The organism is Cyanobium sp. Aljojuca 7D2 (genome assembly GCF_024346415.1).
Classification (GTDB): domain Bacteria; phylum Cyanobacteriota; class Cyanobacteriia; order PCC-6307; family Cyanobiaceae; genus Cyanobium_A.
Genome location: NZ_JAGQCX010000004.1, coordinates 54703 through 163961 on the forward strand (window position 1 = coordinate 54703; position 109259 = coordinate 163961).

The window sequence follows — 109259 nt, forward strand, 5'->3', positions numbered from 1 at the left end:
GAAAGCCTGGCCTGGCGGCTGCGCACCGGCACCTAACGGGTGCTTGCTGAGAAGACCTCGTCCATTCCGCCATGACGTCCGCCATGACGGCCGCCTCCACCACGGCACCCCATTCCATTCTGGTGGTGAACACCGGCAGCTCCAGCGTCAAGCTGGCGCTCTGTGATCCCAGCGGGCGGCGGCTCTGGCAGCAGCAGCGCAACTGGGGCCGACCCCAGGCTGGTTCAGAGCTTGTGGATCAGAAGATTGCTGATCCAGGGAGCCAGGATCTCCCCGCCCTGCTGGAGACGTGGCTGGCCCCATGGCTGGCCGAGGCCAGCCCGCCCCCGGATCTGGTGGTGCACCGGCTCGTGCACGGCGGCTCCCGCTTCATCGCCCCCACTCCGCTCACAGCGGAAGTGCTGACGGAGCTGGCCACCCTGGTGCCCCTGGCCCCGCTGCACAACGGCCCGGCCCTGGAGGGCATCCAGTGGCTGCAGGGCCGGCTGGCGCCACTGGGCATCCAGCAATGGGCCTGCTTCGACACCGCCTTTCACGCCACCCTGGGCGAGGCCGCATCCACCTACGCCATTCCGGCGGCCTGGCGCCACCAGGGCCTGCGCCGCTTCGGCTTTCACGGCCTCAACCACCAGCACGTGGCCGAAACGGTGGCAGCCCGCGAACCCGGCGTGCGCCGCCTGATCAGCTGCCACCTCGGCGCCGGCTGCTCGCTCTGTGCCATCCGCATCTCCCCCGATGGCCCGCCGCGCAGTGTCGACACCACCATGGGATTCACGCCGCTGGAGGGCCTGGTGATGGCGAGCCGCAGCGGCAGCGTCGATCCCGGCCTGCTGCTGCACCTGTTGCGCCAGGGGGTGAGCGCCAGCGAGCTCGATGACACCCTGAACCACCACAGCGGCCTGCTGGGGCTCTCCGAGCTCAGCGGCGACATGCGGGAGCTGCGGCTGCGGGCCGCGGAGCAACACGCCGGAGCCCAGCTGGCGATCGCGGTGTTTCGCCACCGGCTGCTGCAGGGGATCGGAGCCATGGCAGCCAGCCTCGGGGGCGTGGATGTGATCGCCCTCAGCGGCGGCATCGGCGAGCACGATCAAGCTCTGGCCACCGAATTGGAAGAGGCCCTGGGCTGGTGGCCAGCCGTGCGCTGGCTGCGGGTGCCCGCCGATGAGGAAGGGCTGATGGCGCGCCTGTGCGTGGCTGCCGCCACCTAAACGGGCCCCGGGTTTACAACGAGCTGTGTCACCAGCCCGCGCCAGGGCTGTCGGCTGGCTTAGCAACAGACCCAGGCAGCCTGCGGGCGATGGGCTTCTTCGTTCAACTCACCGACGCGATCGCCGATCGCCAGTCGCTGCTGGTGACAGGACTGGACCCCAACCCGGAGATGCTGCAGAGCTGGGCCGCGCGCCGCGGCCTGGCCGGCCGCTCCTTTCTCAGCCAGGCCCGCCACTGGATCAAGGCGGTGATCGAGGCCACCGCACCCCACGTGTGCGCCTACAAACCCAGCCTCGGCTTCTACCAGGCCCTCGGGCCGGTGGGCCTTGAGCTGCTGCTGGAGGTGCGCGACCTGGTGCCCCGCGATCTGCCCTTGATCGTCGATGCCAAGCACGGCGATCTCAACTCCTCCTCCGCCCTGGCCCATTACCTGTTCAAGGAGCTCGGGGCCGATGCGGTCACCCTGTCGCCCCTGGCCGGACAGGACATCGCCGCCCCGTTCCTGCTCTACCCGGGCAAGGCCGTGGTGATGACCTGCCACAGCTCCAACCAGGCGGCCCGGGTGATCCAGCACCACCCCAATGAAACCGAGCCGCTCTATCTGCGGATCGTGCGCGAAACCCAGCTCTGGGCCACCCCCGACCAGCTGCTGCTGGAGGTGGGCACCAGCGATCCGGAGATTCTGGCGCGGGTGCGGGCCGAAGCACCGGAGCGCTTCCTGATCCTGCGCAGCCTCTGGGGGGAGGAGGAGAAGCTCGAGGCGATGCTGCAGGCCGGCCTAAGTGCTGCCGCCGACGGACTGCTGCTGCCCCTGCCCCAAAACCTGCTGGTCGAAGACGACATCGCCCCCCGCGCCGAGGCCCTCAAACACCAGATCACGGCGAGGCGGGAGCGTTGGCTGGAGAGCCGCGCGCAAAACGATGCCAGCACCTGTGCACTGTGGTTGCCCAGTAGCAGCGATCCGCTCGAAAGCCTGATCGTCGACCTGTTCGACATCGGCTGCCTGCTGTTTGGGGAGTACGTGCAGGCCTCAGGAGCCGTTTTCAACTACTACGTCGACCTGCGCCAGATCATCTCCGACCCCAACCTGTTTCACCGGGTGTTGCACGCCTACGCCGAGCTGTTGCAAGGGCTCGACTTCGACCGCATCGCCGGCATCCCCTATGGCTCCCTGCCCACCGCCACCGGCCTTTCGCTGCAACTGCACAAGCCCCTGATCTACCCCCGCAAGGAGGTGAAAGCCCATGGGGCCCGCCGCCTGATCGAAGGAGATTTCGAAGAGGGCGACCGGGTGGTGGTGGTCGACGACATCCTGATCACCGGCGGCAGCGTGCTGGAGGGCATTGCCAAGCTCGAGAGCTCGGGCCTGGTGGTGGAAGACGTGGTGGTGTTCATCGACCACGGCGGCGACCACGATCGCCAAGCCCGGGAGCGTCTGGCGGCGGCCGGTTATCGCTGCCATGCCGTGCTGGCCATCGAGCAGATCACCCGGGTGCTGCACCGCGCCGGCCGATTGAGCGACGCCCAGGCGGCCGTCCTGAGCTCGGGCCACGGCGACTAAGGCCGTTCCAGGGCGCCGTAAGGTGAGATTGCGTCTTTGCCACTCCTGGACGCAACCCGTGCGATGAGCAGTAGCCAGGGACTCACCATCGGGGAACTCGAAGCCAACTATTCGCTCTACTGCAAGGCGCTGCGGCTGCTGCTCAAGGAGGGCAAAACCGTGGCCGCCATTCAACGCACCGTGTGCTGGAGCCGCCTCGAGCAACTGCACATCTGCCTACCGAGCCGCTACAAAGCTCCCGACTACCTCTGTGTGGTGCTGAAGCGCGACCTGGGCTAATTCATTCGCCTGATTCGCCAGCACGCTCGCTGCGGCGCCGATGAAATCGATCTCCGATCCCTTTCTGCGCCGGCCCGTGCTCACCCTGGTGGTGAGCCTGCTGGTGCTGCTGGGTGGTTTGGTGAGCCTACCCGCCCTGCAGGTGGAAAACCTGCCGCCGATTGCGCCCGGGCGGGTGACAGTGCGGGCCAACTATCCAGGCGCCGGGCCGGAGGTGGTGGAACAGGGCGTGACCGCCCTGCTCGAGAAGCAATTCAATGGATTGGAGCGGCTCGACAGCATCCGCTCCACCAGCTCCGCCAACGGCAGCTCCATCACCCTGGGATTTGAGGGCGGCGACCCCGAACTCAACCAGATCAACACCCAGAACGAAGCGGCGGTGGTGACCCGCCAACTGCCAGCGCAGGTGGCCCGCTTCGGGGTGCAGGTGCGGCGCAGCTCCGACGACCTGCTGATGGTGCTGAGCTTCAGTGCCGATCCAGCCCTCTACAGCGACACCTTCCTGAGCGGCTGGCTTGACCAGGTGGTGAAGGAGCGGCTGCAGCGGGTGCCTGGGGTGGGGAACGTCACCCTCTCCGGCGGCAACAGCCTGGCCTTCCGGCTCTGGCTCGACCCGGCGCGACTGGAGGAGCGGGGCCTGACGATTGCCGAGGTGCGCACGGCCCTCCAGCAGCAGAACGTGCTGGCGGCCCTGGGCCAGACCGGAGAGGCACCAGCCCCGACCGGCCAGGAGATCACCCTGCCCCTGCGGATGGAGGGGCGCCTGCGCAGCACGGCAGAATTTGAACAGCTGGTGGTGGCCCGCAGCGCCAATGGAGGCGTCACCCTGCTGCGTGATGTGGGCCGGGTGAGCCTGGGCAGCGAGACCTACGACACCATCGCCACCAACCTCCAGGGCAGGCCCACGGTGGCTGTGGTGATCTACCAGCGCGATGGCAGCAATGCGATTGCCGTCAGCGAGGCGGTGAATGCCGCCCTCGACGAGCTGGCACCCCAGTTTCCGCCGGGGGTGGATCAGCAGCTGATCGTGGATGAGGCCGACTTCGTGCGCGGCAGCATCCAGGGCACCCTCAACAGCCTGCGCGATGCGGTGCTGCTCGTGTTTGTGGTGCTGCTGCTCGGACTGGGCAACAGCAGGCTCGCCCTGATCACCGCCGCGGCGGTGCCCGTGGCCCTGATCGGCTCGCTGAGCGTGCTGAAGCTGGCGGGCCAATCGCTCAACACCCTCACCTTGTTTGGTCTCGTGCTGGCCACGGGCTTGGTGGTGGACGACGCCATCGTGGTGAGTGAGGACATCGGCCGGCGGCTGGAGACCGGCAAGCCCCCGCTGCAGGCCGCCCGCGAGGCCATGGCCGAACTGGGTGGTGCCGTTGTGGCCACCTCGCTGGTGCTGGTGGTGGTGTTCATTCCGGTGCTGGGGCTGGGCGGCAGCCTCGGCCGGCTCTATGCCCCGATCGCGATCACGATCAGCGGCGCCATCGCCTTCTCCACCCTCAACGCCCTCAGCTTCACCCCGGTGGCCGGCAGCCGGCTGCTGGGCCCGCAGCAACGGGAACCGGCCTGGTTGCTGCGCTGGATCGATCCGCCCCGCCGCTGGCTCGAAGGCCTGGAAACTCCCTACGGCCGCTGGCTGGAGTGGGCGATGGCACGGCGGCGCCTGGTGGTAGCCCTGCTGCTGGCGGGCCTGCTGCTCACCGGCAGCGCCCTGCAGGCCCTGCCCAAAGCCTTCATCCCCCAGGAAGACAACGGTCAGCTGCGGGGGGTGGTGATCCTGGCCGATGGCCTGGGGCTGCAGCAGACCCAGCGGGTGCTCGACCAGGTGCGCCAGGTGGTGGCCGAGGACCCCCTGATCACCCGCGCCAATTTCTATGCGGGGCGCTCCTTCGGCGACAGCAGCCCCAACAAAGGCAGCTTCTTCGTGCGCCTGGCGCCAATCGCGCAACGCCGGGGCCCCGAGGCCTCGACACGGGCTGTAGCCAAGCGCCTCGATGGCCAGCTGCGCCGCCGCATCAGCAGTGCCGTGGTGCAACTCAGCGAGGCCCCGTCCGTGCGGGGCTTCAGCGCCGAAGGCGGCCTGGAGCTCGAACTGCTCGACAGCAGCAACGGCCAACTCAGCCTCTCGGATTTTGAGCAGCAGGCCCAGGCCTTCATCCGCGCCGCCCGAGCCACCAACCGCTTCGAGCGGGTGTCGACCCGCTTCAGCGCTGGAGCCCCCTTGGTGCAGCTGGTGCCCGACCGCCTGCAGATGGCCTCTCTCGGCGTGGATCTGAGCACCGTGGTCGACACCCTCGGGGCCAGCTTCGGCAGCGACTACGTCAACGACAGCTTCGAAAGCGATCAGGTGCGCAAGGTGATCGTGCAGCTCGATGGCCAGGCGCGGCGCAGTGCCGACGACGTGCTGGGCCTGCAGGTGAAAAACCGCGAGGGCCAGCTGATTCCCCTGGCCCAGCTGGTGCGCATCGAGCCGGGCAGCGGCCCCACCTCGATCAACCACACCCGGCTGGTGCGCTCGATCAGCATCCGCGCCCTGCCCCGGCCGGGGGTGAGCAGCGGCCAGGCCATGGCCACCCTGGAGCAGGTGCAGCGGCAACGCGGCGGCAGCACCGCGCTGGAATGGGCGGGCCTAGCCCGGGAAGAAGCGAAAGCGGGCGGCGGCAACGTGCGCGTGTTCGCCCTGGCGATCGTGGTGATGGTGCTGGTGCTGGCTGCCCTCTACGGCAACTTTGCCGATCCCTTCATCATCTTGGTCACGGTGCCCCTGGCCATGCTGGGGGCCATCGGCGGCCTGATGCTGCGCGGCCTGCCGCTCGACGTGTATGGCCAGATGGGCCTGCTGGTGCTGGTGAGCCTGGCCGCCAAGAACGGCATCCTGATTGTGGAATTCGCCAACCAGCGCATGGCGGAAGGCCTCGATTTGGACACGGCGATCCGGGGTGCGGCCACCGCCCGCCTGCGGCCGATCCTGCTCACGGCCGTCTCCTCGCTGGCGGGCTTCATGCCCCTGCTGCTGGCCAGCGGCTTCGGCTCCGGCAGCCGGGTGAGCATCGGCACGGTGGTGTTCTCCGGGCTGCTAGTGGCCACCGTGCTGAGCCTGTTCGTGGTGCCGGTGATCTACCGGATGATCAAAGGCTGGGAGCAGGGCTGGCAAGGGGAGTAGGGGGCAGCTCACGCCAGAGAATCTGGCTGGCTTCATACAGATGGGCCGCATGGATCGGGCGCTCCAGGGTGGCGTCTACGCCGCTGAAGCTGATCAGCAAGGCGCCCTCTCGACCCTGCAACGGCCGCTGGGGATCCAACCGGTGGACAAGGGTGAGCTGCTCCTGCAGGGGCAGGCCATCGGGGAGCTGCAGCGGCAACGGCTCGTACTCGGTGAGCCCCGCAACACCGGCATGCTTCCAGACAGCCTGAACCCTGACATCCAGAATCGTGTTGCGGCGCTTGCTGTTCAGGCCGATCAGCAGGGCCAGAGTGCCCTCCACCGAGCCAACCTGCACCGTCTCAGCGAAGCGGATGCAGTGGGGCGTGCGCGAGAAACGGCAAAGGAGAGACCGGTGATCAGGGCCACCAGGATCAGCCCGGCCAGCGCCTCGAGGGTCATCACCACATGCACCCAGTGGCTGAGGGGATAGATCACCCCGTAGCCAATCGTGGCCATGGTCTCCACGGAGAAGAAAAAGGCCTGAAGCGGCAGCGCCATGCCGCCAGACAAGCCCCCGATCCCCGTTGGGTCGAGTGAGTAGAGGGCCGCAAACAGCAGATAGATCAGCACATAGGCCGCAGTCACCAGCAGCAGAAACTGAGGCCAGCTGGCCTCAATCAGCAGCAGATAGGGTTCCCGCCAGTGGGCCAGCCATCGCTCGGGAGAATTGGGCTCCGAGATGGGCACAGACCTGGGTTCAGTCGAAACCGAGCAGGTCGAAGATCTCGCGATCCTTGAGGGATTCGGCCTCGAGGGGTTCGACGTCGTCGAGCATCCGCTGGGCCAGGTTCAGATACTCCTGCTGCACAGCCAGCACTTCGGGAGTGGGCTCCATCTCGAAGATGGTGCACTTCTTCAGACGGGATTTGCGAATCGCGTCCACGGTCTTGAAATGGGCCATGGTGCGCAGGCCGGTGCGGGCATTGAACTTGTCGATTTCGTCGGTCTCCTCAGAGCGGTTGGCGATCACACCGCCGAGGCGAACCTTGTAATTCTTGGCCTTGGCATTGATGGCCTGCATGATCCGGTTCATCGCGAAGATGGAGTCGAAATCGTTGGCCGTCACGATCAGGCAGTAGTGGGCGTGCTGCAGCGGTGCGGCAAAGCCGCCACACACCACATCTCCCAACACATCGAAGATCACCACATCGGTGTCTTCGAGCAGGTGGTGCTCCTTGAGCAGCTTCACCGTCTGGCCCGTGACGTAACCACCACAGCCCGTGCCTGCCGGCGGGCCGCCGGATTCCACACACATCACACCGTTGTAGCCCTCAAACACGAAGTCTTCGGGTCGTAATTCTTCGGTATGAAAATCGACAGTTTCGAGGATATCGATCACGGTGGGCACCATCTTCTTCGTGAGCGTGAAGGTGCTGTCGTGCTTGGGGTCGCAGCCGATCTGCAGCACCCGCTTACCCAGCTTCGAGAAGGCCGCCGAAAGGTTGGACGAGGTGGTGGATTTACCGATGCCGCCCTTGCCGTACACGGCCAAGACCAGGGCACCCTCCTCGATCGCCATCGCGGCGTCTTGATGCACCTGCACACTGCCCTCGCCGTCGGGTCGAGTGAGGGTCGTTGTCATGGCAAGGCGTTCAGCTACGAATGCCATCCAACTCAGGCACAGGTGCAGAGTGGCAAGTGATGGTGTAAAGCGAAACATCGCGGGCCGCGTTGGTGGGGATCTGCCCACATGGCGATGAGTACCAATACTCAAATTTCCCCGCCACTGGCCGACGCGCGGCACTTTCGCTGGCATGGGGATGCAGCGCTCACCAGCCACGATCGGCACGCCCAAATTAGTGCGTGAAGGGTTGCGGAATCGGGTTGATGACAGTGCAGTCCTTCATGCTTATGCCCGCGGCCAAGACCATGGCCCTGGCCGCCGCGGTGGCCATCGGCATGGTGGTGGTGGGCGCCCTACTGATTGGCGATGTGTTCGATCGCATGGCCCGGCGACGCCAGCAGCAAGCTCGCCTGCACTGATGGCACTCAGCTGCACTGACGGCACTCAGCGGCTGAAGTGGGCCTTCGCTTCATAAAGAGCTTCGCTGTCGATCACCTCCAGCCCCCGGTCGCGGGCATAGGCCTCGGTGTTCTTGCGCACCTTGCCCCGCACGAAGAAGGGGATCTTGGCCAGCTCGGCCTCACCGTCTGGGCTCCACACCAGCTCACCATGGCCGGGAAGCGCGGTTGCAACCGGCGTCGCCGCGGGTTGGTCGCCGGCGGGTTCGGCCTCAGCCGGCCTCGCCGGCGCACTGGCCCCCTCCAGGTGGCTGAGGTGGCCATCCACGAATTCAAAGTCGTGGCGGAACATGCCGATCAGGTGCTCCTCCAACCCCATCATCAGCGGGTGCACCCAGGCATCAAAAATCACGTTGGCCCCCTCCCAGCCCATCTGGGGGGAATAGCGGGCCGGCACGTCCTGCACGTGCAGCGGCGCGCTGATCACCGCACAGGGGATGCCGAGGCGCTTGGCGCTGTGGCGCTCCATCTGGGTGCCGAGCACCAGCTCCGGCGCTGCCGCCGCCATGGCCGCCTCCACCGCGAGGTAATCGTCGCTGATCAGGGCTTCGAGGCCCAGCTCGGCCGCTGCGGCCCGCAGCTCACGGGCCTGCTCGCGGCTATAGCTGCCCAAGCCCACCACCTGGAAGCCCAGCTCCCTGCTGGCGATCCGGGCCGCCGCGATGGCATGGGTGGCGTCGCCAAAGATGAACACCCGCTTGCCGGTGAGATAGGTGGAATCCACCGAGCGGGAATACCAGGGCAGGCGCGAGCGCCGTTCGGCGGTGCAGGTGCCATCGGCGCCAGGCTGAAGCGCGGCAGGCAGCTCCAGGCCCAGCAGCTGGTGCAACTCCCGCAGGAAGCTGGCGGTGGCGCCGATGCCGATCGGCACGGTGCGCACCGTGGCCATGCCGAAGCTGCGCTCCAGCCAACTGCACACCGAACCCGCCACCTCTGGATAAAGGCAGACGTTGGCGTCGGCCGTGGGGATGCGCTGTAAATCGGCGGGGCGGGCGCCCAGGGGCGCCACCACGGCCACCTCGATGCCGTACTCCGCCAGCAGGGCCGTGATCTCGCGCACGTCGTCACGACAGCGAAAACCGAGCAGCGACGGCCCCAGCAGATTCACCCGCGGCCGCCGGCCCTCGTCACGCCAGCGCTGGGGCGAGGGCTTGGCAAAGCCAGGCGAGGGGAGCTGGGCCTTCAGCAGGCCCCGCACCAGTTGATAGAGGGTTTCAGCAGCCCCCCAGTTCTCTTTTTTGGAATAGGCCGGCAGCTCGAGGTTCACCACCGGAATGCCGCCCAGCTCCATGCCCCCTGCCAGGGCGCCGGGTTGGTCTTGGATCAGCTCGGCGGTGCAGCTCTCTCCTACCAGCAGGGCCTCCGGCTGGAACCGCGCCACCGCTTCGCCGATCGAGCGCTTCACCAGCTCGGCGGTGTCGCCACCCAGGTCGCGGGCCTGGAAGGTGGTGTAGGTCACGGGCGGGCGCTTATCGCGCCGCTCAATCATCGTGAACAGCAGGTCGGCGTAGGTGTCGCCCTGGGGAGCATGCAACACGTAGTGCACCCCCTCCATCGATGTGGCGATGCGCATGGCGCCCACATGGGGCGGGCCTTCGTAGGTCCAGAGGGTGAGTTCCATGGGGGAGAAAACAGGAGGGGGTGGCGGCGGCGGGATGCAGCCGGCGCTCAGGCAAACGACAGGGCGGCGCGGCGGCGCAGGGAACGGGCAAACAGCTCGGCCAGATCGCCGGCCTGGTCGCAGCCGTGAATGGGGCTGAACACCAGCTCGATCGACCACTTGGTGGCAATCCCTTCGGCCTCCAGTGGGTTGGCCAGGCCAAGACCGCACACCACCAGGTCGGGCCGCGCCGCACGCACCCGCTCCAGCTGGCGCTCCACGTCTTGGCCTTCACTGATGCGGGTGCCCTCCGGCAGCAAGGCCAGCTCGGCATCCAGCAGCTGGCGATCCAGGTAGGGCGTGCCCACCTCCACCAGCTCCATGCCGCATTCGCGCTGCAGGAAGCGCGCCAACGAAAGCTCCAGCTGGGAATCGGGCAGCAGGAAGAGGCGTTTACCCGCCAACAGCTCCCGGTGGGGAGCGATCGCCCGGCGGCCCCGCTCCACCAGCGGATCCAACACGGCGGCCACCTGGGCCGGCGCCACACCGAAGGCCTCCGCGCCCGCCGCCATCCAGGCCCGGCTGCCCTCCACCCCGAAGGGATAGGGGGCCGCCAACAGCCGCGCCCCCCGGTTCACCAGGGCGCGCGCCGTATCCGAGAGAAACGGCTGGGCCAACAGCACCCGGGTGCCCGGGCCAATCGGGGGCAACTCGGTGGAGCGCCGCGGCGGCAGGCTCGTGACCACAGGAATCCCCAGGCGGCCAAACAGCTGCACCAGGCGGTCTTCCACCGCATCGGCCAGGGTGCCCACGATCAGCAGCTGATCAACATCGCTGCTGGGCATCAGCGGCACCATCGCCAACAGGGCCTTGTCTTCCCCTTGAGTGAAGGTGGTTTCGATGCCGCTGCCGCTGTAATTGAGCACCTTCACCCGACCGGCAAGCTGGGTGTTGAGCCGCTCGGCAGCCTTGGCCAGATCGAGCTTGATCACCTCGCTGGGGCAACTGCCCACCAGAAACAGGGTGCGAATCTCCGGGCGCCGCACCAGCAGATCCGTCACGAGCCGGTCAAGCTCCTCATTGGCATCGGCCAGGCCGGCCAGATCTCGCTCCCCCAGAATCGCAGTGCCGAAGCGGGGTTCGGCGAAGATCATCACGCCGGCGGCGCTCTGGATCAGGTGAGCGCAGGTGCGTGAGCCCACCACCAGAAAAAAAGCATCCGGCATGCGCCGATGCAGCCACACAATCGAGGTGAGGCCGCAGAACACCTCCCGCTGACCGCTCTCTTTGAGCAGGGCAGGATGCCGATCATCAACAACCGAAGATGCGCCCATCCAGGCGTGCTGCGGAAAGAACCTTTCAGGGTTAACGGAGACGTCCGCCGTTCGGTGGACAACGTCACCAAATGTTCGGGATCAACCAGACGGCAACAGGACACTGCCCGTACCCTTAGCCGAGCGATCTGGAGCACCGGGTCCAGATCCCATGCCCAAGCGTCCCTGGCTTTACGCCACCCAAAGACCACCCTCCTCGCGCAACCGCAAACCCTGGCGGGCGCCCCTTGCCCTGGCTCTGCTGGTCAATGCTAGCGCCATCGGCTATCGCCTCAGCGAAGGCTGGGACTGGGGGGACAGCTACTGGATGGTGCTGATCACCCTCAGCACCCTGGGCTTCAGTGATGGCCACACCCAGATCCTCAGCGCCAACGGGCGCCTGGTTACCACCCTGCTCATCCTGGGCGGCCTGGTGGTGGTGCAGATCAGCATCCAGGGCGTGTTGGGGCTGTCTGAATCCGGGTACTTCCGGCGCCTGCGCGAGCGCCGTTTCCGCCGCTGGCTGCACTCCATGCACAACCATGTGATCCTCTGCGGCTACGGCCGCATCGGCCACGAGATCGCCGAACAGCTCACCCGGGAGAACGTTCCCATGCTGGTGGTGGAGATGGACGCCGAGCGGCGGGAAGCCGCCGAAGAGCGTGGGCTTCCGGTGCTGATGGCCGACGCCACCTTGGACGAAACGCTGCTGGAGGCAGGCATCCACCGCTGCCGGGCGCTGGTGGCAGCCCTGCCCAACAACGCCTCCAACCTCTACGTGGTGCTCAGCGCCCGCGGCATCGCGCCCAACTGCCGCCTGATCGCCCGCTCAGACAGTGAAGAAGCGGAGCGCAAGCTGCGCCTTGCCGGCGCCGACCAGGTGGTCAGCCCCTTTGTGAGTGGTGGCCGCACCATGGCCGCCAAGGCCCTGCGCCCCCTGGCCGTGAGCTTCATGGATCTGCTGGCGGGCTCAGGCTGCGAGGTGGAGGAATTTCTGCTCAGCAGTGATGCGGCTGACCTGGGGCCCCTCAATGGCTCTTCCCTGGCCGACCTCCAACTCGGTGCCCGCACCGGCGCCCTTGTGCTGGCGATCGTGCCCCCCCGACGCAGCGAGGATGGGGACACCCGCCAATACCGCGGGGCGACTTACAGCCCCGAAGAACCCGAGCTGATCGCCAACCCCAGCAGTGACACCCGCCTGTCACCGGGCCAGACGCTGGTGGTGTTGGGCAGTCAGCCTCAACTCGAGGCCTTCGGCCGGCTACTGGGCCCCGCCCTCAAAAGCGTGGACGTGATGACCAACTAACGGCCGGTGGGCTTGTCAGGCCCGTTGGGCGCGGCTCCAGGACGCCGGAGAAAAGACATGCCCCTGCTCCAGGGCAATCGCCACAACGGCATCAACACTGCCGGCCGCATCGACCCGGGCCTTGAGGGCCGCTTCGGCGTCCACCTTGACAATGAAGGCGGTGAGCTGAGCTTTCGACATGGCAGGGCATGGCGTGGAACCCTCCATGCCTAGCCAAGATTCGAGGATTCGGTGGCCTGGCCTCGAACGCTGTAGGGTTGTTGATGATTCAAAGATTTCTCTCTAGCGAGCTGACCACTTTCTGTTGGGCCGTCGAAGGATCGATTCATAGTTTCTGAGTTCATGACCATTTACGTCGGCAATCTTTCCTTCGATGCAGAAGCGGAAGATGTCCAGCACCTGTTCAGCCAATACGGACAGGTGAGCAAGTGCAGCCTCCCCCTCGACCGCGACACCGGCCGCAAGCGCGGTTTCGCCTTCGTCGAGATGGCCAACGAGGCTGAGGAAACCAAGGCCATCGACGATCTTCAGGACGTCGAGTGGATGGGTCGCGCCATCCGCGTCAACAAGGCCGAGCCCCGCGGCAGTGGCGGTGGTGGTGGTGGCGGTCGCCGTGATTTCGGTGGCGGCGGCGGCGGCTATGGCGGTGGCGGTGGTGGCGGCGGCTACGGCGGTGGCGGCGGCGGCCGTTACTGAGCTTCAGCTCACCTATTCAGCTCACCTTTTTTGCAGGATTCGGGTTTCGTCCGGATCCCAACGCTGATATCCCAACCGCTCCCCAGGGGGCGGTTTTTTGATGCTGAGCCCGGAAGCTTCCTAGCCTTGAAGCATGGCTACCCACCCCCCTCTGGTGCTGGTGCACGGGCTGTGGGATAGCCCCAGGCTGTTCCATCGCCTCCAGCAGACCCTGGGCGATCGGCGGGCGCCCCTGCTCATCCCCCACCTGCCCCATGGGCTCGGCAGTACACCGATCCCCCAATTGGCCAGCCAGCTCGGCAGCCACATCGAAGCCGCCTTCGGCCCCGACACCCCCATCGACCTGCTGGGCTTCTCGATGGGTGGGGTCATCGGTCGCACCTGGATCCAGCTGCTGGGCGGCCATCGCCGCACCCGTCGCTTCATCAGCGTGGGCAGTCCGCAGCGGGGCACGCTCACGGCCCAGCCCTGGCCCCGCTGGCTGTTGGCCAGCATCGCCGACATGAAGTGGGGCAGCCCATTGCTGAGCCAACTCAACCAAAACCTCGACGGCCTCCGTGACGTGGAGTGCCACAGCTACTACTGCAGCCGTGACCTGATGGTGCTGCCGGGCTGGCAAGCCGTTCTGCCGGTTGGGCCGCGCGAGGCGTTACCGGTGCGCACCCACCAGCAGCTGATGCGCCATCCGGCGGCCCTGGAGCCCCTGGTGGCCGAGCTGCTGCGCCCATGAGCAAGCCTCCCTGAATGCCATGCCCTTCCCGGATCTCCTGGCCATTTCCCTGCTGGTGCGCTGGCTGCTGGGCTGGTTTCTGTGCCTGCGCATGCCGGCCCTGCCCGAGTTCACGCCCATAGGACAGCCCCGGGTGTCGGTGCTGATCCCCGCTCGCAATGAGGCGCTCACCCTGCCCCAACTGCTGGCAGCCCTAGCCGCCCAGAGCCTGCAACCCCTCGAGGTGATCGTCATCGACGACCACTCCAGCGACGACACCGCCGCCATCGCCCGCGCCGCCGGCGTCACGGTGCTGGCTTCGGCACCGCTGCCGCAAGGCTGGTGCGGCAAAACCTGGGCCTTGCAACAGGGGGCCAACCGCAGCCAGGGAGATCTGTTGGTGTTCCTCGATGCCGACACCGAGCCCCGCCCCACGTTTCTGGCCCAGCTGGTGGCCAACCACCAGCAGTACGGCGGGTTGGTGTCGGTGCAGCCGTTTCACCGCACCGAACAGGCCTACGAGCAACTGTCGGTGCTGTTCAACCTGGTGGGGCTGATGGCGGTGCCCCTTGGGCCGCGGGTGGGGGTGGCCTTCGGGCCGGCAATGGTGACCAGCCGCAGCGATTACGGGCGCATCGGCGGCCATGCTTCGGTGGCCGGGAAAGTGGTGGAGGATTGGTTCCTCGCCCATCGCTACGAGGCCGCCGGCTTGCCGGTGAGCGCGTTTCTCGGCCACGGCAGCCTGGCTTACCGCATGTATCCGGGCGGCCTGCGCTACATGGTGGTGGGCTTCGACAAGAACTTCGCCACCGCAGCCGGCGAGGTGCGCTGGCCCTGGATGGTCGGGGTGCTCCTGTGGCTCTCAGGGCTGTTCTGGGCCGCCTGGTGCCTGCCTGCTGCGGTGCTGCACTGGCCCATGGTGGGCGATCCCGCCCTGGCCCCCAACCTGCTGGTCTACGTCGGTTATGCCCTGCAGCTGCTGGTGATCACCCGACGCCTTGGCACCTTTGGCTGGATCAACCTGGTGTTCCCCGTGCCGGTACTGTTTTTCCTCGGGGTGTTCCTGCTGGCGATTCTCAACCTGGAGCGAGGCTCAATCAACTGGAAGGGGCGCCAATTCCCCACCCGCTAAGCGATCGTTCTGTGGCACCTCGCTCGCAATGTCGCGAAAACCCTGAAGGCCGTCGCGATTCCAGCGAAAGGGACTCAGAATTGATGCATGGATGATCCCATCGCTTCGGGTCGTTATCGCGTTCGCGCTGTCGTTGAGCGCGAGCAGAGTGTGCCGCTGCAGGTGCAGGCGGCCCGTTTCAACACCCGCGATGACGCCGACACCTTTGCCCACCTGGCGGCCAACGACCACTTCCAGAGCATGGTGGTCGAGAAGCTGGCCCCTGGCGGCTGCTGGCTGCAGCTGAGCCTGGTGGCCGGAGCCATCTGACTCAGTCAGCGGCGCGGGCTAGTAGGGCTCGTTGACTCGGCACGCGCAGATCCCAGGCCCAACCACAACACTCCAGCAGGCGAATGAAGCGGTAGGTGGGATCGATCAGCAGCCGTGGGCGACCAGCGTGCAGGGTGATGCCCTGGCGCACTGACGCCTGGAAGGCATGGTGGAGATTGTGCCAACCCTCACCGAGCGTGATCAGCGCCACAAAGCCGTTGTTGCGGCTGGCATCACCGGTGGCAAAGGGCTGATCCCCGAGCAGGTGGGCCAGGGAATTGACACTGGCCACACCGTGGAACAGCACCGTGGTGCTGAGGCAGAAGGCTGCCAGCCAAGGCAGACCCCCCAGTTGCCAGGACAGGCCAGCCAACAACAGTGCCGGCACGAAATGGAGCCGATCGATCAGTCGCAGCACTGGATCCGCCTCCACGTCGGCCGGCAGGCTGGCCGGAAAGAAGCTGGAGCTCAGCAACCACCCCACCTGGGAGCGCCACAGGCCTCGCCATCCCGCCGAGGGCGCCAGGGGGGTGTGGGGATCGGCGGCCGTATCGACGTGGCGGTGGTGCTCCTGGTGATGGGCCTTCCACCAGCTCGGCCCCATCTGACCAGCCGAGGCGGCCACCGCGGCCCCGATCCAGGCCACCGGTCGGGCGGCGCGATAGCTGGCGTGGGTGATCAGGCGGTGGTAAATCGCCGTGGTGGCGAGCATGCGCACCAGGTAGAGGGCCAAGGCCCAGAGGGCTGCCCCGACGCTGAGCCCGGTCCAGAGGAGCAGCAGACAGCCGAAGTGACTGGCAATGATCAGAACGGGACCGAAGGCGTACAGAACGCGACGTAGACGGGGAACCAAGCCCTCTCCTGAACAATCACAAAGCCTAGGAGGCAGAACGCTGCAGCCTGCAGCACCCGGTCTTGCTCGGCAGTCGGCCTGGCTCAGTGCAGGTTGCGCTCAGGATCGGGGCCGCCAGGATCGCGACGCAGGGCCACGATTTCCGGCACAAAGATGAAGGTGAGCGGATCGAGGCATTCGGCCTGGCCGTCAATCGCGCTCACCCCCCCGGCCACAAAGTCGATCAAGCGCTGGGCCTCGCTGCGCTCCATCGCCCCGGCATGCACCACCACGGTCTTGCGCTCGCGCACGTGGTGCACGATCCACTGCGCCTCCTCAAAGCGGGTGGGGTGGAACACCACCACCTCGGGCAACCAATCGCCAAATGGGCTCTGCATCCCTGGGGCAACCCCGATGGCGCTGTGCCCTCAACGTATGGCCCTAACCCGGGCTCTGCAAGGAGCGCCCCCGCCAGGTCCAGCCCCGGCCGCTGAGGGTCCTGATCACCGACACCGGAGCGATGGCGCCGATCACCAGCCCGCCCAGGCCGGCCAACCACCACCAGTCGAGCGGGGTCGCGAAGCGACGGCGGCTCCACAGCCGGATCGCCAGCTGCAGGGCAATGCCCAGCAACGCCAGCACCAGCGGCAAGAGCGCCAGAGGAGCAGGGCCCTGCCAGGCCAGCCACAGGGCTGGGGGCAGCAGCAGCCAGGGAATGGCGTAAAGCTGCACCACCACAGCGCCGGCCCCCAGCGCCTTGAGCACGTCGCGGTCGAGGCCCAGCAGCCAGTTTTTGGTCCAGCCCTCCCACAAGCTGGCGAAATCCCGGTACATCCGCAGGGTCAGCCAATCGAGGCCCAGCAGGTAGCGCAGCCGCAAACCCTGGCCCTTGATCGCCCGCGCCAGGGCCAGGTCTTCCACCACCTCGCCAGCCACGGCGGCATGGCCACCCACGGCGCGGTAAGCCTGGGTGCGGAAGAGCAGAAACGGCCCCGCCGCAAAAGCCAGGGGATCGGCGGGATCGTTGGCCCGCGCGATCGGGAAGCCCAGGCCCAGCAGGCTGGCGATGATCGGCTGCACCAGCCACTCCGCCAAGCAACCGCAGCGCAGGCGCGGCGCCAGGGTGAGTAGGTCGGCCCCATGGGCCTGCGCATCCGCCAGGGCAGCCCGCAGGGCGCCGGGCTCCACCCGCACGTCGGCATCGATGAACACCACCCAGTCGCTGTCGAGCTGCTCACTGGCCCGGTGACAGGCCCAGTTTTTGCCCACCCAGCGCTCGCCGGTCGGCCGGGCGCCGGCCGCCAGCAGGGCAAAACCGGGATTCCCCGGCGCCGCGGCCCGGGCTAGTTCAGCGGTGGCATCGCTGGAGTCGTCATCCACCACCAGCAACGACCAGCGCGGGCACGGGTCCTCACTGGCGAGGATCGCCGTCACGCAGTCGCCGATGTTGTCGGCCTCGTTGTAAGCCGGCACCACCACGGTGCAGGAGGTGGGCTGTTGGCCAGACAGGGGGGCCTCCAAGCCGCCAGCGCCGGCAGGAGCCGCTTGCAGCACCGGCGCCGTGCGGAAGGTGCGCTCCAACAAGGCCAGCATCACCCCCAGCCCCAGGCACGACACCAGGGCCAGAGCACTCAAGAGGCCACTCACGAGGTCAGGGGCAGCGATGGTGCAGCAGCCGATCGGCGGCCGCACGACGGCAGACCCGGCGGAAGGGGGCCAGGCCAATACCAAACAACTCCTCAAACAGCCGGTTGGCCGCCATTACCGAAGCAAGACCGCAGCGATGCACCTGCTGTTGGAGGGTGGATTGGGGGTGTTCGGCAATGCCCTCAAACAGGCGGCTGAGGCGAAAGTGCTGCAGGGCCTGGAACGGTGTCTTGCCTCGGCAGTGGTCAAAACAGAGATCAAGCCACTCGGCACTCACCCCGATCGAGCTGGCCATCACCTCGAGTTCGATGTCTTCAGAGAAGTGATGGGCGAAATAGCGGGCTGCCTGGTTGACCACATCCAGCTGCTGCGCGGGAGCCACAGGCAATTGCCGCCACCGCCGGGGCAAAGCATGCCGGTCGGAACAGGCAGCAGTGGGTGGGGGAACCGGCCGCATGGCACTCCAAGACGCAAAGGACGTCTCTCCTCCAACTGATAACCCCCCCGGACCAGACGCGGCAATCACATCGGTCACCGTCCGGGGGAACTGTCGCAACGCTGCATCAATTGAAATGAAACAGCCGTCTGAAATGAAACAGCCGTCGCCATCAAACAGCCCCGCTCAGGTGAAGGCCAACAGCTCGTGAGCCAGCTGCTCACCACTGCGCAGGGCCCCTTCGACGCGCCCAAAACCGACCCCGGCGATGAAGTCGCCGCAGAAGCCCACCCGGCTGCGGGGGCAGAACATCAGCTCTGAGGGCAATCCCGGCGCCAGGGGGAAGGCGGCACCCCAGCGCATCAGCTGGCGGTCGGTTTGGCCCAAATCAAGCCGAGGCAACCACAGGCCCATCACCTGCTCCAAGGCGATGGTGAGGGCCGCCACCACGATGTCTTCGCGGCCTTCATCCGGGGGCAACTGCAGCATGCGGGCCACGGCGGAATGGGTGCCGTACACATCAAGGTGGTCGGCGGCAAAGGCCTGGGTGGAATGGGCCACCACGGCACAGCGTCCGTCGGCCAGGGGCTGAACGGTGATCCGCTGCAGCCCCCAGTGCTGCTGGGCCGCCGCGTCCAAATGGAGCAGGCCGAAAGGCAAAGCCCGCCAGGGGGCTGCTGCCACGGCATCCAACACCACCAGCAGGTTGCTGCGGGCCTCGGTGCGGATGCCGGCGATCAAGGTGAGGGCGTGGTCGAGCTGCAGATCGGCGAGCGGGGCCGCCGCCTGCTTCAGGGGCACGTCATCCCAGCCGAAGATCATGCGGCTGCGGGGGTGGGCCAGCAGGGTGCTGCTCAGCACGAGCCAGTGGGCCTGGCCCAGCAGCTCCCGCTCGCGGCCCCACAACTGCCAGACACCGTCCTCAATGCTGAGGAAGCGCACGAGAGTGCCGTAGTGGGCATCGACGTTCTCGCCGGCGAGGTGGAGCAAACCCTGGCCCAGATGATCCATGCCACCGGCCCCCCGGTAGAGCTGTCCCAGCCCCAGGGCATCGGCCTGACCCAACTTGAGGGTTGATTCCCCCTGCAACTGGGCGATCACCCCCGACCAGGGCTCAAGCCAACCGCCGGCCAGCAGGGGCTGGAGCAACAGCGGATCGGCGTCGCCAGTGATGTTGAGCAGCGGCGCACCGTGGTCGATGCGCAGCGCGGCATCGTGGCGGGAACGGCGGGTGCTGGCTCGCCCGCCGGGCCCGCGACCGGTCTCCCAGAGGCTGACTGGGCCGCGATGGCCCAGCCGCCGCAGCTGGGCTGCCAACGCACAGCCCGCAACCCCGGCACCGATGACAGCAATGGATTTAGGGCCCGATCGGGGCATCGACACCAACGAAGCCTGCGTTGCCTTCAGGATGACAGCGATCCCCAAGGCTGCAGCCGATGGCTGACCACCCGGCATCTCTGCAAACGGCATCTGTGCAACCGGCATCGGAGCAACCGGTGCTGGTGTTTGACGGCGGCTGCCCCTTCTGCCGCCACTTCGCCGAACTGACCGAACTGCGCAGTGGCATCGCGGGGCTGACGATCCGGGATGGGCGCAGCGACCACGGTCTGCGCCGGCAACTGCGTCAGCAGGGCTGGGACCTGAGCCAGGGAGCGGTGGTACTCGCCGAAGGACGGGTGCTGCACGGCGCTGAAGCGATTCAGTGGATCTGCAGCCGGCTGCACCCGAGCACCTCCCTGCTCCAGCTGCTGGCTCCCCTGCTGGCAACGCCGCAGCGGGCCCGCCGCACCTATCCGCTGCTGCTGCTGGCGCGGCGGTTGGCCCTCGCTATCAAGGGCTTACCGCTCGACCCCGACCAACCCGTTGGCGCCGGTCGCAACAAGTAGCGTTCTCTGCAAAGGGAGTGGTTGTGGCCCGTTTTCTGGTGGTGCTCAAACCCAGCCCTGTCATGGCGCCAGAGGCGATGCTTGGGGCCCTCCATCCGGTGCTTGAGGCCCTGAATGCCGAGATCGAGCACCGCACCCCGGCCCACCTCAGCGCCATGATCCGCGGAGGCGGCGAAAGCCAGCGAATGCAGCTGTTTGCCGATGTGCAATCGAAAGCCGACGGCAAGGCGCTGGAGGTGGTGCTGCTCAGCCGCGAAGCGATGGGCGCCACCGCTCCCCACACCCGCAAGGTGTTCGAGCGGCTGCTGGAGCTGCTTCAGCAGCACGCTCAGGCCATGCCCCTCAGCTTCCGCTCCGACCAAGACGGCCCCCTTCCCCACGCCTCCGGCGTCAGCGGCTGAGCACATACAGCGGCTTCAAGAGCCCGCCGCTAAAGGAAGCCTTAAGATTTGGGCAATTGGTTTAGGGACCAGTCCGTGAACGACAACCATCCCGTGTTGCTCTCCCTCGACGCTGAACTCAACAGCCTGCGCAGCGCCTACTCCGAGCAGCCCAACGAGCAGACCCGCTACCAGCTCGTGCGCCTCGAACAACTGATCCACCAGTGGGCACCCGGGCACGGCAGCGTCGGCTGATTGCTCTCAGGGATTGCACCACGGGCAATGCCCGGGATCAGCGGCCGAGAGTCCATCGCGGCGGGGCCGCTCCATCTGATGGCCGCAGGCAACGCACCCCCAGATCTCTGCAGCGGTTAGCTCTGTGGCCGTGCCGCACGCGCGACAGGGAAGGCCAGGCCTGATGTCCAGCACTCCCCATCCTGGAGCCGTGCAGCTGGGACAAGGGGTAGCAAGACGCCGCGCTAACGCCACACCCAGGCGCCGAATCGAGCGCATGCGGGTGGGATTGCGATGGGCACGCATGTCGGCTTCCAGCCAAACCTGACCGCGAGAGTCGGCGCGGCGACAGGCCGCCAAGGCCTCGGCTAAAGGCGCGGTGCTGCTGAGGTCCTTATGCCAATTCCAGCGGCCAGGGGATCCATCGGCAGGCCGGGCGATCACGGCATGGATTGGGAAGCCCACCTGCTTCAACCAGGTCGTCGGATCCTCATCGGGCTCCAACAGCTTCTGGGCATAGTTGGTGCGCCAATCGAGGCGCTGCTCCAGCACTTGCATGCCCCGATCCAGGTCGACAAACAGGAGTAACTCCTGCCCCACGGCCAGCATCGGCACCGCTGGGTGGGGGCCAAAGCTGGCTTCGCTAGCCAAGCCAAGCCGAAAACCGGTGCGCTCCAGACCCATCAAGGCCTTGCGCCGGCAGGTGTTGAGCGCATCATCCAACCGTTCCACCTCACCGCTGAAGGTCCCGAGCAAGTCGGTGTTGCAGGGGCTCACCGTCAAGCTGGCGCCAAGACCAAAGGAAAACGGCCTAGCCAGGGCGCGCTCCTTGCCATGCCGCGTGGTGAGGCAGATCTCTCGACCCGTATAGGGGGAAGCGAGGGGCACTGGGTCAGGCTGGCTGCTCTGACTGGAGACTTCCGCCCTCGCCAGGCTCGCTGGGAATCACAATCCGCAGCAGGATCGGCGCCAGGAAGGTGGTGCCAATCACCATCAGCAGAATGGCGGCCTCAAGGGCGGGCGTCAGGATGCCGGCCTGGCTCCCAAGGCCCAGGAAAATCAGGCCCACTTCGCCGCGGGGCATCATGCCGAGTCCCACCACCAGGCGGTTGGTGGGTTCCGTGCTGAGGTAGCTCCAGCCGGCGGCCACCTTGCCGGCCATGGCCACCACCAGCAGGAACGCGGCCACGATCAGGCCCTCCCGATTGGCTGGATCGAAGGGATTGAGCACCGAAAGATCCAGGCCGGTGCCGATCAGCACAAAAAACACGGTGGCAAACAGGGCCACCAGGGGCTTCACCGCCGCGTCGATGTCGTGGGTGTGCTTCGAGGCGCTGAGGATCAAGCCTGCGGCGAAGGCCCCAAGGGCCGCTTCCAAGCCAATGGCCTGGGCGGCAAAGCAGCACACGGTGAGCACCAAAAAGCTGGCCACGGCCACATCGCCGGGCGCCTTGAGCTGATCCACCACCCAGTCGAAGGCGGGTGCGGCCTTACGGCTCAGCACCAGGGCCACCGCCACAAACGCCACCGCCGCCAGACACAACTTCAACACCGGGCCCAGGCTGAAGGCGCCACCGCCCACGATCGCCACCACCACCGCCAGGATCACGATGCCAATGATGTCGTCGAGCACGGCGGCACCAATCACGATCTGGCCCTCGCGCCTCTTGAGCCACTTCAGCTCGCCAAACACGCTGGCGGTGATGCCGATCGAGGTGGCCGTCATGGCGGCACCAGCAAACACCGCTGGAATCAGCGGCACATGAAAGAGGAAGTAGAGGCCGGCGGTGCCAAGAGCAAAGGGCAGCACCACACCAGCCACAGCCACCGTGGTGGCCTGCACGCCCACGGCCACCAGCTCATCGAGCTCGCTCTCCAAGCCGGTGAGAAACAGCAGGGCAAACAGCCCCAGCTGGGACACCGCCTGCAGGTTGGGGAAGGTTTCGCTGTAGACCTCGCGCGCCGCCTCAGGACTGATCTGGGCCAGGGAGGCCAGCAGGCCGGCAACTCCAGCACTGAGCTGGGCCTGGGTTTCTGGCGGCACGATCAGATGCAAGCCCGAGACACCGATCAACACCCCGGCCACCAGCTCCCCCAGGATGGTGGGCAGCTGCAGCCGCACCATCACTTCGGCGATGGCCCGAGCGGCGATGAAGATCACCACAAAGCGACCCACCTGAATCAGGGTTTCCGCCACTTCAAGCTGGTGGGAACTGAACTCCAGGAGAAGGGAGGGCACAGGAAGCATCGTGAATCGTTGGCGTGGCGGGTTTATAGGAACAGTGACCCTGCTGTTGGGGCCTTGAATCCGATGCAACCTGAGAGAGCACTTAGGGGTGCGGGGGAAAATCAATCAGGCCACGATCCCGGAGTTCCTGCTGAAAAGCCCTGCCGAGCCGAGCCTCACTGCTATGGCGTGACACCTGACTGAGCAACAGCACTGTGCGCAGGCTCAACCAGCCCAAGGCCATCAACACCAATAGGGTCATTGAAAAACCGATTGGGGCACGATCAATCCTGGGCGTCTTTGGGGACAGTTGGGGCCCGCCGGAACAAGCCACCCAGTTCAGGAGCAGGACGCCTAAGGTTTCGCGCCAATCCACGCCTGTAGCGATGACAACCGCTTCGGCGCCACCCCGGCGCCCGGCCCTGCTGAATCACATCAGCACCAACAACATCAAGGGGGATCTCTTCGGCGGTGTGACCGCTGCGGTGATCGCCCTGCCAATGGCCCTCGCCTTCGGTGTGGCCTCGGGTGCAGGTGCAGCCGCCGGCCTCTGGGGCGCTGTGCTGGTGGGCCTGTTTGCTGCCCTGTTCGGCGGTACGCCCTCCCTCATCTCCGAGCCCACAGGGCCGATGACGGTGGTGATGACCGCCGTGATCGCGAGCTTGACCGCTGCTGATCCGGAAAACGGCCTGGCCATGGCCTTCACCGTGGTGATGCTGGCCGGCGTGTTCCAGATCGCCTTCGGCATGTTGAAGCTGGGCCGCTACGTCACCCAGATGCCCTACACGGTGATCTCGGGCTTCATGAGCGGCATCGGCCTCATTCTGATCATCCTGCAGCTTGGTCCTTTCCTCGGCCAGGCCATCCCCAAGGGCGGCGTGATGGGCACCCTCAGCGCCCTGCCACAGCTGATTCAGAACGCCCGCCAGCCGGAAGTGATTCTGGCGGTGATCACCCTGGCCATCCTCTGGTTCACCCCGGCGGCGATCAAGAAAATCGCCCCACCCCAGCTGATTGCCCTGATCGCCGGCACGGTGCTCTCCCTCACCCTGCTCAGCAATGGCGGTGGTACCGAGGACATTCGCCGCATCGGCGAAATCGCCTCGGGCTTCCCGCAGCTGCGCATGCCCTATTTCGAGCTGGGGCAGGCGAGCAAAATGCTGATCGATGCCGCCGTGCTGGGCATGCTCGGCTGCATTGATGCCTTGCTCACCGCCGTGGTGGCCGACAGCATCACCCGCACTGAGCACGACTCCAACAAGGAGCTGATCGGCCAGGGTTTGGGCAACATCGCATCCGGCCTGTTCGGTGGCATCGCCGGTGCCGGCGCCACCATGGGCACGGTGGTCAACATTCAGGCCGGCGGCCGCAGTGCCCTCTCGGGCATCAGCCGGGCCGTAATCCTGATGGTGGTGATCCTGGCCTTCACTGGCGTCGCCGCCCAGATCCCCCAGGCCGTGCTGGCCGGCATCGCCCTCAAGGTGGGTGTCGACATCGTGGATTGGAGCTTCCTGAAACGCGCCCACCGCATCTCCCTGAGCGGCGCCTTGATCATGTATCTGGTGATCGCACTCACCGTGCTGGTGGATCTGATCGCCGCCGTCGGCATTGGCGTGTTCATCGCCAACATCCTCACCATCGACAAGATGAGCGCGCTGCAGAGCAAGAGCGTCAAGTCGATCAGTACGGGCGATGGCGACCTGCTGATTCCCGACGACGAAAAGGCCCTGCTCGACCAGGGCAAGGGCCAGGTGCTCCTCTTCCAGCTCAACGGCGCCATGATCTTCGGAGTGGCCAAAGCCATCGGACGTGAACACAACGCCATCGGCGATGTGAAGGCGGTGGTGTTTGACCTCACTGAGGTATCTCACCTTGGGGTGACCGCAGCCCTGGCTGTGGAGAACGCGGTGGAAGAGGCGATCGAGAAAGGGCGTGAGGTGTTCGTGGTGGGCGCCACCGGCACGACTCAGCGCCGCTTGGAGAAGCTCGGCCTCTACAAGAAGTTGACACCTGATCGCACAAACCTGAGCCGTCGCGACGCCCTGCAGCGATCTGTCGCAGCAATGGGCTGACGCCCCCATTCGCAACCCCAGAGGGCTCGGCCAAACCGAGCCCCTTTTTTGTCTTTTGTACCCTCCCATGGATCTGTTCAGCGACAAACGTTTTCTCTCCACCATCCATGGATACGAAAGGCAACTGGCCAAACTTCTGGCCCTGCTCTTAGCAGTGGTGATCGGCTTTGCTGTTTTCGAACTTCTCGTTGAATCCAGCATCAAAATCGCGCAATTCCAAACCGATTGGTTTAACGGCGGCCTAATCAAACTGCTCGATCGACTGCTGCTGATTTTTATCGCCTTGGAAGTCCTCCAGAACGTGACTGCCTACCTGCGTGATCAGGTGGTGCAAATTGAGCTGGTGTTACTCACGGCCATGACTGCCGTAGCCAGAAAAGTGATTGTGCTACCGCCAGGCACGGAGAGCAAACCCCAACTCATGGCGGGATTTGGCGTGATTATGGTTGGGCTTGCCGCCGCCTACTGGCTGGTGAAGCAGGCAAGACGTGATCAGCAACACAACTGATTTCCTGCCTCCAACTACCCACCCATCAACCACAGGAATACGCCCATTGATCAGGATCTCTGATCACAGAGATTGGCACTCCTGGTTGATAAGCAGCAGCCATAACACCCAACCCCAAAAAATACCCTGTACCGTTTGCCGACCTCATCTCAAATACCCATCCAATGCCTGCGCCACAGAAGCGCCCCAAGGGCGGCTGCGACGCACTCAGCCAGCACATGCGCGCCATCGGCCGCATCCCGTTGCTCAGCGCTGAAGAAGAAATCAGCTTGGCCAGGCTCGTGCAGAGCGGCTGCCGAGCCACTGACGTGGCCCAGGAGATGAAGTTGCGAGCCGGCGGCGTGGCCCCAAGCCTGGCCGCCTGGGCCCAAGAAGCTGGTATGGAGGTGAGCCAGCTTCAGCGCTGCCTACGCCAGGCCAATCAGGCTCGCAGCCGCATGGTGGTCGCCAACATTCGGTTGGTGGTGAGCATGGCTCGCCGCTACCAGCACACCCCCGGCGATATGGAGGACCTGATCCAGGAGGGCACCATCGGCCTGATTAGGGCTGTGGAACGGTTTGACCCAAGCCGCGGCTACCGATTTTCCACCTATGCCACCTGGTGGATCCGCGACGGGATCACCAGTGCCCTGGTGGCCAAAGGGCGCACCATCCGTTTGCCAGCCGCGATGGTGGATCAGCTGCATCGGCTGCGCCAGACCCAGCAATCCCTCAGCCAGCAGCTGGGTCGAGAGCCGACCCTGGAGGAACTGGCTGAGGCAACAGGGCTCAAGTCCCTCGACATCCGCGAGGTGCTGTTCAGGGCCCAGGAACCCCTGAGTCTGGATGGGTATCAAGCCTCCCAATCGGAGTTGAGCCTGCTCGACAGCCTGGCCTGCGAGGTCAGCAAGCCCCAGGAGCAGGTGGATGCCACCCTGATGCAAGAAGACATCCATCAGCTGCTCGATGAACTCCCTGAACAGGAAGCCGAGCTGCTGCGCTTGCGCTACGGGATCGCAGCAGGGGAACCGTTGAGCCTGAGCGCCACCGCCCGCCAGATGGGCATGACCCGGGATACGGCCCGTGGTCTCGAACGGCGCGCCAACGCCACGATCCGGCGCCTTATGACGCGCTTCATGGACCATCTCGAAGCCTGAGCCGATGAGCTGGCACCCCCACCTCTGGCACCCCACCACCCAGGTGGCCACGAGCCCCGAGCCGCTGCAGGTGCGCTCCGCCCGCGGCAGTGAGCTGGTGCTCGCCGATGGTCGCCGCCTGATCGATGCGATCAGCAGCTGGTGGGTGACCCTCCATGGCCACGCCGAGCCCGCCATTGCGGCGGCGATTGCCCGCCAGGCCCAGGAGCTGGAGCAGGTGATCTTCGCCAACTTCAGCCATGCTCCCGCCGAACAGCTCGCCACGCGGCTGAGCGCGCTCACGGGCCTTGAGCGGCTGTTCTTCTCCGACAACGGCTCCACCGCGGTGGAGGTGGCGCTCAAGATCGCCTGGCAGTGGTGGCGCAACCAGGGCAGCGAACGCCGGCAGGTGATTGCCTTCGAGGGGGCGTACCACGGCGACACCTTCGGCGCGATGGCGCTGGGGGAGCGCTCGCTGTTCACCGACCCCTATGAGCCCCTGCTGTTTGCCGTGGCCCGGGTGGCCTGGCCCCACAGCCACTGGGGCGACGACGCGGTGGAACAACGGGAACAGCACGCCCTGCGCCAGCTCGAGCAGGCCCTGGAGACGCCAACCGCCGCCGTGATCCTCGAACCCCTGATCCAGGGGGCCAGCGGCATGCGGGCGGTGCGGCCGGCCTTCCTGCGGGCCGTGGCCGAGCGGGTGCGGGCCGCCGGCGCCCTGCTGATCGCCGATGAAGTGTTTACGGGCTTTGGTCGCACGGGCGACCTGTTCGCCTGCCGCCGGGCCGGCATTCAGCCCGACCTGATGGCCCTCTCCAAAGGCCTCACCGGAGGCTTCCTACCGATGGGGGTGACGATGGCCAGCGAGCGGCTCTACCAGGGCTTCATCAGCGAGCGGCCCGAGGCCACCTTCTTCCACGGCCACAGCTTCACCGCCAATCCCCTGGGATGTGCCGCAGCGCTGGCCAGCCTGGATCTGCTCCAGGCCAATCCCGAGCGCTTCCAGCAGTTCGAGCTGCGCCACACACCCCTGCTGGAGGAGCTGGCTCAGCACCGGCTGGTGCGGCGGCCGCGCTGCATCGGCACCATGGCGGCCTTTGATGTGGAAGCCGGCGAGGCCAGCTACCTCAATCCCGTGGGCAAACAGATCCAGCGCCACTGCCTGGAGCAGGGCGTGTACCTGCGCCCCCTCGGCAACGTGGTGTATCTGCTGCCGCCCCTGGGGATCAGCACCCCCCAGCTTGAGCAGTGCTACGGCGCTCTGGGTTCTGCCGTCGACGCCCTGGCTTAACCCGGCAGGATCACGCGATCGATCACATGCACGACGCCGTTGTCGCAGGCGATGTCGGCCGTCACCACCGTGGCGTTTTTCACCTCAAACGGCTCGCTGCGACGGATCGGAATCGGAGCCCCTTCCAGGCTCGGCCACTCCGGCTGGGCCACCAAGGCCTCCCGGGTGTAGGCACCGGCGATCACGTGATACTTCAGGATCCGTGCCAGCTGGGGCGGGTTGTCGACCAGGGTCTGCACCGTGCCGGGGGGCAAAGCAGCAAAGGCGTCATCCACCGGCGCCAGCACCGTGAAGGGCCCTGGCCCCTCCAATGCACCGTGCAAAGCGGCAGCGTCCACCGCGGCCAGCAAGGTGCTGAACATCCCGGCGCCGGCGGCGGTTTCAAGAATCGTGGCCATGGCAACTCTCCTAGCGGTAGTCCTGGGTCTGGATGTCGGCCAGGCGTGCTTCCGGGCGCAGGAAACGATCCATCTGGGCCTCAAAGAAGCGGCGATTGGCCAACAGGTGCTCCGGATCGGTGTCATCCAGGGGATAGAGCAGGGCACAGCGCAACGCCTGGATCACCGCTGAGGTGACGTTGTACATCGAGCGCTGGAAGCTGATGCCCAGTTGGATCAGCTGGTCTTGCTCACCGCGCTTGTGCTGGCTGTAGAGCTCCTGCAGATAGGGCGGCAGGAAGTGGAGCATGTCTTGCATCAGCAGGGTGGGCGGGATGCCGGCCGAGCCCACTGGATACAGATCGGCATAGAGAATGCCGTAGTGGAAGTCGGCCTGGGAAGCCGGCACCTGATCGACCTGGGCGTTGTAGCTCTTGGTGCCGCGAAACGGCGAGGTGCGATAGAACACCGCCTCCACATAGGGCAAGGCTGCCTCGTAGAGCCAGGTGAATCCCTCGCTCTTGGGGATGATCTCGAAGCACTCGCCACGAATGAACACGTGGTGGTAGATGGGCCGGCCTGCCACAGCGAAGATGCCATTCACCAGGAAGTCCATCGCCTGGGGCACCGTGGTGAGCTGGCCCTCGTCGTAGAGGTCGCTCATTTCAAAGAACACAGGCGCCATCACCTCCCAGAACAGCGCAAGGTTGGCGTAGAAGCTGAGCTGCTTCACTTTTTCCAGGAACAGATCCGGAAACAGGCGATACAAGCCGAGCATCACGGGATTGCCCTTGAAGTAGGCCTTGATCGCCCGATCGGCGTTGGCCCGATAGGCGTCGCTCTCGAGATAGTCGTTGAAGCGGCCACCCATGCCCTGATGCCAGAACATCGCCTGCATGCAGGCCTCGGCGAACTCCATATTCACCCGGTCGTGCCAGAGGTGATGCAGCAGCCGGGGCATGCGGGTGGTTTCGCCCCGCGCCATGAACGCCAGCAGCTCCGGATGGGCTTTCTCACCGCCGCGCCAGATCCGCAGCTTCGATTGATCGCCGGCGTAGCTGTTGGGGCGATCGAGATACGCCTGGGAGATGAAGTATTTGAACGCTGGCAGCGGCTCGAGAAACACCCGCTCGGCGATGTAGAGCAGGTCGCGCCAATAGAAGTCCATCGGCACGGCATAGGCCTTGTAGATGCCGATGATCTGCTGGAGGTTTTCGGGCGTATCGGGCAGCATCGAACCACCAGCCTCCAGCCGGTGGATCACCTCGGCGTAGCGATGGGTGGAGGGGGATCTGGGCGCACTTCCCCATCGGGCCTGCGATCAGGGCCAGCAAGATCAGCTGGAAGCCGGCTGGAAGGCTCTGGCCGTTATTGCTGAGGTCGGCAGCCCAGGCTTGGAGGCCGTGAAAGTTCCAGGTGCCGGCAACCGGCAGCAGGGCAATCACCCCGGCCAACAGGATCAGGTCGCCAAGGCGTTTGGTGAGGAAGGCGTCGCGGGCCCCCTTCACCACCAAGGGCTGGTTGTACCAGGTGCCCACGATCAGGTAGGTGCCGAGGGTGAGCAGCTCCAGGATCACGTAGCTGAAAAACACCGAATCGGTGAGCACCAGGGCGCACAGACCCGCCTCGAAGAAGCTGAGCGAGCCGAAAAACCGCGGCCAGCCCCAGTCCATCTCCAGATAGCCGATCGCATAGATCTGCACCAGCAGGTGCAGGCCCGTGATCACCGCCATCGCCACCAGAGCGGGCTCGGTCACCAGTCCGTCAAAGCCCACCCGCAGGCCGGCGGTATCGAGCCAGGTCCAGTTGAAACTGATGGGCCGATACAGGGCCTCAGCGCCGGCGCGGGCATTGGTGTGCAGGGCCGATAGGGCGTAGACGCTATGGGCGAAGGCCACAGCCACCATCGCCAGATTGAGGTAGCCGCAGGGGCGGGGGCCCGTGCGGGAGATCACGCCTGGCGACCACGCCAGGGAGGCCAGAGCTGCGACCAGGGGGTACAGGGGCACAAGCCAGGCCGTCTGCAGCAGAAAGACTGTCACAATGTCAACCAAGCAGTGGAAATCACAACACTTGAGGCATTCAGACGGGCTCGAATCGGCCAGTGGTTCGCAACCTTAAGCAGCATTCAATGCCGTTGGGCGGGGAAAACAAAGGAATGCCCGATTGGCCTCAACAGCAACCCTGATCCCTCCGAAGCACACCGCCCTGCGGCCGGCCCGGCCATGATCAGGCCAGTCGTCTCCCCGTGATGGCCTGCCCCAAGTGCGGCTGCCGCCTGCTCACCAAGGTGGGGCGTTCCAAAACGATGCTGATCTGCAGCGATTGCGGACACCCGCACCAGCCGGCCACGGAGGGCGAACTGTTCCAGTGGCGCCAGCTGAGCACCCTGGTGCTGTTAGGGGCCGTGGCCGGGGTGGCGCTGGCGCTGTCGCTCCTCTCCGACAGCTTGGTGCAAGGCGACATCCCCCTGGGCGAACCAAGCCGCCTGGACCGCTCGAACGAGGCCCCAGCTCCGAGCGAAGCCAAAGGTTCCAACTAACCAGCAGCGCAGGTGATCAGCAGCACAGGGCTCAACCAGCCCGACGGCGCGCCAGCACCACCTTCACCAGCAGCGCCACCACGCCTGCCCCCAAGGCAATCCAGGCCAGCAGCTGAATCGCCTGGGACCAGGGACCCAACCATCCCTCCACCTCCGCATAGCCCTTGCCCATCGCCTGACCCGCCAAGGTGAGCAGCAGGGTCCAGATCAGGCTGCCGGCGGTGGTCCAGGCCAGAAAAGCGGGTTGGGGCATCATCTCGATGCCGGCGGGCACCGACACCAAGGTGCGCACCCCGGGAATCAGCCGCCCCCAGAACACCACGGCCGCCCCGTGCCGGTTGAACCAGCGGCGACTGCGGGCCAGATCGTCGAGCTGGATGCCCAGCCACTTGCCCCGCCGCTCCAACCACTGGGCGATCCGCTCCTCGTTGATCAACCGGCCAATGCCATACCAAAACCAGGCCCCCAGCACAGTGCCGATCAGCCCGGCCAGCACGGTGGGGAGCAACTCCAAACGCCCCTGGTAGACCAGATACCCCCCGTAGGGCATCACCACCTCCGAGGGAATGGGGGGAATGAGGTTTTCCAGCAACATCACCAGGGCGATGGCGCCGTAGCCCAGCAACGGGTTGGCCTCCACCGCCGCGCCGATCAGGTTGGACAAACCGTCGACAGAGGGCAGCGTCAAGGAAAACCCTGGTGGCCGGGGTGATTAGGGTAGGCATCGCTTTGGCATCGCCCCAGGCTCCGATGCGGCGATCTGCCCCAAGCCCTGCCACCGCCGCCAACCTGAGCGCCACCCCCTGGAACGCGGTCAAAACGTGGCGGCAGCATCTCACCGTGCCCCAATTCACGGTGGTCACCGGTGCCCTCGTGATCGCCTTCGGCACCGTGATCATGGCCAGCCCGCTCTGCTCCACCGACGCAGTGGGCCTGTGGGAAGCACTGTTCACCGTGACCTCCGCGATCACGGTGACGGGGCTGTCGATCATCGACATCAGCCGCGATCTCACCGCCTTTGGCCAGGTGGCCCTGGCGGGCCTGATCATCACGGGCGGCCTGGGCCTAATGGCGATCACCACCTTCCTGCAGGGTTTCGTGCAAGGGCACTCGGGCCTGCGCCACCGGCTCGACAGGGGCCGGGCCCTCGACGACTTCGGCGTGGGCGGCATCGGACCCACCTTCAACAGCATCCTGATCACGGGCTTCTGCGTGATGGGGCTGGGCACCGTGGTGCTCTACGTCTTTGGTTTCACCGACATCTCCAATCCGCTCGAGCGCCTCTGGGCTGCGCTGTTTCACTGCATCAGCGCCTACAACAACGCTGGCTTCGGCCTCTGGAGCGACAACCTGGTGCACTACCGCGACAACCCCGTGGTGAATGGGGTGATCGCCGCCATGATCGTGGTGGGCGGCATCGGCTGGCGGGTAATCAACGACCTGTGGAGCAACCGGGCCCGGCTGCAACGGTTGCGCCGGCTCAGCCTGCACACCCGTCTGGTGCTGCGCAGCACGGTGCTGCTGATCGGATTTGGCGCCCTGGGCCTGCTGTTCACCGAGCACTTCGCAGCCGGCGGCGTGATGGAAAACCTCCACTGGTGGCAGCGGATCCAGGTGACGCTGTTCCAATCCATCAGCGCCCGCACAGCTGGCTTCAACACCGTGCCCCTGTCGATCCAGACCTTCTCTGACGCCGGCCTGCTGCTGCTGATCGTGCTGATGTTCATCGGCGCCAGCCCCGGCGGCACCGGCGGCGGCATCAAAACCACCACCTTCGCCACCCTGATGGGGGCCACCCGCTCCACCCTCCAGGGCCGCGAGGAAGTGGTGATCCACCGGCGCCAGATCCCCGACACCGTGGTGCTGCGGGCCGTGGGCGTGACCCTGGCTTCAGCGATCTTCGTGATCCTGATGGCCCTGCTGCTGGGGCTCGGGCCCACCACCACCGGAGAGCCGACCCGCATCAGCTTCAGCTTCCTCGAGAAGCTGTTCACCTGCATGTCGGCCTTCGGCACCGTGGGGCTCGATCTGGGAGTGACCGCCCAGCTCAACCGCTGGGGCCAGCTGGTGCTGATGGTGGGCATGTTTGTGGGCAGACTGGGGATCCTGCTGCTGCTCTCAGCGATCTATGGCAGCCGGCCCCAACCGCGCGTGGGCTATCCCCGCGAAGAGCTCTACATCTGAACCCCCAAACCCATGACGAGCTGGTGGCACTGGAACCCTGCAGAAGGCGCCATCAAGGGCGGGTTTGCGGTGATCGGTGTGGGGCGCTTCGGCTCAGCCGTGTGCAGCGAACTGAGCAAGGCCGGGGCCGAGGTGCTGGCGATCGATGCCAGCCAGCGGGCGATCGATGAGCTGCGTCAGATGGACCCCGCCATCGAAGCGCGGGTGGTGGATTGCACCGATGAAGAGGCCCTGCGGGCCGCCGGCGTGCTCGACATGACCACCGTGGTGGTGGCCATGAGTGATCCGATCGAGGCCAGCGTGACAGCCACCCTGATCGTCAAGGACAGCGCCGGCAGCCGGGTCAAACAGGTGATCGCCCGTGCCACCAGCGATCTGCACATGAAGATGCTGCAGCGGGTCGGGGCCGATCGGGTGGTGTTCCCCTCGAAGATGCAGGGCCACCGGCTGGGCATGGAGCTGGTACGGCCCAACCTGCTGGAGCGCCTGCGCCTCGACGACCGCAACAGCATCGAGGAGATCCGCGTGCCCCAGGCTTTCATCGGCCAGTCGCTGCGAGACATCAATCTGCGCAAGAACTTCAACGTCAGCGTGCTGGCCGCCGGGCCCGACAACCAGCTCACCGTCAATCCACCCGCCTCCCACGTGCTCCAGGCCGGCGAGCTGCTGGTGGTGATGGGCGCCAGCGACGCCCTGGCGGAGCTGCCCGGGGCGTAGACATCGAGGTGCCGCACATTCTCGATCGACTTACCGGGTTATTGTCGACAGTTCGCGCGATCGGCCATGTCTGAGCTCTCCGTCGCCCTGCTTCAGCCCGGGGCGCTCACCACCCTGCTGGTGCTGGCTGGGTCGGTGGTGCTGTTCATCAGCGGCTGGCTCGCACCGGAGGTCACCGGACTGCTCGCCGCCGCACTCCTGATCGTCACGGGAGTGCTCAAGCCCTCGGAGGCGCTGGAGGGCTTCGGCAGCCCCGCCCTGATCACCCTGATGGGCCTATTTGCCCTCTCGGCCGGGCTGTTCCGCAGCGGCGGCCTCGATCGGCTGCGGGCCCTGATCGGCTCCGATGCCGTGCGCAGCCCCAAGCGGATGATCACCCTGATGGTGGCCGCCGTGGGGCCGGTGTCGGCCTTCGTGCCCAACACTCCGATCGTGGCCAGCCTGCTGCCAGTGATCGAGGGCTGGTGCCAGCGCCGCCGCATCTCCCCCTCCAAGGTGCTGCTACCGCTGTCCTTTGCCACGGTGCTCGGCGGCACCATGACTCTGCTGGGCAGTTCGGTCAACCTGCTGGCCAGCGAGGTGAGCAGCAAACTTGGCTACGGCGCCTTCGGCCTGTTCAGCCTCACGCCGATCGGGCTGGGCGTGTGGCTGGTGGGCGGTTTGGTGATGGTGCTGCTGGCCGATCGCTTTCTGCCCGACCGCGGCAGCAACGACGACGACCTGGTCGCCAGTCTCGCCAGCAGCGGCTACCTCACGGAGGTGAAGATCCCTGCCGACTCCGAGCTGATCGGCCAGTCGCTGCATGGCAGCCGCTTGCAACGCCGCTTCGACGTGGACGTGCTCGAGTTGCACCGCGCTAGCGAGCGCTTCCTGCCCCCCCTGGCGGACCGCACCCTGATGCTGGGTGATCGCCTGCTGCTGCGCTGCAGCCGCGAAGACTTGCTGCGGCTGCAGCAGGACCACACGGTGGTGTTAGCCCCAACCCCCGAAGAAGCAATCCGCCCAGACCAGCAGAACAACCAGCGAATGGTGGAGGTGCTGCTGCCCTCCGGCTCCTCCCTGGCCGGCGACTGCCTGCGGGATCTGCGCTTCCGCCAGCGCTACAACGTGACCGTGCTGGCCCTGCGGCGCGGCAACGCGGTGCTGCGCGAGCGCCTGGGCCGGGCCCAGCTGCGCGAGGGGGATGTGCTGCTGCTGCAAGGGCCGAAGGATGCGATTCGCGGCCTGCAGGCCAACAACGATCTGGTGGTGCTTGAGCAACTGGAAAAGGACTTGCCCACCGTGAGTCGCAAGCGGGTGGCCCTGCTGATCGCCGCCCTGGTGATCCTGCTGACGGCCCTGAATGTCATTCCCCTGGTGGCGGCGGTGCTGTTGGGCACGGTGGCGATGGTGGCCACGGGCTGCCTGCGGGCGGGAGAACTGCAGCGGGCGATCCGCCTCGATGTGACCCTGCTGCTCGGATCACTGGCCAGTTTCAGCGTGGCGCTGGAGAAAACCGGTCTGGCGGCGGCCCTGGCTCAAGCCTTGCTGAGCAGCCTGCAGAGCTGGCCGGTGTACGCCGCGCTGGTGGTGGTGTTTTTGTTTACCACCTTGCTCACCGAGGTGATGAGCAATGCCGCCACCGTGGCCATGTTGATTCCGATTGCCGGTCAACTCGCCCAAGGCCTGAACCAGCCGCCGATGGCCTTCATTTACGCCGTGCTGTTCGGGGCCAGCCAGAGCTTTCTCAGTCCCGTGGGGTACCAGACCAACCTGATGGTGTTCGGCCCCGGTCGCTACCGCTTCCTCGACGTGGCCCGCTACGGCCTGCCACTGACGATGGTGATGACCCTGCTGGTGCCCTGGCTCGTGTGCCGCCAGTTCGGGATCTGATCCCGCTCAGGCGTGGCGATCCTGGCGCCAACGCAGGGATTGCCACACCAGAAACACCAGCACCACAGGCACCACCACCACCAGGGCGACGATGCGAAACTCATCCACCGCCGAGGTGACGGTGTTGGTGAGCACTTGCTCCACCAGATACAGCCCGTAAAGGCCCACCAGGATTCCGCCCTCAAGGCGGGAGATCACGCCGTGGGTCCAGAAGATCGGCAGACAGGCCAGGGTGGTGAGCACCATGATCGGGAAATCGCGATTCACCATCACGGGATCCACCGCCAGGCCCTGGCCACCGGAGGCCAAGCCGCACAGGCCGAGGATCAGGAGTTGGTTGAGCAGGTTGCTGCCCACCACGTTGCCGATCGCCAGATCGACCTTGCCGCGGTAAGCCGCCACCAAGGAGGTCACCAACTCCGGCATCGAGGTGCCGGCGGCCACGATCGTTAAGCCGATCACGGTTTGGCTGACACCCAGGCTGACTGCAGCAGCAGTCGCTCCCTTCACCAGCACCTGGGATCCCACCACCAGCAGAACCAGGCCCCCCGCCAGCTTGGCCGCCGCAACCCTGGGGGTGGCGCGATCGCGCTCATCAACCTCGCCGGCTTCTTCGGGATTCTCACTGGCTGTGCGCATCTCCCAGATGAGATTGATCGCGGTGCCCACCAGCAAGGCCAGGCCTGCCTGCCAGGTCAGCCGGCCGCCGGAGGCCATCCCCCACACCGCCATCGACACCCCCAGCAACAGGGGAACATCACGGCGCACCAGCCGGCTCTGAACCCGCAGCGGCACCACCAGGGCACTCAGACCCAGCACCACCAGCACGTTGAAGATGTTGCTGCCCACCACGTTGCTCACGGCGATCGCATCGCCGCCCTGGATCGTGGAGATCAGGCTCACAAACAATTCCGGCGCGCTGGTGCCGAGCGAGACCACCGTCAGGCCAATCACGATCTGGGGGATGCCCAGCAACAGGGCCACGGCCGTCGAGCCGCCCACAAACAGCTCACCGCCGCCGAACAGCAGCAGGATCCCCACAACGATCTCAATGGCACTGGGCAAAAGGGTCATCGCGCCAGGGCCAGCAGGGGAACAACGTGGCGTGATTCTGAAGGGTCGACCGCCAAAAGATCGGGCGTCGAAACGCCCGACCTAGCCTGAAACCATTCATTCCCCACCCTTCTCCGTCCACCGTGACCGACCCGGACACCAACACCAGCGCCAGCGAACTGGACGCCCTGTTCTCCTTCCTGGGCCTCATTCAGCAGGATCAGGCGCTGCGGGATCTGCTCAACGACGTCATCAGCGCCCCCGATGTGGTGGCGATCGCCGCAACGCGGGGCTTCGTGTTCCAGGCGTCCACCCTGCTGGGCCTGTTTGAGCGCTGCAATGAAGCCCCCCTGGCACGCCAGGGACTGATGGACGAAAAATTAATTCGCGTCTATCTGCAACGGGAGCGCCTTCTCGGGGCTTAGCGCTGACCCAACAACTCTTCCCATGTGAGGGGCTGGGCCAGGGGCCGCCCCTGGGGACGCTGCTGGATGGGGCAGCTGGGGTAGCTGACCCGGTTGGATCGACTGGATTTGGAGCGTGTTGAAAGGGAAAACGAAGAAAACATCACAAATGAAATGAACGGATATGGATCTCGCACCGGTGGACCGCCATCCCCCGCAGGGAATCACACAAGGCGGTCTGGCTGAACAATCTGACGCGTGGGCCTGTCTTGGTCGGCAATCCCCAGGAAGCGCAGGGGATAAATGGTGCTGGTTCCGGCCTGCGCGGGCTCTGCAGCCCGCCGGCTTCTGCCGGTTCTCGTGATCTTAGACCGAATCCCAGCCCAAGCAGCAGGAATATGGGGGCAGGGGGACTTGAACCCCCACAACGTTGCCGTCTGCGGATTTTAAGTCCGCTGCGTCTACCAATTCCGCCATGCCCCCAGCCTGAGCATCCTAAATTCAATTCACTCCACAGTCCCGCTGTGCCGCTGCCCGGATTGCTCTCTTCCATCTCCCCGGACACGCTGCTGGTGTTGGCGGCCTACGTCGTGCTGGGCGGCGCCTACCTGGTGGCCGTGCCCCTGCTGCTCTACGCCTGGATGATCAAGCGCTGGACGGTGATGGGCAAGCTGGAGCGCTTCGGGGTCTACGGCCTGGTGTTCCTGTTTTTTCCTGGCCTGATCCTGTTTTCCCCGTTCATCAATCTGCGCATGGCAGGCCAGGGCGAGGTTTGACCCCATGACCAACGGCAAGGCCCTGCTACTCGCCCTGGGGGTCTTCGCTCTGGGGGGCCTGGGTTATGCGCTGTTTCAGTTCGGCGGATTTGAGGGCTTCTCGGCTGGCATCGCCGCCTCAGCCCTGTTGATGGTGCTGGTGCTCGCCTGGACCGGCAGCTATCTCTTCCGGGTGGTCACCGGCCAGATGACCTTCATCCAGCAACGCCGGCAGTACCGCGAGGCCTACGACGCCTTCACCACCGAGGAACTGCAACGCAAGTTTGAGGCCCTCAGCCCCGAAGAGCAGGAGCGCCTGCTGCGGGAAACGGGCCAACTGCCGGAAGCCCCCCAGGGCGAGGCATAGGCTCACAGGCCGAAGCCCCTTTCGCTGCCGTGACTGCCGCTGCTGCTGTGACTGCCGCCCCTACCCCGATTCAGCAGCGTTTCACGGCCCTGCGGCAACAGGGCCGCTGTGCCCTGATGCCCTTTCTGATGGCGGGGGATCCTGATCTGGCCAGCACCCGGGCCAGCCTGCTGGCGCTGCAGGCCCACGGTGCCGACCTGGTCGAGCTGGGCATCCCCTATAGCGACCCCCTGGCCGACGGGCCGGTGATCCAGGCCGCTGCCAGCCGTGCCCTCAAGGCCGGCACCACCCCAGCCGGAGTGTTGGAGATGCTCCGCTCCCTCAAGGGTGAGCTCACCATGCCAGTGGTGCTGTTCACCTACAGCAACCCCCTGCTCAACCGGGGCATGGAGGCCTTCTGCACCGCCGCTGCCGCCGCGGGAGCCGCCGGGCTGGTGGTGCCCGACCTGCCCCTGGAGGAAGCGGAGAAGCTCTCGGCGATCGCGGCCGCTGCGGGCCTGGATCTGGTGCTGCTGGTAGCCCCCACCACCCCTGCTGAACGGTTGGCCCGGATCCACCACGCCAGCCGCGGCTTCACCTATCTGGTGAGCGTCACCGGCGTGACGGGCGTGCGCACCAACCTGGAATCGCGGGTGGGCACCCTGGTGGGCCAACTCAAGGCCCAGGGCGACACGCCGGTGGCCGTGGGCTTTGGCATTTCCGGCTCCGAGCAAGCCCGCCAGGTGCGCGACTGGGGAGCCGATGGGGCCATCGTGGGCAGTGCCCTGGTGAAGGTGATGGCCGAAGCCCACGGGCAGCAGGCCGACGTGGCAGCCGCGGCCGGGCGCTTCTGCGCGGAACTGCGCGCGGGCCTCGACGCCTGACAGGCGAGCGCGTGCTGTTTTCCCCCGCCTGCGAACGCAACCAGGGCCCGATCCTGGCGGTGCTCCAAGACTGGCTCCCGCCCGGCGCCCAGGTGCTGGAGATCGGCTCGGGCAGCGGCCAACACGCCGCGTTCTTCTGCCAGCAGATCGCCGGCCTCACCTGGCAGGCCAGTGAGCGCCAGGACAACCTGGCAGCTCTGCAGTCCCAGCTGGCGGCCCTGAGCCCAGGCCTGCCGCCTGCCATCGCCCTGGATGTGACGGACGCAGGGCAGTGGCCTCGCCAGAGCTTCGATGCGGTGTTCACGGCCAACACCACCCACATCGTTCCAGCCACTGCCGTGCCCCTGCTGCTGGCCGGCGCGGCCCGGGTGCTGCGCCCCGGCGGGCTGCTGCTGCTCTACGGCCCCTTCCACGACGGGGGCGCGCACACCGCCGCCAGCAATGCCGCCTTCGACCAGCACCTGCGCAGCCTCGATCCGACCATGGGGGTGCGCGATGCCCTGGCGCTGGTGGAACAGGCCCAGGGCCTCGGCCTCGTGCCCCTGGCCGATGTGGCCATGCCGGCCAACAACCGGATCCTGGTGCTGCAGCGGCGATGAGTGAGGTCAGCAACTGGTTCGGTGCTGTGGCTGCCGCCTATGCCCGCCACCGGATCACCTACCCGGCAGCCTTCTACGCCGCCTTCCTGGACCGCCTCCCCGCCGATCCCCTGGTGTGGGACTGCGGCTGCGGCAGCGGCCAGGCCTCGGTGGATCTGGCCGAGGCCGGTGCCCGGGTGATCGCCACCGATGCCAGCGCCGCCCAGCTGGCGGCGGCCGGCCCCCACCCCCGAATCCGTTATCAGCAGGCCGATGCCACCGCCAGCGGCCTGGGCGATGCCAGCCTCGATGGAGTGCTGGTGGCCGCGGCCGTGCACTGGTTCGCCGGCGAGCCCTTCAACTCGGAAGTGCGGCGTGTCTGCAAACCAGGAGCCGTGATGGCCTGGATCGGCTACCTGCCGTTGCTGTTGCCCGAGGCACGGCTCCAGGCCCCACTGGATGCCTTCCACAACAGCACCCTGGCACCCTGGTGGCCGGCCGAGCGGAAATGGGTGGAGCAGTCCTACGCCGGCCTCGTCTTCCCCGGCGAGGAGTGGCCCTTTCCGACCGGACTCTGGATCGAACGCCACTGGACCCTGAGCGAGCTGATGGCCCACATCGGCACCTGGTCGGCGGTGCAGCGCAGCCGGGAAGCCGGGATCGATCCTCTGCCCGCCCTGCAGGCAGAGCTGGCCGTCCTCTGGCCCGACGCGGGCACGGCACCGCTGACGGTGCGCTGGCCGTTCATGGGGCGCTGGGGATCACCAGGCTGAGCAGCCGGTAGCCCCCGCTCCATCCGACCAGAGGCGGTCAGAGGTGATATTTGGTCGCTGCCTGTTTTTTGCAGGTGGTCTTGGCCACGTCAATCGACTGACGCTTCTTCATCTGCTGCACCACGCAATCGCAGGTGAAATCCTGCATCCCTTCGGGAGCGGGCTTGCCGGATGCCTTCACCTCATCGTTGACCGCCTTGAGGCAGTACTTGCGAACCATCTGATCCATCATGTTGTCTCCAGCCAGGGCGCCAGCGGAAGCGAGACCGAAGCCTGCGACCATCAACACAACACCAAGGCCCAAGGAGCGGCGGCGCATGAACATCCAGAAAGTGATGTCTCAGTTATAACGCCACTGCAAGACACCTGTGGCGTGGCACCCGTAGCCTCAGGCGCGACCGATCACCACCACCATGCGCTTCGTGCTCTGGGGCACCTACTGCGACAACGCGCTCGAGAGGCGCACCCCTTACCGGGAAGAGCATCTAGCTGGGCTGCAAAAGCTTAAAGATGCCGGCACCCTGATCACCCTCGGCCCCACCGAGGGCAGCACCCACGTGTTCGGCATCTACGAAGCCGACAGCCTGGACCAGGTGGAAACCCTGGTGAAAGGTGACATCTACTGGCGCCAGGGCATCTGGACCGAAGTGAAGGTGTACCCCTGGATTCAGGCCTTTTAAACAGGTTTCAAGCCCGCGGCCAGTCCAACTGGGCCTGCTGCCACACGTAGTCGGCCACCGCCTCCGGTCCGCCGTCTCCCAGCACGGCCCCGTAGCCCGACATCTGTCCGAGCCCAACGGCGGCGATGGCGGCAATTCGCTGGGCATCGTGGATGCCATTGCGCTCCAGGGCGGCCAGCCGCAAGGTTTTGCCGCGGCGAATGATGTTGCCGCCGTTCACATGGCAACCCGCGCAGTGATTCGCAAACAGCTGGCCCCCATCGGCGCCCGCAAGGTCCGCCCAGACTGGTGCCGCCCCAGCCAGCAGCAGCGCCATCAGCAGCACCGGCAGCACGGCCCGCAACACGGTCCGCCACCAAGCCGAGCCATCCCAGCTGTTCTGCACCACCACGTCCATTCCGTCATCGCTGGTTCCAGTGTGCGCCTACGGCGGCAAGGCCGGCCCAACAAAAAACCCCGGACAAGCCGGGGTGATCTGTCGTCAGACATCTGGCAATAGGCCTATCGGCCGAAGCCAAAGCTCACTCTTCGTCTTCGTCGGTGGCGCCGGCGGGAATCAGACGAATCTGTTTGCGACCAAGCTTGATCTCAAATTCATCACCGGGCTTGAGATCGAGAAGGGCCGTGTAGGCCTTACCGATCAAGAGGTTGCCGTTGCCCTGGACGGTGGCCACATAGCTGAGCTTGCGACCGCCCTTGCCAACCTTGCCAGTGCCGCCAAGCTCAACACCCTTGGCTTCCAGCAGAGCCTCGTAGAAGGCCGTGAAATTGAGGCGCTCGCCGCCGTCTTTCTTGCTGGAGACATACCCGCAAGCCCGGACGATCTCCGACTTGCCCACATCGCCAAGCTCTTTGACCTTGGCCAACAGTTCTGATCCAGTGAGCATCGATTTAGGGGTTGGGTGGAATGGGAGGGGACTTCCCAAGGTGATTACATCCAGAATGTACAGCATTAACAGCAGCTGCCAAGCTTTACCGTTCAAATCAACGCCAGAAGATTCAGCCCACTTCCAATGGCGCGGCGAGGAGCAGTGATAGAAAGCACACCGAGGTGGTGAGATGGATGGAGAGCCTGCGTGTGCTGCGTCCGGGCGATCTTGATCAGGTGACTGCTGTGTATCGCGATGCGGTGATCAGCCAGGCCCAAGGCCTCTACACCCCTGCCCAGATTGCGGCCTGGTCCAACCACGCCACCAGCAGCAACACCATCAAAGAAGCGCTGCAGCGTGGGTACGGCCTGGCCAGTTGCGGCAAACTCGGCCAACACGGCCAGGCCACCGGCGAGACCAGCCCAGCAGTCATTGAGGCCTTTGGACTACTCGACCCCGTCGATCGGCTGTCGTTGCTGTACTGCCGCGCACGCTCATGCCGGCAAGGCCGCAGCAGCGCCATTCTGCGGGCCCTTGAGCTCTATGTCAGGCAACAGGGTTGTCGCCAGTGGCGCACCGAAGCCAGTCAATTGTCGAAACCGTTGCTGCTGCGCCTCGGCTGGTGCATCGACGCGGAGGAAACTGTGATTTTTGCTGGCGAGTCCTTCCAGCGATGGCGGATGATCAAGACCCTGAGCCCATCCACCGGCTGGACGGGACCTAACGCGATGAAGACCCCCGGTGGCTGAAGCACAGCTGCAGCAATTTCTGGACAAGGTGCGCCAGCTGAATGCCTTTGTGGCCCTCAGCGAGGCCGATCCGATCCTGCGCCAGGCCCTGCGGGATTGCAGCGATCACCACGCCGTAGTGGCCCTGGCCCGCAGCCGGGGCTTCGAAATCGGCCGGCGCTGGGGAGAAACCGATCCGCCTGCCGCCGCCGGCGACAACCTGCTGGCCGCGTCCTGCCCGCCAGCGGGCGAAGAATGCATCACCGTGCTGGTCGAGCAGCTCACCTGGCGACTGGAGCGCATCCATTCCTGTCAGGCGTCAAGCCCACCGGGCTTTTGGTACGACCAGAGCGAACACGAGTGGGTGGTGTTGCTCCAGGGCAGCGCCAGGCTGGAGTTCGACGGGGAGGACCATCAGCGGGAGCTCTGCCGCGGCGACAGCCTGCTGATTCCGGCCCACCAACGTCACCGGGTGGCCGCTACCGATCCTGCTCCCGGAACCGTATGGCTGGCCCTGTTCTGGAAGGAGGCTTGCGGAGGCTGAGGCTGCGCACCAGCCAGTAGGCGCCTGCCAGGGCCAGCACAGCCACCCCGAGGCCGGCGAGCAGCTGGGGCTTGCTCTCGGCACCGGGGGGCAGCACAATCACCTTCCGCGCCACGGCGGTCATGGCGGTGAGCAACACCAACTCGATCTGCACCACGTGGCGGCGCAGATAGGAGGTGATGTTCTGCAGCACCTCAATGGCGATCAACAGGGTGAGGAGATCCCCCAGCACCGAGTTGAGTTTGCTGCCCAGCCAAGGGGTGTCTGGCTGCACAACCGCCAGGGCCACCGCACCGATCAACTGCACGGTGCCAGCCACCATCACCACCAGCAGCACAAGACCAAGCACCTTGGCTAGGGCCTGCTCGCTGCGGTCGATCAGGTGGAGATAGCTGGCGTCCTGCAGCAGCCGGCGCAATTTGGTCATCCCGGAGGCACCTAGTTCTTGAACTGCTCGTAAATCGGACGCGCCTGGGTGTCGCTGGGTGAATTTTCCAGTTGGGTGTCGCAGGTGATCGATCCATCCGGACCGGTGACGCAGTTTTTGGGCTTCACCTTGGTGGAAGGGCCGACAGAGCTGCCAGGTCCAACCAAGAAACTCTCGGCCTGGGCCCAGGCAGGGGACACTCCAAGGCCGCAGGCCAGGCTGATCGAACCGCAGGCCGCCAGGGACGGCCAGAACGCGCCGGTGCGCTGCATCGCGGGGAAAAAGGACATCACCCCACTTTGACCGGGAAACATCAAGGTTGTTGGTCTTGACGGATTTCCTGCAACAGCAGATCCAACTGACCCAGGGAAGCCTCCAGCCCGGGCAGCCCAGCGTCATCCGACCCGCCGGCGCCGTCCTCGCTCTGCCACAGCTCTTCCACCCGGCACAGCTGGTCGGCCAGCCCCGGCAGCCCATCGCGGCTGTAGGTGCGCTGCAGCACCTCCAGCAACACCGGCATCCGGATCGAGCCCGCCTGGAGGGCGCGCCGCAGATCCGCCTGGGTGCGGCCCGTGTGCCGCAGCCAATCCTTGAGGAAGGTCTGCAGATCCTCGAGCTCGTTGCTGGTGAGGGTGGACATCGCCGTCAGCGATCCAGGGGGAACCAACGGTCCAGTCTGCGCTGGGCCCGCAGCCGAATGGCATCGGTGCGGTGGCGGGTGCAGAGGCCAAGCAGGGCCGTAACCGCCACCAGATCATCACTGAAGCCCGCCGCGGGGATGAAGTCGGGAATCAGATCGAGGGGCACCAACAGGTAGGTGAGGGCCGCCAACACCGTGAGCTTGGCCGAGGCCGGCGTTTGGGGATCGAGCAGCAGCTCCAGGCATTCCAAGGCTGGACGAGCCAGGGTGCGACCGGCTCGACGCAGCAACTTGAGCAACACCGCCTCATCCACCACGGTGCTTTCCAGCACCTGGGCATCCACAGAAGCGGGATCCACGGAAGCGGCATTCACGGAATCCGTCACGGGCAGCACAGCAGCCAACCCTTCCATTCAACGCTCCAACGGGGGCTAAACAACCTCCACCAAGCCGCTGTCGATGCCGGTTTTCCGCAACTTGCGCAGCGCCCGCTGCACCACTTGACGGCAATATTCACGGCTGCACTCCAGCTGGCGGGCCACCTCAGCCAGGGTTCGCCATTCATGGCTGCCATCGAGGCCAAAGCGCAGCATCACCACGGTGCGCTCCTTGGGGGTGAGGTTGGCGCGCTCCAGCAGGGTCCACACCGTGGCCGTGCGCTCTGCAAGCTCGGCACGCTCCATCGGCGGCAGCTCGGGGCTGGGCAACACGTCCACCAATTCGGAGGGGTCCGACTTCGACTTCACCACCCCCTGAAGACTGACGGTGATGCTGCGCAGTTCGCAACCCAGCAGCTCCTCCACCTCGGCCAAGGGCAACTGCAGGATCTGGGCCAGATGAGACGGCCGGGGAGCCGTGCCATTGGCCTGGAGATAACGGGCTTTGGCTGCCCGCAATTTGGTCAGTTTTTCATTCACATTGACGGGAATACGAATGGTGCGGCTTTGGGTGGATAGGGCACGGTTAAGCCCCTGACGAATCCACCAATAGGCGTAGGTGCTGAATCGGTGGCCGCGGGTGGGGTCGTATTTCTCAACGGCTCGGGTGAGGCCCAAGGTGCCTTCCTGGATCAGATCCAACAGATCCAGGCCCTTGTTTTGATAGCGCTTGGCCAGGTTGACCACCAGCCGCAGATTGGCCGTGATCATCTGATTTTTGGCCCGTTCGCCCGTTTTGAGAGTGCGGCGCTCCAACTCGTCGAAATCGCAGGCGGGGCCGGATCCTCCGGCGTCGCGGCAGCGCTCCTGCAACTCCGCCATCGCCTGCACCTTTCGACCCAAGGTGAGTTCCTGCTCCGGGGTCAGCAACTGATGCCGACCGATCTCACCGAGAAAGGCGCTCAAAGAGCTAGCCATGGTTCACGCATGCAGTGAATTGAACCTAAGGGCAATTTGCAACCAGAAACCGACCAGCAGAAAAGCTTCCAACTTTCAACCTTCCTTCCCAATTTCATGCCTTGTGCGGTTTTCACAAAGGCTGCGGATTTGAACATGCCAGCAAAGACAGCTGCATCGATCACGCCCCATCAGCCACAGCAGGGGAGCAGAGCCGGCAGTTACGGTTGCAGGCCACTGCCTGCAAACCATGTCCGGCTTTGCCGCGATCCCCCCTGATGTGCTCTCCCGGGCGGGCGTGGCCTACGTGCACTATCTGAGCTTCATGCTCTGCTTCGGCGCCCTGGTGTTGGAGCGGCGGCTGATCAAGCCCAACCCCAGCAAGGCCGACGCCACCTTGATGGTGATCACCGATGTGGTGTACGGACTGGCGGCCCTGGCCCTGCTGGGCAGCGGCATCCTGCGGGTCCTGTACTTCGGTCAGGGTTCTGAGTTCTATACGCAAAACCCCCTGTTCTGGTGGAAGGTGGGCCTCTATCTGAGCGTGGGCGGGCTGTCGCTCTACCCCACGATCACCTACATCCTCTGGGCCATCCCCCTGCGCAAGGGCGAACTGCCCCAGGTGAGCGAAGCCCTGGCGAATCGCCTGGGCTGGATCCTCAACATCGAACTGGTGGGCTTTGCCCTGGTGCCCCTGCTGGCCACCCTGATGGCCCGCGGTGTGGGGCTCCCGGCCGCCTGATGGGGGGCCGTCGTGCCCTTCCGCTCCTGGCCGGGCTGCTCGGCGGCCTGGCCCAAGCCGCCTGGGCGGCACCTGCGCTGCCCGATCCCTGCCCTCCGCTGCAGGTGAAGCGTGCCGCGGACCTCACTGAGTCGCGGCCGATGCCACCCGCTGTGCCGCCCCCCAGCCCCGCCGACTACCGCCACCGGCTGAAGCCCACCCCCCTGGGTTGGCCGCGCCTGAACCATTGGTGCGTCTGGATCGAGCCCGGCGCCAGCGAGGGGCCGGCGGCCCTGTGGGATGGCCGCTGGCGCCAGGCGGTGGATGGGGCCCTGGCCAGCTGGCAGCAGATCCTGCCGATCACGGTGGTGGCCGACCCCGCCCGCGCCCAGGTGCAGCTCCTCCGGCGCAGGCCCCCCGTGCAGAACAAGCGGGCCAGTCACGGCCGCGCCACCTTGATGCTGGTGGAGGTGCAACGGGGCGCGCCGGGACAACTCGCCGGCCCGTGGCAGCTCGAACCCCAGGTGACCGTGCAACTCAGCCCCGGCCAGGGCGTGCAGGCCATGCAAGCCACGGCCCTGCACGAGCTTGGCCACGCCTTCGGGCTCTGGGGCCACAGCGATCAGCCCGGCGATGCTCTGGCCGCCATCCCCGGCAGCCAGCCGGTGCTGGAGCTAAGCCCCCGCGACCGGGCGACCTTGCGCTGGCTGCAGGCCCAACCCGGGCTCAAGGGCAGCTCACCAGGAACAGCGCTGCCCCCTGATTCCTCGCGCTAGACGCTGGGGATCACCTCTCAGGTTGCGTTCTATTGCGCGGCGTAACGTTGTTTGTGATTCGGCTCGATTGGGCGAAAGCGCGCCACGGCCTCACATACGTTCGCGCTTACAGCAATCCCTGTCCGATGCCCTTGCCAGTTTTAGCCACCAAACCGCTCACCAACAACGCCCGGGTGAGCAGCTTTCTGGCCCCCGGTGAGGAGACCCCGCGCCAGAGCGACACCACTTGCTTGCAGCGAGATCGGGCCGCCACCGACGCACTGATCGAGCAGGCCTACCGCCAGATCTTTTTCCATGCCTTCAAGGTGGATCGGGATGAGGTGCTGGAATCCCAGTTGCGTTCCGGCCAGATCAGCACCCGCGACTTCATCCGCCAACTGCTGCTCTCGGAGAAATTCCAGCGAGATTTCTACCGGTGCAACAGCAACTACCGGGTGGTGGAGCAGGTGGTGGGCCGGGTACTCGGCCGCCCGGTGCATGGAAAAGCCGAACAGATCGCCTGGTCGATCGTGATCGCCGAGCAGGGGCTGCCCAAGTTTGTTGACGCCTTACTGAATTCCGACGAATACCGCGACAACTTCGGCGACAGCCTGGTGCCTGTTCAGCGCTCGCGGGTACTTCCCGGCCAGGCCGTAGGCACCATGCCCTTCAACCAGCAAGCCCCCCGCTACGACTTCTACTGGCGTGAGGCGATGGCCAGGCGCGCACCCACCGGAGGATTAAACCCCTGGACAGACGGCGGCGGCTGGGCCCGCCCAGCCTGGCTGGAAGGCCAGCCCACACCAAGGGTTCAAGCTATCTGGCAATACACCGTGGCTACCGGAGGCTTCGTGCTCACCGGCCTGGTGATCTGGATTGCTGCGGCCATGCTCAGCACAGGCTGAGGCGGTCCTCAGCTCCGCCGCGGCCCGCCGCGGCGGGCTGCCAGCACCTGCTGCACCTGGCGCCAACTGACCCCGTGGTGGGCCAGGGCCACCTGGAGGTGGAAGACGATGTCGGCCGCTTCACCGGCGATCTCGGCGGCGTTGGCGTCCTTGCAGGCCATCACGAATTCGGCGCTCTCCTCGCCGATCTTTTTGAGGATGCGGTTGTCGCCCCCCTCCAGGAGCTTGTTGGTGTAGCTGCCGGGCTCGGGATGGTCGCGGCGCCCCTCGATCACACGCATCAGCTCGGTGCACACATCGGCCGGCGGCGGCGCAGCCGCTGGGCCTCCGGCTGTGGGCGCGGGGCCGTCGTCGTAGAAGCAGCTGCGGGCACCGGTGTGGCAGGCCACATCGCCGCGCTGCTCAATGGTGAGCAGCAGCACGTCGGCGTCGCAGTCGTAGCGCAGGCCTTTAAGACTCTGGAAATGACCGCTGGTGGCGCCCTTGTGCCAAAGCTCCTGCCGCGAGCGGCTCCAGTAGTGCACCTCACCGCTGGCCAGGGTGCGCTCGATCGCCTCGCGGTTCATCCAGGCCACCATCAGCACGGCACCATCGAGCCAGTCCTGGGCCACGGCGGGGATCAGGCCGGCCTCGTTGAACTGCAGGCTCGCGAGCAGTGCGGCTGTGGATCCGGGATCCGGGGCCTGAAATGATGCCTTCACGGGCTGCCGATCCATCGATCCCGATTCTCCCGCACCACTCGCTGTCCCAGGGGATGACCGCCGCCTTCACCTGCTCGAAGACCTTCAGCGGGTATCCCTGCTGCCACCGCCAGTGGCGCCACCCGGGCCACTGCCGCTTCGTGCATGGCTACAGCCGCAGCTTCACCTGCTGGTTTGAGGCAACCGCCCTCGATGCCCACGGCTTCGTGGTGGATTTCTCCAGCCTCAGCTCCCTGCAGGCCCAGCTGGCCGATCAATTCGACCACACCTTTCTGGTGAATGCCGATGACCCGCTCCTCGAGCAGTGGCAGGCCCTGCATGACCAGGGCGCCCTCAACCTACGGGTGATGGACAACGTGGGCATGGAGGCCAGCGCCCAACTGGTGTGGAACTGGGCCAACGCCCTGCTGCAGGGGCGCGATGGAGGACGCACCTGCTGCTGGAAGGTGGAGGCCCGGGAAAACGAAAAGAACGCCGCCTGCTACACGGCGGTGCCGGATTGGTTCGGGGCCACTCGAGGCGGCTGAGCCGGCCGGCAAGGCAGATCCGCCGCATCTATGCCAGGGTCTGCGGGCCTTCCCCAAGCCAACCTTGGAGCGACTGGCCACCGCCTGGGCCATTTTTCAGGGGCTGCTGATTGAGGCCCTGCCGTTTCTGCTGATCGGGGTGGGCATCGCCAGCCTGGCCCGCTGGCTCGCCCCCGGTGGCGCCTGGCTGCGCAAGCTGCCGCGCGATCCCCTGCTGGGTCCGCTCACCGGAGCCGCCCTTGGTTTTGCCCTGCCGGCCTGTGAGTGCGGCAACGTTCCGGTGGCGCGGCGGCTGCTGGCCGGCGGTGCCCCCCTGGGCACGGCCCTGGGCTTTCTATTCGCCGCTCCGGTGCTGAACCCGATCGTGCTGGCCAGCACCTGGGCCGCTTTCCCCAACCAACCCTGGCTGCTGGCAGCCCGGCCCGCCGGTGCCCTGCTCCTGGCCCTGCTGCTGGCGAGCGTGCTGCGGCTGCTGCCCGAAACGGCCCTGCTCGATCCGGTGCTGCTGGAGGAGCGGCGGCTGAGCCAACCGCTGGCGGAGGTGGGACTGCTGGAGCGTCGCACTGGCTTAGTGGGAGCCGTGAGCCCCCCGCCGCTGCCGGCCAAGCCGACCCGCCCGCCGCTGCAGGAGGTGCTGCAGCACGGCAGCCGCGAGTTTCTGGATCTGGCGGCGCTGCTGGTGCTGGGCTGCGTCATCGCCGCCACGGTGCAGACCCTGCTGCCCCGCAGCTGGTTGCTGGCGGTGGGGGGAGCCCCGACCCTGTCGGTGCTGAGCCTGATGCTGCTGGCGGTGGTGGTGTCGGTGTGCTCCAGCGTGGATGCCTTCCTGGCCTTGGGCTTTGCCGCCCAGATCACCCCCGGGGCCCTGCTGGCCTTTCTGGTGCTGGGGCCCGTGGTGGATCTGAAGCTGCTGGGCCTGTTCCGGGTGCTGCTCCAGCCCAGGGCCATCGCCATCACCGCCGCGGCCGCCACCGTGGCCGTGCTGGTGCTGGGCCAGTGGGTCAACCTGGTGCTGCTGTGATGCGCGCCCTCGCCCTGGCCCTGTGGGGAGCGGTGCTGCTGGGGAGCACCCTCAGCGGGCGGCTGGATCTGCTGCTCAACGGCGTCTTCCACCCGCTGGTGGGCCTGAGCGGCGTAGCCCTGCTGGTGTTCGCCGGGTTGGTGCTGAAGGCCGACCGCGACCTGGCCATGGGTCCGGGTCGGCGGCTGTCCACGCCGCGGGCCACCCAGCTGGCCTTGGGGCTGAGCATCGCCGTCGCCCTGCTGGTGCTGGCGATCCCACCCAACCCCTCCTTCAGCGACCTGGCCGCCAACCGCCCGGCCGAGCTCGGCGAGGAGGCGGAGCTGAGCTTCGTGCTGCCGCCGGCCCAGCGCACCCTCACCGACTGGGTGCGGCTGCTGCGCAGCCAGCCCGACCCCAGCCTCTACGCGGGGGATCCGGTGCGGATCAGCGGGTTTGTGTGGCCCCAGAACAACGACCAACCCCAGCTGGCCCGCCTGCTCGTGCGCTGCTGCCTGGCCGATGCCACACCGGTGGGGCTCCCCGTGCGCTGGCCGGCGGGCCAGAAGCCGCGGGCCGATCAGTGGCTGGCGGTGCAGGGCACCATGGCGATGGAGGAGCACAACGGCCAAACCCGCAGCGTGGTGGTGGCCGAGCAGATCAGGCCGATCCCCCGGCCCCGCCGGCCCCTCGAACCGTGAGCAGGGGAGAGCCATGAACCAGGCCACGAAACGGGTGCTGCTGCTGTTGGCGGGCGGGCTCGGCCTGGCAGCCCTGCAGCAACAACTGCTGCTGCGGCGCCCACCCCGGCTGGTGGAGCTCCAAGCCTTCAGCGCCAGTTCGGGGCCGGCGGCCCTGGATCTGCGCTTCAGCCGGCCGATGCAGCGCACCAGCCTGGAGCGCGACAGTGCCCTCAAACCACCGCTGGCCTGGCGCTGGCTGGGGGAGGGCAACCCCCTGCGCCTGCTGCTGCGGCCGGGTCAAACGATCCCCGGGCCCCTAACGCTCCTGCTGGCCGGCGTCGACCGCCGCAACCTGCCCCTGCCACGGCAGCGCTGGCGCTGGGACCCCCGGCCGCGGCTGCTGGCGGTGGTGCCGGTGCCCGGCGGCGAGCAGTTGCAGCTGCAACGGCGCGATGGAAGCTGGCAGCCGCTGACGCCGGTGTGGCCCCAGCTGGCCCAGGTGATGCCGCTCGGCAACGGCTCCGGGGTGGCCCTGCTCAGCGGCAACGACCAGGGCTCCCATCAGCTGTGGCTGCTGCCGCTGCAGCAACGCAATCTGGTGCGCTCCCCCCAGACGCTCTCCGAACCCCGGCCCGGCCAACTCCAGCCGCTCAGCAGCGCCCCCCTGCTGTTTGCCCACCTGAGCAGCAACCAGCGGGGCGATCTGCTGGTGCAGTCGGCCACCGCAGCATTGGATCCAGGCAGCACTGTGCTGCGCCGCGTGCAGGGGGGAGAGGTTGCCATCCCCCAAAGCGCCACCGGGCCCATGCAGCTGCTGCCGGAGGGGGGAGGGCTGGTGGTGCCCGAACTGGAGGGACTGACCCTCCACAACCTGCCGGGGCAGCCCAGCCGGCGCCAGGTGCTGCCGGGGAGCCGGGAACTCAGCAGCTTCTGCCCCGTGAGCGGCCGCGCCCTGCTGGTGCGCCACTGGCCCGACTACCGGCGCTCCTTGGAGCTGGTGGAACCCGGCCAGCCGCCGCGGCAACTCTGGATCGGCGGGGAAGCCGTGCTGGCCAGTGCCTGCGACCGGGGCGGCGAGCGGGTGTGGCTGGTGGTCAGCGACTGGGCCCGGGGATCGCACCCCCAGCTATTGGCCCTGGATCGCCGCGGCCAGCTGCTTCTGCAACGCCCGCTAACGGGCTGGGAGGTGGAGCCCGGTGCCCCCCTGCTGTTTGATCCCACCAGCCAGCAGCTGCTGCTCACCCTGCGCTCCCGGGTCCGGGCCACAGGGGCGGCCCAGCCCGTGCTGATCGAGGCCACCACGCTGGCCTTGCGGCCCCAGGCCAAGCCGGTTCGGCTGGCCCTGTGGCTAGCCGCGGGCTGAAAGCCACCGTGCCTGCAGGGCGGCGATCGGCAACAGCCCCATGCAGAGCACGCCGATCAGGGGGCCCGGCGGCAGGTTCACCGCCGGCTGGATCGCCAACAGAAATCCTGCGCCACTGAGGACCAACCCCACCAGGGCCGAGCGCCCCAGGGCCTGGCGCAGGCTGGTGGCCCCAGCGAGAGCCACCAGGGCCGGGGCGCCCATGAGGGCAATCACCAGCACCACCCCCACCGCCGTCATGGCACTCACCACCGTGAAGGCGGTCACCAGGGTGAGCAGCAGCCGCAGCCTCTGCACCGGCAGGCCAGCGCTGGCGGCACCGAGAGGATCGACCCCGAGATACACGTAGTGGTGGTAGCGCCAGGCCAGCAGCAGGAGCACCGCGGCCAGGGCCAGCAGGCTGCGCAGCAGATCGATCGGCCCGGCCGCCAGCAGATCGCCGAACAGCACCGCCTCCAGATCCACCCGGATGTGCAACAGGGGAATCAACAGCACCCCCAGCCCCAGAAAGCCAGCCAACACCGTGTTGAGCACCGCCTCATCGCCCGCCTGGCCCGGGCGATCCCGGCGGCTGAGGCGCTCCGCCAACAGGGCACCGGTCACGCCGCTGATCACCCCGCCCAGGCCCGGATCGAGCCGCAGGGCCACCGCCAGGGCCAGGCCCGGCAGCACCGCGTGGGACACGAGGTTGGCCAGGAACAGCCGCCGCTGCACCAACAGCAGGGTGCCGGCCAGGGGACAGAGAGCGCCGATCACCAGGGCCAGCAACAGAGGCAGCAGCCACCAGAGACTCTCCATAGGATCACCACACTCCGCCGCAGCCTGTCCGGCCATGTCCACCCAGGTTGCCGCCCCAAGCGACCGCCAGCAGCTGCTGTTGGCCGCGTTGCGCCAGGCCAGCGGGGAGATCTCCGGCCAGGACCTGCACGCCCTGCTGCGCCAGGGTCCCCAACCCATGGGCCTGGCCACGGTGTACCGGCACCTGCGCCAGTTGCAGCAGCGGGGCCTGATCCGCTGTCGCCACCTGCCCAGCGGCGAGGCCCTGTTCGCACCCACCGAGCGCGATGAGCACCACCTCACCTGCGTCGACTGCGGCACCTCCGTGGTGCTGGAGCAGTGCCCGATGCACAATGTGGCGCTGAAGGGCGAGCAGGCCGCCGGCTTCCAGCTGCTCTTCCACACCCTGGAATTCTTCGGGCTCTGCCGCGCCTGCCAGGAACGCCAGAGCGCCTAGCCGCAGCACTGGCCTAGCCGCAGCAGTGGTTGCCCACCCGCAGATCGCCCAGGGCATGGCGCACCTGCTGGGGGGTGCCGTCGGCGAGCAGGCCGCGATCGAGCACCAGCACCCGGTCGTAAGCGTCAAGGTCGAGGCCCCAGTCGTGGCTGCTGACCAGCAGGGTGAGGCCGGCATCGCGCAGCTGCCCCATCACCTTCAGCAGCTCCGTGCGGGAGGGGGGATCGATGGCGGCGCAGGGCTCATCGAGCAAGAGCACCCGGGCTGGCTGCACCAGGGTGCGCGCCAGCAGGGCCCGCTGCTGCTGGCCACCCGAAAGCTGATCCAGGCGCCGGCCCGCCAAGCCCGCCAGGCCCACCCGCTGAAGGGCCGCCTCCACATCGCAACAGCCGGGCCGCTGGGCCGCCATCCGCCCCAGGGCCACCAGCTCGCGCACGGTGATCGGGAAATGCCAGGCGATTTCGCCACGCTGGGGCATCAGGGCCAACTGCTGACGCACCAGAGCTGGAGTCAGGGCCGCGCCGTCTAGCTGAATCGTGCCGGCCGCGATCGGCAACTGCCCCTCAAGGGCCTGCAACAGGGTGCTCTTGCCGGCGCCATTGGGACCCACCAGAGCCGTAAGGCTGCCGCGCTCGAGGGCAAAGCTCACCCCATCAAGGGCCAGCTCGCCGCCGCGGCGCACCTGCAGCTGGCTCACCTCAAGGGACACCGAATCGCCACAGGGGCCCCAACGCTAACGAGACGCCTCGCCCTAGCCACACTGAGAACCATTATCGTTCAACTTTGCTGTTGCGGCCGGTCAGCGCTGCCACGTCATGCCGATCAAGCCTCAAGAAGCGCCCGTGCATCCACGCACTGCACGCCCAGCTTTGGCGGGGGCAGCAGCGGCTGGCGCTGGAGCTGTCATGGCCCTCGCCCTTACCGGCTGCGGAGCCCCTCCGCCCGCCGAAGTGATCGCCGGCGATGGCGTGCTCTGTGACATCACCCAGCGCCTGGCCGCAGACGACCTGCGGGTGCGCTGCCTGCTGCAACCGGGCGATGACCCCCACCAGTTCCGGCTGACACCGCAGCAGAGCCGCGACCTCAGCCAGGCCCAGCTGGTGCTGATCAATGGGTATGGCCTCACCCCCTCCTTGGCCGGCCAGAGCAAGGCGGTGGCGGTGGCCGAGCGGGCCGTCCCGGGGAGTCCCGAACTCAAAGCGCTGCAGGACAGCCACGGCGACCACCATGAGGAAGGCCACGATCACGGCGACCGGGATCCCCATGTGTGGCACGACCCCAGCCAGGCCAGCGCCATGGTGCAGCTGGTGGCCCAGCAGCTCGAGCAGCTCAAACCCGCAGCGCGCACGCGTATCGCCGCCCGGGCCCGGGCGATGACGACCGTGCTCGGCCAGCTCGACCGCTGGAACCGCCAGCAGCTGGCCACCATCCCCGTAGCCCGGCCCCTGGCCAGCGGGCACCGGGCCTTCGCCAGCCTGGCGCGGGCCTATGGGCTCCAGGAGCTGCCCCTGGTCGACTCCATGAGCAGCAGCGACAACCTGCGGCCCCAGGCCTTCCAGGCCGTGGTGCAGCAGCTCAAGCAGGAGCAGGTTCCGATGCTGTTCAGCGAACAACTACCGCCCAGCAAGGCTCTGCAGCGCATCAGCGCCCTCAGCGGCGTTCCCCTATCGGCCGAGCCCTTGATGGCCGACGGCCTGGCTCCGGCAGGCGATGGCTCCGCCAGCAGCCTGGTGGCCACCCTCAGCGCTAACACCTGCCTGATCGTGAATGGCCTCGGAGGTCGCTGTGACCGAGCCAGTCAAGAGGCCCTAATCGAAAGCTGGCAGGCGATTCGCTGAAGCAAGGCCGGAGCCAGGCCGGAATCAGACAGGAATGAGAACCCTTATCATCCTCGGGTAATTCTGCGAGGCGGCTGTCCGCAGCCCTGGGTGACCAAGCAAATGGCATCGATCCGACAAGGTCTCACTGCAACGGCAGTCCTGGGCCTGCTGACACCCGTCACGGCTGCAGCAACCGAGCTCAACCTTGAGCGCGTCAACCATTACGCGCGCAGCCAGGAGCAGGTCACCAGCATTGGCCAGTTCTCCGATCTGCGCCCCACCGACTGGGCGTACCAGGCCCTCAGCAACTTGATCGAGCGCTATGGCTGCGTGGCCGGCTACCCCGATGGCACGTTCCGCGGCGGCCGTTCCATGACCCGCTTCGAGGCCGCCGCCCTGCTCAACGCCTGCCTTGATCGCATCACGGACGTCACCGACGATCTCAAGCGCCTGATGGCCGAGTTCGAGAAGGAACTGGCCGTGCTCAAGGGCCGCATCGATGGCCTGGAAGCCAAAGCGGGCGAACTCGAGGCCAGACAGTTTTCCACCACCACCAAGCTTTCGGGCCTGGCCACCTTTGTGGTGGGTGGGGTGAGCAACAACCCCGCCGGTGAGCAGGTCACGTTCAACTACGACGTGCAGCTCAACCTCGACACCAGCTTCACCGGCAAGGATCTGCTGCGCACGGTGCTGCGGGCCGGCAACTTCGATGGAGAACGCAATGCCTTCGGTGGCGGGCTCTCCACCCTGGAGATCGCCTTCCAAGAGGAGGGTGGACCCGATGTGCTGGGCATCGACAAGCTCTTCTACCAGTTCCCAATCGGCAGCCAGTTCACCGCCACCTTCGGCGGCCGGGTGGGCCAGGAAGACATGCTCGCCCTCTGGCCCAGCGCCTACCCCAGCGACACGATCCTCAACGCCCTCACCCTCAACGGTGCACCCCTGGCTTACAACAAAAACCTCGGCCCTGGTTTGGGTCTCTGGTGGCAAGACAACGGCTTGAGCGTGAGCGTTAATTACGTCGCCGCCAACGGAGCCGATTCCAGCCAGGGCCTGTTCACCAGCACCTCAGCCGGCACCAGCACCGTGCAGCTGGGCTATGGCCAGGAGAACTGGGGCCTTGCGGCGATTTACTCCTATCTCAATGGCGGCGTGGGTGTGCCCGGCGCCACACCCTTTATCACCGCCGAGATTGAAGAGTTCGGGGCCAGCACCAATGCCTTCGGCATCAGCGGCTTCTGGCAGCCGGCCGAGGGTGGCTGGATCCCGTCGATCAGCGCCGGCTACGGCCTCAACCGCAGCTCAGGCACGAATCTGCGCACCAGCCAGTCGTGGATGGTGGGCCTGCAATGGAGCGATGTGCTGGCGGAAGGCAACAGCTTTGGCATGGGTGTGGGCCAGCCGGCCTTTGCCACAGCCACCCGCAACGGGGCCGACACGGAGAAGGGCGTCTGGGCCTGGGAATGGTGGTATCAGTGGCAGGTGACCGATGCCATCTCAGTGACCCCGGCGATCTTCTACCTCAACAACCCGGGCGGAAATCAGGGGGGCGGTAATCAGGTCGGTGCCTTGATCAAAACCAGCTTCCAGTTCTGAGCCAGGGGCGATCCTGCCCTTCCTAAGGTCCAATTCTCTCGGCAGCTCCCGATTCGATGACCGCCAGCGCCAGCCCCGCCCCCACGGCCAGCCCCAACGAATCCCCCGTGATGGCGCCCACCCCCACGGGCTTGCCGGTAACGATCCTCACCGGCTTTCTGGGGGCTGGGAAAACCACCTTGCTGAACCACATCCTCAGCAACCAGCAGGGCCTGAAAACGGCGGTGCTGGTGAATGAGTTCGGGGAAATCGGCATCGACAACGACCTGATCGTCGCCACTGGCGACGACATGGTGGAGCTGAGCAACGGCTGCATCTGCTGCTCGATCAACGGCGAGTTGCTCGAAGCGGTGTATCGGATCCTGGATCGTCACGAGCCGGTCGAATACCTGGTGGTGGAGACCACCGGCCTGGCTGACCCGCTGCCGGTGGCCATGACCTTCCTAGGCAGCGACCTGCGCGATGCCACCCGGCTCGATTCGATCATCACCCTGGTGGATGCGGAGAACTTCAGCGACGAGCTGCTGCAGGGCGAGGTGGCCCGGGCCCAGATCGTGTACAGCGACATGCTGCTGCTCAACAAGTGCGACCTGGTGGCCGAAGAGCGGCTGAACGCCCTGGAAGAGCAGCTGCGCAGCATCAAAACCGACGCCCGCATCCTGCGGTCGGTGAAAGGTGAGGTGCCCCTGCCGCTGCTGCTGAGTGTGGGCCTGTTCGAGAGCGACAAAATCGTTGCCGAGCAGCAGCGCACGGCTCAAGAAGATCACAGCGCCTGCGACCACGAGCACGGCCACTGCGAACACGAGCACCATCACCACGCGCACGATCACGGCCACTCCCACGCGCACGATCACAGCCACGCCGACCATCCCGACCACGCCGCGATCGAGGGCTTTACGTCCCTGTCGTTTGCGGCGGAAGGCCCCTTTGCCCTGCGCAAATTCCAGAACTTCCTCGACAACCAATTGCCGGCGGAAGTGTTTCGGGCCAAGGGCATCCTCTGGTTCAACGAGAGCGAGCGGCGGCATGTGTTCCACTTGGCCGGCAAGCGCTTCTCGATCGACGACTCCGACTGGCCCGACGCCACCCGCAAAAACCAGATCGTGCTGATCGGCAAAAACCTCGACCACGACGCGCTGCGCCGCCAGCTCCAGGTGTGCGTTGCCGAAGATTCCGGCAAGGGCTTCGCCTGAGCGGGATACTGCATCTGAGGCCTTCGCCATCGCCATGCCCCCCTCCTCCCTCCGCCAACTGGCGCCCGCCGCCGCTGCCGGCCTGGCCTTGAGCCTGCTTTCCGCCCTACCCGCGGGGGCCCATGGCCTCGCCTCTGGCGGTCTGGTCGCCGGAGCCAGCCACCCCCTGCTGGGCGTCGACCACCTGTTGCTGCTGGTGGGCGTGGGTGGTGCCGCCGCCCTGGCGGGCCCCTCCCTGCTGCTGGTCGCCCTGGCTGCAGCGGTGGTCGGATCCATGTTTGGCGCCTTCGGCGGCCACCTGCCCGCTGCGGAAGTGCTCGCCGCCCTCACGGTGTCGGGGCTCGGGCTCGCCCTGCTGGCACGCCAGCGCAGCCACCAGTTGGGCGGCCAGGAGGCACTGACCGTGGCGCTGGCGGTTGGCGTGGCCGTCCACGCCATGCTGCACGGCCAGGAAGCCGGCGGCAGCGCCTCCGAGCTGCTCGGCTGGTGGATCGGGGCGGCCCTGGCCTCCACCGCCGTTGTAGGCACTACTTTTGCCGTGCTGCGCCAGAGCAAGCCCGCCTGGGGCCTGGCCCTGGCCGCAGGCCTCACCCTTGGAGGCGGGCTGCTCGCCCTGGCTCCGCTGGTGTAGAAACCGCCCCGAAACCAGACACCATCGCTACAGCACCCCCTTGCCAGCCTGGCTACGGTTAGACGAGCCAATCCGAACGCCATGGCCGAACTCATCCTCTTCACGGGCGTCCTCGCTCTGTTCGGCCTGGCGTTCTGGCTCACCACCGACTCCGATGACGACAACGGCGGCGGTGGGTTGATGCAGCCGGTGCTCGTGCCCGTGCGTGTCCGGCGCTTCCGCTAGGCCAGCGTTAGAAAATCGGGTTGAAACAACCAGCCAGGCTGGGCGGGGTGATCCCGCAAATGCCCAGTTTGGCGCAGTTGTTGCAGCGCTCGCGTTGCCGTTGGGCGCGTTGAACCGATCAACTCGGCCAATCGCCCATGGGATAGGCAAAACGGCAGCCAATACCCTTGGCCAATCCTGCACCCGTGGTGCCAGATCAGCGCCTGAAATAGAGCCTGTAGACGCCGATCCGCCTGGGGTTGACTGCGTAGCCGTAACTGCCGCAGCATCCAATCGCTGATCAAATCGTCGCCGAACCCGAGACCATCTGGCGGATCACTCCAGACCACTGAGAGATCCGTCAGCGCCTCCAGACAGCCTGCGCAACCGGCGGGGATCCGAATCAACTGCACATCGCCGGGGCCAACAAAGGCCAATGTGAGTTCTGAATCGGACAACCGTCCAAAACCACTGGTGATGGAAAGTTGCAGCCAGCTGCCCGACGTGTTTGTGGACAACAGCACCGATTGACCGACGTTGATCTGCACAACACATCCATGGCAGGGCGTCTGCGTTCCAGCAGCACCAGCCCATGATGCAAGTACGCGTGGGGCTAAAAAGGCAATGCTCGCCAACAACGGCACTCCACACCAGCTCACGTGACATTTGATACCCTGACTTGAATCAGAACGGGGCGATCAAGCTCCTTTCATCCAATAGAAGTAGGCGCAGTTGATTCCCATTCATTGGGAATCCACCTACTTCTGTTGTGAGGAGTTCATGAATCCGTTCCAGCGCATGCTGCTGGCACCTGCCGCCCTTGGCTTGGTGCTGCCTGCCGTCATCGCCCCTGAAACCGCAGCCGCGGGTGAACTGGCGTCGCTGAATGGCCGCGAGGCCATCAACGACTACATGGAGCAGCAAGAAATCGACGAGCTCAAGGCCTGGCGATCCAAAAACCAGGTCACCAGCGTCAACCAGTTTTCCGATATACGGCCCACCGACTGGGCCTATCAGGCCCTGAGCAACCTGGTGGAGAAGTACGGCTGCGTGGCCGGCTATCCCAACGGCACCTACAAAGGTGGCCAGGCCATGACCCGCTATGAAGCGGCGGCCCTGCTCAACGCCTGCCTCGACCGCGTCACTGAGGTGACCGACGAGCTCCAACGCCTGATGGACGAGTTCAAGAAAGAACTCGCCGTGCTCAAGGGCCGCGTCGATGGCCTGGAAGCCCAGGTGGGCGAACTGGAAGCTCAGCAGTTTTCCACCACCACCAAGCTGCGTGGCAAAGCGGACATGATCATCGGCGCCACCAACTACACCGGTGATGTCAACCAAAACTTTGCCAAAGGCAGCGGCAGCTCTGTTGCGGGAAAGGCGAAACAGGAAGCCTTCACCTTTAACTACCGACTCACACTGGATCTCGACACCAGCTTCACTGGCAAGGATCTGCTCTACACCCGCCTCAGGGCAGGCAACTTCTCCGGTAACTTCTCAGGCGATCCGATTAAACTGACCCAACTGGAAGACTCCAATACTAATGCCGATTTTCTAAAAGTTGACAAGCTCTGGTATCAGTTCCCCGTAGGCGATTCCAAGGGTGCCAACGGCATGATCTTTGTGGGCCCACGCATTGAGGGATACTACATGCTGGCCAGCATGCCCACCCTCTATGGCAACGGCAACTTTATCCTCAAGGAGATGAAGGGTCGTGGTGCCTCGGGCGTCTACGGCAACTCCACGGGTGCCGGTTTTGGGGCCTGGTGGCGGAGTACCCGCAACAGCAGCGGCAATGCTTTCAGCGTCAGCTCCAACTACGTTGCCCAGAGCGGCAGCAATTCAGGGATCTACACAACTGGCACTGGTGCGAACACCATTGACTACGGCGATGCCGGCCTATTCAACCAGGGCAGCCAGTCGAAGTTCATCACCCAACTGGCCTACGGAAACGGCAACAACTGGCAGGTATCAGCAGCTTACGCCTGGAGTTCTGGGGGAGCCACAATGGGCTTCGGGACGCCTACTGGTGGGGCAGTCGTGGGGGTAGATCAAACTGCGAACTCCCTGGCTCTCAACGCATACTGGCAACCGGAGAACTCCGGCTGGATTCCCTCGATCAGCCTTGGCTATGGCGTGAACTGGTTTAGCGGTGGCAACACTGCGGAAAGAAGCCAAACAATGGAATGGCTAGTAGGATTTGAATGGGATGACATCGGCGCGGATGGCAACACGCTGGGGCTTGGCTTCAGCGGTCCGCAATGGGTGAGCCAAGGCACAGCAAGTAACGGTGACACGGGTCTGGCCGTTGAGCTCTGGTACAAGTACCAGGTGACCGACAACATCTCGATCACGCCAGCTGTCTTCTACCTGAGCAATCCACTGGGGAGCTCCACCGTTGGCGACTTTGGCACCATCGGCTACCTGATGAAAACCACCTTCCGCTTCTAACCCCAAAGGGGGTCAGCCCCCAGCACAAACCTCACACCCCCCACAGCCCCCTCCCTCAGAGGGGGCTTTTTGCTGCCGAGGCCGCTGCCCAGACACCAACCTCAAGACATAAAAAAACCTCCCCAACAGGGGAGGTTGATCAACGAGCCAAGCTCAATGGAGCCGATTCATCAGAGGTCGCCCCGTTCGATTTGCTTCAGCTGATCTGCTGCACTGCCATCCACAGCGCCGGGATTGGACGTGGGAGTGGATGGATTCGCGGCGGGATTGGTCACAGACTTCGCCTTACGTTTGTTGCGGGTTTCACGCTCACAGTTTTCACCTTCACCGACAGGAACGCATTCAGCGCTATCGGCCAAAAGTTGGGCTTTCTCAGCAGAGAAGGGAATGAACGATGCTGCATCTACTGGAGCCGCAGAAGCGGCAGAGCCCCCAATCATGCTGGCCGTCGCCAGGAAAAGAGCAAGGCTGGTGCGCTGGGCCATGGGCAAGAACCAGAACAGGTAAATACAGCTCCATTTTAAGAAAAGATGGCGCACCACAGTCCCTCTGTAGTCAGGCGATCAGCGCGTAAAGCCAAAGACGAACACCCACGTGTATCATCCGTCACCCAGCCCACATCCGCAGCAAGTTGGTGTGGCAGCGATAGAGAAGATCGAGGGCATCGGAACGGCCATGGGCAGCAGCCATAGACTTACAAGACGTCTCCAACTCAAACAGCAATTCGCGCTGCTCCGAGGAACGGACAGCACTCTGTACCCAACCCACCGCGACATAACGCACTCCGGCCGTGACAGGCTCAACCCGATGCAGATAGCCGCTGGGGTAGACGATGGCTGAGCCAGCACAAAGCCGCACCATCTCCTCGCCTTGGGGCAATTCGAGCGTGAGGCCACCTCCGCTATAGCTCTCCAGATCTGAGAGAAACAGCGTGAACGACAAGTCTGTTCGCCCTCCGGGCATGAACGGGTTGTCGACGTGGCGGCCATAGCCCTCACCCACCCCGCAGCGGCTGAACAGCAGGCTGTGAATCTTCAGCGGGATCGCCGCAGCCCGAAACAAAGGGTGGCAATCGAGCGCAGACAGCACTACATCTGCAAGGGCTGCAAAATCAGGATGCTGGTTATCCAGTTGCCAATTGTTTTTCACCGCTTTGGCGTAGCTGCCAGCGGTCTGAGCTCCTGGGAGCCAGGCGGAATCGTCCAGACTGGCCAATCGCGCTTGAAGCTGCTGAAGATCATGGGCTGAGAGCAGATCTTCAAGCTGAAAGTGCATGGCTCAACCAACCTCCATAAACGATCGCCTGCACCCATCTTGAAGCAGATCGGCACCCAACAGCCCCACGCCTACCTGTGCCTTTTGCTACAAGCCGGCGGCATCAATGAAGCGGGGAAGCAAGGCCTAGCTGGATAGGCTCATGAGCAACGAATGCAAGCAACCACTGTGCTCCCAAAGCTTTTCAAGCCCTCCGCTCTCAGCCTGCGTGTGCTGGCCGTTGGCGCAGCCGCCACAGCCCTGACCAGCAGCCTCAACGGCTTGGCGATGGCGCAATCCCGCGAGGTGCGCGTCTATTCAGGCCGCCACTACAGCAGCGACAACGCGATTTACGAACGCTTCACCAAAGCCACTGGCATCAAGGTGCGTCTTCTGGAATCGAACGATGCAGCCATCATCGAGCGCCTTCGTAGAGAAGGGAAAAACAGCTCTGCGGATGTGATGATTCTGGTTGATGCGGCTCGGCTCGACAACGCAACCCGAGAAGGGATGTTTCAGCCGATTCGTTCGGCTGAACTGATACGCGAAGTGCCCCTTTCCCTTCGGGATCCCAAGGGCCGCTGGTTTGGCCTCACCAGGCGGGTGCGCGCCCTCGCGATCAACCCGTCGGTGGTTAACCCCAAAACCATCAACACCTACGCCGACCTCGCCAAGCCTCAGCTGAAGGGAAAACTTTGCTTGCGCAATCGCTCCAGTGTTTACAACCAGTCGCTGGTGGGAGATCAAATGGTGCTGCGGGGCGATGCGGCAGCAACCCAATGGGTCAAAGGGATGGTCAACAATCTCGCCGAGCCGGTCTTCAGTAGCGACATGTCACTAGCCCGCGCCGTCGCGCGCGGAGAATGCGGCGTTGGCGTCGTTAACAGCTATTACGTTGCCCGCATGCTTTCCGGGCAGACCGGCGCTGCCGACAAGACCCTAGCCAACAAAATCACCATTAAATACCCGAATCCAGCCCATGTGAACGTCAGCGGCGCCGGAGTCACCCGCTACGCCAAAAACAAACCGGAAGCAATCAAGCTGATTGAATTTCTTAGCTCACCGACAGGCGGGGAGGGGTATGCATCTGGCAGCTTTGAATACCCGCTCAAAGGTTTTGGAAACAATCCAATACTGCGCCGCTTTGGCAATTTCAAATTTGACGGTGTTTCCGCATCCCAGCTCGGCTCTAAAACCCGTGCAGCTATCCAATTGATGGCTGCCAACGGCTGGGAGTAGCGGTTCGTGCAGCAAGCTGGTTCCCGTCTTTAGGTCGCAGACATCTCGTTGAGCACGGCCCGCCATCGTCTCCACCTGTTGCCATGGCGCAACCGGATCGGTCTATGGCGTGACACCAGTCGCAGCCGGGCCGGGCTGGTTGCCGTGGTGATGGGGGTCAGCCTGCTGGCCATCCTGCCCTTGCTTGCCCTGGTCAAAGAGGCGTTGCTCAGTGTCCAGGAGCAGGCCGCTGGTCTGGGCCCCGATGGACTCGCTCAGATTCGCGGCACCTTGCTTCTGGTGCTGGGGGAGGGAGTCCTCGGAGCCGTAGTGGGCACGGCCATCGGTTGGCTGACCGCCGTTTGTCGCTTCCCCGGCCGCCGCTGGCTGCGCATCGCCCAGCTTCTGCCCATGGCGTTTCCGGCCTACCTCCTGGCCGCCAGCTTGATTGACTGGGGTAGCTACCGCGGCCTGCGAATCCATGGCCTCGGCTGGGCGGTGGTGCTGCTCAGCCTCGCCAATTACAGCTACGTCTTTCTGCTCAGCACCGAAAGCTTCTCGGTGAGTGGCCGCCGCCTGCTGGAAGCCAGTCGCAGCCTCGGCGTCGGCCCATGGGCGAGCTTTTTTCGAATCGCCCTACCGATTGCCCTGCCCTCAATCGGCGCGGGCGTCGCCCTCAGCGCCATGGAAGTGGTCAACGAACTCGGCGCGGTGCGCCTGCTCGGGGTTCCAAGCCTGTCGGCCGGAATCCTCGACCGCTGGCAGCTGGCAGGGGATCCCCAGGGGGCAGTAGCCCTGTCGTTGGTGGCCCTGGCCATCGTGGCGGTGTTGATCGCCTCGGAGCGGCTGCTCCGCCAGCGCAGCCGCCGTTGGAATTTGGAAGGCTCCAATGGGGGCGACCATGCCTGGGACTTGCATGGCTGGCGGGCTGCCCTGGCCCAGCTGATCGCGGCCATCCCACCGCTCTGCGCCCTAGCGATCCCGATGCTCTGGATCCAGCAGGGCTGGGAGGGCCTCCGCAGCGAGCCCCTCGACGAACTGATGCAGCTCTCTGGACGCAGCTTGGGCCTAGCCCTGGCCGCGACCGGCGTCACTGGACTTGGGGCCCTGCTGCTGGCCATCGCCCGGCGCTGGAGCCCCCAGCCAGTGGTGCAACAACTCACCTTCTTATCCGGCCTGGGATACGCCATTCCCGGCAGCGTTCTGGCCCTTGGCCTGATGGTGATCGGCGGCCCGGCCGGCCTAGGTCCTGTGCTGCTGTTGCTCTGGGGCTATGGAGATCGCTTCATCGCCGTGTCCAAACAGGGGCTCGATGCGGCTCTGGAGCGCATCCCTCCGAGCATCGACGAAACGGCCACCAGCCTGGGTTGCGATTGGCTGGGGGTGCTGCGCCGCATTCACCTGCCCCTGCTCAGAGGTCCCCTGCTGGTGGGCTCGCTGCTGGTGTTTGTGGATGTGGTGAAGGAGCTACCGATCACCCTGGCGCTACGCCCGTTCGATTTCGACACCCTGGCGGTGCGAGTGTTCCAATACGCCAGTGATGAGCGGGTGGGCGCTGCCATGGCGCCGGCGGTGCTGATCATGGTGTTTGGCTTGATCGCCTCTCTCGCCCTCATACCAAGCCTGGAGCGGCGCAACTAGTCACGGCCGCAGCGGCATTTGCCGCCCTTCCAGTGCGAACACTTGCTCTGCTTGCAACCCTTTTTCTTGTCCGCGCTGGGGCCGCGCTGGCCGAGGGGCGAAGGGGCGTCGTTGCTGGGGCCGATGGGCTTGGCCATGGCGACAACCTCTGTCTTGAGGTCGAACTCTTAAATCAGCCTATGAAGGTTCAGGCCTGCCAATGACGGCCTCTGCGCTGATTTGACGCCGGATTACCGGCGGTTGTGCCAATTGCAACACCTTTCCTTTGGGACGACTGTGGCTACGGTGCAAACAGCGAATCGAGCCACACCATGGTGCAGTCCACCACCAGCACCAACACCACCAGCCCTGTGGCCACCGGGCCCGCAGGGCGGGCGATGGCCCAGCCGATGGACGGCGCCCTGCTGGAGGGCCTGCAGCAGCACCTGACGATGGAACGCCAGGCCAGTGCGACCTATTGGGCCATGGCGATCTGGTTTGGCGAGCGGGAGCTGCGGGGCTTCTGCCGCTACCTCAAGGGAGAGGCGAGCAACGAGCAACACCACGCCGGACTGGTGGCCGACTACCTGGTCGCCCGCGGCCAGACCGTGCTGCTCGAAGCTGTGGCTCCGCCGCGCCAGCACTGGCAAGGCGCCGAAGAGGTTTTCTCCGCCGTCTTCCAGATGGAGGCGGAGGTGACCAGCTCCTTGCAACAGCTGTATGCCATGGCGGAGCGGGCCGGTGATGTGCGCACCACCGTATTCCTCGATCCGATGGTGCAGGGTCAGATCGACTCCGAAAACGAGGCCGCCCACCTGCTGGGGCGGATCCGCTTCGCCCAGGCCAATCCCGCCGCCATGCTGGTGATCGATGGGGAGCTGAGCGAGGGCAAGCACGCCCCCGAATCACTGGCGTTGTAACCCCCTAGCAAGGCAGGGGCCGGCGGGTCAGTTCTTCCAGAAACGCCACGGCGAGACTGTCACGCAGTCCAACGCTGCGGCGCAGCTGGCTGGCACAGGCCTGCAGCTCCTGGCGGCGGCTCTGCAGTTGCTCGAGCTCCCGCTTCAAACGCTGGAGCAGTCGCTCCTCACGGCAACGGCCCAGATCGGCCATCACCTGCGCACCGCGGCAGCGCAGCTGGTCCATTTCGTAGCAAAGGCTGGCCACCAGGCTGGCCGATGGCTGGGCGCTGAGGTGGGGGGAACGGTTGGTCATCGCAGGGCTCAGGCGGCTCAGGCAGCAGCCAGGGGAGCGGTTTCGATCAACACCGGCGCCAGGCGCATGCCGGGTTCGCCAACGGGGGCTTCGATCAACTGGGCCTGGCGGATGCGGGAGATCAGACGGGTGGTGGTGACGCGAGTGGTGCCGATCAGCTCGCCGATCCGCTCATGGGTGAGCCGGAAGGGCAGATCACACCAGCTGCCGCAGCGGCGGCCCAGCCGACGCACCAACAACCCCAGCAGGGCATGCAGGCGCTGTTCGGCACTGCCGAGATGGCGAATGCGCAGCAGCTGCAGGGTCCACTCATTGACCGCATCAAATCCCTCGCCCTGACGGGGAGTTGCATCGCTGCGGAAGCTGAGGGGCGTGAGGGCCTCGACGCAGACGCCCTCGCTGCAGAGGCGATCAACACACAGCTGATCCCCCGCCTGCAGAAAGGCAAGGGTCATCCCTTCGGTCTCCTCGCAGGGGCAGTACACGCGGGCCACGCCATCGAGCACCTCGATGCAGCTGCCACTGGGGCGCAGGGCTGGATCGAGCAGCACGGTTTGCCCGACGGGCATGCGCACAGCAGAGACGGGGTCGTCGGAGAGGAAGCGAAAACTCATGGCCGCCGCGCGGACTTATTGCGAATGACTCGCAACCTAAACAAGATCGCCGCCTTTTGCAAGCGATTCTCAATAACAACTGTCAATTGCAAGGCGGGCGGTCAGTGGCGGCAGGGGGCGCGCGACACCTCTTACCGGAGGGGGCTCCAGTCGGAACAAAAGCCCAACGCGGTTGCCAAGAATTTCGTTTTCCGCCAACTTTTACCGTCTTAGCAGCATCTTTTCGGGCCTGATCAGGTGTTTGTAGCCATGCGCAACAGCCTTCAGCCAACCTCCTTGACCATGGTCAAGATGCTCTTGTTTCCCACCATTCGTTGGGGATTTCCCATTCATGTTGAACCGCAACACTCTGTGCAGCCGGATCGGCTTGCTGGCTGCAGCCGCCACTGCGTTCGCAGTAGCTCCGGCCTGGGCCCAGTCGGGCACGCTTTACAAGCTCGACACCAAGTGCAGCGTTAAAGGAGCAGCCCCGCAGGCGTGCGTGGTGGAGGCCGTCAATGAAGGCAGCGCCACTCTCTACCGCCACATCATGGGTAAAACCGTGGAGACGATCCGCGTCACCGAAAGCCCCGTGCGGATGAGTGTCTGGATCGACAGCACCAAAACCTGGAAAAATCTCGACAACGCAGCCGCGCGTTTTTCCACCAACACGATCTGCTTCAACGGTCGTGACCTTTGTGCAATCAATCCCAACTACCTCAACAGCGTGCGGGAAGAGCGGCCGGACGCAACAGCAGGTCGTGATCTGATCAAAGTTGAATTTGGCGCCGATGGCCGCATCGACCTCACCTGCTACGACGATGGTTGCAAGGGAGTCGGCAAATGAACCCGGCTCTGAAAACTCCTTTGGCAGGCCTCGGACTGGTGCTGGCTGGAGTGATCGCCCTGCCCACCAGTGCCGTGCTGGCCTTTGACAGCAGCCGGCTTGAAAGCCAATCCGCTGAGCTGATCGCCCGCAAAGGCGGCGGTGGTGGCGGTGGCGCGCGCAAAGGTGGCGGCGGTGGAAGCGGCGGCCTCAAATCTGGTGGTGGCGGCGGGCGCAAAGCCGGTGGCGGTGGCCACAGCGGCTTCAGCAACGCTGGCGGGGGCCTCAATCGCGGCTCTGCCAAGCCCACCGGCGGCTGGAGCAACAAAGCGAAGGTGGGTGGCGGCGGCGCCGGTGGGGGTCCATCCCTCAATCGCCCCGCCGCAGCAACACGCCCCGCTGCCGGCAATCGAGCGGCAACGGGGGCACGCCCCGGAGGCTCCATCGGCAGCGGTGACCGCATGGCCAGCCGGGACAAACCCGCAAGCCGTGATCTCGGCCGTGATGGCAGCCGTGATCTCAGCCGGGATGTCAACCGCAACATCAGTCGCGATGTGAATCGCAACTGGAACCGCAACGTTGACATCAATCGCGTCAACCTCTACCCAGGCTGGGCCCGTCCTGGCTGGGGCGTTGCCCGGCCTTGGAACTACGGCTGGTATGGCGGCTGGTCCACTCCCGTCTGGGGCTGGTGGGGCGCTCGCGCCGCAGCCTGGGGTGTCGCCACCCTGGCCACCGCAGCCATCATCAATGATGCTGTCGATGACGCCGTTGACGACCACAACTCCTACATCGTGGTGCCCAACACCAACTACCAATTGCTCTACGGAACGGTTCAACCCTCCAGCAGCGACTCGGTGACTTTTGTGGTGCAGGCCAACGGCAACGACTACCAGCTCAACGCCAACTGCAACCAGGGCACGATCAACGGCCAGGAGCCCAGCAACGCTGAAGAAGCTGAACTCCTCAATGCCGCCTGCCAGGTGGCTTACGGATCGGTGTAAGCACAGGTCGGTGTCAGCACAGCTTGGCCTAAGCCGAGTCTGATTGCACGTCTGGTTCAAATCATCCCAAGGATCTGTCGCGCCAAGCGCGGCAGATCTTTTTTATGACGCAAGCCACAGCACCGCCGTCGCGCCAAAAAATGCAAGGCTGTGCAAGATATGCAAATCGCCGGCCTTCAGCAAGGACAATTCAACAACAATCCCCCAGGGGATTGGCTTTGACACCTCAACTGGAGATGATGGATCCCGATCCTTCTGCTCGCACCATGCACCCGGCGAAACTGGTTGGCCCCCTGTTAACCGCCGTGCTGGTAAGCGGCTTCCATCCTGCCGCCCATGCTCAGAAGCTGGAAACTCCCTCCGAAGACACTCCTGCCAAAGCTGAGCCGTCCACGGCCACCCCAGCAGGAGATGGCGCAACACCGAAGAGCCTGAAGGGAACCGTAGAGCTCTACGGCTTTGCTCCGATCCGCACGACCGGAACGACCACAATCAACGGATTCACGACGGATACGGATCTCAGCCTTGGTGACGCCCTCTCCAAATTGAAATGGGCAACCTCTATCCGGGGCAGCCTGGAGAAGGATCGCATCGGACTGCTCACCGATCTGAGCTACGTCAGGCTGGGGCAATACGGATCAACAACAGGCCAGCAGGGGATCTTCACTGGGCAGGCAGAAGTCACAGGGGTGCAAGGCATCTACGACCTGGCTCTGCGTTATCGCTTCGGCGATCGCGAAACCGCTGTTGGCCAACCGGGGCAATTCAGCGTGATCCCCTACGCGGGGATTCGCATCCTCGACGCCCAGCTGGATGTCTCAGCCCAGGTGGATGTGGGCAATGTGATCAGTTTTCAACGGGAAGGCAGCTTTGGTCGCACCTGGGTCCAACCCCTGATCGGTACGCAGGCCACGGTGTTTCTCTCACCACGACTGCGGGCCTTCGCCCGCGCCGACATCGGTGGCTTCAATCTGAGCGGATCCGATGATCTTTCGGGCAATGCCCAGATCGGCCTGGGCTACGCCATCGGCAACAGCACCGATCTCAACATCTCCTGGCGCTATCTCGGACTTGATTACAACAATGGCGACACGCCTGACAGCGGCTTCAGCAGCTACCAAAATGGCGTTGAAATCGGCTTGAAATTCTTCTTCTGATCCCCATGACGCGTCGTTCCTCGTTCTTCTCCGACTTCAAAACCTTCATCCAACAAGGCAATGTGGTCGACCTGGCCGTTGCGGTCGTGATTGGGGGCGCCTTCGGCAAGGTGGTGGATGCCTTGGTCAGCCTGGTGATGACCTCGCTGCTCGCACCTGCCCTGAAAGCCGCCAATGTGTCGGCGATCAGTGCCTGGCCCGCTGGTGCGGTGATCGTGGCCCTGATCAATTTCCTGGTGATTGCCTTTGTGGTGTTCCTGATCGTGCGCAGCATCGAGGCACTCAAACGCGGCGAACGGGCCGTGGCCGCCCCCGATCCCCAGGCCCAACTGGCAGCAGCCACCACCCGCCTGGCCGAAGCTCTCGACCGTCGTCAGCTCTGAACGGCTACAGCCTCAGCGGGATCCATCCGGCTGCGGATGGATCACCCGCCATTCCCGAGCCATGTCCACCACCGTCCAGCCCTCTCGCCTGGCCTGGTCCAGGGCGAGGCTCAGGCGTCCGATTGGCGATTGCCGGTCGTAGGCCCATTCCCGCCGAGCATCGGTGTGGTGCACCAGAAGGGCAAAGCGGTGCCGATGCCCTGCCATGGTCCAGGCGAGCATCTGGCGATCACCGTCGGAATTCCCGAAAGCGGCCACAGGCCGTCGACCAATGATCTGCTCGATCGCCACCGGCTTCTCCGGGCCGTCCACCAGGGCCTCGATCACGGGCAGCCGCTCCAGCACCGGAGCGCCGTCAGTCTCCCGATAGGCCAGTTTGAGACGGGTGCCGATCACCTGCTCCGGTGGAACCCCATAGACGCTTTCACTCCAGGGACGCATGAACGCCACGTCGCCTCCCGAGACGATGTACGTACGAAAGCCGTGGGCGCGGAGGTAGTGCAGCAGCTCGAGCATGGGCTGGTAGACCATGGCCGTGTAGGGCCGGCCCGTGGTGGGATGGCGCGCGGTTCGGATCCAGCGGCGCACCCCCTCGCTGAAGGCCTCCGTGGTGAGGCCCGAGGAACTGGCCACCAGCAAGGGACCCAGGGCGGCACTGCCCTGACGCAACAAGGAATCCAGGTCACCCCGCAGCGCTGAGGCATAGGGCTCCTCGCGGCGCCATTGGGGATGGGCGGGCGCCAGTTGTCGGAGGCGATCGATGCAAAACAGGAAGGGGATGTAAAGCGGCTGCTCGCTCCAGAGGGTGCCGTCGTTGTCAAAAACAGCGATGCGTTCGCTAACAGGGATGGGATCGCCAGCGCGCGGATCACGGCCGCTGGCCTGCTCAACGAAGCGCCGGATGGCCCGTTTGCTGGTGCCATCCAGCCAGGAGGGCAGCGGGTCGGAGCTGGAGGCCACGTGGGCCAGGCCCGGAGCCGGACCGAGCACCAGGCTCACACCCAACAGGCCCAAGCCACAACCCACCGCCACACTGTTGGCACGGCTCATGCGGGCAGCCTCACCACGCAGCGAAACCCCATGTGTCCCGTGGAGGTGTCGATGCCCTGGGCCATGCGGGCGGGGGGACGGTAGCGGCGGCAATAACTGGGGGCACAGAGGTAAGAGCCCCCCTTCACCACCTTGCGGGGCATGGCGCCATGCTGCGACTGGGGATCAATGCTGGCCTCCCGGCTGGCCGCCTCGGCCGCAGCGCAGCAGCCCGAAGGCTCCTTCTCCACCTCCAACCGCTGGGCATGGGGGCCGTACCAGCTGTCGGTCCACTCCCACACGTTGCCGATCATGTCCACCAGGCCATAGCCGTTGGCCGGGAAAGCGCTTACCGGCGAGGTGCGCTCGTAGCCATCAAGGCGGCTGTTGTGATGCGGGAAGTCGCCCTGGAAGGTGTTGGCCACGGGCACGCCGGCGGGATAGAGCTCGCTGCCCCAGGCAAATTCGCAGTCCTGGCGTCCACCCCAGGCGGCGCGTTCCCACTCGTCTTCGCGGGGCAGCTGCTTGCCGATCCAGGCGGCATAGGCCTCGGCATCAGCGTGGGCAATGTGCACCACTGGATGCTGGTCGCGTCCCTTGATCGAGCTGCCGGGGCCCTCGGGATGGCGCCAGTTGGCACCGGGGATGTACTGCCACCAGCTGTAGTGATTGGCCTGCAGCACCGGTCCCGGCGGCGGCACAAACACGATCGAAGCGGGCTGAAGTTGCTCCGGGCTGGCACCTGGATAGAGGTCCGGATCAGCAGGACACTCCGCCAGGGTGCGATAACCCGTGGCTTTGACGAATTTCAGAAACTGGGCATTGGTCACCGGGGTGCGGTCGATCCAGAACCCGGCCACCTCCACCCGGTGGGCAGGCGCCTCCTCCGGGTAGTGGTGGTCGGAGCCCATCAAAAAAGAGCCCCCCGGAATCCACACCATGCCGGGGGCAGGTGGGCGTCCGGGGGGCTTCACAGGCATGGGGAACGATCAGGAGGCGGAGCTGGTGGCCTGCTCAAGCTTCTCCATCACCCGCTCCAGCGAGAAGCTGGCAGCCTTCTGACGCGGCGGAAACTCCACGAAGGTCTTGAGGAAGTCGCCAACGTAGCTCTGGGCAGGAACGATCAGGAAAACATGATCGAACATCCAATCCCAGTAGGTGTTGGACGTGATGTCAGCCCGCTCGTAGGGATCGGTGAGCAGATTGAACATCTTGGGAAGCCGCAACTCAATAAACGGTTCAGCCCAGATCTGACAGGTACCGGCCTGGCGCTGCTCCATGAAGACAAACTTCCAGTTGTCGTAGCGCAGACCCACCAGGTTGCCGTCGTCGGAGAAGTAGAAGAACTCCCGGCGCGGGCTCTTATCGGTCTTGCCCGTCCAGTAGTCGAGCATGTTGTAGCCGTCTAGGTGGATGCGGAAGGTTTTGTTCCCCACCTGATACCCCGTGAGCAGCTTCTCCTTGATCTCCGGCTCACCGGCGGCGGCCAGCAGGGTGGGCAGCCAGTCGAGGTGGCTGCAGATGCCGGTGATGTTGGTGCCGGCAGGAATCTTGCCGGGCCAGCGCACCAGTGCGGGAACGCGGTAGGCCCCCTCCCAGTTGGTGTTCTTCTCGCTGCGGAAGGGGGTCATGCCGGCATCGGGCCAGCTGTTCATATGGGGCCCGTTGTCGGTGCCGTACATCACGATCGTGTCGTCGGTGACGCCCAGCTCATCGAGCAGGTTGAGCATTTCACCAATGCACTCATCGTGATAGATCATCACGTCGTGGTATTCCGACTGCCAGCGCCCGGAGCGGCCGATGTCCTGCGGCCGGGCGTAGGTGCGGAAGTGCATGTGGGTGGTGTTGAACCACACGAAGAAGGGCTCACCGGATGCCACCGCATCACGGATGAAGCGCTTGGCCTCGGCCAGGAATTCGTCGTCGGCGGTTTCCATCCGCTTGCGGGTGAGCGGGCCGGTGCTCTCGATGCGCTGGGTGCCATCGCCATTGGCCCAGCAATGCAGCACACCTCGGGGAGCAAAACGCTCCCGAAAGTTGGGAAACTCGGGATCATCTTCCTTGGGATAGTCGCGCAGCTCGGGCTCCTCTTCGGCATTGAGGTGGTAGAGGTTGCCGAAGAATTCGTCGAACCCGTGCATCGTCGGCAGGTGCTCGTCGCGGTCGCCGAAGTGGTTCTTGCCGAACTGGCCGGTGCGATAGCCCTGGGGCTTGAGCAACTCGGCAATGGTGGGATCCTCATCGCGAAACCCCTGCTCAGCGCCGGGCAGGCCGACCTTAGAGAGACCGGTGCGGTACACGCTCTGGCCGGTGATGAAAGCGGCGCGGCCGGCGGTGCAGCTCTGCTCGGCGTAGTAGTGGATGAACTTGGCGCCTTCTTTGGCCACCCGGTCGATGTTGGGGGTCTGATACCCCATCAGCCCGTGGCTGTAGCAGCTGAGGTTGCTCTGGCCGATGTCATCGCCCCAGAGGATGAGGATGTTGGGCTTTCCGTTGGGCATGGGATTGGGAAGAGGCAAATGCACCTCCTCGAAGGATGGTGATGGGCACTTCCGACTGCAGCAGACTCATGCACTTCTTCACACCCAATCTCAGAGAGGAAGACATTGGCGCGAACACTAAAGTTCAGCGCAAAGCGCAAAGCCATCGGTGGGTGGATTGGGGGCTGGCCCGATCAGGCTTGCCGCTGCCGTTGCCAACGCAAAAACGGAATCGAAAGCAGCACAGTGATGAGTAAATACATCAGGATGCCCAGCTTCACGGCAGGCACCTCCGGGGCATACGTTCCCGCCAGCAAGAGCGCCAGGCCGGGATTGCGCATCGAGGTGACCAGGGCCAAGGTGACCCTCTGCTGCGGATCCCGATCAGCCAGGCCATAGCCCAACGCCAAGCTGATCAACACCAAGGCCCCCATCACGGGCAGGGCCACAAGATTGGCGCCGACATAGGTGGCCAATAGCGGTGCCGTCTTGGCCAACACCACCAGCACCAGGAGCAGCAACAGCACATTGGCGATCCGATCAAGGGGTGCCTCCAGGCGACTGGCCCACTGGGGCGCAAAGCGCCGCAGCAGCAGTCCAAGTAGGAGCGGCAACAGCTGGCCCAGCGCCACCTGGCCAGCCACATGGCGCGCCTCAATCGCCCAACCGGACACCCCGAAGATGCGGGTAATCAGGATCGCCATCAGGGGAATCGACAGGATCGCCACCAGAGCTGCCCCCACCTGAAGCAGGGCCGCCAGGGAGCGATCCCCCCCCTGCTTGCCAGCCTTGCGCAGCAGCAACGGTGCACTCGGACTCACCCCCATCAGGGCGATGGCAAAACGGGCAGGCTGGGACAGGGCCAGGGTGGGCGGCCACAGCAGCAACGCAACCGCCGCCAGGGGCACCAGCACGCAAGTGCCCAGCAGACCTCGCAGCAGCAAGCCGCGCTGCTGCTGCCAGCGGCTGAAGCCGTCCAGTGGAAGGCCCACCCCGAGGGCAAACATGATCGTGAACAGGGTGGCCGGAACCAAGACAGACGGGGAGGGAGCCATCGACACAGAACGCGAGCGGTGGAAATGAAGCGGACGAAACGGGAGGACTCAGCTGCTGGAGCGGACTGTGATCAGCACGAGTGCCACCACACCGATCAAGGTGATCAGCACGGCGGTGGCCGCCGCCAGCTGGGGCTTGTTGCGGTAGATGTAGTCGTCGTGCTGGAGACGGCGCAATTCCCGGCGGTATTGCACCGTGGCGCCCGCCATCGACAGAACGCCGGTGATCATGAAGGCCGCCGCCACAAATTGCACGCCGCGTTCCACCTGAACGCCGTTGTCCGCCGTGGCGCGATCAATGGCGGCAACGATCTTGTCGAGACCAAACCCGAAACTGATCAACGACAGACAGGTGCGAATCCAGGCCATCAAGGTGCGCTCAGCCGCATCGCGGTTGCGCTGCTTGGCCAGTTCGTTGGCGAGGTTCATGGGCGTCGCTCCGCCACAGGGGCTTGATGGCCCTTCTCGGCATCCAGATCACGGGCCAAAAACACATTGAGCAGGGTGCGGATCACGGCCACCACCGCCAGCTGCACCAGATGGGTTCCGGTGGGAGAGGTGGAGGTGGCAACGATGTCGGCCCCCAGCTGAAACTCCAGGGCCATCGCCAACCAGCTGCCGAAGGTCAGGCGCACCCCGGGGAACCCCGGCGATCCGCGCAGCCGACGGCGCCAGGCCAGCCAGGCCTGGCGCAGGGTGACCAGCAAACCGAGCAGCACGGTGCACAGCGACAGACCCTCGAGCAGGGCCCGCAAGGCCGCGGCCAGAACCCCCAATCCATGGTCAAAACCGGCAATCAGCACAGGTTCAGGGCTCAGCATTGGCGGGTGCTCGCAACGATCGGGATTGGCGGAACAGCAGGTGCACCACCCAGCCGGGCACGGTGATCGAGGCCACCAGGATCGTCAGCGAGACGCTCAAACGGCTGGAGAAGGTGCGGGCCACATCCAGCCCGGAATGCACGAAGGCCAGCGTCACCAGCACCGCAAAAATACCGGTGGTGAGGGCGCTGACCGAGCGCAACACATCGCGAGGCTGGTGCCGGTCGCTGCGATCGGCGTCGCCGCTGAGCAGGCGACCGGCCGCCGCCCCGGCCAGGGCGAGCGACGCCACCACCAAGGCGCGGGTGGGCCAATCGCCTCGGGGATCGAGCTCCTGCAGACGGCCGGCCAACACCGTGGCCGTGCCCAGCAGCCCCCCCGCCACGGCGCCGAGCCCAGCCCACCACACGAGGGGGCGCCGCAGGCGGCCACTGAAGCCGGCCCCGGCCGCTAGCCCAATGGAGCTCAGCACCGTGGAGGGCACCAGCGGGAGCGTCCAGGTGAGCAGAAACGCCAACACCGCTCCCACCAGCCCGCCGAGCAGGCGACTCGGATGGGCCCGCGGAGAACTGACCGATCCAGGCATTGCCGTGGATGCACGCAGGGACCTCAGGCTAAGGAGGGCACCAGAAAGCGTCAGCCACGCTGGCGCTTTTGCAAAGTGCTGCGCAGATCAGCGCGCACGCGCGGCCCTATTCCTCCGCAGCACAACTGGGGCAGAGGGCCCGCACATTGAGCACACACTCCAGCAGGCGAAAACGATGGTGCCCGGCGGCCTGTTCGCCGGCCTGGAGCACCTCGGCGTTCTCAAACTCTTCGGTGCGGCCGCAGCGCACACACACCAGGTGGTGATGGTCGCGGTGGGCATCGCTGGCGAGCTCAAAGCGACGCCCCCCCTCGGGCAGCTCCAATTCCTGCAACAACCCCATCGAGCTCAGCAGCCGCAGGGTTCGATACACGGTGGCCAGAGACACCCGCTCCTCACTGCGCAGCAGGCGCTGGTGCACCTCTTCGGCACCCAGATGGCTGCCCTCACCGATGCGCTCAAACAGGGCCAGCACGCGCTGGCGCTGGGGGGTCAGCCGCTGGCCACGATCGTGGAGGCTATTGCGCAGGCTGGGTTCGGCGGGCACCGCAGCATCCTCAGACTTCTCAACAATAAACACAATTGCGAAGACGCGCCACAGGAGGCAAGTTGAACAACAACACGCTGCACAACAAAGCGGTGCGGGGCGCGCGGATCTGACATGGCCCATCGCCCTTGGCTACCGGTTGCCCTGGGGAGCCTCGCCGCCCTGATCAGCAGCGCAGCCCCCATCCAAAGCACAGCCCTGAGCCCCGCCGGGGCCCGACCGCTACCAGAGTCCAAAGGCAGAGCGGGCAGCCTGGATGAGGCGGTGGCGGCCTTCGAGGCGCGGGGCTTTGTGATCCGCCGCGACCACCCCCGTTGCCGCGAGCCCAATCTGTTTGGACTGCACGTGCGGGGCCGGCGCGAAGTGGTGGTGTGCCCCAAAGGCAACCAACGCGACACCCTCCTGCACGAGGGCTGGCATGCGGTGCAATCGCTGTGCCTGCGAGACACGCCCCTGCTGAGCCTTGATGCGCTGCTCAAGAAGCTGGGGCGCCGCGATCGTCTGGAGCTGCAGGTGCTCTACCGGCCAGAGCAGTGGCAGCGGGAGGCCGAGGCCCGGGTGATGGCCCGCGAACCCCTGGGGCGCTATCTGGAGGCCCTCGATCGGGCCTGCGCCGTCCCCACTCCCCAACCAGCGCAGGCAGACTGAACGATCCCCACCGGACGCGCGCCGCCATGCCCACCCAAGCCGCCGTTCAGGCCTATTACGGCCAGGAGCTGAGCTGCACGGCCGACCTCAAAACCAGCGCCTGTTGCGATGCCGATGCGGTGCCGGGTTGGTTGAAGCCCCTGCTGGCCCGCATTCACCCGGATGTGCTGGCCCGCTACTACGGCTGCGGGCTGGTCTGTCCGCCGCTGCTGGAGGGCTGTCGCATCCTCGACCTGGGGAGTGGTTCCGGGCGGGACGTCTACGCCCTGGCCCAGTTGGTGGGGCCCTCCGGCTCGGTGGTGGGGGTCGACATGACCGCCGAGCAGCTGGCGGTGGCACGGGCCCATCTGGAGTTCCATGCCCAGCAGTTCGGCTACGCCAATGTGTCGTTCCTGGAGGGCACCATCGAAGCGCTCGAGCAGCTGCCCCTGGAGCCGGGCAGTTTCGATGTGGTGGTGAGCAACTGCGTGCTCAACCTCTCCACCGACAAAGCCGCGGTGCTGCGGGGTGTCAAACGACTGCTCAAGCCGGGCGGCGAGATGTATTTCTCCGACGTCTACGTGGATCGGCGCCTACCGGACGCCGTGCGGCGGGATCCGGTGCTCTATGGCGAATGCCTGGGCGGAGCCCTCTACTGGAACGACTTTCTGCGCCTGGCCCGCGGGGCCGGCTTCATCGACCCGCGGCTGGTGGTCGACCACGAGATCCAGATCACCGAGCCGGCCCTGGCACCGCTGGTGGGCGAAGCCCGCTTCTTCTCAGCCACCTATCGCCTCTTTCATATGGCCGAGCTGGAAGATGCCTGCGAAGACCATGGCCAAGCGGTGATCTACCGGGGCACGATCCCCCATCACCCCCATCGCTTCGACCTCGATGGCCACCACGCCATCGAGACCGGGCGCGTGTTCCCGGTGTGCGGCAACACGTTCCGGATGCTGCAGGCCACGCGCTTCGCCCCCCACTTCAGCTTCATCGGCGACTTCAGCCGCCACTACGGCCTGTTCCCCGGCTGTGGCAGCAGCCTGCCCTTCGGCACAACCAGCGGCGGGCAGGCCTCAGGGAGCTGTTGCTGAGCTCTGGGGTAGCCGCGGCCGATCCAGCCGGGCCGTCAGCGCCGCCAGCAGATCGGCAAGCGTCACCACCAGCCGGTAGCTAATCGCGATTGCCAGCAGTGGCGCCTCGGGGATGGCAAAGCCCAGGCGCAGCAGCAGCACCGCCTCAAACACCCCCAAGCCGCCGGGGGCCCCGGGCACCACCAGTCCGGTGGTCCAAGCCACCGCGAAACCCGCCAGCCAGCTGCCCCAGCCGAGGCTGTAGGAGAGGTCGAAGGCCTGCACGCAGCAGGCGAAACCGGCAAAGCGCAGCAACACAAAGCCCAGCTGCACCAGCAGGAGGGGCCAGGGATAGGCGCGTATGGGTGGAGCCCCTGCGGCGGTTTCGCTGTCCAGCCCCAGCTCCGGGGCCCTGCGGCGCTCCAGGCGGCTGAGCACCGGGTTGAGCCAGCGGGGCATGAGCAGCGCCAGGGGCAGCCAACAGAGCAGGGCCAGGCCGTGTTGCCAGCCGCCGGCTGCCACCAGCATCAGGGCCGCCACCGCCGCCACCAGGGGATCGAGCAGCACCGCCGCCAGGGCCAGCCCCCCCGGGGCGGGTGCCAGCAGCGGGGCCTCAGCGCTGCGTAGAAGCTGCACCCGGCTGGTGAGGTGCCAGATCCCACCCGGCAGGTACTTGCGCAGGTTGGTGTCGAGGTAGGCGCGCACCAGCTCAGGCCAACGGGGGCGCTGCCCCAGCCAGCGCAGCACCACCCCCAGGGCCAGCCCGTTGGCAGCCAGGCTCAACAGGCTGACACCCACGCCGAGCAGCAGCCAAAGCCAGCCCTGGCCGTCGAGGCTGAGCTGGAGCAGCTGGCGGCCATGGCCCACCAAGGCAGCCAGCAGGAAACCGAAGCTCAGCAAGCTGATCCACAGCTTCAGGCCCCCGGGAACAGGCGGCAGGCCCCCCAACCAGTCCCCCAGTCCGGCAGCCAGACGCGCCAGCCCACCCCGGCAGCGCTGAACCAGAGCGTGGAACGAAGGCGGAAGCATCACGGCTGGGGCGGGGGGAGAGCGTCGAGGGCCGATTGCACCATGGCCCGCACCTGATCGATCCCCAGTGTGTGCTGGCGCGCCAGGGCGACCAGGTCGTCGTGTTCTGCTTTGCTGCGCCAACGCCCATCGGGCAGCTGGGCCTGCTTGACCCGCACCGGCCCCAGGGGCGTGGCCAACTCCAGGCTGCGGCGCGGCAGCACCCAGCGGCTCTGCAGCTGCTCCCGCACCCCCAGGCTGGTGCTGTGCTGCCACCACACCGCCCGCAACGCCTCAGCCCGCTCCGGAGGCACCAGGGCCGTGAGCAGCTGGGCCGCCCGCCCCTTCTTCATGGCGATCGACTGGCTTAACACCTCCACAGCCCCGCCCCGACGCAGCTCTTCGCTCAGGAAGGCGAGATCTTCGGGTGTGGCGTCATCGATCTGGGCCTGCTGCAGGAGCACGGTTTCGAGCTGGGGGGTGCTCTGGGGCTGGTGGGTGCTGGAATCAAACCTGCCGCCATCGGCCAGGGTGAGCCGCAGCAGGTTGGGGCGATCCAGCTGCCGCGAACCCAGCCCCACCCCCACCTGACGGGGCACATGGGTTGGAGGCTGGCCAAAGCGCGTGGCCCAGCAGGCCGCCAGGGCCAGGCCCGTGGGGGTGGTGAGTTCCCCGGGGGGGAAACCTTCGGCGGAGGCCAGGGGAATCGCCCGCAAGCGGGCCAGCTCCAGCACGGCAGGCGCCGGCAGGGGCAGGGTGCCGTGGGCGGTGGCCACCACGCCGTGGCCCGCCGGCGGCGGGCTGCACACCAGCTCTCCCACGCCGAAGTGCAGCAGGCCAGCACACACGCCCACCACGTCCACCAGGGCATCGAGGGCTCCCACCTCGTGAAAGTGCACCTGCTCGGGGCTATGGCCATGCACCGCCGCCTCTGCCGCCGCCAGCAAACCAAACACCTCCAGCACCCGCTGCTTCAGGGGCACCGGCCAGGGGGCCGCCTGCAGCTGACCGCGCAGCTCGCCCCAATGGCGATGGGGCGGCTGCGGCTCCAGGCTCACCACCGCCAGGTGCAAACCGCGCAGGCCACCGCTGCGGCGCTCCTCCAGCTCCAGCCGATAGGCCTCAGCCAGGCCCAGGGCCGCCAGGGGGCGATGGATCTCCGCCTCGGGCAGCCCCAGATCCAGCAGGGCCGCCAGCAGCATGTTGCCGGCCAGACCGGTGGGCGCATCCAGCAGCGCCAGCGTCATTTCAGGCCTCTCCGGCCTGGGGGCGCCCTAGCCGCGGGGCCAGGGCCAGCAAGGCTTCGGCCTCCGCCTGCAACTCCACCTGGAGGCTCCGCAGGTGCTGCTCCACCTCACGGCGGGCCCGGCGCTGTTCCCGCTGGGCCGACTCCACATCGTGGCCGGAGAGGCCCCAGAGCCGGCCCAGCAGGGCGCGATCGTCGGAGCCGCCCACGCTCTGGCCATAGATCAGCTGCTCGGCCACCATGCCCGCCTGCAGCACCCGGCTCCAGCGGCGCAGCTCCTCAGGGGGCAACTTGGCGTGGGCCGGCGGCTCCAGCTCGGTGCTGCCGCTGGTGTTGAGCCCGGCCCGCAGGCAAGCCAATGAACCCACCAGCACCTGCCGCACTGGCATCGCCTCCTGCCGTGCCACCAACAGGTGGCCGGCCTCATGAATGGCAATTCGCCGCAACCGGGCCTGCCCCCCCGGCAGTGCCTCGGCCAGCACATGGCCGCCGCGGCCGCCGAAGCGGGCTGCATCCAGGGTGAGGCCGCCCATGCCGACGGCAACCACCCCGGTGATCAGCCATGGCGAGAGCCCCAGGGCTGGCCCCAGGATCGCCGCCAGACTCACCAGGGCCACGACCAGGCCAGCCGCCAGGGGTTGGGTCATGGCTGGTTGCTCATGGCTGGTCGGTTGTGGCTGGCGGCCCCGGTCGTTCACCTAGGGCGCCGGCCGGCTGACGGCACTGTTGCGCTGCCCGCCGGTATGACCACCACCCTGGCTGGCAGCGGGGGGACGCCCCTTGCCACCTTTGCCACCCTTGTTGGCCGAGCCCCCATCGCGGCGCCCCTTGCCACCCCGGTTGCCCCGCTGGGCCACCGGACCGATCACCTCAAAGCTCTCCATCTGGAGCAGCTGACCCTGACGGCGCAGGTTGAGGGCCACGAAGTGGCGCAGGTGCTCCAGGGGCAGCTCCCCCTTGAGTTGCAGCTTGAAGGGCACCGGCTTGCTGCCATCGGGGCGGGGCATCACCCGCACCTTCACCACCAGGTCGCCGGTTTCGGGCCGGGTGTAAATCAGCTCCCCCCGCACCGAGAAGTAGTCGTCGCCTTCCGGCAGGGCATCAGCAGCGCTCGCGGTTGCGGCTGGCTCAGCAGCGGGCGCCTCGGCCTCATCGCCGGCAGCCAGGGTGCTGGGCTCCCACACACCCACCATTTGCAGGTGCAGCCCCTCCTCCTCGCGGGAGCGGGGATAGACCACCCAAAGATGGGGTTCCTCCAGGTTGAGGTGCCGCCGCATCAGCGTGAGCAACCGGCCGAGCACCACGGCCTCCAGCTCGGTGCCATCCGCGGTGCGGATCACCCCGCGGGTGAGCTGCTCAGCATCGGTCGGGACGAACACGCCACGCACCACGCCAATGGCCCGGTACTGCGTGGGTTCGGTGACAGGAGAAATCGGGTGTTGGCGCATGGGCCCAACATTAATTGGCCCTAGGTCGGGGCACGCGGGGCAGACTGACCCTCTCCGTATCCCCGCACCGATGCCGCCCGCCGCCAACCGCTCCGGTATCTGGATAGGGGCGGCCGCGGCCGGATTCGGAGCCCTGTGCATCGCCGGTGGCTGGTGGCTGGGCCAGCTGCAAAGCGGAGCCACTGGAGCCGACGCCAGTCGCCAGGGCTTGGAGCGCCAGGCTTCCGGGCTGCAGCAGCGCCTCGACAAGGGCGAGGCCAGCGAGGCCGAGCAGCAGCGCCTGCTGGAGCTGCTGGTGGCCCTCGACCGCAAGGCGGAAGCCACGGCGCTGCTGGAGCGGCTGGCCGATCAGCAACCCCAGCAGTGGTCGCTGCGGTTGCTGTTGGCCGAACTACGCCGCGACCAACAGGACCGCAGCGGCGCCGAACGGGAGGTGCGGCAACTGCTCAATCTGCGGCCCGACCAGATCGAAGGCCTGCAACTGATGGCCCTGCTGCAGCTGGAAACCGGGCGGGGCGCCCAGGCCCAGAGCCAGCTAGAGGCAGCCCTGGCGCGGGCGAGCAAACCCCAACTCAAACCGGAGGCCCTGCCCATCGGCCTGCTGCTGGCCAACGTGCTGCAGAAGCGCAGCCAACCCGGCCAGGCCGAATCCCTGCTGCTGAAACTGGCGGCGGGCTTTCCGACCGACCAGCGCCCGCTGCTGGCGCGGGCCATGCTGCAGCAGGAACGGGGCGACACCAAGGGCGCTCAGGAGTCGTTGGCCCTGGCCCGGGCCCGCAAACCCGGCCCCAGCGACCCGCGGCTGGATCAGGTGGCCGCCGCCTGGGGCCTGGCGCCGCTCAGGGCCCCTTCACCGTCGCTGCCGGCGAAGCCGACGCCGGCGGCGACGGCTGGGAGTGAAAATCCCTGAGGGCGGCATCCACCGCATCACCCGGCTGGGTGGCGTCGTCCATGGCCGTGGCCCGACGCAGCTTGTTCATCAGGTCGATCGGATTGGCGGAATCCAGCACCGATCCACCCCGAGCGGGGCCGGTGCCGTAATCGAGCTCCCGTTGCTGCTGGGGGCTGCTGATGGTTTGGCCGTAGCCCTTCTCCTGGGCCAGGGCGGATCCGGCTCCCGTGGCCAGAAGCGCGCAGGCCGCCAGAAAACCTGCAGCCGGACCGCCCAAAGCTGGAATGCGCACAGCAGGCATGGTGGGCACCTCTCCGGCTTGCTCGGATACTCATCTTAGTTGCGCCTTTTAAGGCCCATGCGGATCGCCACCTGGAACGTCAACTCCGTGCGCACCCGCCTGGATCAGCTGCTGGCCTGGCTGGAGCAAGAACGGCCCGACGTGCTCTGCCTGCAGGAAACCAAGGTGACCGATGAGCTGTTTCCCCAGCAGGCCTTCGAAGCCCTGGGCTACAGCGCAGCGATCAGCGGCCAGAAGGCCTACAACGGCGTCGCCATCCTCAGCCGCCTGCCCCTCGAGGACGTGCAGATCGGCTTGGACGCCCTGTTGCCCAACGACCCGGAGGCCCCGGGGCTGAGCGAGCAGAAACGAGTGATCAGTGCCCTGATCGACGGCATCCGTGTGCTGAATCTCTATGTGCCCAACGGCAGCTCCCTCACCAGCGAGAAATACGCCTACAAGCTGGAGTGGCTGGCCTGCCTGCAGCGCTATCTAGACGCCCAGGACCAGCAGGGCGATCCGCTCTGCATGGTGGGCGACTTCAACATCGGCCTCGAGGCCCGCGACATTCACGACCCCGATCGCCTCAGTGGCGGCATCATGGCCAGCGATGCCGAACGCACGGCCCTACAGGCGGCGCTGGGGGAGCGGCTCAGCGACGTGTTCCGGGTGTTTGAACCCGAGAGCGGCCACTGGAGCTGGTGGGACTACCGCACCGGCGCCTGGGACCGGGACCGGGGCTGGCGGATCGACCACATCTACCTCTCCGAGGAGCTGATGGACTGCGCCACCGGCTGCGTGATCCACAAGGCCACCCGGGGCAACGAACAACCCAGCGATCACGCGCCTGTGGTGGTCAACCTGGTGTGGCCACCCGAGGACGAGGAGGGCGACGACGACGAAAACGACGACGCGCTCTAGCGGAGGCGCCGCTCAGAACACCGGCAGGTGGGCCAGGGCCTCGTCGGCGCTGCGTCGCCGTGCCGACTCACCGCAGCTGCGAGGAGTGGGGAAGATCTTGCCGGGGTTGGCCAGGCCGTGCGGATCGAAGGCCAGGCGCACCAGCTTCATGGTGGCCAGGTCGTCGGGGCCATACATCCAGTCGAGGTAGCAGCGTTTGTCGGCACCCACGCCGTGCTCGCCGGTGATGCTGCCGCCGGCATCCACGCACAGCCGCAGGATTGCGGCGCCGAGGGCCTGCACCCGCTCCTGAATGCCTGGCTCCTGGCTCGAATAGAGGATCAGCGGGTGGAGGTTGCCGTCGCCGGCATGGAACACGTTGGCCACCGGCAACCCGTGGCTGGCGCTGAGCGCCTCGATCGCCGCCAGCACCCGGGGCAGGGCGCTGCGGGGTACGACGCCGTCCTGGAGGTAGTAGCTGGGGAAGCGGCGCCCCAGGGCGGAGATCGCCGACTTGCGGCCTTTCCAAAGCAGGGCCCGCTCCTGCTCATCGGTGGCCTGGCGCACGGTGCGGGCCCCCGCCTCGTGGCAGAGCTGGGTCGCCAGCTCCACCGCCGCCGCCACCTCCCGCTCCTGCCCGTCCAGCTCGATCAACAACAGCGCCGCCGCATCGCGGGGGTATTCATCCACCCCGAAGTAATCGTTCACCGCCTCAATCGTGAGGCGATCCATCATTTCCATGCCCGCAGGCAGCATCCCGGCCGCGGTCACCCGTCGCACGGCCTCGCCGGCCGCTTCCATGCCGGTGAAATCGGCAAGCAGCACCGCCACGCTCTGGGGAGCCCGCAGCAGCCGCAGGGTGATCGCCGTGGCGATGCCCAGGGTGCCCTCACTGCCGATGAAGGCACCGCGCAGATCGAGCTCGGGGGTTTCGTCGAGCGCGCTGCCCAGGATGGTGACGCTGCCATCGGGCAACACCACCTCCAGCTCCAGCACGTGGTTGCTGGTGACGCCGTATTTGAGGCAGTGCACGCCGCCGGAATTTTCAGCCACGTTGCCGCCGATGCTGCAGGCCACCTGGCTGGAGGGGTCGGGGGCGTAATAGAAGCCATCGCCGGCCACTGCCCGCGTCACCCAGCTATTGATCACGCCGGGCTGCACCGTGATGCGGCGGTTGACGAGATCCAGCGCCAGCACCTGGCGCATGCGGCTGGTGACAATCACCAGGGCTTCGGTTTCAGCCACGGCGCCGCCGGAAAGGCCGGTGCCGCTGCCCCGGGCCACAAACGGCACCCCCTGCTGGTGGCAGAGACGCACCACAGCGGCCACCTGATCTGTCGTCTCCGGAAGCACCACCAGGCGCGGCTGGTGGCGGGCCAGGGTGAGACCGTCGCAGTCGTAGGCCAGCAGCTCCTGGCGGGCCGACACCACGGCACGGGAGGGCAACAACCGCCGCAGGTGCCGCTCCAGCTCTGGCCAGTTGACGCTCAGGAGATCCGTAGCAAGCCCACTGAACTTACCGAGGAAGCGCTGGGGCCGGTTTATAGGTCAGGATGGTTGGCGGTTTTCACCCTCCGCGGATCCCGCCTTGACCTCGGCTCCTGTTTCGGCTCCTGTGCATCTCACCACCCGGTCCCAGGAACTCTTCAGTGCTGCCCAGAAGCTGATGCCGGGTGGCGTGAGCTCGCCGGTGCGGGCCTTCCGCTCCGTGGGCGGTCAGCCGATCGTGTTTGACCGGGTCAAGGGTGCCTACGCCTGGGACGTGGACGGCAACCGCTACATCGACTACATCGGCAGCTGGGGCCCCGCCATCTGCGGTCACGCCCACCCCGAGGTGATCGCCGCCCTGCATGCCACCCTCGACAAAGGCACCAGCTTCGGCGCCCCCTGCGAGCTGGAGAACACCCTCGCCGCCATGGTGATCGATGCGGTGCCGTCGGTGGAGATGGTGCGCTTCGTGAACAGCGGCACTGAGGCCTGCATGTCGGTGCTGCGGCTGATGCGCGCTTTCACCGGCCGCGAAAAGATCATCAAGTTTGAGGGCTGCTACCACGGCCACGCCGACATGTTCCTGGTGAAGGCCGGCTCCGGGGTGGCCACCCTGGGCCTGCCGGATTCGCCGGGCGTGCCGCGCAGCACCGCCGCCAGCACCCTCACGGCCCCCTACAACGACCTCGAAGCGGTCAAGAAGCTGTTCGCCGAGAACCCCGGTGAGATCGCCGGCGTGATCCTTGAGCCCGTGGTGGGCAACGCCGGCTTCATCACCCCAGAGCCCGGCTTCCTGGAGGGCATCCGGGAGCTCACCAAAGACAACGGCGCCCTGCTGGTGTTCGACGAGGTGATGACCGGCTTCCGCATCAGCTACGGCGGCGCCCAGGCCAAGTTTGGGATCACCCCCGACCTCACCACCATGGGCAAGGTGATCGGCGGCGGCCTGCCGGTGGGCGCCTACGGCGGCCGAGCCGACATCATGAGCATGGTGGCCCCGGCCGGCCCGATGTATCAGGCCGGCACACTGAGCGGTAACCCCCTGGCCATGACCGCCGGCATCAAAACCCTGGAGCTGCTCAAGCAGCCCGGCACCTACGAGCGCCTCGACGCGATCACCAAGCGTCTGATCGCCGGCATCCTCGAGGCCGCCCGCAGCGCCGGCCTGCCGATCACCGGCGGCTCGATTAGCGCCATGTTCGGCTTCTTCCTGTGCGAGGGCCCGGTGCACAACTTCGAAGACGCCAAGGCGGCCGACACGGCCCGCTTCGGCAAGCTGCACCGCGCGATGCTCGAGCGCGGCGTGTATCTGGCCCCCAGCGCCTTCGAGGCCGGCTTCACCTCCCTGGCCCACTCCGACGAAGACATCGACGCCACGATCGCGGCCTTCCGGGAGTGCTTCGCGGCGACAACATAATGATAACCTTTTGAAACACTACTTAGCCCAATCACCCTTATACGTACCAAGATCAACAAAATACAAATAGTAAACGGGCTCGCGCCCAGAATATAATTACATCAACACCACGCCAATTCGAAAACGCGCTGCGCCATTGAATCCCTACAGATAAACACCCTAATATCAAAATCCAGCATAGACGACCACTGAACAAGTCCATCCGCTGGCGCCCGCTGAACAAACGACTCGCGTGCTACATTAAGTATAGCCAAGGTTAACCCATGCGATATGCCTCACCCATTCGCCTGCCTCGCCTCAATTCTGCAGTTCTTGGTATTGCAACTCTCGCCGCGGGCTCCGCATTAACTCTTCTCTCAGCCAATCAGGCAAAAGCTTGGTGTGTTGGTATTTGCCCTGGGCCGCGCAGAGTTTACGTGCCACCAGGATATCGACCCTATCCCTACAACAGGGTAGCTCCAAGAGTTGTCAAAACAGCCGCAATCAAAGTTGCTTGCAGCCATGATGGCCCTGAAGTATTTGCTTATGTCAATCCAAACACATCATCTTCGGCCGTTGCGACACTACCTGTCGGCTCCAAGGTGTCCATCAGCAACTACCTTTATACTGGAGGTGAGACCTGGGCAAATGTCCTGCTTGGCGGCCATTCCGGCTACATCCGCAAAGCAAATCTTTGCTGAAGCAACGATCCAGGCAAATATCTGTCAAACTGTAATACAACGAAAGACAAGAACCCTGCCCGATTTTCACTATTAATTATCCATAAACCTCCGCGGCCTTGAGATCCTGCACTGTGAACTGCATATAGCAATAAACCGAATTGGCGATCCGTTCAGTTGTCGCTGCCAGCTGGAAGCGCTGATTAAAGCGGAAGCAGCAGCACTGCTGATCGCCTCAACAAAGATTCCGGCCTTCTGGGAACAGGACGGAGACGATTGACGTCCCCTAACCACCCCCAGAAGGCACTGCAAAACCTTGACTAGGGGAGGGGGGGGGCAGGCGGGACAGATAGCGCCAGGTCCAGTGAGCTGGCCCTGTTGCTGGGCGTGGGGCTAACGACGCTGCAACGGTGGCGGCGCCAGTTCGCTGGTAACGGTGATGGCATTGACCGACGCAATTGACCAACGCAAGGGAAGTCTGTCCGACGACAATCTGGTTGAGGTCACATTGCATCTATAAAGCTGCTAGCCAAGCAGAGTTGTTGCATCAGTAGGGGCACCCGCCCATGGCACAGACGCGCGGCAACCTGCAAGGCGTGAGGCCAGGCCGAGTGGCTCTCTCATGGAGGGAGCGGGAATTTCGCTGACGCTCAGAGCGGCAACAGCCCGATAGCAGAGCTTGGGCCATGGGGAAGCACCTGCTGCTGGATGAACTGCAGACGCTCACCGGCCATCACCGCAAGTCGCTCCTGCGCCGTTTGAACCAGCAACCGGATCAGCAGCAAAACAGCCTGCGGGGCCAAACACCTGCGCCGTTCCAGCCCCGAGGTGGTTGAGGCGCTAGTGCAGCTGTGGGGAGCCAGGACCTTCTAGAGCGGCTGATCGCCCTGGCCACTGAGCGCTAACGGCCCGAACACAAACGCTCGCTGCAGCAGAGGATCTGGGATTGGCGCGTAGCCAGGCTGCAGTTGTGCCTGGCTACGCGCAGCAGAACGGTCGGAAGCCAAGGCAAAAACAGGGAATAAGTATTACCAGGCTTCAATCAAAATAGGCAACAATTGATAAATACAAAGTGCGAGCACACCCTCCCCCCTCAATCCGATTGTCGTCGGACAGAGCCGCAACATTGTGGCCTGGGATGTCGCCGAGCGCAAGGATCCAGCCATCGCGGCGGATCTGGTTAACACGGCCTGCCTGCGCGAGCGGATCAGTAAGGGCCATCGTCAGCCGCTGATCTCCACGCTGACAACGCCAATGCCAAGAGAGCCGCAACGTTTGAGAGCCGGCTGGAGGAACTGGGTGTTCTCCGGTCCTTCTCCAGACCATGAGTGTCGAAAGACAATCCATACTCCGAATCCCTGTTCAGGGAGATCAAGTACCGACCTGACTACCCAATTCGGCGATTCACCGGCATGGAGACGGCCTGCCAGTAAGTTTCGGCGTTTGTGGACTGGTACAACCACCAGCACCGCTACAGCGGAATCAAGTTCGTGACGCCCAACCAGCAACACAACGGTGAAGCTGTGGAGATCTGCCGTCACCTAGCTGTTGTCTATCAAAGGCGCGCAAGCACAATCCAAGGCGGTGGTCACGATCGACGCAGTGCTGACGTCGGCCGGAAGTGGCCTGGATCAATCCACCGCCAGCCAAAATCGAACTCGAGCCAGCTACGTTGTCGATAGCTGCCTAAACAGTTGCAGGGATGTCATCTTTACTGGCAGTTACCAGATCTGTCGACTGAGAGCATGCAAAACCCAAAAGCCAGGCAAGAGAGCAATCGCTGGCTTAGACTGTTTCCATAGGACTTTGCGTGCCTCTAGCACTGCAGACAGTTATGACTACTGATTACACCGGGAATGACTCAAGTCAAGCAAAAAAAGATAAATGCGCCTACCTCGACGAGCATTTTTATACAACGAGGCGACGTAAAGACCTATGGAATCACCTAAAAGATGCCGCAGTCACGAAGAGCGAGGCTCTCCAAAAAGCAGTTCCAGACAATCTAGCGAATAGAATCAGGAATGACCTATTACAGCTGACATCTATTGAAAACTACTGGGCGTTTCCGGGTCCAGAAGCTCTAGCGAAAGCGATAGCCCTGTGCGACAGAGGAGAGTGGCAAGAACTAGCAGACGACATAACAATACTAGCCCGGCTTATATCGACAGATCACTATAGAAGCACCGAAAGAATGCCTATGCATACATCCCACAACATTAAGACGAAGGAGATTGAGAATGATATCTGCAGCCCAAAGGCCAATAGCAGAACATTTCACGGTAAACCTTATTTTGAAATATTAGTAGTAGATTCGCTGGGATTAGAAGAAGAAGAGCTACTTAAAAGACAGCATTTACAACATGCACGCGAAGAAGACAGCTTCAGGTACGGCATCGTCATCGTGAACAGCCTCGAAGACGCAATCATAGCACTAATATTGAACTACAATATACAGGCCTGCGTTTTAAGGTATTCATTTCCATCTAAATCAGTGAATACCATGGCGGCGGTTGATGACTATTTAGATTTTACAGGGTACACATGGGATGCACTTTCTAGGCTATCAGGCACTGAGCGTACTGGGGTATTAGCCAAGATACTAAAGAGTATTCGGCCAGAAATAGATCTCTATTTGATAAGCGAAGCTACGGTCGAACAGGTAACAGATGAATTACATAGTGATTTCACGCGATGCTTTTTCGGCACAGAAGATTACCAAGAGCTAATTTTGTCAATTCTCAAGGGTGTGTACAACCGCTATGAAACGCCCTTTTTTAATGCATTAAAGGACTATGCAGAAAGGCCATCAGGTGTGTTTCACGCATTACCAATAAGTCGAGGCAAATCAATTTCAAAATCTCATTGGATACATGATTATGGACAATTTTATGGGGATCGAATGTTTTTATCTGAAACTTCCGCAACAACAGGCGGGCTCGATTCGCTCATGCAGCCATCGGGGTCATTGCGTGTTGCACAAGAGTTAGCGGCCAAGGCATTTGGTGCACACAAAACCCTTTTTGTCACAAATGGTACTTCAACCGCAAATAAGATCGTCATTGAAGCATTAACGAGACCCAATGATATCGTTTTAATGGCAGGCGATTGTCATAAGTCGCACCACTACGGGGCAATCTTGGCAGGTATTCGCACAGTCATATTGCAGACATTTCAAATACAAAAGTATAATATTTCGGGTGCTGTGCCAACAAATGAACTCAAGCGAAATTTGCTTTTATTAAAAGAGTCGGAAGAACTAAAACATGTGAGAGCAATAATTCTTACAAATCTAACTTTTGATGGCATTGCCTATGATTTGGAAAACCTAATGATGGAGTGCCTGGCAATTAAACCAGACATTATATTCATAATAGACGAAGCATGGTTTGCTTATGGAGTGTTTACGCCCCTGACGCGAAAGCGATGCGCGATGAGTGCCGCCCAAAATCTCCACTCAAGGATTCTCACTAATGAATACCGCAGCAATTACAGAAAATGGCTTGAAAAAACTGGCGGAATTAATAAACTTTCGCTTGATAAAATGCTTGAAATGAAACTCTTGGCAAATCCTGAAACAACAAGGATAAGAGTGTATTCAACACAGTCGACACATAAAACTCTAACAGCCCTTAGGCAGGGATCAATGATCCATATTTATGATTTCAGCTATCATGATGAAGTCCATGGCTTCATGAAAAATGCCTATCAGTGTCATACATCTACATCTCCAAACTATCAAATATTAGCCTCTCTTGATATAGCCAGAAGACAGATGCATCTTGAGGGGTATGAGCTTATACAAAAGGCATTTGAACTTTCGTTGATATTTCGTAAGGCGATCCATAATAGTAACTTATTAGTAAGATTTTTCACTCCACTTGATCATGCAGATTTAGTGCCAGAACAATACAGGAAACACACCGGTCAAGCCGGATTAGAGGCCAATTATTGGCACTCAGTCAATGCATCGTGGTTGAACCATGAATTCGCATTAGATCCTACCAGAATCACTCTTGACATATCCAAGACAGGAATCAGCGGGGCCTCCTTTAAAAAACTACTAATGGATAGATTTGACATACAAGTCAATAAAACAACATTTAACACAATTCTCATTATAATTCACATAGGAACAACACGCGGGATGGTTACATATTTACTGGAAGCACTTGTCAAGATAGCAAAAGAAATAGAAGCTGGAAAACCAAACAGTCTCACAACATCGAGGCGGAATAATTTACGGCCAAGCGATGGCACCAACTGCGACATAACCCTGCCATTAACGTCAAATTTTCACTCGCATTTTAACAATATCAAAAGCAACCTACTATCCGCTGGTGACACCAGGCTTGCAACTTCATTAGCAAAGAGAGAGGGCGCCATAAGGTTTATAAATCTTGATTTAGACATCATAAAAGATATTGAGGGAGGCAAAATATTTGTTTCTGCATGCATGGTCACGCCTTACCCACCAGGGTATCCAGTACTTCTTCCGGGCCAAATTGTCACTTCAGAAGCAGTTCGATACCTTCTGGCAATTGAAGGACAGGAAGTTCATGGCTACGATCAAGAGCTGGGGCTACAGATTTTCTCGGCGAACGCATTATCACCGTGACGTATCAGTTTTTTCTCTAAGATAAGTTCGTCATGCCTTCAAAGGGCTGATAGTCATAAGCACTGATTAGTTCAAAATTGTTGCTAGCTTTAATTACATCGAATACGAATAGTAAATACATCAAGTTAATTATATAATAACGCAAAGCACTGTTTAGGCTTAATCCCTGGAACCGTGGACAGCCCGAAGCCGCTTCAATTACAAATACAAGCTTGCCAAAAGCTATTTTTGTGTTTGTTTTCAAACCCGACCAATCGCTTGACAGCTTTGAACTGCTCTGCCCAGCATCCGCAGCAATGCTCTGCCGATGACCACCTCCTCCCCATCAGCACCACCGCAACCCACCGGCCGCCAGCGCGGAGCCTTGCGGCTTGCGGCCCTACTGGCGGCCGGCATCGGCGCCCTCGCCTGGCTGGGCCGCAGCGCGGATCCAGCCGCCAAGCCACTGCCGGCGGGCCCGCTCACGCTTGGGGCCGCCATCGCCTTCACCGGCAACGCCAACCTCTACGGCCAAGACCAGCGCATGGGTCTGGCCGTGGCCGAGCGCTGGGCCCAGCAGGCTGGAGCCCCTCCGCGGCCGGTGCGGCTGCAACTCGAGGACGGCGCCTCCGATGAGCCCAGCGCCATTGCCGCCTTCAACCTGCTGATCCGCCAGGGGGTGATCGCCCTGATCGGTCCCACCCTCTCCCAGCAGGCCTTCGCGGCCGATCCGATCGCCCAGCGCCAGGGTGTGCCGGTGGTGGCCCCCTCCAACACCGCCCAGGGGATTCCCGAGATCGGCCATTTCATCAGCCGTGTGTCGGCCCAGAGCTCGGTGATCGCGCCGCTCTCATTGGACGAAGCCCTGCGCCGCGACCCCAGTATCAAGCGCGTGGCGGTGTTCTACGCCCAGGACGACGCCTACAGCACCGCCGAGGTGGCCATCTTCCAGAAAGCCCTCGCTGCCCGCGGGCTCACCCCCGTGACAGTGCAGCGCACCCAGCTGGCCGACAACGACTTCCAGACACCGATCACCTCCGCCCTGCCGCTGAATCCCCAGCTGGTGGTGCTGTCAGTGCAGGCGGTGGCCGGCGGCAACCTGATCCGCCAGCTGCGCGAGCTGGGCTACCGCGGCCAGATCGTGGTGGGCAACGGCCTCAACACGCCGAACATCTATCCGATCTGCCAGCGCTGGTGCGACGGCATCCTGATCGCCCAGGCCTACAGCCCCGAGCTCAACACGCCGATCAACCGCCGCTTCCTACAACTCTTTCAACAGGCCCACGGCGACCGGCCGCCGCCGCAGATCACCGCCCAAGCCTTCACCGCCTACCAGGTGCTGTTTGAAGCCATCCAACGGCTGGAGCGCAAAGGCGGGCTCGCGGGCGTGACCCTCGGCCAGGCCCGCACCAACCTGATGACCGAACTGCTCAGCGGCACCTACGACACTCCCCTGGGCCCGATCGGCTTCAGCCCCGGGGGCGAGGTGCTGCAGGATCGCTTCTACGTGGCCGAGGTGCGGATGGCTCCCGGCGGCCGCGACGGCCGCTTTGCCCTGGTGCGCGAGCGCACCCTCACGGAGATCCAAGGGCAGGAGAGCAAGCCGTGATCGAAGCCCTGCTGCAACTCCTGCTCAATGGCGCCGCCAGCGGTGGCGTGTATGCCCTGGTGGCCCTGGGCTACACCCTGGTGTTCTCGGTGCTCGGGGTGATCAACTTCGCCCAGGGCGCCCTGTTTTCCGTGGGGGGCTATCTCACGTTTGTATTGATGGGCGGCAAGATCGGCGTCAACGGCGCCCTGCCGGGCTGGGGGTTGCCGAGCGGGCTGCCCTTCTGGTTGGCGCTGCTGCTGGCGGCGGCTGGCTCGGGCCTGATCGGCCTGCTGGTGGAGCGGGTGGCCTTCGCGCCGCTGCGCCGCCGCAATGCCGAGCCTCTACTGGCTCTGATCACCAGCCTCGGCGCCGGCGTGGTGCTGGTGAACCTGCTGCAACTGCTGATGGGGGCCGAGGGCTACGCCTTCCCCCAGAGCACGGATGCCCTGGCCGGACTGCCGGATGTGCTGGTGATCGGCGGCGCCCGCATCCGCACCATCCAGCTGTTGCTGCTGCTGATCTCCGCCGCCGCCGTGCTCGTGCTCAGCCTCTGGCTGGAGCGCAGCAAGGGCGGCCGAGCCCTGAGGGCCGTGGCGGAAGACGCCACAACCGCCCAGCTGCTCGGCATCCACAGCGCGGCGATGGTGCGGCTGGCATTCTTTCTCAGTGGTGCTCTGGCGGGGCTGGGCGGCGGCCTGATCGGCGTGAGCGTGAGCCTGCCGGGCCCCTACTTCGGCATCAGCTACGGACTCAAGGGGCTGGCGGTGCTGGTGCTGGGCGGGCTGGGCAGCGTGCCCGGCGCGATCGCCGGCGGGCTGCTGATGGGCCTGGCAGAAGCGCTGGTGCCCAGTGCGGCCTCCGGTTGGCGCGATGCCCTGGCCTTCGCGATCCTGTTTGCTGTGCTGCTGTTGCGCCCCAGCGGTCTGCTGGGCCGCCGCACGGTGGAGAAGGTGTGAGGAGGGCCGCCCCGTGATCGACAACGGCCTGCTGGTGCAGATGCTGCTGGGCGCCCTGCTCGGCCTTTCGGTGTACCTGCCGCTGGCGGCAGGGCAGCTGTCGCTGGCCACGCCAGCCTTCTATGCGGTGGGCGGCACCCTGGCGGCTCTGCTCTCCACCCGCTGGAGCGCCCTCGGGGCCACCACCTCTGGCGGGTTTCCGGTGCCCTCGTTGCTGCTGGAGCTGGTGCTGGGGGGCCTGCTAGCCGGGCTGCTGGCCCTGCTGGTGGGGCGGCTGGTGCTGCGGCTGCAGGGGATCTACCTGGCCATTGCCACCATCGCCCTGGTGGAGATCGTGCGGGTGGCGATCCTGAATCTGCCCTTCACCGGCGGAGCGGTGGGGATCTTCGCCATCCCCCAGCCCTTCGCCACCGCCGCCGGCTACCTGCTGCCGGCCCTGGCCCTGCTGGCTCTGGCGGGCTGGCTCTGCCAGCGGCTGGAGGGGATGCCCCTGGGCCGCGCCATGGCCGCCATCCGCGACGACGAACTGGCCGCCCGCTGCATGGGCATCGACACCACCCGGGTGAAGCTCACCGCCTTCGTGCTCAGCGCTGTGCTGGCCGGCAGCACCGGCGCACTGGCCGCCCACTTCCTCAACACCTGGAATGCCCGTCAGGGCTCCTTCGACGCCAGCATCACCACCTTGGCCTTTGTGATCCTGGGGGGCTCGCGCACCTGGCTGGGCCCGGTGGTGGGCGGCCTGCTGCTCACGGCCCTACCTGAGCTGCTGCGGCCCGTGGGCGATGTGCGCCTGGTGCTGTTCGGCCTGGTGATCCTGCTGGGGCCGGTGCTGGCCCCCCAGGGGCTGATCACCCCGGGGCTGCTGGAGCGGCTGGGCCGCTGGGGCGAGCGGCGTGGTGATAGCCCAGCCGAGGAGGTCAAACCATGAGCCAGCCACTGCTGGAGGTGAGGGATCTGAGCCGCCGCTTCGGCGGGCTGCTGGCGCTTGATCGGGTGAGCTTCGCTGTGCAACCCGGTGAGATCTTTGGACTGATCGGCCCCAACGGCGCCGGCAAAACCACCCTGTTCAATCTGATCTCGGGGGTCACACCGCCCAGCGGTGGCGCGGTGCTCTGGCGCGGCGGCGCCATCACCGGCCAAGCGCCCCATCAACTCAACCGCCTGGGCCTGGCCCGCACCTTCCAGAACCTGCGCCTGTTCGAGGGCCTCTCGGTGCTGGACAACCTGCTGGTGGCCCTGCAGCGCCGCCCGCGCGGCAGCGTCGTCGGGGGCGTGCTCAACAGCGCCAGCCACCAGCGCGCCGAACGCCAGCGGCTGGACACCGCCTGGCAGCTGCTGGAGGAGCTGGGGCTTAGCGCCCTGGCCGAACGGCAGGCGGGCACCCTGGCCTATGGCGATCGGCGCCGGCTGGAGATGGCCCGGGCCCTCGCCACCAACCCCGAGTTGCTGCTGCTCGATGAACCCGCCGCCGGCCTCAACCCCGCCGAAAAAGACCAGCTCTGCGAGCTGATCGGCGCGCTGCGCCAGCGCCACCAGCTCACCGTGATGATCATTGAGCACCACGTGCCGCTGCTGATGCGCCTGTGCGACCGCCTGGCCGTGCTCGATTTCGGCGTGCGGATTGCCCTGGGCACGCCCGAGGAGGTGCGCCGCGACCCCCAGGTGATCGAGGCTTACCTCGGCACTGGCACCGGCACCGGCACTGGAGGCGGCGCCTCATGAGCACGCCGCTGCTGCAACTGCAGGGCTTGCGCGTGCGCTACGGCAGCGTGCAGGCCCTCAGCGGCATCGATCTGACCGTGCACCAGGGCGAGCTGGTGACCCTGCTGGGTTCCAACGGCGCCGGCAAGAGCACCACCCTGCGGGCCATCTCGGCCCTGGTGCCAGCCAGCGCAGGACAGATCCTCTGGCGCGGCGCTTCGCTGGCGGGGGTGCCCGCCCATCGCCTCCCGAAGCTGGGCATCGGCCACTGCCCCGAGGGCCGGCGGGTGCTCGGCCGCCAGAGCGTGGCCGACAACCTGATTCTGGGCGCCTACCTCCGCCGTGATCGCGCCGGCATCGCCGCCGACCTGGAGCGCTGCTATGGCCTGTTTCCGCGGCTGGCAGAGCGCCGCCAGCAGCTTTCCGGAGCCCTCTCCGGCGGCGAGCAGCAGATGCTGGCGATTGCCCGGGCGCTGATGGGCCGGCCCGCGCTGCTGATGCTGGATGAACCCAGCCTGGGGCTCGCACCCAAGCTGGTGGGGGAAGTGATGCGGGCGCTGGCCCAGCTGCACCGGGAAGGCCTCACCGTGCTGTTGGTGGAGCAGAACGCCCAGGCATCCCTGGAGATTGCCGACCGCGGCTACGTGCTTGAAGCCGGCCAGCTCACCCTGGAGGGGCCGGCGCGCGAATTGCTGGCCAACCCCAGCCTCAGAGCGGCCTACCTGGGCGCGCCGTAAAGGTCGCACCCAAGCAGGTTGTCGTCACTCGTTTTCGCTGGCACCAAAGCAATGCATCAGCGCATCGCCCCAGCTGTTGATCCCGGCGAGCTCATGGTCCTTGGCGCTGCCCAGGGCCTTGGCGTGCTCTCGCAGCAACACGGTCTTGTCAATGGCGTGGCCGTGCTCTGAGGCGAGGGCGACGATGTCATCAACCCCCGCGGCGGCATGCAGCTTGTCCCGCAGGGCGGCGTCATCAGCCACGCGGGCCACGAAAGCCTGGATCAATGCAACAGGCATGTCGGTGTCCACAACCAGCCAACCCCTAGAAGGCCAAACCGGCCCTTGATCGATACCTTGAAGCCACTGTTCTGGGAATGATGGCCCGCGAACGCTTCTTCCTGGAACTGGATCCGCCCGACGCCACCCTCAAACAACTGCCCCATGTGGTGATCGTGGGCGGCGGCTTCGCCGGACTGAAGGCCTGCCACGCCCTGACCAATCAACCAGTGCGGGTCACCCTGATCGACAAGCGCAACTTCAACCTGTTCCAGCCGCTGCTCTACCAGGTGGCCACCGGACTGGTGTCGGAGGGCGACGTGGCCTCGCCCCTGCGCCAAATGGTGGGCCAGGCCCCGAACGTGCAGGTGCTGCTGGGCGAGGTCGAAGAGATCGACGTCAAGGCCCGCCAGATCGTGTTCAACGATCGGCAGCTGGCCTATGACCACCTGATCCTGGCGGCCGGCTCTGGTAGCAGCTACTTCGGCCACGACGAGTGGCGCGAGTCGGCGCCGCCGATGAAGATCCTCGAGCACGCCGATGAAATCCGCCGGCGGGTGCTGCTGGCCCTCGAAGAAGCCGAGCAGACCCCCGATCCAGCGCGCCGTGCCTTTCTGCAATCCGGCGTGGTGGTGGGGGGCGGGCCCTCGGGCTGCGAACTCTCCGGCTCCCTGATGGAGCTGATGGCCCATGCCCTGGGCCGCGACTTCAAGCAGCTGGATCCTCGCCAGACCAAGGTCACCCTGGTGGACCCGGGCGACCGGGTGCTGCGGGCCATGGACCCCAGCCTGTCGGCAGCTGCCGGCAGCTACCTGCAGTCGGCCGGGGTGGAGCTGCTGCTGGGCGGGCGGGTGCAAACGATCGAGGCCGGCAAGGTGGTGGTGAACACGGCCGACGGCCCCCGCACCCTGGAGGCCGCCACCATCTGCTGGACCGCCGGCGTGCGGGCCTCCCATCTGGGCCAGGTGCTGGCCAATGCCAGCGGTTGCCCCGTCGACCGGGGCGGACGGGTGGTGGTGGAGCCCAACTTCTCGATCCCGGATCATCCGGAGATCCGCGTGATCGGCGACCTCTGCGCCTACAGCCACACCGCGGACGGCAAACCTCTACCCGGCATGGCCGGTCCCGCCGTGCAGATGGGCGGCTGGGTGGCAGCCGACATCGTGGCCCAGATCCAGGGCCGCTCCCACAAGGCGTTTGCGTTCACCGATTTCGGCACCATGGCGGTGCTGGGTCCACTCCATGCGGTCGCCGACCTGCGCGGCCTCAAGGTGAGTGGTCTGCCGGGCTGGATTCTCTGGGGCCTAGCCCACCTGATGTTCATGCCCGCCAATGAAAATCGGTTGACCCTGCTCACCAAATGGTTGTGGGCGATCGCCACCCGTCAGCGGGCCTCGATGCTGATCACGGGTCGTCCGAATCAGCATCTGAACGTGGATGTCGGTCTGGAGTCAGTCCCTGGTGACTCCCATGACGCGAATGGGATGCCCCCCACCGATCCTCCTGCTCACTCTGCAGGGTGTAGCGGCTGATCAGCAGGCCCATCACGATCGCCAGATAGAGCGGTCCGGAAATGCTCAGGGCCACACTTGCCATCTGGGCTGGCGGTGTGCCCGGAATGATGTCGCCATAACCCACCGTGGTGAGGCTGACGAAGGCGAAATAGTTGATGCGGGTGAAATTCAGGTTCCACACCTGAATCCCCGCGTCATTGGCAGCCAGGCCGCTCAACAACAACTCACGGCCGCCATCGGCCTGGTTGATAAAACTACCCGGCGCCACCGTTTCCAAAACCCCGAACAGCAAGCCGCCACTGATTCCCAGCAGCAAATAACCGGCCACGGCCCCAGCCAGAACATCCATGCCAATGCGCGTTTCCTGGGCCAGGCAGATCAGCAGCCGGCGCAGACTCCAGAAAATGAACGCCGTGGTTACAACCAACACCGGAAAACCGATGAAGGCGAACGTTAATGGGCTGAACAACCAGAGGCATTGAAACAGGAGCATCATCAAACCGGTTTGGCGGTAGACGTTGTCATTCCAATGGCGAAAGGTTTGACGGGCACGAACGGCCTGACCCAACTCCACGGCGAGCAATGCCATCAGGGCCACCGTTCCCAACATGCCAACCCGATGGAGGGGAAAGGGCAAGGCCATAGAGGCCATCACCACCACAGAAACAACGAAAAGGTGGCGATAAAAACGGTGTCGGCGTTGCATCGGGGATTGGTTAGATCAGGCTCGCCAGCGAAAGCGGCCCAGGATGAGGGCAATCAGGATGGCCACGTAGAGCTGGCCGGCCAGGTGATCACCGTGGTCACCACCTGGCCGGCCACATTGCTGGTGTGGAGCACGCTGGTGCCGATGGTGGTGAGCATGGCGAAGGCAGCGGCCATCAGCGCCGGAGCCACCGCCACGTTGGCCCCCGACGACGGGGGTAGCGGCGGCAGAGACGTCAGGTCGAACGCTGCCGGATGCAGCACCCACAGGGCCGTGAGCAGCAGCCCCCCCGCCAGGCCTACCAGCAGATAGCCCGATGCCGCCCCCATCACCACCGACACCGTCACAAACGGCTCTCGGGTCAGAGTCTTGACCATGCGGATCACCGCGAGTGTCAGAAATACCAGCCACACGATGACGTGGGGGATGGTGAGCGCACGGCCCAGCAGCGGCATCCCATTCAGGGCGACATGCCAGACAACTTCCAGAGCAATCGCCAGCCCCCCCAGGCCATAGATCAGCGGACGGGTTTTGCGCAGCAGTGAATAACGGCTCACAAACACCATCAACATCAACGCCAGCACGATCAACATCGCTGACAGCAGCCAGAGATGAACCTGCGCCAGTGGCAACAGCAGCAGCAGGGCCACCTCCACCGCCAGGGTGATCAGATAGCCCCGATGCCGGTTGCGCAGCCGGGTGATATCAACGCGTGTCAGGCGCATCCTGACCTCTCGGATTCAGCGGCAGCTCACAGACCGGGGCTGCTCTGCATGATGCCGCCGTCGGCAAAGATCGTGGTGGCTGTGATGTAGCTGGCCGCGTCACTGGCCAGGAAGCCCACCACCCGGGCGATCTCCTCGGGCTGGGCCATCCGCCCCAGGGGAATGGCCGCATCGAGTTTGGCCAGCAACTCCGGATTGTTCATGGTGGAGTCGTTGATCGGCGTGGCCACAGCTCCAGGGCCCACATTCACCATCGTGATGCCATGGGAGGCCAGTTCCAGCGCGGCGGTGCGCGTCAGCATGCGCACCCCTCCCTTGGCACAGCAATAAGGGGTGTTCTCCGGCATGGGCCAGTCTTCATGCACCGAGGAGATGTTGATGATCCGGCCGCCGCCGCCCTGGGCGATCATCTGCTTGGCGGCGTATTGACAGGCAAAGAACACACCCCGCAAATTGACGTCAAGTACCTTGTCGAAATCATCGGGTGTGGTGTTGAGGATCGAAGTGCGGGTCTCGACGCCGGCATTGTTCACCATTACGTCGAGGCGGCCATACTTGTCGACCGCGGCCTGCACCAGCCGCTGCAGATCATCCAGCTTCGACACATCGGCCTGAACGCCGAAGCTGCTGCCCCCATAGCTGCCGATCTCCCGCTCCAGCTCCTCTGTGGCCTCGGGATGGGAGCGGTAGTCGATCACCACCTTGGCGCCGAGTTCGGCCAGATTTTCAACGATCGCCTTGCCGATGCCGCTGTTGCCACCGGTCACGATGGCCACCTTGCCCTGCAGGAAGCTGGAGAGGCTCTGGCCCGCCAGGGGATTGGTGCTGGAGCTAGCACTCATGGATGAAGCTGACTTATTGGCCGCACGGTACCTAGGTCGGAGCCCTCGCGCTGCAGGCTGCAACACCAGCAACACCGGCACCGCATGGAGACAGCAGCCATGGTCGATCGCCAACCCCAGATCAGCCCCCTAATCTGAGCGCCTCCAACGGGCGACTGACATGGAGAGCGCTCAAGGAAACGACATGGGTGACTCGGTTGCCACCACAGCGGGTAGCCATTCCGACTCGATCGCCAAGGGCTCAATGCTCAAGGGGGCCATGCTCCTGGTAGCCGCCTTCCTGGCCAACACCCTTCAGAGCGCCTTCGCCCGGGCCGTGGGTTCGGCCATGGATGCACTGATGTTCACCTGGCTCACCTTTCTGCTGGCCCTGATCCTGCTGGTGCCCGTGCTGATGGCCCGAGGAGGACGCGATCTACCAACCGGGACCCTCCACCTGCATCTGCTGCGCGCCGGCACGGGCATGGGCGGATTTCTGCTGTTCATGACCGCCGCCAAGCTGGTCAACCTGGTGAACGCCAACGTGCTGCTCAACACCACGCCGCTGTTTATTCCGCTGCTGGCCTGGTTGGTGCTCAAGCAGCGCATTCCCCGCAAGCTCTGGATCGCCCTGGCCGTCGGCTTTTCGGGCATGGTGATCGTCGTCAAGCCGAGTGCCAGCGTTCTCAACCAACCAGGTGATCTCCTCGGGCTGGCGGCAGGACTCATTTGCGCCGTGGAATTCCTCACTGTCAAAGGACTCAATCGCACCGAATCACCACTGACTCAGTTGTGGTATTTCCTGACGGTTGGCACGGCGATCGCCTCCGTGGCGATGGTGGGACATTTCCATGCCATCAGCCTTGCCCAGGGCCTGCTGGTTCTGGCTTCCGCAACCTGCCTTCTGAGCTTTCAGTTCCTGTTGATCAAGGCCTACAGCTTTGCGGATCCCAGTTCCATTGGAGCTTTTCAGTATTCCTCGGTCATCTTTGCCGGTCTGATCGGTTGGATCTGGTTTCAGCAGATTCCCACTCTCAGTGTTGTCGTGGGCACTCTGTTCATCTGCCTCGGAGGAGTGCTAAGCATCCTCAGACAGGCTCCTCCCCCGCAGACGCTCCCCTTGCAGCCCACCACCACGACGCCCTGAGGCCTCGCTTGCCGCACTCCCTTGCTGATGCCTCTCCCACACCTGCTCCAGATCGGCTTCACCACGGCCAACGCTGACGCCACTGCCGATTTCTTCGAAACCAGCCTGGGCTTCAGGCGGGGCGAAAGCCTGCTGGTGGAAGCCGGCCCCTACGCCCAATTGGTGGGCCTGCCCGGCTCACGGCTGAAGCTGGTGCGGCTGCACCTGGGCGACGAAACCCTGGAGCTCACCGAGGTGCTGAGCCTGGGCGAGGGCCTGCGGCCCGGGCGCCCGATTCCGGCCGATTCCCGCAGCTGCGACCTCTGGTTTCAACACATCTGCATCGTGGTGAGCGATCTGAACGCCGCCAGCGCTCCAGCGCGCCGGACGATTGCCAACGGCTCCCTGGTGGGTGTGTCCACCGCCCCCCAGACCCTGCCGGCGTGGAACACGGCCGCCGCCGGCATCCAGGCCTTCAAGTTTCGCGATCCGGAGGGCCACAACCTGGAGCTGCTGCAGTTTCCCCCCGATAAGGGCGAGGCCCGCTGGCATGCCCCCCCGCCAGCCAGCGCCCCCTTCCTGGGGATCGACCACAGCGCTCTCTCTGTGGCCGACACCCCGCGCAGCTGCCACTTCTACGACGAACTGCTGGGCCTGAAGCTGGGCGGAGATGGAATGAACAGCGGCCCCACCCAGGATCGGCTCGATGGCCTGACGGACACCCGGGTGCGCATCACCAGCCACCGCTGCCCTAAAGGCGCCGGCGTGGAATGCCTCAACTACCAGCCCCCCAATAGCGGCAGACCCAGGCCCGCAGATCAGGGAACCCAGGATCAGGCCCACTGGCAGATCCGGCTGCGGGTTGCCGATCTGGATCGCATCGCCACAGCCGCGGAGGCCTTCGGCGGCCAACCGCTCCATGGCGGCGTGATCGAGCTGGGCGACCAGGGCGCCCTCGTGGGCAGCGAGCGCGCCCTGCAGCTGGCCGACCCCGATGGCCACCAACTGCAACTGGTGCAGGGTTAAACAGATCTGGGTACCTTGAGCACACTTCTACAGCCCAGACGCGATGGAGATCACCGTGGTGGAACTGCTGGTGCCGGCTGCACCATCCACCTTGGCCGAGGCGTCCCTGCTGGTGATGCGGGTATTCCTGGGAATCTGCTTCATCCGCCACGGCTGGCCCAAGCTGCGCAATCTGAAAACCTGGGCCACGGCGATGCAAACGCCCGAATGGCTCTGCTTTCTCTCGGCCTTCTCGATGTGGGGCGCGGGCATTGCTCTGATCCCAGGGCTGCTCACCCCCCTGGCGGCCCTGGCGATTCTGGTGTCGATGGCTTACGCAGTGGTGATTGAGCTCAAGGCGGGCTTTCCATTCATCGGCCCCGACCCATACCAGATCCCCCCTGGCGATTACGCCGGCCCCATGGGAGTGGGTGACCCACCCAGCTGGGAGAAAGCAGCCATGTATGTGGTGATGTGTGGCGTGCTGGCCAGCTGCGGTGGCGGCCTGTTCTCCCTCGACAACCTGCTGATCGCTGATCTGCTCAAAACGATGCTGGCCTGATCTCAGCGGCCAAGCCGCTCGCGCAGATGGTCGCCGACCCGCAGGGCATTGGCGATCGCGGTGAGTGAAGGATTCACCGCGCCGATGGTTGGCATGAAGCTGGTATCGACCACGTAGAGGTTGTCGAGGTCGTGGGCCTTGCAGTTGAGGTCCAGCACCGAGGTGGCCGGATCACTGCCGAAGCGGCAGGTGCCGGCCTGATGGCCCACGGCGGCGATCGACATGTCGTTCTTGATATAAAACTGCCGCTCCACCAGGTGATTTTTGAGATAGAGCCGGTCGAGCATCCCAGTAAGCCGGCCGTAAAGTCGCTGTGAGGCCGTCTGGTTGTTGGGCGTGTAGGCCAGATGAATCTGACCCTCGCCATCCACGGTCACGCGATTGTTGGGATCGGGGAGGTCTTCCGAGGAGATCCAGAAATCGAGGGCATGCTCGGCGATTTTGTCCATCGACCAACCCGGCATCAGGAAGGTTTCCAGCGGCGCATAGCCCTTCATGATCGTGCCGTTGGTCTTCCCCGTCATCTGGATGTTGCCCATCGGGTAGTCAAAGTCGGCATCACCGAGATACCAATCATTGATCGAGATGGTTTTCTGAAACACGGTGGTGTTCGGCTCATGGGCCAGGGCCACCATGGCCTTGCTGTTGTGGAACATGTAGTTGCGCCCCACCTGATCTGAGCTGTTGGCCAGCCCGCGGGGATGCTGGTCGTTCGCTGACATCAACAGCAGCCGGGCGCTGTTGGCAGCCCCACAGCTCACCACCACCACATCCCCACGCACGGTCATCGGTTGGCCATCGCGCTCCAGCTCCACCGCCTGCACGCTGCGGCCGGAGGCGTCGGTCTGCAGACGGCGCACCTGGGCCCGGGTGAGCAGCGACACATTCGGCGCTGCCAGGGCCGGCCGCATCCCCAACACATCGGCGTCGGATTTGGCATGCACCAGACAAGGGAATCCATCGCAACAATTGCATTTGCGACAGCGGCTGAAGGCGGGGTTCGCCTCATCCAGCATCACCCCACTGGGGGCGTGGAACGGATGCAATCCAGCCAAGCGCAGATCATCCACCAGCTGTTGAATGCGGGGCTCGTGGGCCACCGGCGGATGGGGGTACGGACCACTGCAGGGGGGCTCGGTGGGATCTTCCCCCCGCTGGCCGTGCACGTGGTACATCTCCTCGGCCCGCTGGTAATAGGGCTCAAAGTCGCTGTAACGCAGGGGCCAGGCTGGCGAAATGCCATCGAAATGATTGAGCTGCTCAAAATCCTGCTGGCGCAGCCGGAAGTGAGCCGCGCCATACATCTTCGTGGCTCCACCCACGAAGTAATGGCTGCCGGGCTGAAACGGCTTGCCGTGCTTGTCGTGCCACACATCCTTCGAGACGTAGCGCCCCTTCTGAAACACTTCCGCCGCATCCCAGTTCTGGGGCTCCTGGGGCAGCCAATCGCCCCGCTCCAGCACCAGAATCTTCAACCCGCTGGGAGCCAGATGGCGCGCCAGGGTGCCACCACCGGCACCACTGCCAATAATCACCACATCAAAGTGGGCCCCATCGGCCACCTCCAACTGACAAGCTGCCGGCAACGGCGAGATGGCCAGGGAAGGACCGGGAAGCTCGTTGGGATGGGAGGCGTGGGTCATGGCTGAGCTGGAAGAATCGGAGAAGAATCAGGAGGCTTTGAAGGCAGAACAGATCAAGCGTTAACCAGAGGAATAACGACTCAACTGGTTGACCATCTTGGCGACGGTGGCGCTCCATCCGGTCTGGTGGGAAGCACCCACACCACGGCCATTGTCTCCGTGAAAATATTCGTTGAACTGAATCAGATCCCGCCAGTAGGGATCGTTCTGGAACAAATCCACATCACCATTGAAGGCCCGCCGCCCGGATTCATCCCGCCTGAACAGGCCCACCAGGCGCTTCTCGAGCTCCAGCGACACCTCCCAGAGATTGAGCCAGTTGCCGGAGCGCGTGGGGAACTCCACCTTGAAATTGTCACCGTAGTAATGGGCGTATTTCTGCAAGGACTCAATCAGCAGGAAGTTGATCGGCATCCACACGGGCCCTCGCCAATTGGAATTGCCCCCAAACATCGCCACCGGGCTGTCGCCCGGGCTGTAGACCAGGGTCTGGCTATCGGAGCCCTCCGTGAACGAATAGGGATGGTCGCCGTACACCTTGGACAGGGAGCGGATTCCATAGGGGGAGAGGAACTCCTCTTCATCAAACATCCGTTCACAGATCCGCCGCAGGCGATCCTCCGGCACGAGGGTGTAGAGAATGCGGTCGTTATGCCACTGGCCGAGGTTCTTCTCCAACCACGTTGGTGTGGTGCGCTCATGCACAAACCAGGCCATGCTTTTGAGCACATCGAGCACCGGCAGGCGATCCACGGTTTCACGGTCGAAACTCGCCACCGCCAGCAGGGGAACCAGACCCGAAAGGGAGCGGGTCCGCAGGTAGTCGGTGCTGCCATCGGACCGCTTGATCACGTCGTAGTAGAAGCCATCGTCGTGATCCCAGTTCAGGAAGCCTCTTTCTGAAGGAGTATTGAGGGTGATGGCCAGTTGCGTGAAGTCGTAAACGAAGCGCTCGCAGGTGTCGGCATACTCCGGCTCCTCACGGCTCAGCTCCACCGCAATGTTCAGCAGGTTGAGGCTGAGGGACGCCATCCAGGCCGTGCCATCGCACTGCTCAATGCGGCTGCCATCGGCCAGGGGGAATCGCCGATCAAACACGGCGATGTTGTCGAGACCCAGAAAGCCCCCTTCAAACACGTTGTCGCCGGAGCGATCGTTGCGGTTGGCCCACCAGCCGTATTCGAGCAGCAGCTTGCGCAGGGCGGCCCGCAGGAAGGGCTGATCGGCCTGGCCGCTCTGTTTGCGATCAATCTGGTAAATCCGCATCGCCGCCCAGGCGCCGATCGGCGGATTCGGATCGGAGAGAGCCCACTCATAGGCGGGGGTTTGGGCGCTGGGGGCTGTGTAGTGGGGGCTGCGCAGCAACATCGCCTGCTGCTTGGCCACCTCAGGATCGAAGATGGCGAAAGCCACCGCATGGAACATCAGGTCCCACTGGCAGAAGTAGGGGTACTCCCAGGCATCCGGCATCGAGATCACATGGTGGGCATGGAGCCGACTCCACAGGGCCGTATCGGACTGCCAGCGGTTGGCAGGCGGAGTCGGTTGGGTGGGGTCCCCCTCGAGCCAACGCAGCACGCTCCAGCCGTAGTACTTCTTGCACCACAGCAGCCCCGCCACGGCGGAGCTGTGAATCAAGCGATCCTCGGGGTCTAGCCCCGGCAGGGTGTGCTCAAAGAACTGCACACACTCCGCCTCCCGCGCCTGGAACAGCGCATCAAAAGCGGGCCCGAAAGGTGATTCGGCATCGCCACTGGGCACGCGCCCATCCACCCGTTTCCGCAGGCGCAGTTCGACAACCCACTCCTCGGCCGGAGCCAGGGTGCGCTGCAACAAGCGGGCCGCCTTGGTGCCGCACTGGGCTGGATTGATCGCCGCCGCCTCACCGCCGATCACATAACGGTGAAACCCATCCTTCTGAAAAGGGGTGGAGTTGGGCTGGCCGTAGAGGCGCTGGTGGTTGGTCTCGTTGTCGGTGAACAACCAGGTGCCCCCATCCCGGCAGAGCAGCTCGTAGGCCCCCAAATTCGGAACGTCACCGGTAACCAGTGCGTCTCCGTCCAGGACCATCGGCTGGCGCTGCTCATCGGGGTAGCCCCAGCCCCAGGTGTTGCGCATCCACAGGGTGGGCAACAGCGTGAGGGGGGCAGGATCGGGCCCGCGGTTGGTGACGCGAATACGGATCAGCAGGTCGGTGGCTGATCCCTTGGCGTATTCAATGGCAACGTCGAAGTAGCGGTTGGCATCAAAGATGCCCGTATCCACCAGCTCGTATTCCGGCTCGCTACGGCTGCGTCGGCCGTTTTCATCCACCAGCTGTTGGTAGGGGAATTCAGCCTGGGGATATTTGTAGAGCCCCCGCATGAAGCTATGGGTGGGAGTGTTGGCGAGGTGGTAGTAGTAATCCTTGATGTCTTCGCCATGGTTGCCCTCGGGGTTGCTCAGACCAAAGGGTCGCTCCTTGAGGATCGGATCGACCCCATTCCAGAGGGCCAGGGAGAAACACAGCCGACACTGCTCATCGCAGATGCCCAACAGTCCGTCCTCTCCCCAGCGATAGACCCGCGAGCGGGCGTGATCGTGGGGGAAGGAGCGCCAGGCATCGCCATCGGCGGAGTAGTCCTCCCGCACGGTGCCCCACTGGCGATCGGGCAGGTAACTACCCCAGAGGGTCCAGGGCTGGAGGCCCTGGTCGCGCTCCAGGATGCGGGCGGCCTCAGGAATGGTGGTTACCGGGGGCGTTGACGTCATCGCAGGGATGCCTTGAGGCCATCGGCAATGCGCAGGGCATTGGCGATCACGGTGAGACCGAAGCCCATGGCCGGACAGGCCGGGAACACACCGGCGTCGGCGATGGTGAGGTTGGCCACCTCGTGGCTGCGGCCCTGCAGATCCACCACCGACGTGGCCGGGTTGTCGCCCATGCGACAGGTGCCGCAGCTGTAGCCCACGGCCGATAGGGGCGCCTCACCGCGGGGATGGGTGGGGGCTTCCTTCACCACATGGCAATCCGGATCGGCCTCCACCGCCTTGAGGGTGT

General features: G+C 65.0%; 122 protein-coding genes, 1 tRNA gene and 2 pseudogenes (2 of these 125 only partly in view). 68 read left to right on the forward strand and 57 right to left on the reverse strand.

Going from position 1 to position 109259, the window contains the following annotated elements; translation table 11 throughout:
- The 5 genes from pyrC to KBY57_RS05755 all read left to right on the forward strand — a co-directional run.
- Window positions 1-36, forward strand: partial view of a dihydroorotase gene (gene pyrC / locus KBY57_RS05735; RefSeq protein ID WP_254994942.1) — the 3' portion only. It extends 1032 nt beyond the left edge of the window; 36 of the gene's 1068 nt are visible here — the last part of the coding sequence; its start codon lies off the left edge, out of view; its stop codon occupies window positions 34-36.
- Between the two features lie 35 nt (window positions 37-71).
- The gene (locus KBY57_RS05740; protein WP_254994943.1) at window positions 72-1208 is read left to right on the forward strand and encodes an acetate/propionate family kinase; all 1137 of its coding nucleotides are present in this window, start codon (window positions 72-74) and stop codon (window positions 1206-1208) included.
- 89 nt (window positions 1209-1297) lie between these two features.
- Complete coding sequence (locus KBY57_RS05745; RefSeq protein WP_254994944.1) at window positions 1298-2770, forward strand: bifunctional orotidine-5'-phosphate decarboxylase/orotate phosphoribosyltransferase; 1473 nt, start codon at window positions 1298-1300, stop codon at window positions 2768-2770.
- A 63-nt stretch (window positions 2771-2833) separates the two neighbouring features.
- Window positions 2834-3049 carry a DUF3136 domain-containing protein gene (locus KBY57_RS05750; protein ID WP_094561403.1) on the forward strand — a complete coding sequence of 72 codons (216 nt, stop codon included), beginning with the start codon at window positions 2834-2836 and terminating at the stop codon, window positions 3047-3049.
- Between the two features lie 40 nt (window positions 3050-3089).
- Window positions 3090-6206, forward strand: a complete 3117-nt coding sequence (locus tag KBY57_RS05755; RefSeq protein ID WP_254994945.1) for an efflux RND transporter permease subunit — start codon at window positions 3090-3092, stop codon at window positions 6204-6206.
- On the opposite strand, the gene KBY57_RS05760 is transcribed toward KBY57_RS05755, so the two are convergent.
- From KBY57_RS05760 to bchL, 3 genes are read right to left on the reverse strand one after another with little or no spacing between them, the layout of a single operon-like run.
- Window positions 6172-6543, reverse strand: coding sequence for a hypothetical protein (locus KBY57_RS05760; protein WP_254994946.1), 372 nt, complete (start codon window positions 6541-6543; stop codon window positions 6172-6174). The two genes, KBY57_RS05755 and KBY57_RS05760, sit on opposite strands and share 35 nt — an antisense overlap.
- Window positions 6504-6935: an ion channel gene (locus tag KBY57_RS05765; RefSeq protein ID WP_254994947.1), complete on the reverse strand. Its 432-nt coding sequence runs from the start codon at window positions 6933-6935 to the stop codon at window positions 6504-6506. The genes KBY57_RS05760 and KBY57_RS05765 overlap by 40 nt, the downstream gene beginning before the upstream one ends.
- 10 nt (window positions 6936-6945) lie before the next feature.
- The gene (bchL, locus tag KBY57_RS05770; RefSeq protein WP_254994948.1) at window positions 6946-7830 is read right to left on the reverse strand and encodes a ferredoxin:protochlorophyllide reductase (ATP-dependent) iron-sulfur ATP-binding protein; all 885 of its coding nucleotides are present in this window, start codon (window positions 7828-7830) and stop codon (window positions 6946-6948) included.
- 245 nt (window positions 7831-8075) lie between these two features.
- Between bchL and KBY57_RS05775 the strand changes: the two genes are divergently transcribed.
- Window positions 8076-8231: a hypothetical protein gene (locus tag KBY57_RS05775; RefSeq protein ID WP_254994949.1), complete on the forward strand. Its 156-nt coding sequence runs from the start codon at window positions 8076-8078 to the stop codon at window positions 8229-8231.
- 25 nt (window positions 8232-8256) lie between these two features.
- On the opposite strand, the gene KBY57_RS05780 is transcribed toward KBY57_RS05775, so the two are convergent.
- A complete protein-coding gene (locus tag KBY57_RS05780; protein ID WP_254994950.1) occupies window positions 8257-9891 on the reverse strand; it encodes a ferredoxin:protochlorophyllide reductase (ATP-dependent) subunit B in 1635 nt (544 codons plus the stop codon).
- A 47-nt stretch (window positions 9892-9938) separates the two neighbouring features.
- Window positions 9939-11204 carry a ferredoxin:protochlorophyllide reductase (ATP-dependent) subunit N gene (locus KBY57_RS05785; RefSeq protein ID WP_254987631.1) on the reverse strand — a complete coding sequence of 422 codons (1266 nt, stop codon included), beginning with the start codon at window positions 11202-11204 and terminating at the stop codon, window positions 9939-9941.
- A gap of 151 nt (window positions 11205-11355) precedes the next feature.
- Between KBY57_RS05785 and KBY57_RS05790 the strand changes: the two genes are divergently transcribed.
- Complete coding sequence (locus KBY57_RS05790; RefSeq protein WP_254994951.1) at window positions 11356-12489, forward strand: potassium channel family protein; 1134 nt, start codon at window positions 11356-11358, stop codon at window positions 12487-12489.
- A gap of 15 nt (window positions 12490-12504) precedes the next feature.
- On the opposite strand, the gene KBY57_RS05795 is transcribed toward KBY57_RS05790, so the two are convergent.
- The gene (locus KBY57_RS05795) at window positions 12505-12669 is read right to left on the reverse strand and encodes a Nif11-like leader peptide family natural product precursor (protein WP_254994952.1); all 165 of its coding nucleotides are present in this window, start codon (window positions 12667-12669) and stop codon (window positions 12505-12507) included.
- A gap of 162 nt (window positions 12670-12831) precedes the next feature.
- Here KBY57_RS05795 and KBY57_RS05800 point away from each other — a divergent pair, with 162 nt between their 5' ends.
- The 4 genes from KBY57_RS05800 to KBY57_RS05815 all read left to right on the forward strand — a co-directional run bounded on the left by KBY57_RS05800 (window position 12832) and on the right by KBY57_RS05815 (window position 15335).
- Window positions 12832-13185 (forward strand): RNA recognition motif domain-containing protein, encoded by a 354-nt coding sequence (locus tag KBY57_RS05800; protein WP_254994953.1) that lies wholly within the window; start codon window positions 12832-12834, stop codon window positions 13183-13185.
- Window positions 13186-13318: 133 nt separating this feature from the next.
- Entirely contained in the window at window positions 13319-13915 is a 597-nt protein-coding gene (locus KBY57_RS05805) for an esterase/lipase family protein (RefSeq protein ID WP_254994954.1), read from the forward strand.
- 19 nt (window positions 13916-13934) lie between these two features.
- Window positions 13935-15026, forward strand: a complete 1092-nt coding sequence (locus tag KBY57_RS05810) for a glycosyltransferase (protein ID WP_254994955.1) — start codon at window positions 13935-13937, stop codon at window positions 15024-15026.
- An 87-nt stretch (window positions 15027-15113) separates the two neighbouring features.
- Complete coding sequence (locus KBY57_RS05815; protein ID WP_254994956.1) at window positions 15114-15335, forward strand: hypothetical protein; 222 nt, start codon at window positions 15114-15116, stop codon at window positions 15333-15335.
- Between the two features lies 1 nt (window position 15336).
- On the opposite strand, the gene KBY57_RS05820 is transcribed toward KBY57_RS05815, so the two are convergent.
- The 5 genes from KBY57_RS05820 to KBY57_RS05840 form a co-directional block, all read right to left on the reverse strand.
- Window positions 15337-16188, reverse strand: a complete 852-nt coding sequence (locus KBY57_RS05820) for an acyl-CoA desaturase (RefSeq protein WP_254994957.1) — start codon at window positions 16186-16188, stop codon at window positions 15337-15339.
- Window positions 16189-16271: 83 nt separating this feature from the next.
- Complete coding sequence (locus KBY57_RS05825) at window positions 16272-16565, reverse strand: cell division protein SepF (RefSeq protein WP_254994958.1); 294 nt, start codon at window positions 16563-16565, stop codon at window positions 16272-16274.
- Between the two features lie 43 nt (window positions 16566-16608).
- A complete protein-coding gene (locus tag KBY57_RS05830) occupies window positions 16609-17760 on the reverse strand; it encodes a glycosyltransferase (protein ID WP_254995092.1) in 1152 nt (383 codons plus the stop codon).
- Between the two features lie 58 nt (window positions 17761-17818).
- Window positions 17819-18202 carry a hypothetical protein gene (locus KBY57_RS05835; protein ID WP_254994959.1) on the reverse strand — a complete coding sequence of 128 codons (384 nt, stop codon included), beginning with the start codon at window positions 18200-18202 and terminating at the stop codon, window positions 17819-17821.
- Window positions 18203-18436: 234 nt separating this feature from the next.
- A complete protein-coding gene (locus tag KBY57_RS05840; RefSeq protein ID WP_254995093.1) occupies window positions 18437-19627 on the reverse strand; it encodes an NAD(P)-binding protein in 1191 nt (396 codons plus the stop codon).
- A gap of 59 nt (window positions 19628-19686) precedes the next feature.
- Here KBY57_RS05840 and KBY57_RS05845 point away from each other — a divergent pair, with 59 nt between their 5' ends.
- The 3 genes from KBY57_RS05845 (at window position 19687) to KBY57_RS05855 (ending at window position 20771) form a co-directional block, all read left to right on the forward strand.
- The gene (locus tag KBY57_RS05845; RefSeq protein WP_254994960.1) at window positions 19687-20136 is read left to right on the forward strand and encodes a DCC1-like thiol-disulfide oxidoreductase family protein; all 450 of its coding nucleotides are present in this window, start codon (window positions 19687-19689) and stop codon (window positions 20134-20136) included.
- 17 nt (window positions 20137-20153) lie between these two features.
- Window positions 20154-20537 (forward strand): hypothetical protein, encoded by a 384-nt coding sequence (locus KBY57_RS05850; protein ID WP_254994961.1) that lies wholly within the window; start codon window positions 20154-20156, stop codon window positions 20535-20537.
- A 75-nt stretch (window positions 20538-20612) separates the two neighbouring features.
- Window positions 20613-20771 carry a hypothetical protein gene (locus KBY57_RS05855; RefSeq protein WP_198953890.1) on the forward strand — a complete coding sequence of 53 codons (159 nt, stop codon included), beginning with the start codon at window positions 20613-20615 and terminating at the stop codon, window positions 20769-20771.
- A 6-nt stretch (window positions 20772-20777) separates the two neighbouring features.
- On the opposite strand, the gene KBY57_RS05860 is transcribed toward KBY57_RS05855, so the two are convergent.
- Both KBY57_RS05860 and KBY57_RS05865 read right to left on the reverse strand, forming a co-directional pair.
- Window positions 20778-21638, reverse strand: a complete 861-nt coding sequence (locus KBY57_RS05860) for a DUF6671 family protein (RefSeq protein ID WP_254994962.1) — start codon at window positions 21636-21638, stop codon at window positions 20778-20780.
- Between the two features lie 4 nt (window positions 21639-21642).
- Window positions 21643-22998: a cation:proton antiporter gene (locus KBY57_RS05865; RefSeq protein WP_254994963.1), complete on the reverse strand. Its 1356-nt coding sequence runs from the start codon at window positions 22996-22998 to the stop codon at window positions 21643-21645.
- 365 nt (window positions 22999-23363) lie between these two features.
- On the opposite strand from KBY57_RS05865, the gene KBY57_RS05870 reads away from it, so the two are divergent.
- From KBY57_RS05870 to bioA, 4 genes are all read left to right on the forward strand, one after another.
- Window positions 23364-25049: a SulP family inorganic anion transporter gene (locus KBY57_RS05870; protein WP_254994965.1), complete on the forward strand. Its 1686-nt coding sequence runs from the start codon at window positions 23364-23366 to the stop codon at window positions 25047-25049.
- 67 nt (window positions 25050-25116) lie between these two features.
- On the forward strand, window positions 25117-25557 hold the full coding sequence (locus KBY57_RS05875; RefSeq protein WP_254994966.1) for a phosphate-starvation-inducible PsiE family protein: 441 nt from the start codon (window positions 25117-25119) through the stop codon (window positions 25555-25557).
- A gap of 164 nt (window positions 25558-25721) precedes the next feature.
- The gene (locus KBY57_RS05880; RefSeq protein WP_254994967.1) at window positions 25722-26693 is read left to right on the forward strand and encodes a sigma-70 family RNA polymerase sigma factor; all 972 of its coding nucleotides are present in this window, start codon (window positions 25722-25724) and stop codon (window positions 26691-26693) included.
- 4 nt (window positions 26694-26697) lie between these two features.
- Window positions 26698-27966: an adenosylmethionine--8-amino-7-oxononanoate transaminase gene (gene bioA, locus KBY57_RS05885; protein ID WP_254994968.1), complete on the forward strand. Its 1269-nt coding sequence runs from the start codon at window positions 26698-26700 to the stop codon at window positions 27964-27966.
- Here bioA and KBY57_RS05890 read toward each other — a convergent pair.
- The 3 genes and pseudogenes from KBY57_RS05890 to KBY57_RS05900 form a co-directional block, all read right to left on the reverse strand.
- A complete protein-coding gene (locus KBY57_RS05890; protein WP_254994969.1) occupies window positions 27963-28364 on the reverse strand; it encodes a fasciclin domain-containing protein in 402 nt (133 codons plus the stop codon). The two genes, bioA and KBY57_RS05890, sit on opposite strands and share 4 nt — an antisense overlap.
- A gap of 10 nt (window positions 28365-28374) precedes the next feature.
- The gene (locus KBY57_RS05895; protein ID WP_254994970.1) at window positions 28375-29577 is read right to left on the reverse strand and encodes a CO2 hydration protein; all 1203 of its coding nucleotides are present in this window, start codon (window positions 29575-29577) and stop codon (window positions 28375-28377) included.
- A gap of 106 nt (window positions 29578-29683) precedes the next feature.
- A pseudogene (locus tag KBY57_RS05900) lies at window positions 29684-30250 on the reverse strand (proton-conducting transporter membrane subunit); the annotation flags it as partial.
- Window positions 30251-30594: 344 nt separating this feature from the next.
- Here KBY57_RS05900 and KBY57_RS05905 point away from each other — a divergent pair.
- The gene (locus tag KBY57_RS05905; RefSeq protein WP_254994971.1) at window positions 30595-30885 is read left to right on the forward strand and encodes a hypothetical protein; all 291 of its coding nucleotides are present in this window, start codon (window positions 30595-30597) and stop codon (window positions 30883-30885) included.
- 31 nt (window positions 30886-30916) lie between these two features.
- Here the strand turns inward: KBY57_RS05905 and KBY57_RS05910 are convergent, their stop codons facing one another.
- Window positions 30917-31573, reverse strand: coding sequence for a DedA family protein (locus KBY57_RS05910; RefSeq protein ID WP_254994972.1), 657 nt, complete (start codon window positions 31571-31573; stop codon window positions 30917-30919).
- Between the two features lie 62 nt (window positions 31574-31635).
- On the opposite strand from KBY57_RS05910, the gene KBY57_RS05915 reads away from it, so the two are divergent.
- The 3 genes from KBY57_RS05915 to KBY57_RS05925 all read left to right on the forward strand — a co-directional run bounded on the left by KBY57_RS05915 (window position 31636) and on the right by KBY57_RS05925 (window position 35658).
- Window positions 31636-33069: a TrkH family potassium uptake protein gene (locus KBY57_RS05915; RefSeq protein WP_254994974.1), complete on the forward strand. Its 1434-nt coding sequence runs from the start codon at window positions 31636-31638 to the stop codon at window positions 33067-33069.
- A 12-nt stretch (window positions 33070-33081) separates the two neighbouring features.
- Complete coding sequence (locus KBY57_RS05920) at window positions 33082-33786, forward strand: potassium channel family protein (protein WP_254987671.1); 705 nt, start codon at window positions 33082-33084, stop codon at window positions 33784-33786.
- A gap of 66 nt (window positions 33787-33852) precedes the next feature.
- Complete coding sequence (locus KBY57_RS05925; protein ID WP_254994975.1) at window positions 33853-35658, forward strand: SLC13 family permease; 1806 nt, start codon at window positions 33853-33855, stop codon at window positions 35656-35658.
- Window positions 35659-35664: 6 nt separating this feature from the next.
- Here KBY57_RS05925 and KBY57_RS05930 read toward each other — a convergent pair whose 3' ends face one another.
- On the reverse strand, window positions 35665-36732 hold the full coding sequence (locus tag KBY57_RS05930) for a calcium/sodium antiporter (RefSeq protein ID WP_254994976.1): 1068 nt from the start codon (window positions 36730-36732) through the stop codon (window positions 35665-35667).
- A 122-nt stretch (window positions 36733-36854) separates the two neighbouring features.
- On the opposite strand from KBY57_RS05930, the gene KBY57_RS05935 reads away from it, so the two are divergent.
- On the forward strand, window positions 36855-37136 hold the full coding sequence (locus KBY57_RS05935; RefSeq protein ID WP_254987674.1) for a Nif11-like leader peptide family natural product precursor: 282 nt from the start codon (window positions 36855-36857) through the stop codon (window positions 37134-37136).
- Window positions 37137-37514: 378 nt separating this feature from the next.
- Here KBY57_RS05935 and KBY57_RS05940 read toward each other — a convergent pair.
- Window positions 37515-37598: transfer RNA gene (locus tag KBY57_RS05940), tRNA-Leu, on the reverse strand.
- Between the two features lie 41 nt (window positions 37599-37639).
- On the opposite strand from KBY57_RS05940, the gene KBY57_RS05945 reads away from it, so the two are divergent.
- Genes KBY57_RS05945 through KBY57_RS05965 form a run of 5 tightly spaced genes read left to right on the forward strand, consistent with a single transcriptional unit; the run spans window position 37640 to window position 40451 of the window.
- Window positions 37640-37891: an NAD(P)H-quinone oxidoreductase subunit L gene (locus KBY57_RS05945; RefSeq protein ID WP_254994977.1), complete on the forward strand. Its 252-nt coding sequence runs from the start codon at window positions 37640-37642 to the stop codon at window positions 37889-37891.
- A 4-nt stretch (window positions 37892-37895) separates the two neighbouring features.
- A complete protein-coding gene (locus tag KBY57_RS05950; RefSeq protein ID WP_254994978.1) occupies window positions 37896-38237 on the forward strand; it encodes a DUF3007 family protein in 342 nt (113 codons plus the stop codon).
- A gap of 47 nt (window positions 38238-38284) precedes the next feature.
- Entirely contained in the window at window positions 38285-39100 is an 816-nt protein-coding gene (gene trpA, locus KBY57_RS05955; protein WP_254994979.1) for a tryptophan synthase subunit alpha, read from the forward strand.
- Window positions 39101-39111: 11 nt separating this feature from the next.
- Complete coding sequence (locus KBY57_RS05960; RefSeq protein ID WP_254994980.1) at window positions 39112-39699, forward strand: DUF938 domain-containing protein; 588 nt, start codon at window positions 39112-39114, stop codon at window positions 39697-39699.
- Window positions 39696-40451: a class I SAM-dependent methyltransferase gene (locus tag KBY57_RS05965; RefSeq protein ID WP_254994981.1), complete on the forward strand. Its 756-nt coding sequence runs from the start codon at window positions 39696-39698 to the stop codon at window positions 40449-40451. The genes KBY57_RS05960 and KBY57_RS05965 overlap by 4 nt, the downstream gene beginning before the upstream one ends.
- A 37-nt stretch (window positions 40452-40488) precedes the next feature.
- Here the strand turns inward: KBY57_RS05965 and KBY57_RS05970 are convergent, their stop codons facing one another.
- Window positions 40489-40770, reverse strand: coding sequence for a hypothetical protein (locus KBY57_RS05970; RefSeq protein ID WP_254994982.1), 282 nt, complete (start codon window positions 40768-40770; stop codon window positions 40489-40491).
- Between the two features lie 94 nt (window positions 40771-40864).
- Here KBY57_RS05970 and KBY57_RS05975 point away from each other — a divergent pair, with 94 nt between their 5' ends.
- Window positions 40865-41131 carry a YciI family protein gene (locus tag KBY57_RS05975; protein WP_254987677.1) on the forward strand — a complete coding sequence of 89 codons (267 nt, stop codon included), beginning with the start codon at window positions 40865-40867 and terminating at the stop codon, window positions 41129-41131.
- Window positions 41132-41138: 7 nt separating this feature from the next.
- Here the strand turns inward: KBY57_RS05975 and KBY57_RS05980 are convergent, their stop codons facing one another.
- Window positions 41139-41528 (reverse strand): c-type cytochrome, encoded by a 390-nt coding sequence (locus tag KBY57_RS05980; RefSeq protein ID WP_254994983.1) that lies wholly within the window; start codon window positions 41526-41528, stop codon window positions 41139-41141.
- Window positions 41529-41652: 124 nt separating this feature from the next.
- A complete protein-coding gene (locus tag KBY57_RS05985) occupies window positions 41653-42018 on the reverse strand; it encodes an AbrB family transcriptional regulator (RefSeq protein WP_094561300.1) in 366 nt (121 codons plus the stop codon).
- A gap of 176 nt (window positions 42019-42194) precedes the next feature.
- Between KBY57_RS05985 and KBY57_RS05990 the strand changes: the two genes are divergently transcribed.
- Both KBY57_RS05990 and KBY57_RS05995 read left to right on the forward strand, forming a co-directional pair.
- Window positions 42195-42749, forward strand: coding sequence for a GNAT family N-acetyltransferase (locus KBY57_RS05990; protein WP_254994984.1), 555 nt, complete (start codon window positions 42195-42197; stop codon window positions 42747-42749).
- A complete protein-coding gene (locus tag KBY57_RS05995) occupies window positions 42742-43272 on the forward strand; it encodes a Nif11 domain/cupin domain-containing protein (RefSeq protein ID WP_254994985.1) in 531 nt (176 codons plus the stop codon). The genes KBY57_RS05990 and KBY57_RS05995 overlap by 8 nt, the downstream gene beginning before the upstream one ends.
- On the opposite strand, the gene KBY57_RS06000 is transcribed toward KBY57_RS05995, so the two are convergent.
- Genes KBY57_RS06000 through KBY57_RS06020 form a run of 5 tightly spaced genes read right to left on the reverse strand, consistent with a single transcriptional unit; the run spans window position 43208 to window position 45694 of the window.
- Entirely contained in the window at window positions 43208-43699 is a 492-nt protein-coding gene (locus KBY57_RS06000; protein WP_254994987.1) for a phosphate-starvation-inducible PsiE family protein, read from the reverse strand. The genes KBY57_RS05995 and KBY57_RS06000 overlap by 65 nt on opposite strands.
- Window positions 43700-43710: 11 nt before the next feature.
- On the reverse strand, window positions 43711-43989 hold the full coding sequence (locus tag KBY57_RS06005) for a hypothetical protein (protein ID WP_254994988.1): 279 nt from the start codon (window positions 43987-43989) through the stop codon (window positions 43711-43713).
- A gap of 23 nt (window positions 43990-44012) precedes the next feature.
- Complete coding sequence (locus KBY57_RS06010) at window positions 44013-44339, reverse strand: hypothetical protein (protein WP_254994989.1); 327 nt, start codon at window positions 44337-44339, stop codon at window positions 44013-44015.
- A gap of 5 nt (window positions 44340-44344) precedes the next feature.
- Window positions 44345-44725, reverse strand: coding sequence for a YkvA family protein (locus KBY57_RS06015; protein ID WP_254994990.1), 381 nt, complete (start codon window positions 44723-44725; stop codon window positions 44345-44347).
- Between the two features lie 45 nt (window positions 44726-44770).
- Window positions 44771-45694 (reverse strand): sigma-70 family RNA polymerase sigma factor, encoded by a 924-nt coding sequence (locus tag KBY57_RS06020; RefSeq protein WP_254994991.1) that lies wholly within the window; start codon window positions 45692-45694, stop codon window positions 44771-44773.
- A gap of 229 nt (window positions 45695-45923) precedes the next feature.
- Between KBY57_RS06020 and KBY57_RS06025 the strand changes: the two genes are divergently transcribed.
- From KBY57_RS06025 to KBY57_RS06035, 3 genes are all read left to right on the forward strand, one after another.
- Window positions 45924-46415, forward strand: coding sequence for a DUF2214 family protein (locus tag KBY57_RS06025; protein WP_254994992.1), 492 nt, complete (start codon window positions 45924-45926; stop codon window positions 46413-46415).
- Window positions 46415-47170: a peptidase gene (locus KBY57_RS06030; RefSeq protein WP_254994993.1), complete on the forward strand. Its 756-nt coding sequence runs from the start codon at window positions 46415-46417 to the stop codon at window positions 47168-47170. Before KBY57_RS06025 ends, KBY57_RS06030 begins: the two co-directional genes overlap by 1 nt.
- Before the next feature lie 125 nt (window positions 47171-47295).
- Window positions 47296-48054: a phycobilisome rod-core linker polypeptide gene (locus KBY57_RS06035; protein ID WP_254994994.1), complete on the forward strand. Its 759-nt coding sequence runs from the start codon at window positions 47296-47298 to the stop codon at window positions 48052-48054.
- A gap of 8 nt (window positions 48055-48062) precedes the next feature.
- On the opposite strand, the gene hisIE is transcribed toward KBY57_RS06035, so the two are convergent.
- Window positions 48063-48770, reverse strand: coding sequence for a bifunctional phosphoribosyl-AMP cyclohydrolase/phosphoribosyl-ATP diphosphatase HisIE (gene hisIE, locus KBY57_RS06040; RefSeq protein ID WP_254994995.1), 708 nt, complete (start codon window positions 48768-48770; stop codon window positions 48063-48065).
- A gap of 38 nt (window positions 48771-48808) precedes the next feature.
- Here hisIE and KBY57_RS06045 point away from each other — a divergent pair, with 38 nt between their 5' ends.
- The 4 genes from KBY57_RS06045 to KBY57_RS06060 all read left to right on the forward strand — a co-directional run bounded on the left by KBY57_RS06045 (window position 48809) and on the right by KBY57_RS06060 (window position 52328).
- A complete protein-coding gene (locus KBY57_RS06045) occupies window positions 48809-49282 on the forward strand; it encodes a 6-carboxytetrahydropterin synthase (RefSeq protein WP_254995094.1) in 474 nt (157 codons plus the stop codon).
- A gap of 64 nt (window positions 49283-49346) precedes the next feature.
- Complete coding sequence (locus KBY57_RS06050; RefSeq protein ID WP_254994996.1) at window positions 49347-50303, forward strand: permease; 957 nt, start codon at window positions 49347-49349, stop codon at window positions 50301-50303.
- Window positions 50303-50983, forward strand: a complete 681-nt coding sequence (locus KBY57_RS06055) for a TIGR03943 family putative permease subunit (RefSeq protein WP_254994997.1) — start codon at window positions 50303-50305, stop codon at window positions 50981-50983. The genes KBY57_RS06050 and KBY57_RS06055 overlap by 1 nt, the downstream gene beginning before the upstream one ends.
- Before the next feature lie 13 nt (window positions 50984-50996).
- Window positions 50997-52328: a hypothetical protein gene (locus KBY57_RS06060; protein WP_254994998.1), complete on the forward strand. Its 1332-nt coding sequence runs from the start codon at window positions 50997-50999 to the stop codon at window positions 52326-52328.
- On the opposite strand, the gene KBY57_RS06065 is transcribed toward KBY57_RS06060, so the two are convergent.
- Entirely contained in the window at window positions 52314-53126 is an 813-nt protein-coding gene (locus tag KBY57_RS06065; RefSeq protein ID WP_254994999.1) for a metal ABC transporter permease, read from the reverse strand. The genes KBY57_RS06060 and KBY57_RS06065 overlap by 15 nt on opposite strands.
- A 34-nt stretch (window positions 53127-53160) precedes the next feature.
- Between KBY57_RS06065 and KBY57_RS06070 the strand changes: the two genes are divergently transcribed.
- A complete protein-coding gene (locus tag KBY57_RS06070; protein WP_254995000.1) occupies window positions 53161-53562 on the forward strand; it encodes a Fur family transcriptional regulator in 402 nt (133 codons plus the stop codon).
- Between the two features lie 13 nt (window positions 53563-53575).
- On the opposite strand, the gene KBY57_RS06075 is transcribed toward KBY57_RS06070, so the two are convergent.
- The gene (locus tag KBY57_RS06075) at window positions 53576-54271 is read right to left on the reverse strand and encodes a metal ABC transporter ATP-binding protein (RefSeq protein ID WP_254995001.1); all 696 of its coding nucleotides are present in this window, start codon (window positions 54269-54271) and stop codon (window positions 53576-53578) included.
- A 196-nt stretch (window positions 54272-54467) separates the two neighbouring features.
- Here KBY57_RS06075 and KBY57_RS06080 point away from each other — a divergent pair, with 196 nt between their 5' ends.
- The 5 genes from KBY57_RS06080 to KBY57_RS06100 all read left to right on the forward strand — a co-directional run bounded on the left by KBY57_RS06080 (window position 54468) and on the right by KBY57_RS06100 (window position 59027).
- The gene (locus KBY57_RS06080; RefSeq protein ID WP_254995002.1) at window positions 54468-55400 is read left to right on the forward strand and encodes a metal ABC transporter substrate-binding protein; all 933 of its coding nucleotides are present in this window, start codon (window positions 54468-54470) and stop codon (window positions 55398-55400) included.
- Window positions 55401-55502: 102 nt separating this feature from the next.
- A complete protein-coding gene (locus KBY57_RS06085; RefSeq protein ID WP_254995003.1) occupies window positions 55503-56978 on the forward strand; it encodes an iron uptake porin in 1476 nt (491 codons plus the stop codon).
- A gap of 56 nt (window positions 56979-57034) precedes the next feature.
- Window positions 57035-58171, forward strand: a complete 1137-nt coding sequence (locus KBY57_RS06090; RefSeq protein ID WP_409996415.1) for a CobW family GTP-binding protein — start codon at window positions 57035-57037, stop codon at window positions 58169-58171.
- A gap of 34 nt (window positions 58172-58205) precedes the next feature.
- Entirely contained in the window at window positions 58206-58802 is a 597-nt protein-coding gene (locus tag KBY57_RS06095; protein WP_254995004.1) for a HupE/UreJ family protein, read from the forward strand.
- Window positions 58803-58883: 81 nt separating this feature from the next.
- Complete coding sequence (locus tag KBY57_RS06100) at window positions 58884-59027, forward strand: hypothetical protein (protein WP_254995005.1); 144 nt, start codon at window positions 58884-58886, stop codon at window positions 59025-59027.
- On the opposite strand, the gene KBY57_RS14255 is transcribed toward KBY57_RS06100, so the two are convergent.
- Window positions 59024-59554 (reverse strand): helix-turn-helix domain-containing protein, encoded by a 531-nt coding sequence (locus KBY57_RS14255; RefSeq protein WP_254995006.1) that lies wholly within the window; start codon window positions 59552-59554, stop codon window positions 59024-59026. The two genes, KBY57_RS06100 and KBY57_RS14255, sit on opposite strands and share 4 nt — an antisense overlap.
- A gap of 280 nt (window positions 59555-59834) precedes the next feature.
- Here KBY57_RS14255 and KBY57_RS06110 point away from each other — a divergent pair, with 280 nt between their 5' ends.
- Window positions 59835-61454: an iron uptake porin gene (locus tag KBY57_RS06110; RefSeq protein WP_315859775.1), complete on the forward strand. Its 1620-nt coding sequence runs from the start codon at window positions 59835-59837 to the stop codon at window positions 61452-61454.
- Window positions 61455-61624: 170 nt separating this feature from the next.
- Here KBY57_RS06110 and KBY57_RS06115 read toward each other — a convergent pair whose 3' ends face one another.
- Complete coding sequence (locus KBY57_RS06115) at window positions 61625-61939, reverse strand: hypothetical protein (RefSeq protein ID WP_254995008.1); 315 nt, start codon at window positions 61937-61939, stop codon at window positions 61625-61627.
- A gap of 121 nt (window positions 61940-62060) precedes the next feature.
- Window positions 62061-62729 carry a Fe2+-dependent dioxygenase gene (locus KBY57_RS06120; RefSeq protein ID WP_254995009.1) on the reverse strand — a complete coding sequence of 223 codons (669 nt, stop codon included), beginning with the start codon at window positions 62727-62729 and terminating at the stop codon, window positions 62061-62063.
- A gap of 153 nt (window positions 62730-62882) precedes the next feature.
- Here KBY57_RS06120 and KBY57_RS06125 point away from each other — a divergent pair, with 153 nt between their 5' ends.
- The 3 genes from KBY57_RS06125 to KBY57_RS06135 all read left to right on the forward strand — a co-directional run bounded on the left by KBY57_RS06125 (window position 62883) and on the right by KBY57_RS06135 (window position 66466).
- Window positions 62883-63947 (forward strand): extracellular solute-binding protein, encoded by a 1065-nt coding sequence (locus tag KBY57_RS06125; protein ID WP_254995010.1) that lies wholly within the window; start codon window positions 62883-62885, stop codon window positions 63945-63947.
- Window positions 63948-64097: 150 nt separating this feature from the next.
- Complete coding sequence (locus KBY57_RS06130; RefSeq protein WP_254995096.1) at window positions 64098-65567, forward strand: ABC transporter permease; 1470 nt, start codon at window positions 64098-64100, stop codon at window positions 65565-65567.
- A gap of 311 nt (window positions 65568-65878) precedes the next feature.
- Window positions 65879-66466, forward strand: a complete 588-nt coding sequence (locus KBY57_RS06135) for a ferritin (RefSeq protein WP_254995011.1) — start codon at window positions 65879-65881, stop codon at window positions 66464-66466.
- A 4-nt stretch (window positions 66467-66470) separates the two neighbouring features.
- Here the strand turns inward: KBY57_RS06135 and KBY57_RS06140 are convergent, their stop codons facing one another.
- Complete coding sequence (locus tag KBY57_RS06140; RefSeq protein ID WP_254995012.1) at window positions 66471-66761, reverse strand: hypothetical protein; 291 nt, start codon at window positions 66759-66761, stop codon at window positions 66471-66473.
- 17 nt (window positions 66762-66778) lie between these two features.
- On the reverse strand, window positions 66779-67375 hold the full coding sequence (locus KBY57_RS06145; RefSeq protein ID WP_094561324.1) for a helix-turn-helix domain-containing protein: 597 nt from the start codon (window positions 67373-67375) through the stop codon (window positions 66779-66781).
- Window positions 67376-67709: 334 nt separating this feature from the next.
- On the opposite strand from KBY57_RS06145, the gene KBY57_RS06150 reads away from it, so the two are divergent.
- The 4 genes from KBY57_RS06150 to mscL all read left to right on the forward strand — a co-directional run bounded on the left by KBY57_RS06150 (window position 67710) and on the right by mscL (window position 70724).
- Window positions 67710-68201 (forward strand): hypothetical protein, encoded by a 492-nt coding sequence (locus tag KBY57_RS06150; protein WP_254995013.1) that lies wholly within the window; start codon window positions 67710-67712, stop codon window positions 68199-68201.
- Window positions 68198-69184 carry a hypothetical protein gene (locus tag KBY57_RS06155; RefSeq protein ID WP_254995101.1) on the forward strand — a complete coding sequence of 329 codons (987 nt, stop codon included), beginning with the start codon at window positions 68198-68200 and terminating at the stop codon, window positions 69182-69184. Before KBY57_RS06150 ends, KBY57_RS06155 begins: the two co-directional genes overlap by 4 nt.
- A gap of 239 nt (window positions 69185-69423) precedes the next feature.
- Complete coding sequence (locus KBY57_RS06160) at window positions 69424-70341, forward strand: hypothetical protein (RefSeq protein ID WP_254995014.1); 918 nt, start codon at window positions 69424-69426, stop codon at window positions 70339-70341.
- Window positions 70342-70346: 5 nt separating this feature from the next.
- The gene (gene mscL, locus KBY57_RS06165) at window positions 70347-70724 is read left to right on the forward strand and encodes a large conductance mechanosensitive channel protein MscL (RefSeq protein WP_254995015.1); all 378 of its coding nucleotides are present in this window, start codon (window positions 70347-70349) and stop codon (window positions 70722-70724) included.
- 12 nt (window positions 70725-70736) lie between these two features.
- Here the strand turns inward: mscL and KBY57_RS06170 are convergent, their stop codons facing one another.
- The 8 genes from KBY57_RS06170 to KBY57_RS06205 all read right to left on the reverse strand — a co-directional run bounded on the left by KBY57_RS06170 (window position 70737) and on the right by KBY57_RS06205 (window position 77242).
- Complete coding sequence (locus tag KBY57_RS06170) at window positions 70737-71774, reverse strand: HAD family hydrolase (protein WP_254995016.1); 1038 nt, start codon at window positions 71772-71774, stop codon at window positions 70737-70739.
- Entirely contained in the window at window positions 71771-72733 is a 963-nt protein-coding gene (locus KBY57_RS06175; RefSeq protein WP_254995017.1) for a formylglycine-generating enzyme family protein, read from the reverse strand. Before KBY57_RS06175 ends, KBY57_RS06170 begins: the two co-directional genes overlap by 4 nt.
- Window positions 72734-72742: 9 nt before the next feature.
- Window positions 72743-74254, reverse strand: coding sequence for an arylsulfatase (locus tag KBY57_RS06180; protein ID WP_254995019.1), 1512 nt, complete (start codon window positions 74252-74254; stop codon window positions 72743-72745).
- A 173-nt stretch (window positions 74255-74427) separates the two neighbouring features.
- Entirely contained in the window at window positions 74428-75267 is an 840-nt protein-coding gene (locus tag KBY57_RS06185) for a bile acid:sodium symporter (RefSeq protein WP_254995020.1), read from the reverse strand.
- A 69-nt stretch (window positions 75268-75336) separates the two neighbouring features.
- Entirely contained in the window at window positions 75337-75717 is a 381-nt protein-coding gene (locus KBY57_RS06190; RefSeq protein ID WP_254995021.1) for a YidH family protein, read from the reverse strand.
- Window positions 75714-76091: a DUF1622 domain-containing protein gene (locus KBY57_RS06195; RefSeq protein WP_254995022.1), complete on the reverse strand. Its 378-nt coding sequence runs from the start codon at window positions 76089-76091 to the stop codon at window positions 75714-75716. Before KBY57_RS06195 ends, KBY57_RS06190 begins: the two co-directional genes overlap by 4 nt.
- 4 nt (window positions 76092-76095) lie before the next feature.
- Entirely contained in the window at window positions 76096-76695 is a 600-nt protein-coding gene (locus KBY57_RS06200) for a hypothetical protein (protein WP_254995023.1), read from the reverse strand.
- 106 nt (window positions 76696-76801) lie between these two features.
- Entirely contained in the window at window positions 76802-77242 is a 441-nt protein-coding gene (locus tag KBY57_RS06205; protein ID WP_254995024.1) for a Fur family transcriptional regulator, read from the reverse strand.
- Between the two features lie 114 nt (window positions 77243-77356).
- On the opposite strand from KBY57_RS06205, the gene KBY57_RS06210 reads away from it, so the two are divergent.
- Both KBY57_RS06210 and KBY57_RS06215 read left to right on the forward strand, forming a co-directional pair.
- Window positions 77357-77890, forward strand: coding sequence for a hypothetical protein (locus KBY57_RS06210; protein WP_254995025.1), 534 nt, complete (start codon window positions 77357-77359; stop codon window positions 77888-77890).
- 26 nt (window positions 77891-77916) lie between these two features.
- Window positions 77917-78963: a methyltransferase domain-containing protein gene (locus tag KBY57_RS06215; protein ID WP_254995026.1), complete on the forward strand. Its 1047-nt coding sequence runs from the start codon at window positions 77917-77919 to the stop codon at window positions 78961-78963.
- Here KBY57_RS06215 and KBY57_RS06220 read toward each other — a convergent pair.
- From KBY57_RS06220 to KBY57_RS06235, 4 genes are read right to left on the reverse strand one after another with little or no spacing between them, the layout of a single operon-like run.
- On the reverse strand, window positions 78946-79971 hold the full coding sequence (locus tag KBY57_RS06220) for a lysylphosphatidylglycerol synthase domain-containing protein (RefSeq protein WP_254995027.1): 1026 nt from the start codon (window positions 79969-79971) through the stop codon (window positions 78946-78948). The two genes, KBY57_RS06215 and KBY57_RS06220, sit on opposite strands and share 18 nt — an antisense overlap.
- On the reverse strand, window positions 79971-81197 hold the full coding sequence (locus tag KBY57_RS06225) for a LarC family nickel insertion protein (RefSeq protein WP_254995028.1): 1227 nt from the start codon (window positions 81195-81197) through the stop codon (window positions 79971-79973). Before KBY57_RS06225 ends, KBY57_RS06220 begins: the two co-directional genes overlap by 1 nt.
- Before the next feature lies 1 nt (window position 81198).
- Window positions 81199-81843: a hypothetical protein gene (locus KBY57_RS06230; RefSeq protein WP_254995029.1), complete on the reverse strand. Its 645-nt coding sequence runs from the start codon at window positions 81841-81843 to the stop codon at window positions 81199-81201.
- 51 nt (window positions 81844-81894) lie between these two features.
- Window positions 81895-82644, reverse strand: coding sequence for a hypothetical protein (locus KBY57_RS06235; RefSeq protein ID WP_254995030.1), 750 nt, complete (start codon window positions 82642-82644; stop codon window positions 81895-81897).
- Window positions 82645-82714: 70 nt separating this feature from the next.
- Here KBY57_RS06235 and KBY57_RS06240 point away from each other — a divergent pair, with 70 nt between their 5' ends.
- A complete protein-coding gene (locus KBY57_RS06240) occupies window positions 82715-83554 on the forward strand; it encodes a hypothetical protein (RefSeq protein WP_254995031.1) in 840 nt (279 codons plus the stop codon).
- On the opposite strand, the gene KBY57_RS06245 is transcribed toward KBY57_RS06240, so the two are convergent.
- Complete coding sequence (locus tag KBY57_RS06245) at window positions 83484-83846, reverse strand: hypothetical protein (RefSeq protein WP_409996416.1); 363 nt, start codon at window positions 83844-83846, stop codon at window positions 83484-83486. The genes KBY57_RS06240 and KBY57_RS06245 overlap by 71 nt on opposite strands.
- A 48-nt stretch (window positions 83847-83894) precedes the next feature.
- On the opposite strand from KBY57_RS06245, the gene xth reads away from it, so the two are divergent.
- A complete protein-coding gene (xth, locus tag KBY57_RS06250; RefSeq protein ID WP_254995032.1) occupies window positions 83895-84737 on the forward strand; it encodes an exodeoxyribonuclease III in 843 nt (280 codons plus the stop codon).
- A gap of 12 nt (window positions 84738-84749) precedes the next feature.
- Here the strand turns inward: xth and KBY57_RS06255 are convergent, their stop codons facing one another.
- On the reverse strand, window positions 84750-86162 hold the full coding sequence (locus KBY57_RS06255) for an FAD-linked oxidase C-terminal domain-containing protein (protein ID WP_409996417.1): 1413 nt from the start codon (window positions 86160-86162) through the stop codon (window positions 84750-84752).
- 142 nt (window positions 86163-86304) lie between these two features.
- On the opposite strand from KBY57_RS06255, the gene hemL reads away from it, so the two are divergent.
- Together hemL and KBY57_RS06265 are read left to right on the forward strand one after the other, a co-directional pair.
- A complete protein-coding gene (gene hemL, locus KBY57_RS06260; RefSeq protein ID WP_254995033.1) occupies window positions 86305-87621 on the forward strand; it encodes a glutamate-1-semialdehyde 2,1-aminomutase in 1317 nt (438 codons plus the stop codon).
- Window positions 87622-88966: 1345 nt separating this feature from the next.
- Window positions 88967-89116 (forward strand): hypothetical protein, encoded by a 150-nt coding sequence (locus KBY57_RS06265; protein WP_254995034.1) that lies wholly within the window; start codon window positions 88967-88969, stop codon window positions 89114-89116.
- 202 nt (window positions 89117-89318) lie between these two features.
- On the opposite strand, the gene KBY57_RS06270 is transcribed toward KBY57_RS06265, so the two are convergent.
- Window positions 89319-89501 carry a hypothetical protein gene (locus KBY57_RS06270; RefSeq protein WP_254995035.1) on the reverse strand — a complete coding sequence of 61 codons (183 nt, stop codon included), beginning with the start codon at window positions 89499-89501 and terminating at the stop codon, window positions 89319-89321.
- 613 nt (window positions 89502-90114) lie between these two features.
- Between KBY57_RS06270 and KBY57_RS06275 the strand changes: the two genes are divergently transcribed.
- From KBY57_RS06275 to KBY57_RS06300, 6 genes are all read left to right on the forward strand, one after another.
- Complete coding sequence (locus KBY57_RS06275; RefSeq protein WP_254995036.1) at window positions 90115-92895, forward strand: aminotransferase class I/II-fold pyridoxal phosphate-dependent enzyme; 2781 nt, start codon at window positions 90115-90117, stop codon at window positions 92893-92895.
- A 307-nt stretch (window positions 92896-93202) separates the two neighbouring features.
- Window positions 93203-94483 (forward strand): ABC transporter substrate-binding protein, encoded by a 1281-nt coding sequence (locus KBY57_RS06280; protein WP_254995037.1) that lies wholly within the window; start codon window positions 93203-93205, stop codon window positions 94481-94483.
- Window positions 94480-95421, forward strand: coding sequence for a branched-chain amino acid ABC transporter permease (locus tag KBY57_RS06285; protein ID WP_254995038.1), 942 nt, complete (start codon window positions 94480-94482; stop codon window positions 95419-95421). Before KBY57_RS06280 ends, KBY57_RS06285 begins: the two co-directional genes overlap by 4 nt.
- A 13-nt stretch (window positions 95422-95434) precedes the next feature.
- Window positions 95435-96349: a branched-chain amino acid ABC transporter permease gene (locus KBY57_RS06290; RefSeq protein ID WP_254995039.1), complete on the forward strand. Its 915-nt coding sequence runs from the start codon at window positions 95435-95437 to the stop codon at window positions 96347-96349.
- Entirely contained in the window at window positions 96346-97143 is a 798-nt protein-coding gene (locus KBY57_RS06295; RefSeq protein ID WP_254995040.1) for an ABC transporter ATP-binding protein, read from the forward strand. The genes KBY57_RS06290 and KBY57_RS06295 overlap by 4 nt, the downstream gene beginning before the upstream one ends.
- Complete coding sequence (locus tag KBY57_RS06300; protein WP_254995041.1) at window positions 97140-97859, forward strand: ABC transporter ATP-binding protein; 720 nt, start codon at window positions 97140-97142, stop codon at window positions 97857-97859. Before KBY57_RS06295 ends, KBY57_RS06300 begins: the two co-directional genes overlap by 4 nt.
- 24 nt (window positions 97860-97883) lie before the next feature.
- Here the strand turns inward: KBY57_RS06300 and KBY57_RS06305 are convergent, their stop codons facing one another.
- A complete protein-coding gene (locus KBY57_RS06305; protein WP_254995042.1) occupies window positions 97884-98138 on the reverse strand; it encodes a Nif11-like leader peptide family natural product precursor in 255 nt (84 codons plus the stop codon).
- 80 nt (window positions 98139-98218) lie between these two features.
- Between KBY57_RS06305 and KBY57_RS06310 the strand changes: the two genes are divergently transcribed.
- Window positions 98219-99649 (forward strand): NAD(P)/FAD-dependent oxidoreductase, encoded by a 1431-nt coding sequence (locus KBY57_RS06310; RefSeq protein WP_254995043.1) that lies wholly within the window; start codon window positions 98219-98221, stop codon window positions 99647-99649.
- Between the two features lie 52 nt (window positions 99650-99701).
- Here KBY57_RS06310 and KBY57_RS14260 read toward each other — a convergent pair.
- The 3 genes and pseudogenes from KBY57_RS14260 to KBY57_RS06325 form a co-directional block, all read right to left on the reverse strand.
- Window positions 99702-100337 (reverse strand): annotated as a pseudogene (locus KBY57_RS14260) (ion channel); the annotation flags it as partial.
- Between the two features lie 53 nt (window positions 100338-100390).
- Window positions 100391-101062 carry a hypothetical protein gene (locus KBY57_RS06320; protein WP_254995044.1) on the reverse strand — a complete coding sequence of 224 codons (672 nt, stop codon included), beginning with the start codon at window positions 101060-101062 and terminating at the stop codon, window positions 100391-100393.
- Between the two features lie 26 nt (window positions 101063-101088).
- The gene (locus KBY57_RS06325) at window positions 101089-101904 is read right to left on the reverse strand and encodes an SDR family NAD(P)-dependent oxidoreductase (protein ID WP_254995045.1); all 816 of its coding nucleotides are present in this window, start codon (window positions 101902-101904) and stop codon (window positions 101089-101091) included.
- Window positions 101905-102088: 184 nt separating this feature from the next.
- Here KBY57_RS06325 and KBY57_RS06330 point away from each other — a divergent pair, with 184 nt between their 5' ends.
- Genes KBY57_RS06330 through KBY57_RS06340 form a run of 3 tightly spaced genes read left to right on the forward strand, consistent with a single transcriptional unit; the run spans window position 102089 to window position 104576 of the window.
- Window positions 102089-103030 carry a DMT family transporter gene (locus tag KBY57_RS06330; protein WP_254995046.1) on the forward strand — a complete coding sequence of 314 codons (942 nt, stop codon included), beginning with the start codon at window positions 102089-102091 and terminating at the stop codon, window positions 103028-103030.
- A 27-nt stretch (window positions 103031-103057) separates the two neighbouring features.
- Entirely contained in the window at window positions 103058-104035 is a 978-nt protein-coding gene (locus tag KBY57_RS06335) for a VOC family protein (protein WP_254995047.1), read from the forward strand.
- 43 nt (window positions 104036-104078) lie between these two features.
- On the forward strand, window positions 104079-104576 hold the full coding sequence (locus tag KBY57_RS06340) for a DoxX family protein (RefSeq protein ID WP_254995048.1): 498 nt from the start codon (window positions 104079-104081) through the stop codon (window positions 104574-104576).
- A 2-nt stretch (window positions 104577-104578) separates the two neighbouring features.
- On the opposite strand, the gene KBY57_RS06345 is transcribed toward KBY57_RS06340, so the two are convergent.
- The 3 genes in view from KBY57_RS06345 to KBY57_RS06355 are tightly spaced (at most 60 nt apart) and all read right to left on the reverse strand, a layout consistent with a single transcriptional unit that may run on beyond the window.
- Window positions 104579-106219: a GMC family oxidoreductase gene (locus tag KBY57_RS06345; protein WP_254995049.1), complete on the reverse strand. Its 1641-nt coding sequence runs from the start codon at window positions 106217-106219 to the stop codon at window positions 104579-104581.
- A gap of 60 nt (window positions 106220-106279) precedes the next feature.
- Entirely contained in the window at window positions 106280-108970 is a 2691-nt protein-coding gene (locus tag KBY57_RS06350) for an MGH1-like glycoside hydrolase domain-containing protein (RefSeq protein WP_254995050.1), read from the reverse strand.
- Window positions 108967-109259 carry the 3' portion of a GMC oxidoreductase gene (locus tag KBY57_RS06355; RefSeq protein ID WP_254995051.1) on the reverse strand. 1225 nt of this gene lie beyond the right edge of the window, so 293 of the gene's 1518 nt are visible here — the last part of the coding sequence; its start codon lies beyond the right edge, outside the window — the gene reads right to left on this strand; it ends in the stop codon at window positions 108967-108969. The genes KBY57_RS06350 and KBY57_RS06355 overlap by 4 nt, the downstream gene beginning before the upstream one ends.

Bases quoted from the DNA above. Each gene is read 5' to 3' on its own strand.
- KBY57_RS05830 (WP_254995092.1), bottom strand. From the start codon at position 17,760: ATGCTGGCCTTGTTGGAGCGCACCTTCCGCACGGCGCCGGTGCTGCAA.
- KBY57_RS06210 (WP_254995025.1), top strand. From the start codon at position 77,357: ATGGCCCATCGCCCTTGGCTACCGGTTGCCCTGGGGAGCCTCGCCGCC.
- KBY57_RS05790 (WP_254994951.1), top strand. From the start codon at position 11,356: ATGCCCAAGCGTCCCTGGCTTTACGCCACCCAAAGACCACCCTCCTCG.
- KBY57_RS05870 (WP_254994965.1), top strand. From the start codon at position 23,364: ATGACAACCGCTTCGGCGCCACCCCGGCGCCCGGCCCTGCTGAATCAC.
- KBY57_RS05840 (WP_254995093.1), bottom strand. From the start codon at position 19,627: ATGCCCCGATCGGGCCCTAAATCCATTGCTGTCATCGGTGCCGGGGTT.
- KBY57_RS05980 (WP_254994983.1), bottom strand. From the start codon at position 41,528: ATGGACGTGGTGGTGCAGAACAGCTGGGATGGCTCGGCTTGGTGGCGG.
- KBY57_RS06025 (WP_254994992.1), top strand. From the start codon at position 45,924: ATGTCCGGCTTTGCCGCGATCCCCCCTGATGTGCTCTCCCGGGCGGGC.
- KBY57_RS06180 (WP_254995019.1), bottom strand. From the start codon at position 74,254: ATGCCCAACGGAAAGCCCAACATCCTCATCCTCTGGGGCGATGACATC.
- KBY57_RS05925 (WP_254994975.1), top strand. From the start codon at position 33,853: ATGTCTGAGCTCTCCGTCGCCCTGCTTCAGCCCGGGGCGCTCACCACC.
- KBY57_RS05930 (WP_254994976.1), bottom strand. From the start codon at position 36,732: ATGACCCTTTTGCCCAGTGCCATTGAGATCGTTGTGGGGATCCTGCTG.
- KBY57_RS06045 (WP_254995094.1), top strand. From the start codon at position 48,809: ATGACCGCCGCCTTCACCTGCTCGAAGACCTTCAGCGGGTATCCCTGC.
- KBY57_RS05800 (WP_254994953.1), top strand. From the start codon at position 12,832: ATGACCATTTACGTCGGCAATCTTTCCTTCGATGCAGAAGCGGAAGAT.
- KBY57_RS06145 (WP_094561324.1), bottom strand. From the start codon at position 67,375: ATGAGTTTTCGCTTCCTCTCCGACGACCCCGTCTCTGCTGTGCGCATG.
- KBY57_RS06275 (WP_254995036.1), top strand. From the start codon at position 90,115: ATGACTACTGATTACACCGGGAATGACTCAAGTCAAGCAAAAAAAGAT.
- KBY57_RS06135 (WP_254995011.1), top strand. From the start codon at position 65,879: ATGGTGCAGTCCACCACCAGCACCAACACCACCAGCCCTGTGGCCACC.
- KBY57_RS06280 (WP_254995037.1), top strand. From the start codon at position 93,203: ATGACCACCTCCTCCCCATCAGCACCACCGCAACCCACCGGCCGCCAG.
- mscL (WP_254995015.1), top strand. From the start codon at position 70,347: ATGACGCGTCGTTCCTCGTTCTTCTCCGACTTCAAAACCTTCATCCAA.
- KBY57_RS06100 (WP_254995005.1), top strand. From the start codon at position 58,884: ATGGCCGAACTCATCCTCTTCACGGGCGTCCTCGCTCTGTTCGGCCTG.
- KBY57_RS06235 (WP_254995030.1), bottom strand. From the start codon at position 82,644: ATGCGCCAACACCCGATTTCTCCTGTCACCGAACCCACGCAGTACCGG.
- KBY57_RS06070 (WP_254995000.1), top strand. From the start codon at position 53,161: ATGTCCACCCAGGTTGCCGCCCCAAGCGACCGCCAGCAGCTGCTGTTG.
- KBY57_RS06080 (WP_254995002.1), top strand. From the start codon at position 54,468: ATGGCCCTCGCCCTTACCGGCTGCGGAGCCCCTCCGCCCGCCGAAGTG.
- KBY57_RS06020 (WP_254994991.1), bottom strand. From the start codon at position 45,694: ATGGCTAGCTCTTTGAGCGCCTTTCTCGGTGAGATCGGTCGGCATCAG.
- KBY57_RS05745 (WP_254994944.1), top strand. From the start codon at position 1,298: ATGGGCTTCTTCGTTCAACTCACCGACGCGATCGCCGATCGCCAGTCG.
- KBY57_RS06115 (WP_254995008.1), bottom strand. From the start codon at position 61,939: ATGGCCCAGCGCACCAGCCTTGCTCTTTTCCTGGCGACGGCCAGCATG.
- KBY57_RS05895 (WP_254994970.1), bottom strand. From the start codon at position 29,577: ATGCTGCCCGATACGCCCGAAAACCTCCAGCAGATCATCGGCATCTAC.
- KBY57_RS06130 (WP_254995096.1), top strand. From the start codon at position 64,098: ATGGGGGTCAGCCTGCTGGCCATCCTGCCCTTGCTTGCCCTGGTCAAA.
- KBY57_RS05795 (WP_254994952.1), bottom strand. From the start codon at position 12,669: ATGTCGAAAGCTCAGCTCACCGCCTTCATTGTCAAGGTGGACGCCGAA.
- KBY57_RS06240 (WP_254995031.1), top strand. From the start codon at position 82,715: ATGCCGCCCGCCGCCAACCGCTCCGGTATCTGGATAGGGGCGGCCGCG.
- KBY57_RS06085 (WP_254995003.1), top strand. From the start codon at position 55,503: ATGGCATCGATCCGACAAGGTCTCACTGCAACGGCAGTCCTGGGCCTG.
- KBY57_RS05775 (WP_254994949.1), top strand. From the start codon at position 8,076: ATGACAGTGCAGTCCTTCATGCTTATGCCCGCGGCCAAGACCATGGCC.
- xth (WP_254995032.1), top strand. From the start codon at position 83,895: ATGCGGATCGCCACCTGGAACGTCAACTCCGTGCGCACCCGCCTGGAT.
- KBY57_RS05975 (WP_254987677.1), top strand. From the start codon at position 40,865: ATGCGCTTCGTGCTCTGGGGCACCTACTGCGACAACGCGCTCGAGAGG.
- KBY57_RS05970 (WP_254994982.1), bottom strand. From the start codon at position 40,770: ATGCGCCGCCGCTCCTTGGGCCTTGGTGTTGTGTTGATGGTCGCAGGC.
- KBY57_RS06175 (WP_254995017.1), bottom strand. From the start codon at position 72,733: ATGCCTGTGAAGCCCCCCGGACGCCCACCTGCCCCCGGCATGGTGTGG.
- KBY57_RS06090 (WP_409996415.1), top strand. From the start codon at position 57,035: ATGACCGCCAGCGCCAGCCCCGCCCCCACGGCCAGCCCCAACGAATCC.
- KBY57_RS06230 (WP_254995029.1), bottom strand. From the start codon at position 81,843: ATGACCCAACCCCTGGCGGCTGGCCTGGTCGTGGCCCTGGTGAGTCTG.
- KBY57_RS06300 (WP_254995041.1), top strand. From the start codon at position 97,140: ATGAGCACGCCGCTGCTGCAACTGCAGGGCTTGCGCGTGCGCTACGGC.
- KBY57_RS05750 (WP_094561403.1), top strand. From the start codon at position 2,834: ATGAGCAGTAGCCAGGGACTCACCATCGGGGAACTCGAAGCCAACTAT.
- KBY57_RS05880 (WP_254994967.1), top strand. From the start codon at position 25,722: ATGCCTGCGCCACAGAAGCGCCCCAAGGGCGGCTGCGACGCACTCAGC.
- KBY57_RS05865 (WP_254994963.1), bottom strand. From the start codon at position 22,998: ATGCTTCCTGTGCCCTCCCTTCTCCTGGAGTTCAGTTCCCACCAGCTT.
- KBY57_RS05905 (WP_254994971.1), top strand. From the start codon at position 30,595: ATGGCCTGCCCCAAGTGCGGCTGCCGCCTGCTCACCAAGGTGGGGCGT.
- KBY57_RS06345 (WP_254995049.1), bottom strand. From the start codon at position 106,219: ATGACCCACGCCTCCCATCCCAACGAGCTTCCCGGTCCTTCCCTGGCC.
- KBY57_RS06000 (WP_254994987.1), bottom strand. From the start codon at position 43,699: ATGACCAAATTGCGCCGGCTGCTGCAGGACGCCAGCTATCTCCACCTG.
- KBY57_RS05785 (WP_254987631.1), bottom strand. From the start codon at position 11,204: ATGGGCGCATCTTCGGTTGTTGATGATCGGCATCCTGCCCTGCTCAAA.
- KBY57_RS06270 (WP_254995035.1), bottom strand. From the start codon at position 89,501: ATGGCCCTTACTGATCCGCTCGCGCAGGCAGGCCGTGTTAACCAGATC.
- KBY57_RS06320 (WP_254995044.1), bottom strand. From the start codon at position 101,062: ATGCGCCTGACACGCGTTGATATCACCCGGCTGCGCAACCGGCATCGG.
- KBY57_RS05755 (WP_254994945.1), top strand. From the start codon at position 3,090: ATGAAATCGATCTCCGATCCCTTTCTGCGCCGGCCCGTGCTCACCCTG.
- KBY57_RS06055 (WP_254994997.1), top strand. From the start codon at position 50,303: ATGCGCGCCCTCGCCCTGGCCCTGTGGGGAGCGGTGCTGCTGGGGAGC.
- KBY57_RS06140 (WP_254995012.1), bottom strand. From the start codon at position 66,761: ATGACCAACCGTTCCCCCCACCTCAGCGCCCAGCCATCGGCCAGCCTG.
- KBY57_RS06010 (WP_254994989.1), bottom strand. From the start codon at position 44,339: ATGTCCACCCTCACCAGCAACGAGCTCGAGGATCTGCAGACCTTCCTC.
- KBY57_RS05740 (WP_254994943.1), top strand. From the start codon at position 72: ATGACGTCCGCCATGACGGCCGCCTCCACCACGGCACCCCATTCCATT.
- KBY57_RS05780 (WP_254994950.1), bottom strand. From the start codon at position 9,891: ATGGAACTCACCCTCTGGACCTACGAAGGCCCGCCCCATGTGGGCGCC.
- KBY57_RS05920 (WP_254987671.1), top strand. From the start codon at position 33,082: ATGACGAGCTGGTGGCACTGGAACCCTGCAGAAGGCGCCATCAAGGGC.
- KBY57_RS06065 (WP_254994999.1), bottom strand. From the start codon at position 53,126: ATGGAGAGTCTCTGGTGGCTGCTGCCTCTGTTGCTGGCCCTGGTGATC.
- KBY57_RS06350 (WP_254995050.1), bottom strand. From the start codon at position 108,970: ATGACGTCAACGCCCCCGGTAACCACCATTCCTGAGGCCGCCCGCATC.
- KBY57_RS06060 (WP_254994998.1), top strand. From the start codon at position 50,997: ATGAACCAGGCCACGAAACGGGTGCTGCTGCTGTTGGCGGGCGGGCTC.
- KBY57_RS06005 (WP_254994988.1), bottom strand. From the start codon at position 43,989: ATGTCCTTTTTCCCCGCGATGCAGCGCACCGGCGCGTTCTGGCCGTCC.
- KBY57_RS06120 (WP_254995009.1), bottom strand. From the start codon at position 62,729: ATGCACTTTCAGCTTGAAGATCTGCTCTCAGCCCATGATCTTCAGCAG.
- hisIE (WP_254994995.1), bottom strand. From the start codon at position 48,770: ATGGATCGGCAGCCCGTGAAGGCATCATTTCAGGCCCCGGATCCCGGA.
- KBY57_RS06155 (WP_254995101.1), top strand. From the start codon at position 68,198: ATGAACCCGGCTCTGAAAACTCCTTTGGCAGGCCTCGGACTGGTGCTG.
- KBY57_RS06220 (WP_254995027.1), bottom strand. From the start codon at position 79,971: ATGCTTCCGCCTTCGTTCCACGCTCTGGTTCAGCGCTGCCGGGGTGGG.
- KBY57_RS06095 (WP_254995004.1), top strand. From the start codon at position 58,206: ATGCCCCCCTCCTCCCTCCGCCAACTGGCGCCCGCCGCCGCTGCCGGC.
- KBY57_RS05890 (WP_254994969.1), bottom strand. From the start codon at position 28,364: ATGGCCACGATTCTTGAAACCGCCGCCGGCGCCGGGATGTTCAGCACC.
- KBY57_RS05845 (WP_254994960.1), top strand. From the start codon at position 19,687: ATGGCTGACCACCCGGCATCTCTGCAAACGGCATCTGTGCAACCGGCA.
- KBY57_RS06160 (WP_254995014.1), top strand. From the start codon at position 69,424: ATGGATCCCGATCCTTCTGCTCGCACCATGCACCCGGCGAAACTGGTT.
- KBY57_RS06035 (WP_254994994.1), top strand. From the start codon at position 47,296: ATGCCCTTGCCAGTTTTAGCCACCAAACCGCTCACCAACAACGCCCGG.
- KBY57_RS06340 (WP_254995048.1), top strand. From the start codon at position 104,079: ATGGAGATCACCGTGGTGGAACTGCTGGTGCCGGCTGCACCATCCACC.
- KBY57_RS05875 (WP_254994966.1), top strand. From the start codon at position 25,117: ATGGATCTGTTCAGCGACAAACGTTTTCTCTCCACCATCCATGGATAC.
- KBY57_RS06305 (WP_254995042.1), bottom strand. From the start codon at position 98,138: ATGCCTGTTGCATTGATCCAGGCTTTCGTGGCCCGCGTGGCTGATGAC.
- KBY57_RS05825 (WP_254994958.1), bottom strand. From the start codon at position 16,565: ATGCAGAGCCCATTTGGCGATTGGTTGCCCGAGGTGGTGGTGTTCCAC.
- KBY57_RS06200 (WP_254995023.1), bottom strand. From the start codon at position 76,695: ATGCCTGGATCGGTCAGTTCTCCGCGGGCCCATCCGAGTCGCCTGCTC.
- KBY57_RS05990 (WP_254994984.1), top strand. From the start codon at position 42,195: ATGGAGAGCCTGCGTGTGCTGCGTCCGGGCGATCTTGATCAGGTGACT.
- KBY57_RS06295 (WP_254995040.1), top strand. From the start codon at position 96,346: ATGAGCCAGCCACTGCTGGAGGTGAGGGATCTGAGCCGCCGCTTCGGC.
- KBY57_RS06335 (WP_254995047.1), top strand. From the start codon at position 103,058: ATGCCTCTCCCACACCTGCTCCAGATCGGCTTCACCACGGCCAACGCT.
- KBY57_RS06170 (WP_254995016.1), bottom strand. From the start codon at position 71,774: ATGAGCCGTGCCAACAGTGTGGCGGTGGGTTGTGGCTTGGGCCTGTTG.
- bioA (WP_254994968.1), top strand. From the start codon at position 26,698: ATGAGCTGGCACCCCCACCTCTGGCACCCCACCACCCAGGTGGCCACG.
- KBY57_RS06325 (WP_254995045.1), bottom strand. From the start codon at position 101,904: ATGAGTGCTAGCTCCAGCACCAATCCCCTGGCGGGCCAGAGCCTCTCC.
- KBY57_RS06265 (WP_254995034.1), top strand. From the start codon at position 88,967: ATGGGGAAGCACCTGCTGCTGGATGAACTGCAGACGCTCACCGGCCAT.
- KBY57_RS06215 (WP_254995026.1), top strand. From the start codon at position 77,917: ATGCCCACCCAAGCCGCCGTTCAGGCCTATTACGGCCAGGAGCTGAGC.
- KBY57_RS05815 (WP_254994956.1), top strand. From the start codon at position 15,114: ATGGATGATCCCATCGCTTCGGGTCGTTATCGCGTTCGCGCTGTCGTT.
- KBY57_RS06330 (WP_254995046.1), top strand. From the start codon at position 102,089: ATGGGTGACTCGGTTGCCACCACAGCGGGTAGCCATTCCGACTCGATC.
- KBY57_RS06225 (WP_254995028.1), bottom strand. From the start codon at position 81,197: ATGACGCTGGCGCTGCTGGATGCGCCCACCGGTCTGGCCGGCAACATG.
- KBY57_RS05965 (WP_254994981.1), top strand. From the start codon at position 39,696: ATGAGTGAGGTCAGCAACTGGTTCGGTGCTGTGGCTGCCGCCTATGCC.
- KBY57_RS05915 (WP_254994974.1), top strand. From the start codon at position 31,636: ATGCGGCGATCTGCCCCAAGCCCTGCCACCGCCGCCAACCTGAGCGCC.
- KBY57_RS05805 (WP_254994954.1), top strand. From the start codon at position 13,319: ATGGCTACCCACCCCCCTCTGGTGCTGGTGCACGGGCTGTGGGATAGC.
- KBY57_RS05950 (WP_254994978.1), top strand. From the start codon at position 37,896: ATGACCAACGGCAAGGCCCTGCTACTCGCCCTGGGGGTCTTCGCTCTG.
- KBY57_RS06030 (WP_254994993.1), top strand. From the start codon at position 46,415: ATGGGGGGCCGTCGTGCCCTTCCGCTCCTGGCCGGGCTGCTCGGCGGC.
- KBY57_RS06125 (WP_254995010.1), top strand. From the start codon at position 62,883: ATGCAAGCAACCACTGTGCTCCCAAAGCTTTTCAAGCCCTCCGCTCTC.
- KBY57_RS05810 (WP_254994955.1), top strand. From the start codon at position 13,935: ATGCCCTTCCCGGATCTCCTGGCCATTTCCCTGCTGGTGCGCTGGCTG.
- KBY57_RS06310 (WP_254995043.1), top strand. From the start codon at position 98,219: ATGGCCCGCGAACGCTTCTTCCTGGAACTGGATCCGCCCGACGCCACC.
- KBY57_RS06190 (WP_254995021.1), bottom strand. From the start codon at position 75,717: ATGAACCTCGCCAACGAACTGGCCAAGCAGCGCAACCGCGATGCGGCT.
- bchL (WP_254994948.1), bottom strand. From the start codon at position 7,830: ATGACAACGACCCTCACTCGACCCGACGGCGAGGGCAGTGTGCAGGTG.
- KBY57_RS05985 (WP_094561300.1), bottom strand. From the start codon at position 42,018: ATGCTCACTGGATCAGAACTGTTGGCCAAGGTCAAAGAGCTTGGCGAT.